The sequence below is a fragment of the Streptococcus hongkongensis genome (assembly GCF_053206145.1).
This window is the reverse complement of sequence record NZ_JBRUGD010000005.1, coordinates 1-115343: the sequence shown is the minus strand read 5'-3', so window position 1 is coordinate 115343 and position 115343 is coordinate 1. Positions and strand designations below refer to the sequence as shown.

Below are 115343 nucleotides of genomic sequence, written 5' to 3'. Positions count from 1 at the left end.
TCCACTAGCTGTCCCAGAAGTACAAAAACTAATTGACCTTGGCATTCCAGTCGTCCTTGTCTCTCGCTGCTTTAATGGAATAGCAGAGCCAGTCTATAATTACCAAGGTGGTGGCGCAAGCTTACAGAAAGCAGGTATTATGTTCGTCAAAGAGCTAAACGCTCCAAAAGCACGTCTCAAACTATTAATAGCCCTAAATGCCGGTTTAGAGGGGCAAGAACTGAAAGAATACATTGAAGGCTAAGCTTTGTAAAATGAAACACAAAAAAGAATGCTCTTTGAGCATTCTCAGGTAACAGACAAATAGGTCACGGAACTTATTTGTCTTTTTTTGCTTCTTATTTCTTATGTAATGAAGTAGATGAGGGCTTATGGTACCCTTCAAATCCTAATCCTTGTCGCCCATTACAAGTGCTAATGCGTCAAACTGATTTAGACTTTTTGACGAAAAAATTTTGTCAGGTAAATTAAGATTGTGCCTATAAGACCTACACTGAAAAGTGCTATAAGGGTGACGCGATGTCCAGTCGTTGTCAAGGGACGTTTTTTAGCTTTTGACTTGGCCCCTGACCTTGTGTTAGCATCTGACAACAGCATCGTTGAAGCTGCATTAATATCTGCTCCTAGCATTGCAGGATTTGAATTAAGCACAGGCTCACTAGTCTCTACCATGTTAGGTTTAGCAGCAGTCACGTTTTCCACCGGGCTTGTGTTAGGAACAACTAAGGATGGTGTTGAAACTGTATTTATGCCTTCACCATTAGTTGATACATTGACATAGACGACACTATACATTGATAAATGGCTAACATCAAAGGATACTGAATTCTCATTTTGGTGGAAAACAAGGGATTCACTATCCCCAAAAGTGGGATGAATATAGAGAACTTTTTCAACTACTAGACCGTTACGTTTTGGAAGTGTAACAGTTGCTTTTCCTAATAGTTTTGTCACACGACCTTCTTGATCAAGTAGGTCAATGTCATAAGTATCTGCTACTTTTCCGTTCAAGTCTTTCACATTTGCCAAAGATTTGCTATCAAGTTTTTTAATCTGATTACTTGTTGCTTTTTCACTAGCTGACAAGGTAATGGTGATAGTGCTCGCATTATCTACCAGAACCTTTGTTTGTTTAGCTTCTTTTTCTGCTTCCACTTTGGCTTGGCGTTCTTGCTCGGATTGCTTTTCTGCTTCTGCTTGGGCTTGATGCTCTTGCTCGGCTTGCTTTTCTGCTTCTGCTTTAGCCTGGCGCTCTTGCTCGGATTGCTTTTCTGCTTCCACTTTTGCTTGACGTTCTTGCTCGGATTGCTTTTCTGCTTCCACTTTTGCTTGACGTTCTTGCTCGGATTGCTTTTCTGCTTCCACTTTGGCTTGACGTTCTTGCTCGGCTTGCTTTTCTGCTTCCGCTTTTGCTTGACGTTCTTGCTCGGATTGCTTTTCTGCTTCTGCTTGGGCTTGGCGCTCTTGCTCGGCTTGCCTTTCAGCTTCCACTTTGGCTTGGCGCTCTTGCTCGACTTGCCTTTCAGCTTCTGCTTTAGCCTGGCGCTCTTGCTCGGCTTGCTTTTCTGCTTCCACTTTGGCTTGACGTTCTTGCTCGGATTGCTTTTCTGCTTCTGCTTCCACTTTGGCTTGACGTTCTTGCTCAGCTTGCTTTTCTGCTTCTGCTTGGGCTTGACGTTCTTGCTCGGATTGCTTTTCTGCTTCTGCTTTAGCCTGGCGCTCTTGCTCGGATTGCTTTTCTGCTTCTGCTTTAGCCTGGCGCTCTTGCTCGGATTGCTTTTCTGCTTCCACTTTTGCTTGACGTTCTTGCTCAGCTTGCTTTTCTGCTTCTGCTTGGGCTTGACGTTCTTGCTCGGATTGCTTTTCTGCTTCCGCTTTTGCTTGACGTTCTTGCTCGGCTTGCTTTTCTGCTTCTGCTTTAGCCTGGCGCTCTTGCTCGGCTTGCTTTTCTGCTTCTAACACTTTTGGATCAGGTTCTTCAAAAATAACATCCTCTACCTTAATACCAAATGGATCCAGGTTCCCTTTACCAAATTCCTTTTTATTTAGCAGCATCTCATTGAAGTCATATTTGTCCATTGCCTGAGTTTTTATAGTCTTTTTGTCAACTAAAGCTTTAATAGCTTCATTTGCTTGTAACTTCAATTGCCCACTAGTCTGAAGTTGACTATATTTGTTATTTCCAATCGTTGAGTTGCCATTTAATTGGTATTCCGCTTTAGCAATCGTGTTCTCATTGACTTTTCGATTTGTCCCAAAAGCTTCTTTTTCAACTAAAAAATACTGATACCGGACTCTTCCGCCAAGGCTGTCCCATGTGGTATCAAGGTTGTACCAGATACCATCAATTTGCACCAGGTTCCATCTATGACCATAATTATTAATCGTTCCTCTTTGAACAGCATTTGGAATACCTAATTCATCTAAGAGCAATTTGGTTCCTTCAGTATAGCCTACACAGATTGCTCTTCCTTCAATCAGTGAATTATATGCCGGATTTGTCCAATTTCGTTCACTATAAGATACGGATAAACAAATATAATCATGTACCATCTTGACTTGTTCATAGATATCTGACGTTTGAGATTTAATGTAATCTGCAATTTCCTTTGTAACAGCTGAAACCTTTCGAGCCTTTAAGCGAGTCTCTAATTCTGCATTATCAAGAATATAGACACGTGCAAGGAAAGTCTGATCTTTGTACTTAGCATAAACTTCGTACTCTCCTGGCAAGTTGGCAGTGATTTTCCCATTTTTTATATCTAATTGGGCAAAGTGTTCATTAGTTTCTTTGTAACTAGGACTCTTCTCAATAGAGAATTTTTTTGAGATGAGGGTCGGATATCCATAGGGTTGGTAACCAATCCACTGAATTTGACTATCATCAATTTTCCGGTTCCCTTCACCCAAATCCAAGTCAAACACATCACCGACCTTTAATTCAACGGTACTACGATTAAAATGAACGTGTTGGTTTGAACCCATAGATTCATCAACTAATCTCTGCTTATTATCACTTCTATATTTTTCAAACGAGCTAAAATCACTTGTTATTTGGTCACTACTAACAGTATCTACTGTCGAAATCGCAAAGCATTGAATTGTTGCACATCCCAAAACAAGCATTAACTTTTTCTTAATCTTTGTTACTTTCATATACCTCCATCTCCTCTGTAGCTGACTATTAATGTCTTTTTCTGGTAGCTATTCACACAACACCTCATTAAAATTAGAAGCTTCTATTTCGAACTATTGCCTTAATCTGCGAAAAATCCTTAATTTTTTAATATTTACGAAGCGACATGCTTACGATTCCCTAAAAAAATACCTCCAAATAACACTATTAGCCAACGAAACATAAGGCATATGTCCTTAACAGTCCAAAAAAGACCCCAAAACTGCTTTTTAATCTATTTCCAAGCAACATATGTAATTAAGAAGGCAGTTTTTTTCAAACTTTTCTCATGCTTTTGATATTTTTTTATTCTTATCAATAGTTGAGTTAATTAAACTAATTTTATATTATAATCACATTTTTTTCAAGCCATGTTTTAATTTAAGTTGAAAAATAAGATTAAAACATGGCTTGAAAACAGTGCCAAATCAGCTTTTCTTGACACACTACTCAGACAAAGAAATAAAACTGTTTGTGGCCACTGCCTTATATACATAAATTTATAAAAAAATAGAGTCTGAGAACAGTTGTTCCAGACTCGTGTCTTGCTGCTGAGAATGCTTATTTCAGGAAACATTCTTTTTGGCTATGGCAAAACGTTACCTGCACTACGGTAGATGTCGTACCATTCTTGACGTGTTAATTCGACTTGGTAAGCTTGTGTAATTCTCTTCAACCGTTCTGGATTCATTGAACCAGCAATAGCTTGCATCTTAGCTGGGTGACGCAGAATCCATGCCATAATAATTGCCTCATCAGAAACATTGTAATGATCTGCCAAATTAGCAATGGTTTGATTTAAGTCTTCATAATCTGGGTTACCAGTAAATAGCCCTTTGTCCAAATCAATTTGGAAAGGCGACCATGCCTGAATAGTTATTTTATTAAGACGACAATAATCAACAACACCGTTGTCATGATCAATTGAAGCTTGGTTTCGCATGTTGACATTGAAACCAGCATCAAACATCGGTGTATGCGCAGGTGACAATTGCATTTGATTAACTGCTAATGGTTTATCAAGGTAGGACTGAAGCAATGCCATTTGATGGGGATTTTGATTGCTGACACCAAAATGCTTCACCTTCCCAGCTTTTTCGAGTTGATGGAAAGCTTCTGCAACCTCCTCAGGTTCAACCAGTACATCTGGACGGTGTAAAACTAAAAAGTCCAAATAGTCGGTGTCAAGACGGTCTAGAATACCATCGACTGACTCTAAGATATAATCTTTTGAAAAATCAAAGAATCCTTTACGAATCCCACATTTTGATTGCAAAAGATAGTGGTCTCGAGATAAGCCGAGATTTTTAGCCGCATCTCTAAAACGAATTTCAGATTCTCCACCTCCATAGATGTCAGCATGATCGATAAAAGTAATCCCTTCATCAAGTGCCGTTGCAATAACTTTCTCTGCCTCAGCAACTTCTAAAGATGCCATTCGCATACAGCCTAATGCAATACGTGACCCTTCAATGCCTGTCTGCCCAATTAATTGATTGCTCATAATACTCTCCTTTGATTTAGCTTATCAGTTCAGTATACCATTTTTTGTAATCGATTTCTGACTTTGAATGTGCTCATGTCAGTTAATCAAAATTACCTTTTTCACTCAAGTGTGATAGAATCACTTGCCAGCGATCATCTTCTTGCCAAGCTACTTGCGAAACAATTTCACTAGCAATGCGTCTAGCTTCTTCTAAAATATTGTAGTCTTCAACAATATCTGCTGTTTTAAATTCTGGAATACCAGACTGGCGTGTTCCAAAAATTTCCCCAGAACCACGCATCTTCAAATCAGCTTCAGCTAGAACAAAGCCATCAGTGGTTTCTGTCATGATTTTCATCCGTTCTTTCCCAGAATTCGTCTTTGGATTAGCTACTAAAATAGCATAAGATTGCTTATGTCCACGACCAACCCGACCACGAAGCTGATGCAATTGACTAAGTCCAAAGCGATCCGCATCCATAATCAACATAATGGTCGCGTTAGGGACATTAACCCCGACTTCAATAACAGTAGTTGATACCAACAAATCAGTCTTCTTATTTTTGAAGGCTTGCATGATGGCATCTTTGTCGTCATTTTTCATTTTGCCGTGCATCAAAGCAATTCTGGCAGACTCTTTAAAGTAATCTTTCAACTCTTCTTCTAAAGCAACAGCGTTTTTCAAATCAAGTGCCTCAGACTCTTCGATCAAGGGAGAAATGACATAAACTTGGGCGCCTTGGGCAATTTCCTCCTTAATCCAAGGCAAAACCTTATCTAGCTCTTGGTGTTTGACCCAACGGGTCACAATGGGCTTACGCCCTGCAGGCAGTTCATCAATGATTGACACGTCCATCTCGCCGTAGGCGGTAATGGCCAGTGTACGAGGAATGGGCGTAGCCGTCATCATTAAGACGTCAGGATTGTCACCTTTTTCTCTAAAAATCCGTCGTTGCTTAACCCCAAAGCGGTGCTGTTCATCTGTAATAACAAGCCCCAAATGATGGTACTGGACGGTATCTTGAATTAAGGCATGAGTCCCAACAATCATATCTACAGAGCCATCAGCAATTGCTGCTAAGGCAGTTCGTCTCTCAGCTGCCTTCATTCCCGATTTTAAGAGAGCTATGGACAGGTCAGGAAATAGTTGACTGAGACTGTCATAATGCTGCTCAGCGAGAATTTCAGTTGGAACCATCAGTGCTGACTGAAAGCCAGCAGTACAGGCGGCATACATGGCTAGACTAGCAATAACTGTTTTCCCTGAACCAACATCCCCTTGTAAAAGGCGGTTCATATGTTGGCCTGATTTCATATCGGCTAAGATTTCGGTCAGGCTCTTGCTTTGTGCATCAGTCAAAGGGAAGGGAAGACTGCTAATGACAGTATTGACAGATTCTTGTGAAAAGTTGATAGCTAAACCAGAACTTTCTGACTTATTAGCCACTTTTAGCAATTGCAAGTGCATTTGAAAATAAAAGAGTTCTTCAAATTTTATACGGCGTAAAGCTAATTTATACTCTGTCAGATCCTTCGGAAAATGCATAGCTCTAATAGCCGCTTGTCTTGGCATCAGCTTATATTTTTTGAGTAAGATGTCTGGGATATTTTCAGTAATTTCTTGTAAAACATTTGTCTCAAAGGCCGATTTAATAGCTTTAATCAAAGCTGTTTGATTGACACCTTGGACAGTATGATAAACTGGTTGTAAATCATCTTCTAAGGACATCAAAAATTTCATGCCAGTGAGGGCAGTTTTTTTCTGGTCCCATTTACCAAAAATAGCAACTTCTTTATCTAATCCAACCTTATCAGCCAAATAAGGCTGATTAAAGAAATTGACTGCAATGACCAACTCATCTTGCTTGATTTTGAAGGAAAGTCGGTTGCGTTTAAAGCCATAATATTGAACATTAGCCGGTGTCACCACTTGTCCTGTTAAAACAGCTTTTTCACCATCTTGTAAATCAAAGACTGACTTACTCTTGAAATCCTCATAGCGAAAAGGATAATAGAGCAATAAATCCTCAATAGTATAAATATCTAATTGGTGAAACTTTTCTGCAGACTTGGGGCCAAGCCCTTTCAATTCTGAAATTGGTGATTGTCTATTCATATTTCGATAATACCCCTCATCATAAGTAAAACTCTTGTACCTATTATACAAGAGTTTTTTAGCTTTAGCACGGTAAAGTGTCTAGTTCATCCATTATCAACAAAAAAATTAGCTTGGCATCTTATAAATGCGATCACATGTATCAGACAACAATTCTTCATCATGTGAAATAAGCACAATCAGTTTACCTTTTGCTTTTAATTGTTTGAGTAAACGCGAAACTGCTATCATGTGTTCCAAATCGAGACCACTCGTCGGTTCATCAAAAATTAAGATATCCTTATCAGAGAGTAGGCAGGAAGCTATCATTAGACGCTGTTGCTCTCCCCCTGATAAACTCATTGGATGTTTATCTAATAGATGATTCAACCCCAATTCCTGACAGACTGACTGTATAGCTAAGGCTTCACTTTCTTTCATAGTTCGACCAAGGGTAAGCTCTTTATAAACTGTATCAGCAAACAACTGCAAACGGACATCCTGCATAACAATGGCCGATTTAGCCAGACGGTCATTAACTAGTAACGGCTGCTTATCCAGAGTAAATGTCGCCTTTTTATCTTCATATAATCCTGCTAAATAAGTAGCAAATCGAGATTTCCCAATACCATTTGGTCCCACTATACCTGTGATTACTCCTCGTTCAAAAGTTAAGTAATCAATGAACGCTAATTTTTTTTTCCCAGCTTTTACTTGAAGGTCTCTGATGACCAACTGATTTTGGGCATCAAAAGTTCTAGTCACCATTAGATTTTCCAGCTTTTCTTGGACTGGGATTACGTCAAGACAACGCAAGCCATAAATTTCTCTTAGGTCACTTGTCATTTGGAGCATTTCTAAATTAGTAAACGTTTCAACCAAGGCCCCATCTCTAAAATATAAATAACGATCAGCTAAATCTTTCAAATAGCTTAAACGGTGTTCAGCAACAATAACTGTTTTACCTGCCTTTTTCAAGGCATGAAGATAGCTAGTTACACTAGCAATTCCTTGACTATCCAAATTGGCCGTTGGTTCATCAAATAAAATAATATCTGGCCCTTGCATAATAGCACTAGCAATTGCAACTCTTTGTTTTTGACCACCTGATAAACTAAACATATCCCGCTCTAACAAGTCAGAAAATGTAAAATCATGAGCCACTTGTGCTAATTTTTTTTGAATTTTTTCAGGCTCTAACCCTTGGTTTTCACATGGGAAGACCAACTCATGTTTTACCTCTTTATAAAAAAATTGACTTGACGGGTTCTGAAAGACAGATGCAACACGACGCGATAAGTCTTCAACACTAACCTGTCCGATTATCTGCTCACCAATTGTTAATTGACCTTCTAAATGACCAGGAAAATAATCAGGGACCAAACCATTTAGTAATTTTAAAAAAGTCGATTTTCCGGAGCCAGATTTTCCACATAAGACAATCAACTCGCCGTTTTTAATGTCAAGATTTTCTACCTGACAAGAAAAAGCTTTTCTTGCCGCATAAGTAAACGTCAAATCTTTAGCTTTTATTATACTATCACCATGTAAATCATACTTATCAGAGCCCAAATTTGAATCCCCCAATCTAAAATAGTTAAACGTGATTGAAAGCATTCAGTAGCTCTCATTTTTATAGCCAAACCTTTTGTTAGAGTCGCTAGTGTTAGGTCTTGACTACTTCGTAATAACGACATCATTAAAGGCACTAAAAAATATTCAAAGTAACGTTTAGGATGCCTGAATAAATCAGCTTTCCTCAACAAGATACCTCTTAGCTTTAATGCTGCTTGAATCGTAGTAGCCTCTATCTTAATTTGTGGTAAAAACCGCATCATGACCGCAAAAGTCAACAAGAGGACCTCAGGAAAATGCCACTTTCTAAGTCCATGAACCAGTTCATAAACACTACTAGTACGCAATAAAATAGTTGCCGCTAAACAAGTTGGCAAGAGAAATTTAGCAAGAACTAAAATTAAAGATAAAAGATGAAAGAGATAGTTTGGTAAAACCTCTAACGGAAGCTTATCCAAGGCAAGTAAAAACAAAAAAGCGAGAAAATAATGCTTAGCTAGTAGTTTCTTCCCCAGTAAATATAAGATAAGAATGAAAACCATGACAATCATCATTTCCTGCCACCCCTGTGTCCTGCTCAATAAAGTCACATTGGCCAACAGCAACAAAAGCATTTTTGTTCTGACATCTAATGTCATGACAAAATACCAGATTTGAGGAAGTGCTTTTTCAAAAGACTTAGGCCAAACAACCCACCTAAAAAGGCACCTAATAAAACAGTGAAGACAAACCATGAAACATTGCCTAAAGTTAAGTCCACCATGACACGATTAACATAAGCCATATCTTTGCCACGCGCTAGTAAATTTTGGATATAGGTATCACGTACAAACCACATTAAAAGAATCGGCCCTGTATTAACAAACGAAAAAATAATATAAGAAAGCAAGTTGAAACTCTGTTTTTTATAACAGCCCAAATAGGCAATGGCATCAGCTGCAACACCAAAAATAAGTGCTGGTAATAACGCTGCCAAGAAATGACCTGATAAAAAGTAGAAGAACCCCATGATGGCACCTAGTAAAGTAATAGCTCCAAATTTCTGAATTTTAGTAGCTAAAAGAAAGTAAACAGTTCCCCCTAAAAGTGCTGAAAAAGCAGGTGCATAAATCATATTTCCTGACTTATCAAATAATATCCCAATTAAGGTTCCTAGACCAACACAGATAAAGTAGAGTGCTGAAAAAGCACCTGTCAAAATAATATCTTTTAGTTTCAAACTATTCATTTTTTTGTATCTCCTTTAATTGCCCCTGATCTAATTGAAAAATCTGATCCGCATAGGCAAGAGTTGACCGGCGGTGTGAGATTAAAAAGACTAAACCATGACATTCTTTTTTTATAATTGATAATAATAAGCTTTCGTTAAGAGAATCTAGATGCGAGGTCGGCTCATCAAAGATATAGCATTCTGCTTCTTTTAAGAGTGCGCGCATTAATTCAAGCCGTTGTCGTTCACCTGCTGAGAACATATTTGGATCTGAAATGATCGTATCTAGACCTTGTGGACAAGATAAGAGTCTCTTTTTCAATCCACATCTTTCAGCCAAGTTCCAAATAGCCTCATCGCTAATATCTTCCCGCCCTAACGTCAAGTTATCTCTGATACTTTGATAAAATAATTGTGCATGTTGTGGAAGGTAAGCAATCGTATTTTGTAACTCAGAAGGATTGAGTTCCTGGATAGTTTGATTTTGCAAGTAAATATGTCCTGATTGAAAAGCATACCAGCGCATAATCAACTTCATTAGAGTTGATTTGCCGGAGCCAGACTCTCCTTGAATAGCTATTATACCATTTTTTGAAAAAGTTCCCGATAAATTGTAATAGAGAACTCGTTCCGAATTGGGATAGGTAAAATTTAAATTATCAATAGATACAGTATCAAGCCTCTCCAGTTGCTTGTTGCCAGATAATTCTGGCTCCCTTTCATCTAATATAGAGAACAAGTGATCCCCAGCATGCATGGCTCGTTTAAAACCTAAAGGTAATCTGCCCAGTTCCAAAAAGGGGGCAAATGACGCTGAAAAAGCAACTAGTAATGGAATGCCTTCTTGAAAAGATAGAGCTTGTCTTCTCATCAAATAAAAATCAATAAAGGTAAATAAGGTAAGTCCTAAACCAAGGACAAAGAATGTAACAGTAAATTGCATATATTGCTTTTGGGCAATCTTTCTTTCGGAACCATTAACGCTTTGACTCAATTGATTCAAGGCTAAAAAGCGTTTATTAACCAGTTGAAATTGCAATAAGTCTTTCATTGCCTGTAAACTTTCAATAAAAAAGGAAGCGTAACGCTTACGATTTTTTGTCTGTTCTGCTAATAACAGTTCCAAAGCATCCGCAAAATAATAAGGAATAACAAGAGCCAGTAATGAATAAGTAAACAAGGCAATAATTGCTAAAAGGATATTAAACGAAGCAAAAACAATAAAAATCAACAGAGCTGACAGAAGACCTGTACAAATTGGGGCAATGGTATGAGCAAAGAAAATTTCAAGAGCTTCAATATCCTCCCCAATCATTTTTAACAACTGACCACTGTCTTTCTGATCAAGAGCTTGTGGTGTTAATCGACGTAACTTCTGATAAAGAAGACCTCTACATTTTGCTAAGGTATGAAAGGCAACATAATGACCAAAGTAATGTTCTCCATAGCGGCAAAGGCCCCTCAGCAATGCTAACCCTATAAAAACAGCATAATAATATACGGGAATAAACTGACCATTAACAGAAGCTAAGCCCAAACGAACTAAGGCAACAGGAATAGTGAGTGTCACCACAAAACCCATCACAGCAAAAATAACTGCTAAGGCAATAAAAGGTAGCAATTCTTTCATTAAGCTAAGTAACCGCTTGGCCATCTTATAGCTAGGAATAACTGACTTAAGCATATTGACTTTCCTCCAATCCAGTTTGTGTATCAACTAAGTTACGATATATCTTGTTTTGCTGATAAAGACTGACTGGATCAGCGACCCTAGCTATTTGCTTAGCTTCCAAAAATAAAACTTGGTCGGCAAGAGCCACTTGTTTCATTTTATGGGTAATCATCAAGACAATAGCTTCGCTTGCTAAATGTTTTATTAATTCCATAATCACTTTTTCATTATCTTGATCAACACTAGCCGTTATCTCGTCAAAAATATAAAATGAGCGTTTAGCCAAAATAGCCCTGGTACAGATAACTTGTTGTCGTTGTCCAGGTGATAAATAATCACCATCAGACCCCACCAAGGTATCAAGTCCATCTGGTAATTTATCAATAAAATTTAGACAATCAGTCTTCTTCAGCCAGATCTGCAAGTCTTCCTTGGACATGTCCGTCGCCATTGCTAAATTATCATAAATAGATTGATTCAACAAATAAGACTGATTAGATATATACATTACTTCTGTGTTAATTGCTTTTTGACTAAGGTCTCGAATACTTTGTTTCCCAAAAAAGATATTTCCACTATCAGCTAGGAATCGTTTCAAAAAAAGCTGAGCTAGACTTGTTTTCCCTCGACCAGAAACACCTGCAAGAGCAGTCAATTGCCCCTTTTGTAAATCAATTGTGATGTTTGATAGTAAGGGCTTTTGGTCATAAGAAAATGACAAGTTTCTAACACTAACTTGATCAAAAGCAGGCATCGTTTCAGACTGATAAGCTAAAAGCTCATTATCAGTAGTAATACTATCTAAAAAGCTAAAAATACGATCTGCCATTTTAGTATTCATCATAACCAGATGCATACCATATCCTTGCTCTCTAATGGGAACAAAAAATTCTGTTGCGATTAAGATAAAAAAGAGAAAGGATGCAAGATTCAACTGCCCTAGTGCCATAGCATTCACTGATAATAAGCCTGATATACCAACCCCAAGATACATGACGACATCCATATAACCCACAGCCTGTAATTGAAATGCCAACAAGTTCATTGTGGCCACTCGAAAAGACTCAGCCTTTTTTAAAAAATTGTCTTCATAGGCTTGATCAACCTGATAGGAATATAGTGTATTCAACCCCTTTAAATGATCTAAAAATAAATTACCTACATCCATGTAAGTACCCCAATAATGAGCCATTATTTTTTTAGATCGATTTTGCATCAGAATAATTGAAAGTGGAATCAAGGGAAGAGTTAGTAGAAAAACCAACGCTCCTTTTGGAAAGACAGCTAGAACTAAGGCTAAAACACTACTACAATTAAACAAAGTCCTAAATGACAATGATAGGTAGTGTGAATAATAGGTATCCAAACTATCAATCCCTTGTGATGCTACCATAAAGGTATCTGCCAAACTAACATCTTGCTCAAAATGACCATCTTGTTTAATAAATGCTTCAAAAAAAGCCTTCTTGAGATTGTCTCTAGCAAACTGTGACGCAATACCCTGTAATTTTTTAGCAAAGTAGGCTAAACCAAATCCTAGCCCATTTAATCCAAGAAGTGCTAAGAGCAAATTCCCTAAGTTTATTGGATACCCTTGATAAATCCGATAAGCCATCTGTGCAATCAGATAAAAACTAATAATCCGTGTTAGAAATTGCAACCAAGATAGGAATGCCGCTAGATAAATCAATGGCATTTTAGAAGCGACTTCTTTTTTTAGACGACCTAATAAGGCTTTCTTCTTTTGCCTTGTTAATGATGTATTCTTTTCGATCATAGACCTCATATTCTTTCTATTTTTATTCTTTTATGACATCAATAAAAAACCAACAAGTAACTTTTGACTTGCAAAAAGGAGAGGATGATCATATCCTCTCCAGTTCTCTTATGGTCATCTCAGCACTGAAGGTGACAAAATCTTTTATTTGTATGAAAATGCTTAATTGTAAGCCATTATCTTTATATATTGTCATTTCTAATTACTGTAAAAACGTGGAACCCGGTCACTCAAGACACAAAGCACTTCATAATTGATTGTTCCTCGTTTAGTGGCAACGTCCGTCGCTGAAATGATATGATCTCCATTCTGACCAATCAAGGTTACCGTCGTCCCAATCGGATAAACCTTTGGTAACCTAATCGTCACCTGATCCATCGATACCCGTCCAATAATCTCACAAGTTTTCCCATCAACCAAAAGAGAGAAACCTTGCATATCTCTCGTCCAACCATCTGCATAACCAATTGGAATCGTACCAACGACTACTTCTTCGGTTGCTTGATAGGTAGCCCCATAACCAACAGTTTGTCCAGCTGCAATTGTTTTAACATGAACAAGCTTACTTTCCAAAGATAGCGCTGCAGTCAATGGGTAGGGTAGATCCAAATCTGTTCCGCTTGGGTTTAATCCATAGATAACAATACCTAAACGCACAGCATTAAAAATGGTTTCACTATGCCAAAGACTGGTTGCCGAATTACTAGCATGAACAAGCGCAGGCTTGTAGTCCAATGATTCTACCAGGTCTGTAAAGAATCTTAGTTGTTGATTAAACTTGTCCGCATTAGCTTCATCTGCCGTTGCAAAATGGGTGAAAATCCCGTCAACATGGATATCTTGAGCTAAGAGCGCAGCAATCAAGGCCTTAGCCTCAGAAAGACTACGGACACCAATTCGACCCATGCCAGAATCGACTTTTATATGGACATGGAGATTACTTACATCAATACTACTTGCTTTTAGGGTATTCAACCATTCCAGACTAGAAACGGTAAGGGTTACCTGATTTTCAATAGCTAAAGCTACTTGATCTGCTAAAATAATCCCTAAAATGAGAATTTCTTTGGTGATGCCTGCTTGGCGTAATTCAATGGCTTCATCAAGATTTGAGACACAGTAAGCATCTACTTCTGCATCAATAGCCTTAGCAACTTGAACTGCCCCATGACCATAGGCGTTAGCTTTTACAACTGCATAAGTCTTTTTACCTGTTGGGATATGAGCTTGTACTTGTTTTATATTATCTCTGATGGCATCTAAATTGACGGTTGCCACTGTTGGGCGATGTAAACTTGAAATCATTTGTTTTCCTCCAAAATCACACTTGTTTGAACATAGTTCCCACTGTGAGAAATACTGATAAAACTGTTGCCAGTAAAAGGAGACTGGCTAATGTAGGGCCGCCCTTTTTCATCTGACAAGACTTCAATATGATGAAAAGTTAACTTACCAATTCCAGTTCCCATCGCCTTAGCAAAGGCTTCTTTAGCTGACCATCGACCTGCTAGATAGGTAATCTGGCGTTTCCCAGTTAAACTATTAAAAACAGCCAATTCCTTACTGGTTAAAACTTTTTGAGCAAAACGTTCATTGCGTTGATAAGCTTTTTCAACAGCTGAAATCTCTTGTAAATCAATACCATGTCCAATAATCATTTCTTATCCTAAATCAATGTATTTTGTGATCATAAACCTCGGAAGCTGAGAATTTTCTCAGCTTCCTTTGTCTTATGTGTTAGAAAAAATCTGACTTGTCTTAGTAGGTTTTTCTTCCATGACAATTTTTAAATTTCTTACCTGAACCACATGGGCAAAGCTCATTACGTTTAACACCTGAAAAATCAAGTGCACCATCAGATTCTTGGCCACTTCCTTGCGCAGCAATATTATGTGCTGCTGTCGTTGTTGCATGGTGAGTTGAGCGTTCACGTTCTTGTTCATGAATTTGAGCTTTCATCATAGTACGCGTTACATCAAACTCAATTGCACCAATCATCGCTTGGAACATCATGAAGCCTTCAGCTTGATATTCAACAACAGGGTTATTTTGTGCATAACCACGTAAACCAACTGCATTACGTAATTGATCCAGAGCATCAATATGTTCTGTCCATTTGTTATCAACTATCATTAATAACAAGACTTTTTGGAACTCTAAGATAGCATCTTGATCATGTAATTTAGCAATTTGACTTTCATAGATAGCTAAGGCTTTCTCATAAAGATAGTCTTTGATTTGCTCATCTTTCATGTCACGGATATCTTTGACGGAAATACTTTCTTCAGGAACAATATTTGTTCGTGCAAAAGCAACAATGGCGTCCAAGGCATCCTTTCGATTGCTACGTGAATGAGCTTCTAAGGTACGTTTAATTGTACGTTTAATCATTGCTTTGATTTCTGGACCAAGATCACGATTTGCTGTAATAACATCACGACGGTTAGCATAAATGATTTCACGTTGTTCACGCATAACATCGTCATATTGAAGGACTTGTTTACGTGTATCATAGTTGTTACCTTCAACACGTTTTTGTGCTGATTCAACTTGACGAGCTAACATGCCTGATTTGATTACAGTATCTTCTTCATCCAAGCGCATGCGGTCAAGTACTGATTTAATTCTATCAGAACCAAAACGTCTCATTAAATCATCTTCAAGTGATAAGTAGAACTGAGACTCACCTGGATCACCTTGACGCCCTGAACGTCCGCGCAGCTGATTATCAATGCGGCGACTTTCGTGACGCTCTGTCCCGACAACACATAGACCACCGAGTTCACGAACACCTTCACCAAGTTTAATATCTGTTCCACGTCCAGCCATGTTGGTCGCAATGGTAACAGCGCCACGTTGCCCCGCATTCATGATAATTTGGGCTTCTTTAAAGTGGTTTTTGGCATTAAGAACTTCGTGAGGAACGCCAGCTTCAACTAATTTTTTAGAAATGTAATCACTGGTTTCAACGGCAACCGTACCAACAAGGACTGGTTGGCCTTTAGTATGGCGCTCTTTAACATCAGCAATAACAGCTCTAAACTTAGATTCCAAGGTTGGGTATAAAAGGTCTGTATGGTCAAGACGAGCTACTGGACGGTTTGTCGGAATTGGAATAATCCGCATGTTATAAACTTCGCGGAATTCTTCTTCTTCCGTTTTAGCTGTACCAGTCATCCCCGCCAATTTTTTGTACATCCGGAACATATTTTGGTAGGTAATTGATGCACTCGTTTTAGATTCTTCTTGAATACGTACGCCCTCTTTGGCTTCAATTGCTTGGTGAAGGCCGTCTGAGAAACGACGCCCTTCCATAGTGCGTCCCGTAAATTGATCGACAATTAGAATTTCACCATCTTCACTGACCACATAATCAATATCTAAAAGCATGATGTAGTTTGCACGTAAGGCATTATCGACGAAGTGAGTAAGGGCAACATTTTCAATGTCATATAAATTATTGAGATTGAAATAACTCTCAGCCTTATCAATACCTGAATCACTTAAACCAATTGTTTTCGTTGGAACGTCAATAATATAGTCATCTTTAGATAATGTTTTAACAAACATATCGGCACGCATATATAATTGGTTGGTTTCTGAGCTAACAGCACCTGAAACAATTAATGGCGTTCTAGCTTCATCAATTAAAACTGAATCAACTTCATCGACCAAAGCATAGCTAAGTGGTCTTTGAACCATATCTTCTTGACGGACAACCATATTATCACGGAGATAGTCAAAACCTACTTCTGAGTTGGTTGAGTAAGTAATATCACAAAGGTAAGCTTCCCGTTTTTCAGCTGGTGATTTGGCTGCTAAGTTAATCCCAACAGATAAACCTAACCAACTATAGACTTCACCCATTTCAGTTGCATCACGTGTTGAAAGGTATTCATTAACAGTGATGACATGAACACCTTCACCTGCAAGAGCATTGAGGTAAACAGGCATGGTCGCTGTTAAAGTTTTCCCCTCACCAGTACGCATTTCAGGAACGTCACCATTGTGAAGAACAATCCCCCCCATAATTTGAACACGATATGGGAAAAGACCTAAAACACGCTTAGAAGCTTCACGGACAACTGCAAATGCTTCTGGTAATAAATCTTCTAAACTTTCTCCATTTTGGTAGCGTTGTTTGAATTCAGGTGTCTTAGCTTGTAATTCTGAGTCAGATAGAGCTTCCATTTGATCAGCATAAGCTTCTACTTTTTTTGCTAATTTTTCTAGTTTTCTTATTTCGCCTTTGTCATTTTCAATGACTTTGCGTAGAATATTGGCCATTCTAGTTCCTTTCGAGTCTTCTTATCAGTTCATTCTAACACAATTGAGCACTCAGTTCAAGAAATCCCCCCAAATGAAAAGAGAAAAGAAGCTTATTCCTAGCTCTTTTCTCATCTTTTTTCTATTTCTAAAAAATTTAATACTTATTTCTGATTCGGATGACTAACAATCATCTCAATTTGTCCTTCTAAGGACCACGTTTTAACATCGTTTGGCAAGATAAAATGCATTCCTTTTTCAAGTGCATAAGCCTTATCTCCCACAGCCAATTGCCCTTGACCAGATAAAACAGAAACCAACAAATAAGGCGCAGTTTGCTTCATGCTAACAATCTGATTGATAGACCATTTATAAACAGTAAAAAATGGATTTGACACCAAAGTTGTTGTAACAATATTATCCATTACCATTGTGGCTGGAACACTGTTTTCTGGTTGACCAATTGTTAAGACATCAATTGATTCCTTAATATGTAAATCTCTTAATTTCCCTTCTGCATCCTTACGGTCAAAGTCATAAACACGGTAGGTTGTATCACTTGATTGTTGTGTTTCAAGTATCAAGATACCATTCCCAATAGCATGCATTGTTCCACTTGGCACATAGAAAAAGTCTCCAGCTTGAACAGGGATACGTGTCAACAAATTCTCCCAATCACCTGCCTCAATCAACTGAGCTAACTCTTCTTTTGATTTAGCATTATGACCATAAATAATTTCTGAACCGGGATCCGCAGAAATGATATACCAGCATTCTGTTTTGCCAAGTTCACCTTCATGCTCTAATCCATAAGCATCATCTGGATGAACCTGAACACTAAGCCAGTCATTGGCATCCAGGATTTTTGTTAAAAGCGGAAAAACTTTTTCAGTAGGGTTACCAAATAAATCAGGATTTTCAGAATAAACCCGATCTAATCCTTGCCCTTTAAATTTGCCATTTGCAATCGTTGAAACTCCATTTGGATGAGCCGAAATTGCCCAATATTCACCTGTTGTTTCTGTTGGAATATCATAATTAAAAATGTCTCTTAATTTAGTTCCACCCCAAATTTTATCATGCATGCTAGCGTTAAGAAAAAATGGTTCTGACATAATATACCTCTATTCACTGTTATCACTTTTAAATTTATTATAGCATTTTTTAGGTAGTCAAGCTAACTATCTTTTAGTAGCATTTTATTCAATCATTAATCGTTTTTAAAAGCTAGACCAGTAAGTGATTTTTTAATCCAAAAATCTATTGGTATTTAAAAATCTAAAAGGAGTAACGCGGCGTTACCCCTCGTCTTGTTTGGTATGTATAAGAATATACTCTCTCCAGAAATTTCTTATACAAATTAATGATATCCTAAAAACGAGCTTTTGTTAAGTGGAAATTAGCTTTTTAAGGTTATTTTTTCAAAAAATATCATAATAACAATTATTTCAGGACGATAATTATTCCAGAACATGCTTAACTCCTAAAATCAGCTAAATATATGAGCACATTAGTGTTCCAAAATCGTTTCATCAACTGTAAAACTATTGTTATCTGCTAGCTCACTCATCCAGTAACCTGATTTTTTCAAAGATTTAACCTGGGTATGTATGTTATTTGTCACAAGTCCATAACGATTTTTGTAAGCATTGGCCCAACTCCAACAATCAATCGGGGTCCACAGATGATAACCCAGACAGTTACTGCCTTCTTCCATGCCTTTGTGGAGCCAGTAAAGGTGCTCTTGGATAAATTGGATCCGATAATCATCTTCAATCATTCCTTCCTCGTTAAGGTAACGTTCTTCACGAGAGACACCCATACCATTTTCACTGATAAACCAGTCTAAATTAGCATAGTTTTTCTGAATGTCCTTTGCAATATCGTAAACTGCCTGTGGATAAATTTCCCACCCCTTATCAACATTCATCCTAGCCATTGGCATGTCATAAGCCTGCCAAAATTTTGTTGGTAAAAAATCGACTGCTAAACTATTTGACGAATATTTAGGTCTTTGAACACGATTTGGATGATAAAAATTCACACCGAGCAAATCAATGGTATTTTCTTTGATAAGAGTCAACTCCTCATCATTTGCTTGCCAAAGAACTCCTTCTTGCGATAGGATTTCCACTAACTCTTGGGGAAATTGCCCCTTGCTACTGGCATCCATGAAGAGGCGGTTATACCATAAATCAGCAATGTGTGCAGCTTTTAAGTCTTCTGTGTCTTGGCTAGCTGGATAAGCCGGTGTCAAGTTAAGAATGATTCCAATTTGTCCATCTAATTGCAATTGACGATACTTGGCAATTGCTTTGCTGCTTGCAAGCTGGAGATTGTAGGCAACTTGGACAGCAGCTTTGCCATCGACTTTTTTAGGGTAATGGAACTGCTCATAGTACCCACCTTCTACAACAACTAAAGGTTCATTATGCGTAAACCAGTATTTAACACGATCACCAAAAAGCTGGAAACATTTTTCTGCAAAGTCTGCAAATAAATCAACAACGTGCTTGTTTTCCCAGCCTCCGTAGGTGTGCAATAATTCAACAGGTAAGTCAAAATGGTGCAAGTTCATGAATGGTGTTATGCCTTGGGCTATGAACTCATCAATAACAGCATTATAGAAATCAACTGCTTCTTGGTTAACGGTGTTTGTTTCCAGATCATCAATCAAGCGAGACCATTGAATAGAGGTACGAACCGTATTAAGACCACAATCTTTCATTAATTTGATATCCGATTTATAGTCATGGTAGAAATCAGAAGCTGTATCAGGACCAACCTGATTGTAAAAATCTTGGGGACTAGTCGCATACCAGTAGTCCATCACATTTTGATGTTTTTTCTTGAAATTACCTTCTGACTGAGGACCACTTGTCGCTGCTCCCCACCAAAAAGTTTCTGGGAATTGTAATGTTTTCATAATTTCTCCTTAAAAAAGGAAGTCGATGTCATGTCAACTTCCTCCTGATTTATATTATAATGATTGGTCATCACGGTCAATCATTTTGAGGAATGGGAACCAAATAAGTCCGATCACAACAACTTGAACCAATTGCAATAATGAGCCCATAATTGAGTTAGTTGCTAAGAATCCGGAAATAAAGATTGGCATAGTCCATGGTACTTGGGCACCTGTAGTTAATGGTACCAAACCACTAGCAAATCCTAAGTAAGCAATAATGACTGAGACAATTGGAGCTAACAGCCATGGAATAAAGATACTAGCATTCATAACAATTGGTAAACCAAAGATAACAGGTTCATTTACGTTGAAGATACCAGGTCCTAAAGCAAAGCGACCAACTTCTTTATATTGTTTATGTTTCATAAAGAATGCCATGATTAAAACAACAATTAAAGTTGAACCAGAACCACCCAAACCAACTGTAAAGGTATCCATGAATGATTTAGTTACAATATGACCATGTTTTGCTAAGGCATCTGCTCCTTGTTGGGTTAATTGAGCATTATCTAACATATTTGTTTGCCAGAAAGGTTCAAATACAGAATTGACAATAACTTGTCCATGTAAACCAAAGAACCATAAAAATTGAACAAAGAAGAGGGCAACAATTGTGGCAGGTAAACTTGTCCCTAAACCAGTTAATGGTTTTTGAATTAGGTTATAAATCACATCATGTAAATTAGTTTTAAATAAACCAACCATAATAGCATTAACAATTAAGAATGATAATAAGGTCCCAATGGCAGGAATCAAAGCTGAGAAAGATTTTGAAACTGCTGGTGGAACACTTTCCGGCATTTTAATGGTAAAGCCACGTTTTGTTAAGTAGACAAATAATTTTGCTGCTAAGAATGAAGCAATAATACCAAGAAACATTCCTTTAGCACCAAGACGGTCAAGGCTCAGTGCACCATTTGCAGTTGCTGCAACTTTGCCATCTTCACCTAAAACATCAAAAAAGAATGGTGTTAAGACTAGGAATGAAGCTAGAGAAACGACCGCGGCATAAATGCCTTCTTCCATTTCTTCTGCTTTACCCATGTAATAACCAATTCCTAATGACACGAAAACTGTCATTATCGACATGGTTGCACTTTGACCATTTCCAAAAAGCGTTGAAAATTGGGCTTTTAAACTATCAGGCCAAAATGGTAGATTATTGAAAACTACAATCAAAGAACCAAACATTGTCAAAGGAAAAGAAAGCATGAAAGCATCGCGAAGGACTAATAAATATTTATTATTTCCTAAAAGAGTTGCTACAGGCAAGACCTTTTCACTAAGCATATCCATAAATTTATTCATGGTAATCTCCTTTTAACTAGTGAATAGTATTTTTTATGTAAGGTTATTATACCACGTTTGAAATTTATTTCAACTATAATTTTAACTTTGAAATTTATTTTAACTCTTGATTGACATAAGCTGCTAATATTTCAGAGAAAATTGAAAACTGCAGCCGGTTATCCATCTGATAGAATTCACCACTGGTATTGGTTAATTGTTGTAAATTTGAAGGCAAAACAAATAAATGGTCAGCATAGTCACGAACATAGGGATTATCAACCATAGTTAAGATAATAATTTTCGCACCAACTTTTTTAGCTGCAATAAATAATTCTTGAAAATCTTTATTTCCAGAAACCGTATAGAATATCAAAACATCATCTGGCCTTAAATTGCGAGCCAGATAAAGCATCTTGGTCTTACTGGTGATACTTTCTGTATAGACATCCTGGTAAAGCAAAAGATAAACCATCTCCTCAGCCCGCAATCCTGAACTCCCTATTCCGAGAATTCTGACCCGACTGGCTTCAAGAATAATTCGTACCACTTGCAGTAAATCCTCTTCTCTTAGATGTCCTTGTATGATGTCAAGTGTATCACGATAGTTAGATAAAACTTGATCACGAACCGTCGCGCCTTCTGCTTGCTCCTTACCTGGTTTATCCTTGGCATAATTTTCCAAGTCCATTTTGAAATCGGCTAAGCCTTTATAGCCAATTTTTTGAGCAAGACGAACCAAAGCAGCTGGTGAGGTATTCATTAGCTTAGCTGCGCCTTGTACACTATTTTCCGTTAAAAACTCAGGATTTTGTATTAAATAATTAGATATTTTCTTATCTGTTTTCGTCAGATTTGTAAATTGAACAGATATACGTTCTTTAAAGTCCATGTCTTCTCCGTAGTCATTTGATACTAAAATAGTATCATCTCTTGGAAGTAAAAGAAAGGAAAAAACCACTTAAAATACTGTTTAAGTGGTTTTTCTGATTATTGACCAGCTACTAATTTAGCTAAAGCAAAATTTCCTAGAGTAGCGGAGCCATTTTCCGCAATTGCTGGTGTGACAATGTAACCTTTCAAGTCTGGGACTGGTAGGTAGCCCTGCATTAATTCCTCAAAAGCCTGATGAACCCGAGTCACCATATGGGACTGGGCCATTACACCACCACCAAAAACGATGATTTGCGGACGGTAGAGCATGGTTGCCTGCAGTGCGGCCTGAGCAATGTAGAAAGCCTGAACATCCCAAACAGCTGAATTTTCCTCAATCAGCTCGCCACGAATGCCAGTTCTTGCTTTCAAACTTGGACCTGCGGCCATGCCTTCTAAGCAACCTTTGTGGAATGGGCATACGCCAGTAAAGTTAGTTTCAATATCATTAGAATGAGCCATGACGTAGGTATGACCAGCTTCGGTGTGGCCAAGGCCCCCGATGAAATGGCCATCCTGAATAGCTCCGGCACCAATACCAGTTCCAATGGTATAGTAAACTAAGCTATCAACACCATTACGTACCAGCATTTCACCATATGCCGAACTGTTAACATCAGTTGTAAAATAAACAGGAACTTGCAAGGCTTCTTTAATTTTACCAAGTAAATCGACATTAGCCCAGTTTGGTTTCGGGGTTGTTGTGATGTAACCATAAGTTTCTGAGTTGTCATCTATATCAATTGGCCCAAAAGAACCAATAGCAAGTCCTACCAAGTCTTCTTTAAAGTCTTGGAAAAAAGCAATGGTTGCAGCAATTGTCTCTTCTGGACTAGTTGTCGGAAATTGGCTTTTAGCAACAATTTCTAAGTCATCATTACCAACGGCACAAATAAATTTTGTTCCGCCAGCCTCTAGACTACCATATAAATTTGCCATTTTTTCTCCTTCTGTAAAGCGTTTTCTTCTTTATATTATAGGTGTTTCAAATAGGTTAATCAAGCTATTATTTACTTTTCTTAAGATACAATCTTAGTTTTAATAATAATAAAAGGCTAGTCTCCTAGCCCACTTATTATTTTACAGTCAAGATTTTTTGACTTGTCGTCAGAGCATATGTAGCAAGGATATTCACATCTGAATAATCTGCCGTATTAGTTACAATGACCATTGTTGTATCATCAAGACCTGCTGAAGCAATTCGAGCCGAATCAAAATGACCTAACAAGGCGCCTTTTTGAACCTTTTGACCAACTTTAACAGCTGGTTTAAAGCCATCGCCAGCCATTGAGACTGTATCAATACCAATATGAATAAGTACTTCAGCACCTAAATCAGATTTGATAGCAAAAGCGTGACCAGTTTCAAAAGCAACTTCAACTGTTCCATCAACTGGAGAATAAACTGCATTACCACTTGGTTTCACTGCAATACCTTTACCCATTGCACCAGATGAGAATACTGGATCAGACACTTGATCAAGCGCTTGGTAAGTACCTGAAAGTGGACTAACAATTGTTTCTTCTTTTAAACTTGATTGTGCACTCTCAGCAATTGGAGCTTGTGTTTCAGATGATAACGCAACAATTTCTGTTGCTTCCTCTTCTTTGTAACCCCAAACATATGAAATCGCAAAGGCTACTGATAAGCCTGTCAAAAGCGTAATAATATATGGAACTAATTGTCCGTTTAAGTAAAGTAATGTACCTGGTAATACAGTGATACCAAAACCAGTACCGGCAATTTTGAAGAGACCAGCAACCCAACCAGCTACGGCACCACCGAGTAAACCCGAGACAAATACTTTTGGATAACGTAAGTTAACCCCAAAGATAGCTGGCTCTGTAATCCCTAGTAAAGCAGAAAGTGTTGAAGGGAAAGCTAACCCTTTAAGTTTAAGAGATTTTGTTTTAACACCAACAGCTAATGTTGCTCCTGCTTGTGCTGCAGTTGCTGCTGTTAAGTAAGCATTAAATGGATCTTTTCCTGTATTAGCAATTAATTGTGCTTCGAGAAAGTTAAAGATATGGTGAATACCAGTTACAACGATTAATTGTTGGATACCACCGACAATCAAACCAGCAATACCAAATGGTAAATGTAATACTGCTTGCGTACCAGCTAAAACAACATTTTCAAGAGAATGGAAAACTGGACCGATGACAAAGAGTCCTAGGGCACTCATAATAGCAAAGGTTAAGAATGGCGTAGCTAATAAGTCCAAAGCTTCTGGTACTTTTTTATGCAACCATTTTTCAAATTTAGCCCCAACCAAACCAACAAAGAAAGCTGGAAGCACTGTCCCTTGGTAACCAACAACTGGAATAAAACCAAAGAAGGTTAAAGGTTTAACATCCCCACCTGAAGCAACAACCCAAGCATTTGGCAACTCATTTGAAACAAGCATCAAACCGAGAACAATACCAATCAGAGGATTTCCACCAAAAACGCGGAAGGCTGACCAAGCAACTAATGCAGGCAAATAAACAAAAGCTGTATCAGTAAGGATACGTGTATACATTAAGAAGTTTTCACCGTAATGATGAATACCGAACAGTTCCATAATAGTAGGTTGTGTAACTAAACCACGAACCCCCATGAACAAACCAGTCGCTACAATTGCAGGAATAATTGGAACAAAAACGTCACCAAAAGTACGGACAGCGCGTTGGAACATGTTACCTTGTTGAGCAGCTTCTGCTTTTTGTTCGCCAGTTGATGCTGTCGGTAAACCAAGAGCCACTACTTCATCATAAATTTTATTGACCGTACCAGTACCAAAAATCATTTGATATTGACCTGAGTTGAAAAAGGCACCTTTAACTTTTTCAATGTTTTCAGCTTTCTCTTTATCAATCTTGTTTTCATCAATAACCATGACACGTAAACGCGTTGCACAGTGTGCGACACTTTTTACATTTTCACGACCACCAATTGCATCAATGACTTCTTTTGCAATTTGTTTATTGTCCATTCTGCAAAAATCTCCTTTTATTTTTAAGTGAAACCGTTTCACCTCTTGCTTAATATTTTAGCATGTCAAAAATACATGTCAAGCGTTTGACATATATTTTTTTATTTCTCTATTTATTGTTGATTTTACAAAGGAAAACGTTTAATATAATAGTGTAGAGTAAAACGAAAGAGAGCCTCAAATGGAATTACCAAAAGAAGTCCGTTATAAAACTTATGATCAATGGACAAAAGCGGAAATTGAAAAAATAGAAGAACGTATCAGTCAATCTCCTTGGCACTGCAACTATCATATTGAAGCAAAAACAGGCTTATTAAATGATCCTAATGGCTTTTCTTATTTTGATGGCCAATATCATCTTTTCTATCAAAATTGGCCATTTGGCGCAGCTCATGGATTAAAACAGTGGGTTCACATGGTATCGAAGGATCTCGTAAACTTTACCGAGACAGGAACCAAATTGTTACCAGACCATGCAAATGATAGTCATGGTGCATACTCAGGTTCAGCCTACGCTATTGACGAAAAACTTTTCCTCTTTTATACAGGTAATGTGCGGGATCAAGATTGGGTACGCCACCCCTTACAAATCGGAGCCTTCATGGATAAAAATGGAAAAATCGAGAAATTTAACCATGCTTTGATTGAGCAACCAGAAGACACTACTGATCATTTTCGTGATCCTCAGATTTTCCAATATCAAGAGCAGTTTTATGCCATTATCGGTGGTCAAAACCTCAACAAAAAAGGCATTATTAAACTCTACAAAGCTGTTAACAACCAAGTCGACAGCTGGAAATTCGTCGCTGACTTGAATTTTGATAATAGTGGAACAGCCTATATGATTGAGTGCCCAAACTTAGTTTTTGTCGATGGTAAGCCAGTGCTCATCTTTAGTCCACAGGGCTTATCACGACAGGTGTTAAACTACGCCAACATCTACCCTAATACTTATCAAATCTTCGAGTCATTCGACCCTGAAAATGGAAAATTAATTGGTCCAAGAAAACTTGAAAACTTAGATTTCGGTTTTGAAGCATATGCTACCCAGGCTTTTAATAATCCTGATGGGAAAGCATTAGCTATTTCCTGGATTGGCTTACCTGATATCAATTATCCAAGTGATCAATTTGATTACCAGGGCGCTCTAAGTTTAGTCAAAGAGTTACATATCAAAGATGGACAACTTTATCAGACACCTGTTGATGCCATCACATCCCTTAGAGGGGAGGCACAAGCTTTTGCCGATAAAGCCAGTAGTTCAAATACTTATGAATTAGAACTGCAAGTTCCTGCAAATCAAGTGACTGAGTTAAAGGTTTTTTCAGATGGAAAAGGACGCGGCTTAGTGCTAACAATTGATACCAAGTCTGGTCAATTAAGCCTGGATAGAAGTCAGGTTGGCCAACAATATGCTACTGATTTTGGGACGATCAGAACTTGCCAAATCCCTCAAGAAGATGTTACACTTAATATCTATCTTGACAAGTCGACAATTGAAATTTTTGTTAATCAAGGAAATCAAGTTTTAACAAGTCGCGTCTTCCCTTCAAAAGAGGAATCTGGCATTTCAATTATCAAAGGTCAAGTTTCAGGTAATTACTATGAAATGAGGAAATAATTTTGGTTGCAAAATTAACTGATGTTGCAGAATTAGCAGGTGTTAGTCCAACAACTGTCTCACGTGTCATCAATAAAAAAGGCTATCTTTCTCAAAAAACCGTTGATAAGGTAAAAGAAGCTATGAAAGAATTAGGCTACCAACCTAATAATCTAGCTAGAAGTTTACAAGGAAAATCAGCCCAATTAGTTGGTTTAATTTTTCCCAATATCAGTAATATTTTTTACGCAGAGCTAATTGAATATCTGGAAATCGAACTGTTTAATCATGGTTATAAAGCAATTATTTGTAATAGCCAAAGCAATCCTCAAAAAGAAAAAGAATACCTAGAAATGTTGGCTGCAAATCAAGTAGACGGTATTATTTCTTCTAGTCATAATTTGGGTATTGAAGACTACGAACGTGTTGAAGCTCCTATTGTTGCTTTTGACCGAAATTTAGCTCCCAAAATCCCAATTATTTCATCTGATAATTTTCAAGGCGGAATCTTAGCCGCCCAAACTCTGCAAAAGTATAACTGCCAAAAAATGATTATGATTACAGGTAATGATAATTCTGACTCACCAACTGGTCTGAGACAATTAGGTTTTTCATACCAATTGAAAAAGAGTGCTGAAATCATCAGATTACCTAACAATTTATCGACTATCCGACGAGAAATGGAAATCCGATCAATCTTATCCACTAGACAGCCAGATGGCATCTTTGCTTCTGATGATTTGACAGCTATTTTAATTATGAAAGTTGCCAAAAAACTAGGTTTAGCAGTCCCCGAAAATGTTAAATTAATCGGCTATGATGGAACTGCTTTTATTGAAAATTATTTCCCACAATTAACCACTATCAAGCAACCCATTGAAGAAATTGCTAAATTATCCATTGAGATTTTAATCAAAAAAATAAAGCAAGAAAAAACCAGTAAAGATTACATCTTACCGATTACTCTTCTACCTGGATCAAGCATCTAAAAAAGACTGAAGCTAATGCTTTAGTCTTTTTTAGTATCATCTGTTTCAGTCACAAATTGGCTGAGTAAGCCATTTACAAATTTTGCAGATGTTTCATCAGAATATTTTTTGGCAATCTCAATGATTTCATTCAAAGCAACCCGGTCTGGTGTTTCATCAAAATATTTGATTTCATAAAGACCTAAACGTAACATTGTTTTATCTGATAAAGTAAGTCGTTCAATTGACCAACCTGTTTTAAGGTTTTCTGTGATTAATTGATCCAATTCTGCTTTATGGTCATTAACACCATTTACTAAGTTTAATAAGAAGGCTGGAATATCAGATTTCTCGTCTTCTTCAATAACCTTATCATAATCATAGGCAAATTGAGAGGCTTCTAAGAATTCTCCACCAAGTTCCATATTAAACAAAGCTTGAAAAGCGCGCTCCCGTAAATCACGTCTCGAATTTTGAAAACTCTTAGTCATCCAAAAAATCCTCATCGAATAATGATTTCATATCCGGTTTTGGTGTTTTTTCTGGAACAATACCTTCTACATGAATGTTAACAGCTGAAAGTATCACTTCTGCCATATCATATACAGCAGCTTTAACTGCTTTTTGAATAGCAACTGAAACCGTTGGCACTTTCACACCATATTGTAGATACACATAGATATCTGCAGTAACAGTTCCGTCTTCTTCTGTACGGAGATAAACACCTTTACCAAGGCTAGCTTTATTAAAACTATCTGCCATTTTTTTGTTATGTAGTGAATGAACGCCATCAACTTGTGTTGTAGCAATCCCAGTAATCACTTCTAGAACGCGTGGTGAAATAACAATTTCACCAATATTTTCACTAATCATAGCATTTCCTTTCTGTTCTCAACTAATGGTTGACAAGCTATTAGGCACGAGAAACGTATGTACCTTCTGTTGTGTTGATAACAAGTTTTTGTCCAGCTTCGATAAAGTCTGGAACGTTAACCACAAGTCCTGTTTCAAGAGTTGCAGGTTTACCTGATCCAGTAACTGTTGCACCTTTAATAGATGGTTGCGTTTCAGCAACTGTTAATTCAACTGTAGTTGGTACCGTTACACCGATTACTTCATCTCCGTAGAATTGAATTTTTACATCTGAATTTTCAAGAATGTAAAGCAATTCTTGCTCAACATTTGCTACAGGAATTTCATATTGATCATATGTATCTGTATTCATGAAGTAAGCTGTATCATCCATTTTATATAAATATTGAGCTGGGACAGTTTCAATAATTGCTTGTTCGAATTTTTCATCAGGACGGTAAGTTGTATCAAAAGTTGATCCTGTACGTACATCACGTAATTTCATACGCATGATTGTATTACCTTTACCTGGTTTGTGGTGACTTGCATCAAGAACACGAATCAATTTACCTTCAGCCTCAAAAGTCATACCTGCTCTAAGCTTACTTGCTTCAATCATTATTATTACCTCTTACTAAAATATTTATCAACCCATTTTAACACAAAAACAGACTATTCTCAAATCTTTTATGCCTACTTCAGTTTATGTCTAGCCCTAGGTTAACTAAGGTAGAATGACTTCTCCGATTATTTTATCTCTTGACCACCCAAAGTGATTTCTGGCACATCATGTTGCTGATAGATAACACCTTTTTTCTCCATCAACTCAATTGCAAAAGGGTGCGGTCTATAGTGAGCTTTATAAGTAATCGTTTTGACTCCTGCTTGTAGCAGTGCTTTGGTACAATTAATGCACGGAAAATGAGTCACATAAAGCTCCGTCCCATCGGTTGAAATCCCTTCCTTAGCACACTGAATTAAGGCATTCATTTCAGCATGAACAGTCCGTATACAATGACCATCCTCCATATAATGACCTGCTTCACTGCAATTATCTGTTGCTGAGACACCACCGTTATAGCCAGTTGCGATGATTCTATTATCCTTAACCAAAACAGCCCCGACAAATGCTCTGTCACAGGTTGATCGCTTTGAAATAAGTTCAGCATTAGCCATAAAGTAATCTTGCCATGATAATCTTTTTTCCATCTTTTTCCTCTTTCACATTGCAGAGCTGATTAGTTTATCACAATCAATTCCTTTGGTGCTAGTGTTAAAACTTGGCAACCATCTTCAGTTAGCACTAAATCATCCTCAATCCGTACACCGTAGAGATTATCTAGATAGATACCAGGCTCGTCAGTGACTACCATTCCTGCTTGCAAGACCTTATCGCTTTTGGCAAAAAATGGATTCTCGTGAATGTCAAGACCAATGCCATGTCCAATCCCGTGTGTGAAGTTGGGACCATAGCCAGCACTTGTAATTATCTCACGTGGTATCCGGTCGAAGTCCGTGTATGTCATGCCAGCACGCGCTTTATCAATTAAAGCCTTATTAGCCTCTAAAGTAATCTGGTAAATTTCTTTTTCTTGGTCTGTTGTTTGCCCAATATGAATTGTCCGGGTCATATCACTGACGTAATGGTCGTAGTAACACCCAAAATCCATGGTCAAACTGTCGCCACTTTCAATCACTTTATTGCTAGCACGACCATGTGGCATCGCAGAACGCGGGCCAGAGGCTGCAATCGTCTCAAAGGAAGTTCCTGAAGCCCCATAATGACGCATCCGAAAATCAAGGAAGTTTGCCACGTCCACTTCTCTCGTTTTACCTGGTTTGATATAATCAAGTACATCACTAAAGGCTTTGTCTGAGATGGAACAAGCTTTGGCAATTGTCGCAATTTCACTGCTATCTTTGATCAAGCGTTGCTCTTCAATAAATCCTGACTGATGCTGTAAAGTTATGTTGTGAAAGACCTCTTGAAGTTGTTGGTAAAAAAGAAAACTAATATCATCTTCAAAGGCTAAGTTTTGGCACTTATCTGCCTGTAAAATGGCTAATATCTCTTTTAAGGGTGTCCGGCTTTCAATAATATCAAAATGCTTAACCTTGTCTTTAGCTATCAATGTATATCTAGCATCAGTAATAAAAATGCTTCTTTTTGGGGTAATCAAAAGCGTCGCCGCTGTTCCAGAAAAGCCAGTTAAATAATAAATATTTTTGAGATTTGTAATCAAGATAGCTTCTAACTGATCACTTACTAAACGATTTTGTAAAGTCGCTAAACGACTACTTAAAAAGTTTTCCATTTTTATTCTCCTGTACACATTACTTCCCTCTAGTTTACCATGATTTATGGGCATTTGAAAGTTATCGTCAATCCTTTTATATAATATATGTTTCATCATTATTTGGGTTAACAAAAAATACTTCTCAATGTGGTGTTAGTACTTGAAAACTCTTGTTTTCAAGTACGGGGAATTTTTTAGACCTAGGCTAAAAAATTAGGCATAGAATTTCTTCGAAAGTCGTTGCCTTCCCTCATCACATAAGAAAAGTATATGAATTATCAATTTCTAGTTATTTACTTCAAATCCAATTTTTCTTTCAAATAATAACCTGTATAGCTCTCTTTAACTTTGGCAATATCTTCTGGCGTACCAGTCGCAATAATCTGTCCACCGCCAACACCACCTTCCGGACCAAGGTCAATAATATGGTCCGCTGATTTAATGACATCAAGATTATGTTCAATCACAAGAACAGTATTGCCTTCATCAACAAAGCGTTCTAAAACAGTCAAGAGACGTGCAATGTCGTCAGTGTGAAGACCAGTTGTTGGCTCATCTAAGATATAAAGACTCTTACCTGTTGACCGTTTGTGTAACTCTGAAGCCAACTTCATCCGTTGCGCTTCACCACCAGAAAGGGTTGTCGCTGGTTGACCAAGAGTAACATAACCTAGACCAACATCCTTAATCGTTTGAATCTTACGAGCAATCTTCGGAATAGCTGAGAAGAATGGCAGAGCATCATCAACAGTCATATCTAGGATTTGAGCAATATTTTTCTCTTTATAATGAACTTCTAAAGTCTCTGAATTATAACGTCGGCCATGGCAAACTTCACACGGAACATAGACATCAGGTAGGAAATGCATTTCAATCTTGATAATCCCATCACCAGAACAGGCTTCACAACGTCCGCCTTTGACATTGAAGGAAAAGCGCCCCTTCTTGTAGCCACGGATCTTAGCTTCATTGGTCTGTGCAAACAGATCACGGATATCATCAAAGACCCCCGTATAAGTGGCCGGATTTGAACGTGGCGTCCGACCAATTGGACTTTGATCAATATCAATCAAGCGTTCAATATGTTCCGTTCCTTCAATGGATTTGTGCTTACCCGGCTTCTCAGAATTACGATTGAGTTTTTGCGCCAGCGCCTTTTTCAGAATGGAATTAATTAGCGTAGATTTTCCTGATCCGGAGACACCGGTCACAGCAATAAATTTGCCTAAAGGGAATCGAACATCAAGGTTTTGCAAGTTATTTTCACTGGCCCCCTTTATTTCAATAAAACGACCATTGCCCTTACGACGTTCTAAAGGTACAGGAATTGATTTCTTACCAGACAAATACTGACCTGTAATCGATTTTCGATTGCGAGCTACTTGTTTTGGCGTACCTGAAGCAATGATTTGACCACCGAACTCACCGGCCCCTGGACCGACGTCGATCAACCAATCAGCCTGCATCATGGTATCTTCATCGTGTTCAACAACAATCAAGGTATTCCCCAAATCACGCATTTTCTTTAAGCTATCAATGAGGCGATCGTTGTCTCTTTGGTGGAGACCAATCGATGGCTCATCCAGAATGTAGAGCACTCCCGATAGGTTAGAACCGATTTGCGTTGCTAGTCGAATCCGCTGACTCTCCCCACCAGACAGGGTTCCCGAAGCACGAGAAAGGGTCAGATAATTAAGACCAACATTATTTAAGAAGGTCAGACGATCATGAATTTCTTTGACAATTGGCTTAGCAATGGTTGACTCATTTTCCGTCAATTGTAATTGTTCAATATACTCAAGATGATCAGCAATTGATAATTCTGACAATTTCCCAATATTTAAACCGTCTTCACCGCCGACATGCACGCAAAGAGCTTGGTCATTGAGACGGTAACCGTGACAGGTTGTGCATTTAAGAGCATTCATATAAGCACGCATGACATTACGTGTATACTCACTATTAGTTTCATGATAGCGACGGTTGATATTGGTAATAACACCTTCAAAAGCAATATCAATATTACGTTCACCACCAAAATCATTGACATAGTGGAAATGGAATTCCTTATCACCTGAACCATAAAGGATAATCTCTTTTTCCTCATCTGAAAGCTCTTGATAAGGCGTATCCATGCTAATCCCAAAAGCTTTCATGGCTTGTTCAAGCATGGTTGGATAGTAATTGGAAGAAATGGGATTCCAAGGTGCTAAGACTCCTTGCGCTAGCGTCAAACTAGGATCAGGAATAACGAGATCTAAATCGACTTCCAACTTAATTCCCAAACCATCACAGGTCGGACATGAACCAAACGGTGCATTAAATGAAAAGAGACGAGGTTCCAATTCTGGAACAGTAAAACCACAGACAGGACAAGAGTAATGTTCTGAAAAGAGCATTTCATTGCCATCCATAGTATCAATTACCAGATAGCCATCCCCTAAACGAAGGGCTGCTTCTACTGAGTCAAAAAGACGACTTCTGATGCCATCTTTATTGACCAAACGGTCAATAACCACTTCGATATCATGCATTTTACTCTTAGATAATTCCGGAACTTCTGAAATATCATAGATATCCCCATCAACCCGAACACGCACATAACCATCTTTTTGAATTTTTTCAAAAATCGACTTATGTTGCCCCTTCTTACGACGTACAATTGGTGACAAAATCTGCATTCTTGTCCGTTCTGGCAATTCTAAAACCTGCTCAACAATCTGTTCAACAGATGAAGCCGTAATAGCTCCATGCCCATTGATACAGTATGGCGTGCCAACACGCGCATAAAGTAGGCGCAAATAGTCATTGATTTCCGTCACAGTCCCCACGGTTGAGCGTGGATTTTTACTGGTTGTTTTTTGGTCAATGGAAATAGCTGGGCTTAAGCCATCAATTGAGTCAACATCAGGTTTCTCCATGTTACCTAAAAATTGGCGTGCATAAGCCGAAAGACTCTCCACATAACGGCGTTGTCCCTCAGCATAGATGGTATCAAAAGCCAAACTAGACTTCCCAGAACCAGATAACCCCGTCACAACAACCAGCTTATCCCGAGGAATCTCGACATCTATATTTTTTAAATTGTGAGCCCTAGCTCCATGAATAATTAATTTATCTTGCATGTGATAGTGCTTGTCAGCACACCTCCCTTGAAATTTCTTATATTATACCAAAATTTTAAGAGATAGCTGACTGAAAAGATTGCCTATACTTTGTGCAAAATTAGAAATTTTATTCTCTTTTACTTTAACCTATCAAATTAGCTTGAAAGAAAATGGAGTTTGATGTTAGTTGAAAAATAATACAAAAATTCATTAAAACGTTTTCTAGGACAATATGAAAATTTTATCATTTTATACTACCCCAAAATTTTACTTTTTGTAGTATAATAGTAAGGTATTATTGCCTTTTTAGTAATTTTTCAAAAATTTTCCTACTATAAAATGGCTAATGTTATACATGAATTTTTCAGAAAAAGGAGGGCTTGTCATGAAACAAATGTTTCTTTCATCGGCAATTGAATTCAAAGAAATAGAAACATTCGAGCCAGGGGCTTGGATTAAATTGGTCAACCCTTCCCAGGAAGAGTCGATTGAAGTTGCTGATCAATTTAACATCGATCTTTCTGACTTACGTGCGCCACTCGATATTGAAGAAACATCTCGTATAACAGTTGAAGATGATTATACATTGATCATTGTCGACGTTCCAGCCTATGAAGAACGCAATAACAAAAGCTATTATGTGACTGTTCCGCTTGGTATTATTGTTACAGAAAATGCTGTAATCACGACTTGTTTGAATGACTTAACACTCTTTGAGCATTTTCATAATAAACGGGTTAAAAACTTTTATACTTTTATGAAGACCCGCTTCGTCTTCCAGTTGCTCTACCGCAACGCTGAGCTATTTCTTACTGCCCTTCGCACTATCGACAGACAAAGCGATCGATTGGAAGCCCAGCTAGAGGCTGCCACTCGTAATGAAGAGCTAATTGACATGATGGAACTTGAAAAGTCTATTGTCTACCTGAAAGCTTCCTTGAAATTCAACGAACGAATTGTTAAGAAATTGTCTAGCAGCACTAGCTCATTAAAAAAATACATCGAAGATGAAGACCTTTTAGAAGACACGCTGATTGAAACGCAACAGGCCATCGAGATGGCTGGCATCTATGAAAATGTCTTGAATGCTATGACTGATACGACTGCGTCAATCATTAATAATAATCAGAATACGATCATGAAAACTTTGGCCTTGATGACGATGACTTTAGATATCCCAACAGTTATCTTTTCTGCCTATGGTATGAACTTCCAAAACAATTGGCTACCACTAAATGATTTAGAACACGGTTTTTGGGTCGTCGTATTACTAGCAAGCCTCTTATCGTCATTCATTGTTTTCTATTTTATTCGAAAAAAATGGTTCTAAGTATATCAAAAACGATAATTGACCTGTTAATCTGTAAAACAAACTACTATAAAAAAGATATATTTTAAGGAGAAACAATGGATTTTCAATACTTAACAAAGAAAAACCAAGAATTTATTCATATTGCTACTAACCGTCTAATTGAAGATGGTAAAACTGATCAAGAAATTAAAGACATTCTTGAAGAAACAGTCCCAACTATCCTCGAAAAACAAAGACAAGGTATTCCTGCACGATCTTTTCTTGGAGCACCTACAGCTTGGGCTGCATCATTTACTGAGAAAAAAGATGGAACAAATGGAAAAGCCAATGACAAACCAAAAAACACTAATCCTTGGTTAATGTGGTTAGATACATCTTTTCTCTTCATCGGAGTTGTTTCCTTGTTAAATGGAATGATGACTTTCTTTAATCCCAATGCAACAGTAACTGGACTTGTATCCCTTCTAGCACTAGGATTTGGGGGCGGAGCATCAATGTATGCCACTTACTACTTTATCTATCGCCATTTAGGCAAAGAGAAAAGCCAACGCCCAAATTGGATAAAAACTTTCGGTGCCTTATCTCTTGCGATGCTAGGTTGGTTTGGGATTTATTCTGCAACAGCTTTCTTACCAAGATCTATAAATCCACTTCTTCCACCATTTCCACTTGTTATCATCGGAGGCATAGCTTTTGCTTTACGTTACTATTTGAAACGCAAATACAATGTTCAAAATGCAATGGCTGCACAACAACGCTAAGATAGAAATTTAATTATGACTAACAAAAGCACCGACATTAAATTGTCGGTGCTTTTGTTCTTAGTCTGTTTTCCCATAGTTACACTGCCTAGACCGTTCCACTATTACCCAAAAATCAAGACAAATAGTTATTGTTAAAATAAACAAGGGCAATGATCCCAAATAAAAAAAGAGCTTACGCTCTTCTTTAATTTAGTCTTCGTTTACGTAAGGCATTAATGCCATAACACGTGCGCGTTTGATCGCTGCTGTTACTTTACGTTGATTTTTAGCTGATGTTCCTGTTACGCGACGAGGTAAGATTTTTCCACGTTCTGAAACGAAACGGCCTAAAAGTTCAGTGTCTTTGTAATCAACATATTCAATTTTATTAGCTGCGATAAAGTCAACTTTTTTACGGCGTTTGAATCCGCCACGACGTTGTTGAGCCATGTGTTTTCTCCTTTTATATTATCTTTTTGACCTGATAAATTATCAGTATCTGAACTCTGAAGAGTTCATTTTCCCAAACCCACTCTATTAGAATGGTAGATCGTCATCTGAGATATCCATTGGATTTGAATTACCAAACGGGCTATCATCGCGACCAAAGTTAGGTGTTTGCTGAGTAGGGGCTGAGTAACTATTGTTTGATGATGATGAATTGTTATTGAATCCACCGCCATTATAAGAGTTAGATGAACCACCTTCACGTGTAGCACGGCTTTCCAACATTTGGAAATTATCCGCAACCACTTCAGTTACATAGACACGTTGCCCTTGTTGATTTTCGTAATTACGAGTCTGAATACGACCAGTAATACCAACTAGAGCACCCTTTTTAGCCCAATTCGCTAAGTTCTCAGCTGGTTGACGCCAGATAACACAGTTAATGAAATCTGCTTCGCGCTCCCCATTTTGACTTTTGAATGTACGGTTAACAGCAAGTGTAAAAGTAGCAACAGCCACTTGACTTGGTGTGTAACGAAGTTCTGCATCTTTGGTCATACGACCAACTAGTACTACATTATTAATCATAAACTACCTTCTTATAAGTCTTAAGCGTCAAGTTTAACGATCATGTGACGAAGAATGTCACCGTTGATTTTTGATAAACGGTCAAACTCATTAAGAGCGACAGCATCAGTTGCTTCAACGTTAACGATATGGTAAAGACCTTCGCGGAAATCATTGATTTCATATGCAAGACGACGTTTTTCCCAATCTTTTGATTCAACGATTGTAGCACCGTTGTCAGTTAAGATAGAGTCAAAGCGTGATACCAAAGCGTTTTTAGCTTCTTCTTCAATGTTTGGACGAATAATATAAAGAATTTCGTATTTTGCCATTGATTTTTTCCTCCTTTTGGACTAATGACCTACAACTTTTTTGTAGGTAAGTGAGGTATTCTCACAGACTACTATTATACTCTAAATTTAAGCTATAAGCAAGGAAAAATTTTAAAAAAATAAAGACACCCAATGCACACTTTTGGATGCCTTTTTCATTTAATTCTTTCTTATAGAATATATTCCTTTCTCATTCATTTCATAAGGAGTTATCTGCAAACTTTCCTATATAAAAGGAAATAAATCTTATTATTTTTCTGATAGGGTTTATTCTCCTCTCTTTCTATGAAATGCTTTAAAATATATACTATTTAGTTTTCACATAATCTATAATGATGATGTTGTAAATTTTACATTGGTTTCACTTCTTTGGCTATTTTTTGCAATAGCCAACTGTGTCTCCGTTTTTGTATCTTGCAAGATTCATAAGATCCTCCTAATAAAGAAAAACTCATTTCCCTGTGCGACAATAACAATAATAATTTTTAACGTTTTCCCTGAGTGACAATAACAAACTATACAATTTTTGAAAGTCTTATCTAGAAAAACCTCATTACTTGTATATGCTAATTCTAAAAAGTGTTTGACACTTCTTAAAACATAAAAGCTACAACTTATACTGTATAGAGCGCTCCTTTGGCCAAATCTCTCGAGCTTAGAATAAGTTTAACAGCGTGATCACTTTGTTAACATACGTAAAATTGGGTTTGCCTACCGCAGTTAGAGCTACTTAGTCTCCGTTTTTGTACCGTGCGACATGTAGTTTCATCATAAGAAAACCTCCTATAAATCTGTGTCATTATGTCATCCTTCTTTATACTTTTATTATAATGTAAGCGTTTCCTTTTGTCAATATAAAACTCCTCTTTTTTATAAAATTACATTTTATGCATCACAAAAAACTATCTTTTCCTTTCCACAACTAGTCAATATTTGCTACAATATGGACATGTTAGATTTAAAAGATTATGGTATTGACATGTGGAATCCCGAAAAAATTGATTCCTTTCGTCGTACTCTCCTAAACTGGTACGACCAAGAAAAACGAGATCTCCCTTGGAGACGTACAACAAATCCTTATTTCATTTGGGTTTCTGAGATTATGCTCCAGCAAACTCAAGTTCAAACTGTCATTCCTTACTATCAGCGTTTTCTTGAGTGGTTTCCGACTATTGAAAAATTGGCTAACGCCCCTGAAGAAAAACTGTTAAAAGCCTGGGAAGGGCTTGGTTACTACTCACGCGTAAGAAATATGCAGAAGGCTGCGCAACAAATCATGACCGATTTTGATGGGACTTTCCCATCACGCTTTGAAGACATATCAGAATTAAAAGGGATTGGCCCATATACCGCTGGTGCAATCTCAAGTATTGCTTTTAATTTACCTGAGCCTGCTGTTGACGGCAATGTCATGCGTGTGATGGCTAGATTATTTGAGGTTGATTATGATATTGGAAATCCTAAGAATCGAAAAATTTTTCAGGCAATCATGGAAAAACTAATTGATCCAGATCGCCCCGGAGATTTCAACCAAGCACTAATGGATCTGGGCACTGATATCGAATCTGCTAAAAATCCCAGACCAGATGACTCCCCAATTAAGTTTTTCTGCGCAGCCTATCTCCATGGAACTTACGACAAATATCCCATTAAGTTACCTAAGAAAAAGCCGCGTCCCATGGAAATTCAGGCTTTTGTGATTAGAAATGCGGAAGGTAAATACCTGATTGAAAAGAATAATGCTGGACCTCTTCTTGGCGGTTTTTGGACTTTTCCAATTATTGAGACTAATTTTCAGAGTCAACAAATGGATCTTTTTGGTCAGTCACAGGAAATTCTTGAGACCTTATCACAGAAGGATGCTTTTTCTGAACACTATCAACTACAGCCGACCTGGCATGAGACCGTTCATAAAAAGCTTACTCACACTTTCAGTCATCAAAAGTGGTCCATCGAGCTCTTAGAAGGCTCCGTCAGTGATGATAAATTGCCCAATCATTTAGAACTGCAATGGCTTCACTTAGAAGATTTTGATAATCTCCCAATGGCCACACCACAGAAAAAAATGATGGCACAATTGTTGAAGTAGCAAAAAAGCCCTACTTAGGGCTTTTTGTCTTAACTTAATTCAGCAATGATAGCTTTGATTTGACTTTTGGTATGTACACCAGCTACCTGTTTTACAACTTGACCGTCTTTTTTAAATAATAGGGTTGGAATAGACATAATCCCAAATGCTTGTGCTGTGTTTGGGTTTTCATCAACATCCATTTTTACAATTTTCAATTCATCTTCATCTAGCTCTTCAGATAATTGTTCTAAGATGGGTGCTTGCATTAAACATGGACCACACCATGTTGCCCAAAAGTCAACTAAGACCAAGCCTTCTTTAGTTTCTGATTCAAATGTTGCATCTGTTACAATCTGTGTCATCTGATATTCTCACTTTCTTCTAGTTTATATCCTTATTTTAAGTCAAATCATTTGATATGGCAAGAATCTACTACGTTGATCTGTCAATAAAAAAATTGATAACAAAAAATATAAAAAGCGTAGCAGATTTCAGACAGGTACCCAATCATTTGCTAAAATAACAACTACAATAATATAATACAAGGAGTTTGCGATGGAAAATTATGATCTCATTGTCGTTGGTTTCGGTAAAGCAGGAAAAACTCTAGCTGGCAAAATGGCACAAGAAGGCCAAAAAGTTGCACTGATTGAACAATCTAAGGAGATGTTTGGTGGAACATGCATCAATATTGGTTGTATTCCCACTAAAGCTTTAATACTTGCTACAGAAAAAAACGCCAACTTCGAAGAAGCCATGACACATAAAGAAACAGTTGTGACACGTCTGCGACAAAAAAATGAAAATGGTCTTCGCTCATCTGGGGTTACGCTCTACAATGGTAAAGCAACCTTCTTAGAAAACAAAATCATCCAAATCTCAGCTGGCGAAGAACAAGTCAATGTCTCAGCAGAAACAATTGTTATTAATACTGGTGCAGTATCTAATCACTTCCCAATCCCTGGCTTAATGACAAGTCGTCATGTTGTTGATAGTACAGGTATCTTAGCCATTGATAAAAAACCAGAACGACTTGCAGTTATTGGAGGCGGAAATATTGGTTTAGAATTTGCTAGTTTATATGCTAAACTCGGCAGTCAAGTCGTGGTATACGAAGCTGCTCCCACAATTCTCGGACGTTACGAGGAAAGTATTGCTAAACTAGCCAAAAGCTATATGGAAGAAGATGGCATTAGCTTTAAACTAGATGCAAAAGTAGCAAACATTCAAAATACAGCCGATGACCGCGTTAGTGTAACTGCGGATGACCAAGACGAGACCTTTGATCTCGTCCTTTATGCCATGGGTCGCAAACCTGCAACAGAAGGTTTAGGTTTAGAAAATACAGATATTAGTGTCACTGACCGTGGTGCCATTTCAGTTAATGACTTTTGTCAAACGGCAGTTGACGGTATCTATGCCGTTGGTGATGTTAACGGAGGCCCTCAATTTACCTATACATCACTTGATGATTTTCGTATTGTCTATGGTCAGTTAACAGGAAATAGTAACTACAGTCACAAAGAACGCCTGAACCTTCCAACTACTGCTTTCCTTGAACCACCATTATCACAAGTTGGACTGACTGAAAAAGAAGCTCAAGAAAAAAATATCCCATACAAAGCCAACGAATTACTCGTAGCTAATATGCCACGGGCCCATGTAAATAATGATTTACGTGGTAGTTTCAAGGTTATTGTCCATACCCAAACTAACCTGATACTAGGAGCTACCTTATTCGCCAGTCAATCACAGGAATATATTAATGTAATCAAAATGGCAATGGATAATAATATCCCATACACTTACTTGAAAAATCAGGTCTTCACTCACCCATCAATGGTCGAAAACCTAAACGACGTTTTCAATTTCTAAGACAAGCCATTTAGGTGGTATCAAAAAAGCTTAGTCATCTCATGCAATTGAGACTGACTAAGCTTTTTTATTACCTTCACTTTAAAAAATGTCTTTTGCAACTATTAACCCAAGGTCGCAATGGTGCAACCTGAACCACCTGCATTTTGCGGGGCATAAGCAAAACTCTTAACATGTTTATTGCGTCTTAAATACTTGGTGACCGCTTCACGAATAACCCCCGTCCCAATACCATGAATAATATCAACTTGGCTCATATTGTTAACCAAAGCTTGATCAATGAAAGCATCTAACTCTTGCATCGCTTCCTCATACCGCTTGCCTCGTAAATCAAGACGGGCACGGGGGCCAGAGCCAGTTGCAGCTTTTTTAATGACATTAACCAGTTGCTTCTTAGGTTTCTGACTTTCTTCAGCTGCCTTAACCAAGGTAAATTCATCCTCTTTCAAAGTCATCTTGATTAATCCAACTTGAGCTTCCCACTTCTTATCTTTTAGTTGGCTGGTCAAGGTTCCACGTTGCCCATAAGCTGTCACAATAATATCGTCACCAACCCTTGCAGCACGTAGCTTTTTAGCTTTTTTCAAAACCTTATTTTGTGACAAGTCAGATTGAGGTACTAATTTTTTCAACTGTGTCTTAGCCTCAATCACTTCATGTGGCTTTAATTGAGATTTATCATGCAGTTTGGCAAGAATTGACTCACTCTCTGCCAAAGCCAGATTAACAATTTCTTGCGCCTCTTTGATAACCTTCTCCATTTCCTTATCACGTTCATGAGAAAATTCATTATAAAGCTTTTTAACTGCCCGATTAAATTTGAGGTTTTCTTGCTCAACTTCCTTGATATGATCCAGTCTCTTACGACTCTCTAAGGTCTGTCTTTCCAGTTCTTCAATAATCCGATTCACATCAGAATCCGTATCCGTAAAGTGCTGAGCATCCATCACAATATGACTTGCCAAACCTAAACGCCTAGCAATTTCAAAAGCATTTGAACGACCAGGGACCCCCTGCATAAACCGATAAGTCGGTTTCAGACTATTACTGTCAAACTCCATACTTGCATTTTCCACAAAAGCAGAGTCAATACCATAAGCCTTCAACTCCGGATAATGCGTCGTTGCCATTGTTTTTATTTCTTTTAATCTAAGCTCTTCTAAAATCGCCATAGCTAAGCTAGCACCCTCTTGAGGATCAGTACCAGCACCAAGTTCATCAAAGAGAACGAGGCTATCAGCTGACGCTTGGTCAAGAATTGACACAATGTGGGTCATATGACTAGAAAATGTTGAGAGGCTTTGCTCAATTGATTGCTCATCGCCAATATCTGCAAAAATCCCATCAAAAACAGCAATTTGGGATCCGAAGTCAGCTAGAATAGGCAATCCTGACTGCCCCATCAATTGTGCTAAACCGAGGGTTTTTAACATAATTGTCTTACCACCCGTATTAGGACCCGTTATAACAATAACGGTTAGATCCTTAGAAAAATGCAAGTCATTAGGAATAGCTTTTTGCAAGAGTGGATGACGGACGTTCAACAATTGCACTGATTTATCAGCAGTAACAGTTGGAATAGTCGCCTTCTTCTCCTTCATAAAGAGGTACTTAGCACGGACAAAGTCGAGATGTCCCAGTAACCAAGCATTATTAGTGAGCGCCCGACTATGTGGTCGAACCATGGCTGATAATTCTTTGAGAATTCGTGCCATCTCATGACGTTCATCGGCATGTAATTGCGTTATTTCTTCATTCAATTGCACCAAGGCACGCGGTTCAATATAGACTGTATTCCCTGAAGCAGAAATATCATGAACAACCCCTGCGATTTTATTCCTAAAGGTATTTTTCACAGGAAGCACGCTACGGCCGTTTCGACTAGCAATTAAGGATTCTGACAGATAATCAGCATGCTTCTTGAGCACATCTTGTAGCGACTGTCGAATTTGGTGTTCGCTATTTGAAATCTTACGACGGATTGCTTCCAATTCTGGACTGGCAAAATTCTCTAAGAAGCCTCCATCATTGATGGCTTGTAGGCTTCCCTGCAACTGAGGGAAAATTTCTATTTTCTCAAAAAGTCTTTTCAGGGCCACCAATTCGACATTTTCTAAATCCATGTAAAAACGACTGGCTTCTGCAGAAACAAGTAAGAGTTTTTTTATGTCTAAAAGCTCTGAGATATTTAGGTCAGCGTCCAATTCTAGACGGTGAAGGCTATCATTGACATCACGGAGCGATCCCAAAGCAAAATGATGATGTTCAATAAAAATCCCTTCCATTTCGGAGATTTCTGTAAAATAATCGTTGATTTTATCCGGGTTAGTCGTAGGAACTAATTGTTGCAGTTCCACTTTCCCCTGTTCAGTTTGAAGATAGGCCTGGAATTGCTCCTTGACCTTTTGAAATTCTAACTGTTCTAAAATTTTTATATCCATAGACATCATTATACCCTAAATTCGCGTTAAAATGAATGACTAAAGTGAGTAGGACAGACACCCATGAGGACAAAGTCCTCATGGGTGTCTGTCCCAACTTCTATAATACTTTTGTTATCCACAACTCTCTAATCATCGTTGTCACTGGCGGAAAATGTTCAATTAAAAATCGCGTTAAAAAATGATGATGTAATTGTGATTGGACAGTTTCCGACGGAACTGTTGCAAGGATACTCAACCCCATTGCACAAACAAGTAGAATCACTAAACTAGCGATGATACCCGCAATAATATTGGTCTTTATATTATCAAAATAGTCAATAGGGAAAAAATAAGTTAAGATGCCTATCAAACGAATAAGGGCATAACAAGCCAGAAAAATAATAAAGAATGCAATACCTGCATAATAGACTTTGCTCAAATCAAAAAGAGAAACATCTTTGAAGAAATAAACAGTGACACCTTCAGTAGGATTTGAATAGGGAACCCATAAAGCAATGTTATTAGCTAAACTTTGGTAATGCTGACTAGCAACAAAAAGAGAAAGCACAATACCAATAACATAGAAAGATTGTAAAATAATGCCTCGATGGTAACCAATATAAAAATTCCAAAGCACCACCAAAAGAATGAGAAGTGACAGCATAACTACTCCTCACCTAAATCAGCTTGATTAGCTTTTTCTTGTATACCCTCTAAGGTTTTTTGACGTAATTGGCTAATCTCTTGCTCAATTTTTTCAACTTCAATCTCACGTTTCAACTGCGTTGATAAGGAGTTGATGGCCATCAATATAGCTACTGTTTCACTGTCAGCCTCTGGCAACTTATCTTTGATTGCTTTATACTTCTCTGTGGCAACACGTTCAACTTCTTCCATAAAGAGATTGTCTTTGTCAGTCGTTAAGGTTAATGTCTTTTCACCAAATGTGAACTTGTAACGATTCTTACTATTCATAGGATACCTCTTATAGCATTATACCTTAATTTCAAACTTTCGTAAAATAACAAACTTAATCAGATTGTAAGAAGATAAACTACCCAGGACAAACTAATTTATGATAGAATATCTTCTATGGAAACCATTGTGATGAAAATAGACGGTCCTCAAAAAGCAGAGCTTTTAAATCGTCTGAATGCCTATCAAACCGCTAATAACAATCCCTATGTAGCCTTTTGCGCAAAGTACCAAGGGGTCACTATATTATTATATACCTCAGGCAAGCTGGTTTTTCAAGGAACTGCATCGCAGGATGTTGCTACTGAGTTTGGTTATCAAACTCCTACTTCTTCTCTTGGGGGAATGGATAGCTCTAAAAACCAAAACCTTGCCCTGATAGGAAGCGATGAGGTAGGCAACGGCTCTTATTTTGGGGGCATTGCCGTAGTAGCTAGCTTTGTTACCCCAGAAGACCATCCCTATCTGAAAGAATTAGGAGTTGATGACTCAAAAAACTTAACAGATCCAAAAATTCAACACATTGCACCACTATTGGAAGCAAGAATACCTCACAAAGCTCTGCTATTGTCCCCTAAAAAATATAATCAAATGGTTGGACCAGACAAGCCTTATAATGCCGTGTCTGTCAAAGTGGCACTCCATAATCAAGCTATCTTTTTACTGCTAAAAGAGGGCGTGACAGCCGATAAAATTGTCATTGACGCCTTCACCAGTCAAGCCAATTACCAAAAACACTTAAAAAAAGAAAAAAATCAGTTTAGGAATCCATTAACTTTCCAAGAGAAAGCTGAAAGTGATTACCTTGCCGTTGCAGTCAGTTCGATTATTGCTAGAAATCTTTTTTTAGAAAATTTAAAGGATTTAGGTGCAGAATTAGGTTATCAATTACCAAGTGGTGCTGGCAAACGGTCTGACCAAGTCGCTTCTAAATTGCTTGAAGCCTATGGCATGGCAGCCTTAGAATTTAGTGCCAAATTACATTTTGCAAATACCAAGAAAGCTCTTGGTCTAGCTAAGAAATTACCATAAGGAGTATCATGAAAAAATTTATTAAAGAATGGGGGTTATTCACCCTGTTTATGCTTATTTTTGGACTTAGCCGCCTTTTCATTTGGCAACCTGTAAAAGTAGATGGGCATTCAATGGACCCAACACTTGCTCATGGGGAACGATTAATTGTCTTTAACCAAGCTAAAATTGACCGTTTTGACATTGTCGTTGCTCAAGAAACAGAAAATGGTGTTAAAAAAGAAATTGTCAAACGTGTTATCGGATTACCTGGTGACACAATTGAATACAAAAACGATACCCTCTATATCAATGGCAAACAGACCAAAGAGAGCTATCTGGAAAAATTTATTGCGCTATTCAAGAAAGATAAACTTCAAAAAACCTATTCTTACAGTAGTCTATTCCAAGAATTGGCAAGAAACTCAAATGCCTTTACAACGGATAGCCAAGGGCAAACTAGTTTTTCAGTATCTGTTCCTAAAGGAGAATACTTCCTACTAGGTGATGACCGTATCGTCTCAAAGGATAGTCGAGAAGTAGGAACCTTTAAAGCCAAAAATTTAATCGGCGAAGTTAAATTCCGTTTTTGGCCATTTAACCGTATCAATTTTTTAAAATAAGTCAGGAGTCTGGGACAAAATGTTCTCAGTCTCAATTTTTTTATAGATTTATGTATGTAAGGCAGTGGTTGAGTGGGTTCTAATACGTTGAAAATCAACTTTTACAGCTCTACTAAACTTTGCGGAGGTGGGACGACAAAATCAAATTTCTAAGAAATTACTGATTTTTGTCCCACTCTCTAAATTAGGCATTTCCTTAGAAAGGATATGACATGGAATATTTCTTTTCCGGAACCGTGGACCGCATCATCTTTGAAAATAGTAGCAATTTTTTTAAAATATTAACGCTTATGATTGAAGACACTGATAGTGATTTTGATGAGTTTGAGATTATCATCACGGGCACTATGGCAGACATCATGGAAGGTGAGGATTACACATTCTGGGGCCAACTAAGCCAACACCCAAAGTATGGGCAACAACTTCAACTTAGCCGTTACCAGCGCGCTAAACCGAGTAGATCAGGATTAATCAAATACTTTGCAAGTGATCACTTTAAAGGAATTGGTAAAAAAACCGCTGAAAAAATTATCAGCTTGTACGGCGATAATACCATTGATAAAATTCTAGAAGACCCAAGCCAATTAGAAACGATTAATGGATTTTCCAAAGCTAACCGAGAAGCTTTTGTTGCCAAGCTAAGAATCAATTATGGGACAGAGCAAATTATCGCAGCCCTGGTAGAACTAGGCTTATCTAATCGGATGGCCTTCCAAATTTATGATCAGTATAAAGAAGAAGCCGTTGAACGCGTTAAATCCAATCCCTATCAACTTGTTGAGGATATTCAAGGAATTGGCTTTAAAATGGCCGACAAGTTAGCTCAAGAAATAGGCATTGCTGATACTGCACCCGAACGCTTCCGAGCTGCACTTCTCCACAGTTTATTAGAGCAATCTATCAATCAAGGCGATACCTATATTGAAGCTCGTGATTTGCTGGCCTATGCCATTGATTTATTAGAAGATTCTCGCCAAATTGCATGCGATCCTGCACAAGTTGCCCAAGAATTAAGCCAACTAATTACTGATCAAAAAGTTTATAATGCTGGAACAAAGATTTTTGATGCCTCCTTATATTCTGCTGAAGAGGGAATCAAGTCACATCTACAACGATTGCTTGATACCCCTTTTGAGAATCAAACATCGCAAGAAACGATTGCCAAAGAAATCAAAGCCATCGAAAATGACTTTGCTATTACTTACGATCAAATCCAAAAGGATGCAATTTATCGAGCTTTAACAAGTAAGGTTTTCATTCTAACTGGCGGGCCAGGAACAGGTAAAACAACTGTTATCAGAGGCATTTTAGAAGCCTACGCTCGCATCAATCAAATTGATTTAAATAAAAAGGATTTACCAATTGTTTTAGCAGCACCGACTGGTCGGGCTGCCAGACGAATTAATGAACTGACTGGCTTACCAAGTGCAACCATCCACCGACACCTTGGACTAAATGGTGACAATGATTACCAAGCCATGGAAGATTATTTAGATTGCAAGTTACTTGTTGTTGATGAGTTCTCCATGGTTGACACTTGGTTAGCCAATCAATTATTAGGCGCCATTTCGTCTAACACACAAATCGTCATAGTCGGCGACAGTGATCAATTACCTTCTGTGGGGCCAGGGCAAGTCTTAGCTGACTTATTAAAAATTAGCAGTCTACCACAAATCGCCCTCCGTAAAATTTTCCGACAGTCTACAGATTCAACCATTGTTAATTTAGCAAACCAAATGCGACAAGGCTTACTACCAGTCGACTTTCGCGATAAAAAAGCTGACCGCTCTTACTTTGAGGCTATGCCACAACACATACCCACCATGGTCACCAAAATTGTTGCATCAGCAGTCAAGAGTGGTATCCCAGCTGATGAAATTCAAATCTTAGCTCCAATGTATAAAGGCCAAGCCGGCATCACTAATCTCAACCAATTAATGCAGGACTTACTCAATCCTTTAGACAATCGTACAGAGTTTCTCTTTAATGACATGCGTTTCAGAAAAGGGGACAAAATTTTACATTTAGTTAACGATACTCAGTTAAACGTTTTTAATGGAGATATCGGTTATATTATCGACCTAGTTCCAGCAAAGTACACCGAATCAAAACAAGATGAAATTGTGATGGACTTTGATGGTTCCGAGGTAACTTATCCTCGAAACGAATGGTTAAAAATCACGTTAGCTTATGCCATGAGTATCCATAAATCGCAAGGGAGTGAATTCCAAGTCGTCATTTTACCTATAACTCGTCAAAGTGGGCGGATGCTTCAACGGAATCTAATTTATACGGCTGTCACAAGATCTAAGAGTAAATTGATTTTACTGGGAGAGTACTCAGCTTTTGACTTTGCCATCAAAAATGAAGGTGACAAACGCAAAACCTTTCTCGTGCAACGATTCACAAACAAAACAGAAGACTTAATACACGAAAATTCTAAAAAAACTGAAAGTGAAGACTCTTTATCTATCAGTTCTACTGCTGATGACGTGGGTTCTACAAGTGAAGTTACCTCTACCTCATCCAAGCCCCCTACTGATATAGCTCAAACATCTATTTTAAGTTTAGACAATTTGATGACTATTGACCCCTTAATCGGTCTGACAGAAGCAGATTTTGAAAAATTTTTTAAAAAATAAGTAATTGCTATGTTGTAAGTGGCAAAACTATGCTATACTTGTGTTGTATTATTAATTGCATACAAATTTTGGAGGTTTTATGATATCTTATGAAAAAGTGCGTCAGTCACTTAAAACACTAAATATTTTTATTATTGTCCTTAATACCATTCTAGCGATTTTATCAGTCATTGGATTGGTATTAATGATTCTCTTCCTAGGAAATGACGAATTCAAATCATCTATTCCCACTGAGAAACTTGCCGTTATTGAACAAGCCATGTCACCATTTGCAATCTTCATTTCCGTACTTTCTATACTTTTAACAATTGGTATCATTGTTTTTTGTATCCTCAATCACAAGAAAATTAAAAATCGTTTAGAAATTTCACTTTTACCCTACCTATTAGGATTCGGCTTGGTAACTGTAAACTTGATTTCAATCCTTACTGCGCAACCTTCAATAGTTGCTATAGTCATCCAAATAATCTTCTTGACTCTTTATTACTTTGCTTTTTCAAAAGCAAAAACATTAAACAACAAAGAAACTGATGACAATAGCGAAGAAATAGACGCATAAAAAAACGCCCACGTGGCGTTTTTTATATCTCTAAAGAAATATCAAGTTGCTTATCATCAAGTCCTGACATGGTTACTCCTAATAAACGCACGCCGCTGTCATTTTCATCAAGACTATCAAAAATATCAAGCGCTTTTTGATTAATAACATCAAAATCACGGGTCAATTCTTCTAGACTAAGACGCTTGGTCAAGGTTGAAAAATCAGAGTAACGAACCTTCAAAATAACTATCTTTCCGAGCTTATCATTTTTTTCCATTAAATCAGCTACGCGTTTACTATTTTTGCTAATTTCAGCTTTTATATCCCCCTCATTATATAAGAGCTTTGCATAAGTGCGTTCACTACCAATTGATTTTCGAATCCGATTAGGTTTCACTGGTGATTGACTAATCCCTCTGGCTTTGCGGTAGAGGTCAAATCCAAAACGACCAAATTGGTCGATTAAGGTCATCTCTGTCAGAAGTAGCAACTCTTCCCCTTTGTATACACCCATTTCATGCAGTTTTTCTACTGACTTTTTACCTACACCGTGGAATTTTTCAATTGGTAAGTCCGAAAGAAAGCGCTGCGCATCCTCAGGAAGAATAAGTGTTAAACCATGCGGTTTTTTATAATCACTAGCTAATTTGGCGAGAAACTTATTGTAGGAAACACCCGCTGAACAGGTCAAATGCAATTCTGTCCAAATATCATGCTGAATCAGCTTTGCTATTTTCAAAGCAGATTTAATACCTAATTTGTTTTCGGTCACATCAAGGTAGGCTTCATCAATTGACATAGGTTCTACTAAGTCCGTATACCGTTTAAAAATCTGACGAATCTGAGCACCAACTTCCCTATATTTAGCATAATTACCAGAAATGAAGACCGCCTGCGGACACCGCTCATAAGCTTCCTTTGAACTCATTGCTGAGTGAATACCAAACTCCCTTGCTTCATAACTACAGGTGGAGACTACACCACGGCCACCAGTTTCACGAGGGTCCCTGGCAATAATAACTGCTTTCCCATGCAAACTAGGATTATCACGAATTTCCACAGCAGCAAAAAAAGCATCCATGTCAATATGGATTATTTTGCGTGATGTGTCATTTATTAGTGGGAAAATAAGCATAATATACCTCTGTCACCATTATACCTTTATTGACTAAACTGTTCAATTTTAATCATATAATACAGATTTTTGGACTATTTCGAACTGTATTATAAAAGAATTGAAGATTTGTCAAGAAATTTGCTTGGGAAACCGTTTCCTGTATGATAAACTATGTTTGTAAGTGTAACAGATACTGTTACTAGAATTTAAAGGAGAAAATAAATGGCAACTGTAAAAACTAACTCAGATGTTTTTGAAAAGGCTTGGGAAGGCTTTAAAGGAACAGACTGGAAAGAAAAAGCAAGTGTCTCTCGTTTCGTTCAAGCTAACTACACACCTTATGATGGTGACGAAACTTTCTTAGCTGGAGCAACTGAACGTTCACTTCACATTAAAAAAGTAATCGAAGAAACTAAAGCAAATTATGAAGCAACTCGCTTCCCGTATGATACTCGTCCTTCATCAATCGCTGGGATTCCTGCTGGATATATCGACAAAGAAAATGAAGTTATTTACGGTATCCAAAATGATGAATTGTTCAAATTAAACTTCATGCCAAAAGGTGGTATCCGTATGGCGGAAACTACTCTTAAAGAAAATGGCTATGAACCTGACCCAGCTGTACATGAAATCTTCACAAAATATGTAACAACAGTTAATGATGGTATCTTCCGGGCCTATACTTCAAACATTCGTCGCGCACGTCACGCTCACACTGTAACCGGTCTTCCAGATGCCTACTCACGTGGACGTATCATCGGTGTTTATGCTCGTCTTGCTGTTTACGGTGCAGACTACTTGATGCAAGAAAAAGTAAACGACTGGAACTCAATCACTGAAATTGATGAAGAGTCAATCCGTTTACGCGAAGAAATTAATTTACAATACCAAGCACTTGGTGAAGTTGCTAAACTTGGTGATCTTTACGGAGTTGATGTTCGTCGTCCTGCTGAAAATGTTAAAGAAGCCATCCAATGGGTTAACATTGCATTCATGGCTGTATGTCGTGTCATCAATGGTGCTGCTACATCTCTTGGACGGGTGCCAATCGTTCTTGATATCTTTGCAGAACGCGACTTAGCACGTGGAACATTTACTGAATCAGAAATCCAAGAATTTGTAGATGATTTCGTTCTTAAATTACGTACTGTTAAATTTGGTCGTACAAAAGCTTACGATGCACTTTACTCAGGTGACCCGACATTTATCACAACATCTATGGCTGGTATGGGTAACGACGGTCGTCACCGTGTTACTAAAATGGACTACCGTTTCTTGAACACTCTTGATAACATCGGTAACTCCCCAGAACCAAACTTAACAGTTCTTTGGACTGACCAATTACCACATACTTTCCGTCGCTATTGTATGACAATGAGTCATAAACACTCTTCAATCCAATATGAAGGTGTTACAACTATGGCTAAAGAGGGATACGGCGAAATGTCATGTATCTCATGTTGTGTATCTCCACTTGACCCAGAAAACGAAGACCAACGTCATAACATCCAATACTTCGGTGCACGTGTTAACGTTCTTAAAGCTCTACTTACAGGCCTTAACGGTGGTTACGACGATGTTCATAGAGACTACAAAGTATTTAATGTTGTTGAACCAATCACTTCTGAAATCCTTAACTACGATGACGTTATGGCTAACTTCGAAAAATCCCTTGACTGGTTGACAGACACTTATGTAGATGCCCTTAATATCATCCACTACATGACTGATAAATATAACTACGAAGCGGTTCAAATGGCTTTCTTGCCAAGTAAACAACGTGCTAACATGGGATTCGGTATCTGTGGTTTCGCAAATACTGTTGATACGTTGTCAGCAATCAAATATGCTACAGTTAAAACTATCCGCGACGAAAATGGCTACATCTACGACTATGAAGTAACTGGTGAATTCCCACGCTTCGGTGAAGATGATGACCGTGTTGATGATATCGCTAAATGGTTGATGGAAGCTTACCATTCACGTCTAGCAAGCCACAAACTTTACAAGAACGCAGAAGCTTCAGTTTCACTTCTTACAATCACATCAAACGTTGCTTACTCTAAACAAACTGGTAACTCTCCAGTTCACCGTGGTGTATTCTTAAATGAAGATGGAACAACTAACACAAGTAAAGTTGAATTCTTCTCACCAGGTGCTAACCCATCTAACAAAGCCAAAGGTGGTTGGTTACAAAACTTGAACTCATTAGCTAAACTTGACTTTTCACACGCTAACGATGGTATCTCATTGACTACTCAAGTTTCACCACGCGCACTTGGTAAAACATTTGACGAACAAGTTGATAACTTAGTAACTGTTCTTGATGGCTACTTCGAAAACGGTGGACAACACGTTAACTTGAACGTAATGGACCTTAAAGAAGTTTACGACAAAATCATGAGTGGCGAAGATGTTATCGTTCGTATCTCTGGATACTGCGTAAATACTAAATACCTTACACCTGAACAAAAAGCTGAATTAACTCACCGTGTCTTCCACGAAGTTCTGTCAATGGATGATGCTGTAACAGAAGTTAGAAGCAAATAATCACTCACAAAAAGATGTTGTCAATTGACAATGTCTTTTTTTTCGTTAAAATAAAGGTATGATAATAAGACAAAGCCGAGATACCCTCTCACCAACCTATATTGATGCCATACAAATTAGAGAAAAAGTCTTCGTTCAAGAACAAGGCGTTCCCCTGGACATTGAAATTGATGACAAGGAGGCACTCTGCCTACACTTTGTCGCCTACGACGACAAAGACATAGCTTGCGCAACTTGCCGCATTCTCCCAGACAAGCAGATGAAACAAGTCACCCTACAACGAATGGCTGTGCTCGACAACTACAGAGGTCAAAAATTGGGCCAATTCCTCATGCAAGAAACCATGACCTACTGCAAAAAGCAAGGCTTCAAAACGATGGAACTACATGCACAACTAAGTGCCAAACCCTTCTATGATAAACTAGGATTTATCTCGCAAGGAGATATTTTCCAAGAAGCAGGAATTGATCATCAAACCATGACAAAAAATCTCTAAAAACAACAACTCATCTTTTCAAATGAAGATGAGCTTTTTTATGAAGTAAAGACCGGCTTATCATATCACTAATTTCCAAAATAATATTAATGTAATATCATAAAGATGGTATAATAAGAAGAAAAAGATTAAACAGGAGAAATGATGTCACATTCTACTAGAACCATTATGTCATCACTTTTTGTAATAGCTTGTAATCTGATAATAGCTACAAGTCTCCATATTTACCTATTTTCTGCATTGTTTTTACAAGCCATGACAATCTTTCTATATATTATTGTTTATTATTGCACGGTTGACAATAAAAGCAAACCAACCAATGTGAAAGCTATATTGACCAACATGGCAACTCACCTAAAAATGCCATACAAAATAATAATAGTCCTAATAGTTGTCCAGATCTTTTTTCATATCGGCCGTCCTTATCAGCCCTACGATACTTATAGCATTTGTACTTTTTCTCTAGCATTATTCCAATTCATCCACATTATGGCCATCAATGGGTACAAAGCTCCAGTAGCAAAAAAGATTAAAAAGGAGCAGTCATGAAAACATCACAAAAAGCATTACTATCAACCCTTATCACCATTAGTATTACTACCTTGATTGGCTTTTACCTTAAGGTATCTCTAGTTTCTATTTTTCTCTTGCAATTCATGACGGGCATCTTTTATATGATTGTTTATTTTGGAACAGTTCATTATAAAAATAAGCCTACAAATTACCATCAAATCAGTCAAATTATGCGAGCTCACTTGAAAAGGCAATATAAGTTATTGCTCCTTTTTATCATTCCTTGCCTGATATTAATGTTTTCCTCTCCGCATCCCTACGATGTCTACTTTTATTGCAATTTATGTTTTGTTATGCTCCAGTTACTACATCTGATAGCTTTGAATGGTGTGAGACCGCAACAAACAAATAAGCCTTCCTAAGCAGGAAGGCTTATTTAAAACTATCTTTAATGGCCTGCATAACCAAATCACGGACTTGAATCCAATGCGCTCGGTCATCTTTATCATAGGTGCGATTGGTTAAAAAGATGGCGGCTTGCTTTTTATCATTAAACATAATGAAAGGACCAGTATAGCCTGTGTGGTCTAGCCAATTATCTTTTTCCAAACGCCATGCAATCGAGCGTTCTTTTTTTTGCTGGCTATAATTACAAAACAATTGAGAAGCAAAGTCATCTGCCATATAGTGGTTGAGCAACTGCTTCATATCATTTACAGTAGAAAAAAGACCCGCAGATCCTGAATGCTTCCCTAAAACTCTTGCTTTAGGATCATGAACCAGACCATCATGGACGCCATTAACTGTTGGAACTGCTTCTGCTCTTGGTCCAAAGGTCGTTTCAGTCATCCCAAAAGGCTCAAAAATGTCTTCCGCAAAAAGCTGATCCAAACTTTTCCCTGTCACTTCTTCCAGCATAAAGCCAAGTAATAGGAAGTTGACATCCGTATAACGAAAAGTCTTATCCTCAGTAACAGTCAACTGATTCATAGCTTCTTTTAATTGGGTAGCATCCAGTTGGTCCCGATTTGGGATGTAGGGATCTAGTCCACTGGTATGAGTCAATAGCTGGCGCAGCGTCACACACTTATCATGAAATGCAGGATAGTAAGTGGTTAAAGAAGCATCTAAGTCCAAAGCTCCGCTATTAATCATCACAATGCAAATAGTCCCGACACCAACAACCTTAGAAACACTGGCTAAATCATAGACTAAGCCGGGCTTTGTAGGGTATTCCCCATCAGTGGTACCAATGTAGTACTCTTGCCATTTTCCCTGCTCAAAAAGGGCTAAAGTAGCCCCATGATATTCTTTTGCTTGAATCTGTTGCTCAATTAATTGAAACAGTTCTTTTCTCATTTGGTAAACCATAATTCAATTTTACTTAAATCACTAACAACTAATATTTTTTCTTTTTTATCAAGATAAACGTCAAGGCCTTTTGCTTCAAGTTCTTCTTTGTAAGCTGCCAAATCCATCTCAGCTGGCACTGCCATTTCAATAATTTCTAGATCCCAAGCAATTTGTGGTTCAATTGCTAGATCGGGACCTTCAGCAGCCATAAATTGAATATCAATTGGTAATTGCCCTTGGAAGGTCTCTTGATAGAATGCCTTTGCCTTATCTTGATCCGCTACATTTAAAACAATTGTTTCAAAGGTGAAATCTGGTAATCCTTTAAAGCTGGCATCTGCTGTTAATTCTGGCATGTCAGCAACTTCTAATTGGCTGATATCATTTTCAGAGTGCAACAAATAACGGTCTCCTTCTGGGGAAACTGTCTCAAAGGCGTAGCCATTTGTTCCTTTAAATAAGGTATCAACACTAGCTCCATTTGCCAAAAGGCTTTGAATAGCACTGGCATCACTAGTTTTAATCACAATTGTGTTCAGTTTCTTTGGTCCAACAACGGCGCGTGTACGAACTGATGGTGATTCTTCAATGACAAAGCGTTCCTTGCCTTGTCCATATGATGAAAAAATAGCAATTGCGTTTTCTTCAGAAACCAATCGCATGCCTAAACTTTCTTTATAAAAATCGATATTAACTTGACGATTATTGACTCTAACTACCGGAGTAATAAAGCTTACATTCTTTAATAATGTCATGAAATCCTCCTAATCCTCTGTTATTATAGACAAAAAATGGTCATTTGACAAGAAATTATGCGCTAATTAGCCAATTGACCAAACTGATTTTTTTTTGTAAACTATTACTCATGAATGAAAACTTAATTCTCCATCTAATTCAAGTTTTGCTAATTCTAGCAATGCTTTTTATTTTTGTCACCCTTGGCCATCACCTGAAAGCATATCACATCAATCCTTTCAAACGATTTTTTACTGGTTTTTGGATTGGCCTTGTCACAGATGCACTGGACACACTTGGTATCGGCTCTTTTGCGACAACAACGACCCTCTTCAAAATGACCAAATTGGTCCAAGACGACAGCAAGCTTCCCGGCACAATGACCGCAGCCCACGTTTTACCCGTCTTGATTCAGTCCCTTTGCTTTATCTTTGTTATCAAAGTTGAAGTGTTGACTTTGGTATCAATGGCTGGCGCAGCCTTTCTTGGGGCTTACTTTGGCACAAAAATCACCAAAAACTGGCATACACCGACAGTCCAGGCCATACTAGGGAGCCTTCTGATCCTAGCATCCGTCATTATGACTTTTAGAATGATTACCAACCCCGGATCAGATATCGCCCATTCACAACATGGGCTTCATGGCATCTGGCTTTTTGTTGGTATCGCCTTTAACTTTGCTATTGGTGTCCTAATGACAATGGGGCTTGGCAATTACGCTCCTGAGTTAATTTTCTTCTCACTAATGGGGCTTAGCCCTGCAGTTGCTATGCCGGTTATGATGTTAGATGCTGCCATGATTATGACTGCTTCAAGCCGTCAATTTATCAAAGGTGATCGTGTTTCCTGGACTGGATTTGCTGGTGTGGTCATCGGAGGCTGTATCGGCGTTCTCTTAGCTGTCTTTTTCTTGACCAATCTCGATATCAACAATCTCAAAAAGTTGGTTGTTATTATCGTTATCTTTACAGGAGTTATGCTAATCCGGTCATCAATTGCCTCTAGAAAACACGAAAAACTTCAAGGATTAGTTGAAGTTGAGTCATAACATATTCAAAAGTAGAAATGCTAGGCAGATCTACTTTTTTTATATACAAAAAAAGAAGACAAGATGCCTTCTTTTGATTTATTATTTGATGTAAAGATATTTGAATAGTGCTACTGCAACAATACCAGCTAGGATTGGAGCTACAACCGGTACCCATGCATACCACCATTTTGAATCACCTTTTGCTTGACCTAAAACTGATTTTGGTAAGAAATGATGAACAAGACGTGGACCTAGATCACGTGCAGGGTTAAGACCAGGACCTGTTGGTCCACCTAATGACGCTACCAAGGTCATAACCAAGAAACCGATGCCTAGGTGAGCTACTGCAAGTGAGCCTGAAATGAATGGGGCTACTTGTGTTTCAGCTGCTGTTTTATCAAAACCAGTGGCAACTAGTTTACCGACTAATTCTGAACCAAAGAAGTTTTTAGTCAAGGCCATTGCTCCAAAGAAAAGAACGAATGATCCAACAAACTCGTTTGCAAAACCGTTTATAAGTGATGGCTTGCGGCTTTCAACAGATCCGTCATCCAGTGCTGAGATAGTTGAGAACGATCCCAAAATCGGATTTGGATTTTCAGTTTTACGGAAATAAGGACCATAAACACCAACAACGACTAATTGACCAAAAATAGCACCTAAAAATTGCGCAATGATATAAGGAGCAACATGTTCCCAAGGGAATAACCCTGATACAGCAAGTGCAAAAGTGAAGGCTGGGTTAATGTGGTTACCAGAAATATTACCAAACATTAAGGCAGGCATCATAACCCCAAATCCATAACCAAAAGCAATAATAATCCAACCCGAATTATAGCCTTTAGTTCCTTTTAAGTCAACATTTGCAACAGATCCATTACCAAGAATAAGTAATAAAGCAGTCGCAAGAAATTCTGTGATGTACTTCACAGCCCATGTAATTTCCATTAGTTACAAAATCCTCCTATTTATATTAATTTAGACAAGTACCATTTTATCAAGTATAATAGACAATGTAAAGCTTGTATAAGTAATTAAAACGTTTACTTGGAGGTAGACTAGAATCATGAAATATAATCAATTTTCTTATATTCCCGTAACAAATGAGCAGGCCTTGTCAGAATTATCAGACTTGGGATTTCCAATTACTAAGGAAATGTCAAATAAAGAAGCCTTCAACGTCTTTTTAGCAACTTACTATTGTCACCAACCAGATAAAGACTATCAATTTTCCCTCTTATTAGCAGACTCAGACACTGATTTACAATCATTCTTTCAATCAGATGCCGAGCTTACTGCGGACATTTTTTATTATGGGGCACTGCAAGTCCTTGAATTCGTACCTGGCATGGATTTCACTGTCTTGGACCAATTCCTTAGTCAGCTTGACTTCCCAATCACCTATAAGCAGGATCAATTTTTGACCAATCTGCACCAGCTATTGGCCACAAGGCAAAAAAATGGGATGACGTTGATTGATCAGTTGATTAGTCAAGGTTTTCTACCAATGGACAATGATTACCACTACTTTAACGGGAAATCACTGGCTACTTTTGATACCAATGATTTAATTCGTGAGATTGTCTATGTCGAAGCTCCGATTGATACCGACCAAGACGGTCAAACAGACTTAATCAAGGTCAACATTATCAGACCTAAAACCAACCATAAAATCCCAAGCATGATGACGGCCAGCCCTTACCATCAAGGGATTAATGAGGTCGCTAATGACAAGAAACTCTATAAAATGGAAGGTCAACTTACTGTCAAGGAAACAAAGGAAATCACTTGTCAAGACAAACCAATTAACAAGGTCGCAATTTCAGTCCAAGCCCTCCCAATCACAGGCAGTCAAGAAAGCTTCTCCTACATTGATTCCTATACTCTCAATGACTACATGCTGGCGCGTGGCTTTGCTAACATTTATGTCTCAGGCGTGGGCACTGCCGGTTCTGATGGCTTCATGACAAGTGGTGATTACCTACAAATTGAAAGCTTTAAGGCCGTTATTGATTGGCTAAATGGCAGAGCTAAGGCCTTTGCTAGTCACAAGCGAGACAGCTATGTCCTTGCCACTTGGTCAAATGGTTACGTGGCAACCACTGGTAAATCCTATCTGGGGACCATGTCTACCGGGCTGGCAACCACCGGAATTGATGGATTGAAACTTATCATAGCTGAGGCCGGCATCTCATCATGGTATGACTACTATCGAGAAAATGGCTTGGTTTGCAGCCCTGGCGGCTACCCGGGGGAAGATTTAGATGTCCTGACAGAATTAACCTACAGCCGAAGCCTCTGGGCAGGCGACTACCTCCGTCAGAAAGACAAGTACCAAGCCATGTTAGCCGTGCAATCGCAAGCCTTAGACCGCACCAGTGGCGACTACAACCAATATTGGCATGACCGCAACTACCTACCACATGCGCATAAGACTAAGTGTGACGTAGTTTATACCCATGGTTTACAAGACTGGAATGTCAAACCAAAACAAGTCTACACTATCTTCAATGCCCTTCCTGCTTCTGTCCAGAAACACCTCTTCCTACATCAGGGACAACATGTTTACTTGCATAATTGGCAATCCATCGACTTTAAAGAAAGTATGAATGCCTTACTCTGTCAAAAACTTTTAGATGTCAATAATGATTATCACTTACCAATAGTTATTTGGCAAGATAACAAGTCAGAGCAAAGTTGGCAGACTTTGGAGCAATTTGGTGGCTCAGACAAGCTCCAGTTACCTCTGGGAGACAATTTAGCTACTATAGATAATAGTTATCCAAAAGATGAATTTACAGCCTATGCTAAGGATTTCAGAGCCTTTAAGAGTCGTTTATTCTTAGGGAAGACCAATCAAGTCCACATTGACCTCACTTTGGAAGAGGATCTACTGATGAATGGTCCAGTTACTTTGGACTTGAAACTGAAATCTTCATCCAATAAAGGACTTTTGTCAGCTCAGCTATTGGACTATGGAAAAGCAAAACGCCATGGTGATCTACCAGCAGTCTTAGAGCTCAGAAGCATAGATAATGGGCAAAACTTTGCGCGTGAAGATCTTAAGGAGTTGCCTTTTGCCCCAACTGATTATCGAGTTGTTTCTAAAGGGGTTATCAACTTGCAAAATAGGGCTGACCTTTTGAAAATTGAGGAGATTGTTCCTGATCAATGGATGACTATCCAATTTGCTTTGCAACCAAGTATTTACCAATTCCATAAAGGAAATCAGTTACGTCTTATCCTTTATACAACAGACTTTGAACACACTGTGCGTGATAACGATGACTATCAGTTGACAGTTGACTTAGCTTCCTCTAAACTAAGCTTACCGAGATAATTTTAGAAATAGTGGAGAGAGATATGAAACAAGTCGCAAAGGAAAATTATGGCAATAGCTTCCACTTCTGGTACCAAGTCGATTTATTGACCGACCATGACTATGGAAAAATTTTCAATACAGACCTTGCCAGTTTAGAGCAAGTCAAAGAAGTTATTCTTGCTGATTTATCAGAGGCTCAAACCGACCAAGTCTACTTTTGGTATTTTGGTCAAAGTTTGGAAGAAACAGTTTTGATGATTAAAGTTGTCAATCAACAAGTTGATGCTCAGATTAACTTAAAGGATTTTGATTTTGCACTCAACTGGGATGCAATCAAGGATTGGAAACATTCCTTAGCAAATAGCCTACTAAACTAAAATCAGGTACCTCAATTGAGGTACCTGATTTATTATAATAAAGAAAAGAGAGAGTTTTTCATAAATTCCGAAGTTTAGCCTAAAAAAATATCATCAACACAAACTGATAACTCTTCCGCAATGGCTTTTAACTTCTCATACTTAGCTCTTCGGAGAACAGCTACATCTTTTTCATAGCGCGCGATCGTTCTAACTGATATGTCAGTTTGATGGGCTAACTCTTCTTGTGTCATTTTTTTGGCTAATCGCAAGGATTTCAAAGACATTTGTGACAATAGTTGACCTCCTACTTGTTATTTATTAAAAAAATATGATATCTATATTATAGACTTCGGTTTTTATGAAGTCAAGTCTTTTTTAGAAATTTTTTTCAAAAACTTCCGATTCTAGGTGCTTTATGATATGATATGTTTTAGAAATAGTTGGAGGTCAAAAATGTCAGGACAAAAAAGTCTCTTTGCTCGAAATTTAAAATACCTTAGATTAAAAAATAATATGGATCAATTAGAACTTGCTGTGTACCTTGGCCGAAAAAGTGCCTCCTCAATCAGTGAATGGGAAAAAGGCAAATACTCACCAAAGCAAGAAATTCTTTTTAATATTGCCAGTCTCTTCAAAGTTACTTTAGATGAACTGACGGCAATTGATTTAGAAGCTCGCCAAAACTATCCCCTGCCCGAGCGACACCTTCAAGACATTCAAATGATCTCAGAACAACTGGAACCTCCTTTGTTTCAAAAACTATTGAATTACGGAGAAGAATTATTAGAGAAACAAAATCAAGAATCAGAGTAAACAAAAGAGGAGCTAGTCCTCTTTTTTTGTCCTATAGAAAAAGTGTGTATATCAGCATTTTATCAGCTTTTTTATCAAGTTGACTATAATAGACAGTTAGTTTTTCTTGAGTAATGCCAAATTTTTTATAAATTGCTTTCGCTTTCCTGTTCAAAACTTTCAATTGTAAATTTTGTTCAACCGTTGTCTGATAAAATGCTGCATAATTACTATTCAATCTATCTTGAAAAGCACTTGCCAAGTTAAAATAAGAAATGAAACAAACTTTAACCTCATTAGATAGGGGGCATGCCTGAACCAAATCCTTGACTTCCTCGGTACTAGACCAACTTTTGTCGCTACCAGCCAAATAAAAACGTTTCAACAGAGCATTATTCCGACTCTCCAATTTCCTGAGATTAACGAGATAGGTTGATTCTGTAGCAGAAAATCTTGTCGATTTGATACGATTTATTTCAGTTCACAAGCTATGTAGTTTTTATAAATTGGCTGAGCTTCTTTATCTGCCTCTTCCAGTTATTGAGCCATTGTTTGTTTAGCTTGACTGCTTTGTTTGCTGGTGACTAGTAGCAGTGGTCTTTGCTCTTTCTTGAGCATCAACAGGTGCCCGAAAACTAGTGTCTAGTGCTGTAAAGAACAAGAGTGTCGCAAGGGAGAGTAGTTTAACCCTTGTTAGCTTTGTCATTTGAAAGCCTTCTTTTCCTATAGTTTCTTATCTTACCTGACAACAGTATACCCTAAATAAAAAATGAATCTCCGAAACTTTGTGCAAAAAATAAGGCAATTTGGGGCAGAAAAAAACCTTCTAAGAAAGATTACAATCCAACTTCCACCTCAACTGACAAGAAACCAGTCAAAAAGCACTGCCAAAAGGAAATGCTTTATTTTTCTTACTTCTCCCCAACCACATATGTCAGTTGGCTGGCTTGTGCTGCTGTGAAGGTGTGGTAGGAAATGACGCCTAGGCCCATGCAGTTGGATTCTGAGATAAGGACGGTGCCTTTGACAATGGCCACGTGCCATATAATGCGGCTTACACGAGCTTAAGCTAGGGCTTTCTCTTATAATGGTCTATTGTAGGTCTTATCAAGGTATGAGCTGACCGCAAACTTAGCCAACGCTAGCAATCCACATAACGGAAGGTAATACCAAATGGGGCCTTGAATAATATCTCTATTAAGCGACGGCATGATGAAGGAAAGACAAAAAATTGGAATAATGCTAAGAATGCAAAAGAAGATAAATCGTCTTCTCATGACCTTGTCAGATAGGGTATAGGTTCCTTTGACAATCATTTCTACTATAGCAATTGAAACAGTAATGGTTAGTAACATTGTAGCTAAGTCTAGCCAGCTAATGGTCATCCTAAGTGTTGGATGGTTATGGTTGACAAGACCTTCTAAAATATAAGTTAGGATATCTCCTGCTAAAAAAATTACTAAGAAAATGAAAACTAACAACAATAATAAATCGAGAGTGTTTAAAATGCTTTCTTTTCTTGTCATTTTTGGCACCGAAGCAATCACATCATCAATAAAAGCCTGTTTGTCTTGACCAAAAATATCTTCTAAACTGTCGCCACGCTTTTGACCTTCCAGGAGTAACGTGATCAAATCATTACGAATTTCCTCTTGATGAAACTCATTTATTTTAGCCCCGCGCAGATAGACAATCATATTGGTGTAATCTTGGGAATAGGCTTCCATAATAGCTTTTTCTAATTTATTATTTTCCTTTTGTAGTGCTTTGACTTTGTTCATCTTCATTCTACCTCGCTCAAATCGCTTTTTTCATGACTTAGGAGTTGATTAATCGCAGAGCTAAGCGACAGCCAATTATCTTTAAAGTCTGCTAATTGCTGTAAGCCAGTCTCTGTTAAACTATAATATTTCCGTTTTGGGCCTTGCGGAGACGGTTTAGCTATACCTTCAATGGCCTTGCCGCTCTGCAATCTCAAAATAATCGGATAAATGGTTCCTTCGGAAACCGTGCCGAAGCCATAGGCTTCTAATTTTTTCGAAATCTCATAAGCATAGGTTTCTTCCTGCCTAATAATTTCCAATATGGCACCTTCCAATAAGCCCTTTAACATTTGTGACGGAATCACGTTAAACACCTCTTTTACTACCTTGTAATACAAGTTACCTTTAATTAACTATATTGTATTGCAAGTTAGTCTGCTTGTCAAGAGAAATTGTTTGGTTTATTTGTGTTCTTTTTCACAGATTTTTATTGTTGTATGCGTTTACATCTGTTAGAATAAGGGTAATTATAAACACAGGAGGTATACTATGGCAACTATTGGATACTATCAAAATGAGATGATAACTGCACAAAATCCCCATTTTTCATCTTGTAAAACCATTATTGAAACGGCTTTTTTCGGTAATAACGTAAAAGCTATAAGTTCGTTAAAAGAAGCTTATCAGTTGGCTTCTTCTGCGCCAAATACAATTGTTTTGGATCAAAAAATCAAACATGCTAAAGAGTTAGATTTGGATGAGGATACACATGTCATTGTAGCAAATGGCGGAGCTGTTGTTGGAAGGACAGCTAAGGCCAGACGTATAAAAGGGCAGTCACCTGAGGAAGATACCTTCATTGAGACACTTCTTCGTGAGGATATTTATCAGTCTAGTTTTAAACCATTCATTTCAGGGCAATCACTTGTTGGACTGGATAAGCAGTTTATGCTTAAAGCACATATTATGATGCCAGAAACAGAAATTAACAATATGTACTCTTGGTTACTAAATTTTCAAATACTTAATGAAAGTTATCAAGATATTTTGGATCAGTCACTGCCCTATGACGAAAATGATATTTATATTTATTTCAATCCTGATTGGAAAAATGAAAACTATCCAGACGGCTTAGCTTACTTTGATACCAAGCAGAACGTAGCAGCAATTTTGGGGATGAATTATTTTGGAGAAATTAAAAAAGGAACCCTGACCTTAGCTTGGGCAACTGCTGCTCGCAATAATTTCGTAGCTTGTCATGGTGGCCTTAAAGAATTTAGAAAAGATGATAACTTGTATGTAGCCTCCTTCTTTGGCTTATCTGGTTCTGGTAAATCTACACTAACCCATGCTAAACATGATAATAACTATCAAATCCAAGTTCTCCATGATGATGCCTTTGTTATTTCAACAAAAGATGGTTCTGCTGTTGCTTTGGAACCTGCTTACTTCGATAAAACAAATGACTATCCTGTCGGCCATCCTGAACAAGATTATTTTCTCACTGTCCAAAATTGTGGTGTTACTTTAAATAAAAAAGGACAACGTGTTCTAGTTACAGAGGATATCCGAAACGGAAATGGCCGAACCGTTAAATCACGTTATTCTACTCCTGATCGTGTTGATGCCATTCACGAACCAATCTCAGCCATCTTTTGGATTATGAAAGATGAATCACTGCCTCCTCTTGTAAAAATAAGTCATCCAACCCTTGCTTCAGCATTTGGTTGCACACTGATGACAAAACGGTCCAATGCTGAAAACGCCAGTGGCGATTTAGGAAAACTAGTCATTGAACCTTATGCTAACCCATTCCGGATTTATCCGTTGATTGAAGATTTTGAGAAATTCCATGACTTATTCGCCTCAGGGGTTGAAGCCTATATCATCAATACTGGTTCTTATTTAAATACTAAAATCAGTAAAGAGGTTACTCTGTCTTGTATTGAAAAATTAGTTGATGGTAGGGCAAATTTTAAAGCGTTTACCCATCTACCTGAATTCTCTTATCTTGACTTAGAAGATTTTATTGTTGATGAGAAGGATTCTCACTACTTAGCATTATTAAAAGATCGGATGGCTTTCCGATTGAACTATCTCAAAGAATTTCAAACTTCTGAAAAAGATAATTCCTTATTAGCTGAGAGTATCTCCAAATTAGAAACCATTATTAAGCAATTATCTTAAAGACAAAAAAACTTAGGTAGATTAACTACCTAAGTTTTTTTAGTCAATATCAATTGTGACGTTAACTTCTTGAACAGGTACATCGTAGAATGGGTCTTCACGACGTCCCAAAAAATCTTTTGCTTGTTTTGGGAATGAAGCATAGCTTAAGACATCTTCTTCGGATCTTGCATATTGGGCAATCTCTTCACGTAATTTTGGTAATTGCGGTGCAATCAAATCAGCAGGTCTGATTGTCATCACTTCCTCATCACCAATAATTTTTTCTTTTACTCCTTCTGCCAGTGGTGCCGGTGATTCACCATATAAGCCTCGAACATAGTCTTTGATTTCATTAGGAACGATCTTATAACGTTCTCCAGAAATGATGTTCATCAAGGCTTGTGTACCAACCATTTGCGATAAAGGTGTTACTAATGGTGGGTAGCCTAGGTCAGCACGAACACGAGGTACTTCTGCTAAAACTTCTTCGTACTTGTCATCTAAACCTTGTTCGGATAATTGACTAAGAAGATTCGATAACATGCCACCAGGTACTTGATAGATCAAGGTTTTAGGTTCAATATCTTTAACTTTTGGATTAAGTAAGCCTTCTGAACGGAAATGATCACGAACAGTATTGAGGTGGCTAGCAACCTCCTCAACTTCTTTCAGATTAAGTCCAGTATCAAAACCTAAGTCTTCAAGACCCATTACGACAGATTCCGTCGCCGGTTGGCTAGTGCCACCTGCAAAAGATGATACTGCTGTATCAATAATATCGGCACCAGCCTCAGCTACCTTCAAATAGGTCATTTCTGAAATGCCACCCGTTGCATGGGTATGAATTTCTAAGGGAAGATCAATTTTTGCTTTAATCCCTTTTACTAAATCATAACCTGTTTGTGGTGTTAATACACCAGCCATATCTTTGATACAAATTGAATCTGCACCAAGCTCTGCATATTCTTCTGCTAATTGCACAAAATAGTCAACAGTGTGGACAGGACTAGTAGTATAAGATATGGCCACTTGTGCATGATCACCAAATTCTTTAGTTGCTGCTACTGCTGTTTGTAAGTTTCTTGGGTCGTTCAAAGCATCAAAGATGCGAATAATATCAATGCCATTCTCAATGGATTTTTGAACAAATTCTCGAACCACATCATCAGCATAGTTGCGGTAACCTAAAATATTCTGGCCACGTAATAACATTTGTAGCTTAGTATTTTTGACGGCTTTACGAATGGTACGTAATCTTTCCCATGGGTCTTCATTAAGGTAGCGCAAACAAGCATCAAATGTTGCACCACCCCAAACTTCAAGTGCATGGTAGCCGGCATTATCAAGCTGCTCTAAAACTGGTAACATTTGTTCTGTTGTCATCCGAGTAGCAATTTGACTTTGTTGGCCATCCCTAAGAACAGTTTCCGTTACACGGATTTTTGCCATTTCATTCCTCCTTCAAATTAGATAATTGCGAGGCAAGCAGTTGGGCAATTTTTTCTTGCATCTCTAAAACACTATGTTTACGAGATCGCCCGCAAGCCTTAGCGTCAGCTGAACAAATAAAACATTGCCGTGCCTCAAGCCCCAAGTCTTTTCGACTAATTGTTGCCAGGTGGTCCTCATTCCACCAAAGCACATCAAGATCCATTAACCTTCCAATTGGACTAGCCATTTCAATGGCGATCATTTTTTCTTTTAATAGCTGAGCACTTAAGTCAGTCAAACAATAATACTCAGGACCAGTTTTTTGAAAGACAGTTTTCTCAAAGCCAATGGCTTGAGAGCCCAAGCTATCTTGGATTTGATCGACTACTGTTAGAAATGCTTTTTCTAGCAAGTCAGAGCTTTTCACAGCACCAGGAATATTCATTGTCACTGATAAGAGACTTTTTTTAGGATGATCTTTGAGCAGGCTGAATTGTCGATAACTTCTCATTTCACGCGCCCTTAGCATCTCATCTAAGCTGACTTTTTCCCCATTAAATAGTTCTTCCTTAAACATTTCGTACCACATCAATGATACTGCCATCACGATATTCAATCAAGGCAACTACCTTATCACCGTACTCAATAGCGTCTGGTTGTCCCACAATTGAGTAAGCTTTTTCTTTTAACTCGGCAACAGTAAATTGGGGAACTTTCAATGATTTAAAGTGGTCAACAAGGTCTGGACGATTAGGATTTATAGCTATCCCAACCTCTGTTACAATGACATCAACACTGGTCCCCGGAGTAATAACTGTATTTACTTTATCAACAAAGGTAGGAATGCGTCCTCGAATCAATGGGGCAATCACTAAACTCATCTTAGCAGCGAAGGCAGTGTCACAGTGACCGCCAGATGCGCCACGGATAACACCATCTGAACCAGTCATCACATTGACATTGAAGTCTGTATCTACTTCTAATGCTGATAATACACAGGTATCTAATTGATTGATAACTGATCCCTTACTCAATGGTGAAGCATACATATTGGCATCAATTTCATAATGTTGACTATTTTTATCTAAAGAAATTGCTGATGGATGGTCAAAATCTTGCACATCAAGAATTTTTTCAACTAAGCCTTCTTCCAATAATTCAACCATAGCATTAGTAATCCCACCAAGTGCAAAACTTGCTTTAATACCATCTTTGATCATTTGTTCACGCATGTAGCGTGTTACAGCTAGTGAAGCACCACCTGTTCCTGTTTGGAAAGAGAATCCTTCTTTATAATAAGGAGAGTTTGTAATGATTTCAGAAGCATATTGTGCAATCAGCAGTTCCTTCGGATTTTTAGTGAAGCGTGTTGCCCCCTTTGCAATCCCTTCTGGGTCGCCAATAGCATCAACAACAACGACATAATCAACATCTGTTTGTGGAATTGAAATTGGTGTGTTTGGATAGGGCACCAAGGTATCCGTAATAATAACGACTTGATCAGCATACTTGGCATCAATCATGGCATAACCAAGGGAGCCACAAGTCGCCTTCCCTTTTGTACCATTTGCATTTCCATAAGCATCTGAACTTGGAGCACCTAAAAATGCGATGTCAATATGAATATCTCCAGTCGCAATTGCACGGGCACGACCACCATGAGAACGAATGACTACCGGATTTTCCATAATTCCTGAGGAAATCGCTGCGCCGACTTTATCACGTAAACCTGATGATGTAATGTTTGTGATAACACCATTTTTGATATGCTCAATTATAGGCTCGTGAACGTTAGCAATCGAACTTGGCGCAATTGAAATATTTTTTATCCCCATTGCAGCAATTTCTGCAAGGACCATATTCATCACATAATCACCTTCACGGAAATGATGATGAAAGGAAATTGTCATTCCGTCTGTTAAACCAGTCTTTTCAATAGCTTCTCGAATCGACAAAAGCAACTTTTCATCACCTGGTTTAATCCGACGACTTGCTTCAACATAATCTTTGATATGAGCTAATTCTCCTTCAAACACACCATATTGATCAGCATATTTTTGAGGAATATCACATTTTACTTTATTGTCAACCATTATAACTCCTCCTCAGTCATTAAGCCTGCAGCCTTAGCTAACATAATGACACGCTCAGCACGTTCAACGATCGGTTTGTCAACCATTTTCCCTTTTAGTGAAATAACACCTGAGCCCTTGCTTTCAGCCTCACGGATTGCCCAAATAACTTCTTTAGCATTCTGTATTTCTTTGTCACTTGGTGCATAAATTTCATTAACTAACGGAATTTGTCGAGGATTGATAACAGACTTACCATCAAATCCTAATTGTTTGATGAGTCGCACTTCATTTTGGAACCCTTCTGGATTATTGACATCTGAGTATACGGTATCAATCGCCGCTATTCCAGCCGCGCGAGCTGCATGGAGAATCATACTCCTGGCAAAGAAGAGCTCTTGTCCATCAGGGTAACGACGTGTTTTCATGTTTGTAACATAGTCCTCAGCACCCAATGCAATACCAATTAATCGGTTTGAAGCTTTTGCAATTTCCCTTGCATTAAGAACTCCTTCGGCTGATTCAATGGCGGCCATCATTTTGGTACGACCAATTTCGATGCCATTGTCACGTTCAACACGCTCAATAACAGCTTCAACATCAATAATATCTTGAGCTGTTTCTGTCTTTGGAAGGCGGACAACGTTAACACCAGCAAGGACAACAGCTTCAATGTCGAGTGCTCCGACTGTATCAAGACTGTTAACACGAACTACCGTTTCAACATTGCTATAATCAAAAGTTTTCAATGCAAAGTGAACTAAGGTTCTAGAAGTATCTTTTTCTTTTAATGACACCGAGTCCTCTAAGTCAAACATGATTGAATCAGCTCCATAAAGTGGGGCATCACGAAGCATGGCTGCATTTGCTCCAGGGACAAACATCATTGTTCTTCTTAAACGTTCCATGAATCAATCTCCTTCCAATTGTATTGGTCAAGACCAGCTGCACGGTGAACCGCTGCAATTGTACGTGCTTGAATGGTACAATCTAAAGCTCCTTTATCTACTGCTTGAACAGCAATATTTTCAACTTGTAAGTTTTTAATAGTTTCCTCTATTAATTGACGAATACGACGACCGAATTGTTTTTCAACACTACTTTCTAAATCAATCTGGATGCCACTAGTAGCAGGACTGACTGTTACCATGATATCACTAGATTCTAGGCTTCCTGCTACTGCAGTTTGCTTAATATCCATAATTTCACCTCATTAGTTATTCAGTAGGCGGCACTGTCTTCACATCAAGAAGTGTCGTCTTTTTTCTTATTTTAATCTTCAGCGGGCAAGACTTTGATTAGAATTTCTGCAACAGCATATAAAATTCCTAATACAATAAAGACACCTGCCATACCAACACCCATGAGCTCAAAAGCCATGGTTAAATGTTCCATATTCATAATCTATTCCTCTTCCTATTTGTTTAGCTAAAGAATGCTAGTAAGAGGCCTCCTGCAATAACAGAGGCAATCTGTCCTGAAACATTTGCTCCAACAGCATACATTAAGATAAAGTTCTGTGGGTCTTCATCCGTTGCCATTTTTTGAATCACACGACTTGACATCGGAAATGCAGAGATACCTGCTGCACCAATCATAGGATTAATTTTTTCCTTACGGAAGATATTTAGAATCTTAGCAAAAACGACACCCCCAATTGAGTCCATAATAAAGGCTACCAAACCAAATAGGATAATCATTAATGTTTGGAAGTTTAAGAACAAGTCAGCTTGCATTTTAACAGAAATAGTCAAACCAAGAAGAATTGAGACAATATTAACCAATTCATTTTGTGCTGTGAATGATAAACGATCAAGAACGCCACACTCACGTAGTAAATTACCAAACATCAAGAAACCAACAAGTGGTAGTGAAATTGGCGCAATAAAACCAGCGACAAAAGTGATAACAATTGGGAATAATATTTTAGTTAATTTTGAAACGCTCTCAGCTTTATAATGCATTCTAATTTTACGTTCTTTTTTAGTAGTTACTAATTTAATCGCGAATGGTTGAATAATTGGAACCAAAGCCATATAAGAATAGGCAGCTACCGTAATTGGTCCTAATAATTTCGGAGCCAATTGGTTAGCGACAAAGATAGAGGTTGGTCCATCTGCTGCTCCAATAATACCAATAGAAGCTGCTTCTTTAATATCAAAACCTGCCATAACGGCAACGACAACAACAAAGAAAATACCAAATTGAGCTGCCGCTCCAAAGAGCAACATAAATGGATTTTGTAAGAGCGGACCAAAGTCAATCATTGCCCCAATTCCAATAAAAATCAGCAGAGGAAACAATTCTGTCCCAATACCAATATTAAAGAGGACATCAAAGACACCTTCTTGTTCGACACCATTAACAACCTGTGTTAAGACTCCTGTTCCTGGGAAATTTACTAAGATGGTTCCTAATCCCATTGGAACGAGTAAAGTTGGTTCATATTCTTTTTTAATGCCTAAATACATTAACACACCACCAATAATCATCATCACAACTTGCGGGATGGTAATTGATGTAATTCCTTGAATTAAAGTTTCCACTTGACACTTCCTTTCACAGTTTACTTATTAATGAATTGTAATTAAGCCGTCACCAGCATTAACAACTTGTCCTTGTGTAACATGAATTGCCACTACTGTCCCTGCTTTACTTGCAACAATTTCATTTTCCATCTTCATAGCTTCTAAAATCATGAGTGGTTGGTTTTCTACAACTGTGTCACCAACATTAACCAAGGTTCTAAGAATAGTACCTGGCATTGGTGATGGTATCGCATCACCACCTGCTGGTGCTAAGGATATAGGAGCTGGAGTTGGTTCTGCTTCTGGCGTTACAGCGACTGGAGCTTCAATAGGTGGTACTACAAGAGGTGCTACAGGTGTCGGAGCTGGACTTGCACCAATCTCTTCCATTTCAACTAGATACTCTTTTCCATCAATTGTAATCTTAAATTTACGTAACATGTGTCATGTCTCCTTTTAATATGCTTTTTGGTAAATTGCTTTTATTTTAAATTGACTATCCATTACTTCACTAGCTGCTAAGCTTGAAGTAATCAGTGAAACCTTTACAACTTCTGGGTTTCTCTTCATTATTTTTTTAATGACAAATTGGCTATCAGGCTTGTCACCGGCTGCAATTGCAGTGGCAATAAGACTAACAATCGAATACTCTTCCTCACTAACTGCAATATAGGAAGGTAACTTTTCCCATTCATCAGTTATGTGCTGACTTTCATTGGAATCAACCATATTAGGTGAGTGATTCTTTTTTTCTGACTTACTAAATAGTCGCTGAAATAAGCCCATAGGTGCCTCCTTTCTCAACAATAGTTTTAAAACTATCGGCTCGCTTACTATTATAATATGATTTTTTCTCATCTAATGGCTTTTTAGTGTTCTTTCCAATTACCATTTAATAATTTTTTACAACAGTTTAGAAAAAACATTAAACTGTTTGAATTTTGTTTTTTTAGTGTTTTTTATGAAAAAACGCCTTCCTTTTTTAAACGCTTTCATTTACACTGATGGTGTAGCATTTTTCAGAAAATCATAAATTATTATTCATGAAACACAGGTATAACTATCTTTTTTATTTTGTTTACTAAATAATTTTATATAAAGGAGAGGAACATATGTTACTCACAGTATTGGCTTATGCCATGATAATCATTTTCATGTATGTCGTTATGACCAAGAAAATGTCTCCCTTATCTGCTTTGGTGATGATTCCATTGGTATTTGCATTAATTGCTATACTGACAGGATCAGCTGACCTAAAAGCAGATCCAGCATTTGTTGGCTCATTAGGTGATCAAAAAATAGCCAATAATTTCACAGCTATCGGCCCAATGGTCATGTATGGAATCAGTCAGACAGCAAAAACAGGTATCATGTTATTGTTTGCTATTCTTTACTTCTCATTGATGTTAGACACTGGTTTATTTGATCCAATTACAGCCAAAATGATCCGTTTTGCAAAAGGCGATCCAATGAAAGTATTGATGGCTACAGCAATTGTTTCAGCTGCCGTATCAATGAATGGTGATGGTACAACTACAACCTTAATTGTCGTTTCTGCCTTTTTACCAATCTATCAAAAATTAAATATGAAAGTCATGAACTTAGGTGTTTTGATTATCCTACAAAATACAATCATGAACTTACTTCCATGGGGCGGACCTACCGCACGTGCCATGTCTGTTTTAAACGTTGGCTCTGAAATCCTTGGTTATCTTGCTCCTGGTATGGTATTATCTCTTCTTTATGTAATTTTCTTCGTCGCACCTAGTATGGGTAAAAAAGAACGTCAACGTCTTGGAGTTAAAGAGTTATCAGAGGCAGAATTAGCAGAATTGACAGTTGTCGCTGACAGTGAAAAAAATGCTATTAAAAGACCTAGTCTCTTTCTTTTCAATAGCATTTTAACAATTCTTTTAATTGCTTGGTTAGTTGCCGGTTCATTTATTAAAACCTTAGCAATCCCTTCTCTTCTTCTATTTGCTGTTGGTACAATTGTCGCCTTAATGGTTAATTATCCTAACTTAAAAGACCAATCTAAACGTATCGGTGACAATGCTGGTGATGCTGTACAAGTTGTTATTTTAGTTTTTGCTGCCGGTATCTTTATGGGACTTTTCCAAGGTTCCGGAATGGCAAATGCTCTGGCACAAAGTTTTACGACTATCATTCCTAAACAATTCGGCGGCTTCTGGGGCTTAATTATTGCACTCTTATCTGCACCAGGAACCTTCTTCTTATCAAATGATGGTTTCTATTATGGTATTATGCCTGTACTTGCTCAAGCTGGAGCCCGTTATGGTTTTGATAACATGTCAATGGCACTTGCTTCATTAATGGGGCAAGCATTCCACTTGTTAAGTCCATTAGTAGCCTTTATCTACTTACTTCTTCGTTTAACTGGCTTAGACATGGGAGAATGGCAAAGAACAGCTGGTAAATATGCTTTAGGTATCTTTATCATCTTCATTCTAACAATTATATTAATGGGGCATATGCCTGTCTACATTCCACAATAAAATGTAAAGCCATTAATAAAAAGAGGGTCTGAGAATATTTCCCAGACTCTTTTATCACATTCTATAACCTCAATAGAGATTACTAAAATTTTTATGACAACTTAGCATTATTTTAGATATAATATAAAAAAACAAATTGTAAGGAGCATACATGACCTCAATTACAGAAGTTGTAAAAAATAATTTAGAACTTTCACAAAATAAACCTTTAAAGATTGCCTTGTACGATGCCTTTAAAAAAACAATTATCTTAAGAGAAATTCCTGCTGGAACGAGGATTAATGAAAAAGAATTTTCAACAGAATTAAATATCAGCCGAACACCTATTCGTTATGCTTTAGGAGTACTTGAAGAAGAAAAACTTGTTGAACACCTTCCAAATAAAGGAATTATTGTCAAAGGTGTCAGTCTAGATGATGCACATGAAATTTTTGAAATTCGTAAGGCTTTAGATACCTTAGCTTCAACAACAGCAATGATCAAAATGACTGATGATGATTTTGAAGAAATGCGTCAACTGTTAGAGACTTGTGAAGGTTATTTAGTTAACAATCAAGTGGATAAGGTCCTTGATAACTTCAATGATTTCAATAATCTCATCTATGTAAAAAGCCAAATGCTCCGTTTAAAAGAAATCGTCTCTGAACTACAAGCCTATCTACTTTATTTTCGTCGTATTTCTATTTCTTCAGTTGAAAGAAGACGAAAAGCACTAGATGAACACTGACTTATCTATCGCGGTATGAAGAATAAAGATTATCAGCAGGTCACACTCATTACACATGAACACCTAAACCATTCCCTAGATTTTGTTATACAAGATTTAGAAAGCAAATCACATGACTAAAGATCCCTTACTTTATTTCAGTCAAGCTGCCTGTAAAGCTTTACTCTATGAAGTAACACTGACTCCTAAACCAGGATTAGTTGACTGTGCCAATGATGGCTCTCATTCAGATATGACATTATCCACCTTTATTGACTCCACAGCTGCATTAATAGCCCATTTTTATCGCTATTTAAGAATTGGCTATGATCATGCTAGTCTGGAGCCACAATTACTTTTTAACTTGCTCAGACAAGAAGGTATTGCAGCAGAGCAATCCATGTTTGAGGTGACAAAAGGGATTAACACGCATAAAGGAGTCAACTTTTCCTTTGCTTTGCTTTTAGGGGCAACTGGAAGTTACCTCGCACAACATCCCGAAAAAAGTGAGACAGCAATTTTTACTGCTGATGACACAGTTGCTATCTGTAAGCTAGTCAAACCTCTGACAAAACACCTAATCGATCAAGATTTACATCATTTATCAAAAAAAGAACATCTAACTTATGGTGAAGAGCTCTTTCTAAAATATGGAATAAAAGGACCAAGAGGAGAAGCCGCATCTGGTTACCCGAGCTTAACTCAGCATGCACTTCCATTTCTCCGAGAAGAAGCCTCCAAAACCTCAGATAATAAGTATTTACAATTGAAACTCCTGCTTCACTTAATGACCTTTGTTGAAGATGCTAATCTGATTCATCGCGGAGGAATGAGTGCCCTTAGAGCAATCCAAAAAGAGACAAAAGAGATAGAAGCAGAGAATTTGTCTCCTTCTGCTCTGTGTCAGAAATTAACAAACTATAATGATCATTTAGTCAGGTTACACTTAAGCCCCGGTGGCAGTGCTGACCTGTTGGCACTTAGTCTTTATTTTGCATTTTTAGAAAATATTATTTAAAAACGACTTGGAAAACCAAGTCATTTTTTAGATAAATAAGGTAATTACTTTGATCAATAGTGGCATGACAATAACGGTGTAAAGGGTTCGACTAATTTGTATACCAGCAATTTTAGGCATATCTCCACCCAATTCTCCTGCCATCAGAGAAATATCCGTTGCACCCGCAGGTGAGGAAGCAAATAAAGCCGACTGAATATCCAAAAAGCCACGTTTGTACATGAGATAGCCAAATAAACCATTGATTAGCATGTAGCTAGATAGCAAAAGTAGGATGGGGATAAAAAGATGAATCATTTGTAAAAAACTGTTATGAGTAAAATTGCAACCAATTAAAGCGCCAGCACAAATCTGAGCCATATAACGGATATAGGGATGCATCTGCCTTGTCTCATTTTTAATTTTCAATGCTGATGAAAAGATGAGTGATACTATCAAGGCACCTACCGGCAGGCCACTCCATTCTCCAATTAGTCCACCAAGTGTGGCAATTAGCAAGATAAGAGCATCATTTTTTATCCGATTCTGCCCGCGTAAGCTAGAATAGTTCCTATCTTCTTTGTTCTGAATTCTATCCACAGGAACCTGTCTCAGTTCTGGAGCAAAGCGATTCGTAATAAATCCAACCCAGTTAGGCAAGATTAAAAGTATGCCTACAAGTCTGACTGTCTGCATCGTAGCGACGGTATCTGCCTTAGCTCCCATATCAATGGCCATGAGAGAAACATCAACGATCCCACCTGGTAAACAAGAAAGAAAAGCTGTCATTGCATCCATTTTGAAAAAGATTATTAGAATACTTCCTAGAGCAATCATATTCAAAGTAAAAAGAGCCATTAATCCTGCAATAGCCTTACCTAATCTAGGTAAGTTAATCAGGTCTTGCTGACTAATATTTTGGCCTATATAGGCTCCACTAATAATTTGAGCAAACAATTTCATTGAATGTATCGTTCCCATCTGTCCTGTGGTGACAGATAAGATTGCCACAGCCAGCATACTGCCAATCATAAAAGGTGCTGGAAAGGTCAGTCTTTTGGCCAGAAAACCACCCACCAGACCAACTAATATGGTTAAAAAAACTGCCATTCTTCCTTCCTTTCATTTTGACACTAAGTTTTACAATAGTATCAGTATACACTAAAGCCCTTTAAAAGCACAGATACATTATAGTCGATAGGGGTAGAAATTCTTGCAAGCATTAATTCATCCCTTAATCAGCTCGACTGTTTTTTCGGTGTTTTTATGCTAACTATTATTTACTAATTCACAATTTTTCATCTTCAGATGTGTATAATAAAGACATAGTCTAATTCCATAATATCAAAAAATTATCAACCAAACCTAGCTATCTAAGAAAGGAGACATTGTGTCTGAATTTACCGTCTCACAAATTTTTTCTGCTGATAACATCAACCAAACAAAAGTAACTCAATTATTAGAAAATACAGGCATCACACGCGACTCTAACCTTGATTATACCTGTGGTATTTTTGAAGAAGATGGTACATTGATTGCAACTGGCAGTCTCTTTGCCGACACCCTTCGCTGTTTCGCCGTTTGTAAACGATACACTGGTGAAGGACTACTGAACCAGATTATCACCCATCTCATTTCCGTTCAATTTGAGAGAGGCAACACCCATCTTTTTGTCTATACTAAACCCGAATCCAGTAAATTCTTTAAAGACCTAGGCTTCTATCCTATTGCAGAAATTCCAAATTTAGTGACTTTTATGGAAAATCGCCGTGCGGGCTTTAGTAACTATCTCAGAAATCTAGCAGTAGATGGCAAGCAAATCATTCCCGAAGCTGCCGCTATTGTCATGAATGCCAACCCCTTTACCTTAGGACATTTACATCTGATAGAAAAAGCTGCGATGGAAAATGCTCATGTCCATTTATTTATGGTTAGTGAAGATACCAGTTTAATTCCATTTGCCGTCCGCAAACAACTCATCATAGCAGGAACAAGTCACTTGACAAATATTACCTATCACGAAACTGGTTCTTATATTATCAGCCAATCGACTTTCCCAGCCTACTTCCAAAAAGATAGTAATAGTATCATTCAAAGTCAAGCCGAAGTCGATATTAGGATTTTTTCACAGATTGCAAAAACACTTGGCATCACTAAACGTTATGTTGGAGAAGAACCAAATAGTCGAGTGACAAACATCTACAACACTGTCATGCAAGAAAAACTACCTCAATTAGGAATTGACTGTATCATCATTCCAAGAATCAAACAAGGTGAACAGGTCATCAGTGCGTCTACTGTGCGCCAATTCATTAAAGAGAACAATTTAGAGGCTATTAAAAAACTTGTCCCCAAAAGCACCTATCAGTTCTTTAAATCAGCGCAAGCCCAACCAATAGTAGCCAAAATCCAAAAGGAAACGAATGTAATTCATTATTAAAACTCTATTAAAAGAAACGAAAAGTCACCTTTTGTCTGCACTTTCTATGGGAATTACCTTTGTCAACATCGGTTGGATAATATTTAATTGGTAATTTTTCCAGTAAAAACATAGCTAACACCACTGAACTACTTTGAAAGAGTTTCAGATTTTTATTGCCACTCTTTATTGTCATCTGATTTTATATTATAATAGTTACCGTTAATGTTTCGATCACATCTACGTGGATCGTTTATATTAGCTATATCTTATCTGTATAGGAAAACTGACATCTCGAGAGATTGCAGTTCACATTATATAAAAGGAGGATTGCAATGATTTCAGTAAATCTTGATCAAGTCCTTCTTAAACGAAGAATGACTTCCAAGGAATTAGCCGAAACAATTGGAATAACACAAGCTAACCTTTCTATCTTAAAGACTGGCAAAGCAAAAGGGATTCGCTTTGAAACCCTCGCAAAAATTTGTACTGTATTAGATTGTCAGCCTGGAGATATCTTATCCCATGGACCAATCGACAGCATAGAATAAATGGTGAGATACTGTTGTATTTCAATTCCTAGATATCAGTCAGCCTGACGTCAAAAAGGACAAAAAAAGAATAGCCTGTAAAGGTTATTCTTTTTTTATAGCATAAGCTGGCCTTAGATTCTCCTGATAACTTTGACAGTCGTTCTTTGCGTGTTCAAGTAAACTTATAGCTACTTCTTCCACCGGAATGGCTCCAAGCTTTACGACTAAGTTATCAATGAAGGGAAAATGAATCATTTGACAACTCAACTGACCAAGTAAATTAGCAAGTGGTCGCTTACTCCCATAGATCAGTCCTGAGGAAAGGATACCATAAAAAAGCCCAGAGGAAATTAACAACTCTTCTGACTGTCTCTTGCTTTTTAGATAAGAGGGGTAACCTACCTTGGCAGTGAGATACAGAATCCGCTCTATCTGATTGTCTTTAGCCAGCCTGATAACACCTTGCATTGCCTGGTAATTTAAGCGTTCTAGCTCATGAACTTTGATTGCCCCAACCAGATGAATAATGAGATCAACAGTCTCAGACAGATAAATAGATTGTCCACTAAGCAAGTCAGCCTGAATATATTTCAGCTTAGGATTTTTAAAAATCTCTCCTCGTCCTTCATGCCTAGATAAATAAGTCACCAAATACCCACCTTGCAAAGCTTTCTTGATGACTTCTTGTCCTACAAAGCCACTACCACCTGTTATAAGAATCTTCTTCATTCTTTTTCCTTTCTTTTACCTATAAGCTAAAGCTGTTTATGCTAACTTTTTTCGTTTCAAACAAGGCTCAGCGAGAAAATAATTTCTCTTGGTTGCCACTTGGTAATTCTAAAAAGAAGACTGCTACAAATATGCCTCCAAGGAAGAAAACGAGGACCCAACACAGGTTAGCATATCCTGTAATATTTAGTATCTGCCCTGCCATTGCCTGAAATAGAATGGACGCTAAACTGCGAGAGGCTTGAACTAAGGCTAGTGCTGACATAAGGACATGTCGGTTTACCAAAGAGGAAACAATTTTCATATTGACCATGATAAAGAGCATTCCGGTTGTATGCTTGACAAGTAAAGTAGCTAAGATGATACTCAACAGATTGATATTGAGGGCATAAACAAGGTACTGGAAGCAAACACAGCCTACTGATAATAACAGCAAGTGTTTACTTTTGACCCTATCCATGAAAAGATAGGATAAGTAGATTAATGGTGCCTCACAAATCACAGAGATTGAAACGACACTAGTTGACAGACCTACACTGAGTCCTCTTACTTCTAACATGGCTGGAATATAGGTGTGTCCTGTGTTCAAAATACCAGAGTAAATCATTGCAAGTATCAGATAGAGCATGAAGCTTCTATTTTTAAGGAGTACTTTAAAGCCAATTTCTAGATCCTCTTCATCTGGCATAACAACTGGTCGTGGTTGATTAGATGTCCCCAAAACTCCTAATATGGCTAGACCCATTGTCATGATAAAGCAGAGATAGATAGCTTGAGGCGCAATCTTATCGTAAATTAGTCCTGCCAGTTGTGTACCAATAGCAAAACCAATTGTTCCCCAAATCCGAATTTTCCCATATGGGAAAGGACCACTGGTTGCAATCTGTTCCAAAACAGGGTTTGCACCATTAATCAATAGAAGAACCAAACTATAGGACAAGGTATACACCCAGATATTATGAGCAAAGAGAAAGATAAGGGAACCCAAGATACTAATCAAAAATGAAACAATGATAACTGACTTGGCATTAAATTTATCATTTAGTTTTCCTAAAAATGGCTGAGCTATCATGGATGCAAAGAAAGAGACAGATACAACGAGTGACACTTGACTTGGTCTATAGCCTTGATCTAAGAGATAAACTGATATCAAAGTAGAAAACATGGCCCAAGATAAAAAGTAAAAGGTATACATGAGAAAATAACTGATGTAGCTATTTTTATCATTTTTCAATGGTAAACTCCTTCAATGAATAGGAAATGATTCTTCTACTAGGATACCATGTTCAAGCCAAAAAAACGAACTCATCTGACATGGCTTGATATACCATTGACAAACTCATCTGAGAAGTATCAGATTTTTTGAATAGGTACCATAAGCTTATCTATAAAAAATGGTCGAATAAGCAGTAATTAGTTAATCCATTGGTATATATCCTGAGAGAAATTGATTATTAAAAGAGCTTGCTTCCCCTTAAGCATCAGCAAACAGCTAAATTTTATGACCTTCTTATGCTTCCTTTTGACAGCAAAAAACACCAATAGACGGCTAATGATCCCCCTATTCGTGTTCTTTGTCCTGTTATCCTTATTAATGGCTATGACGTAATTTTTTTCGTGCTTTATAAAGTAGATTTACTGGGTAATACAATAGACTGACCGGAATATTGAACTCACCAATAAATTCTTCAATCGTTGGGTTGAAATTGGCTTTAAATTTAGTTAAGCCATCATCCAAACTCCCTTCAATCCCTCCCATGTTTGCCCAAGCAATGCCATTTTTATAAGCATCTTGAAACACCTTAGGATAAAGCAAGTACTGAGGATAGAACTTTTTAAACTCATCATTCATTCCTGCATAAAGCATCTCCATACTTGATCCGTAACCGATTGATAAAACGCCAGCAATGACAACTTCTTCTGGGTAGTTGATGGCATAGTTTTCAAATTCTGAAATATAGGTGTTAAATGATGCTTTCTGGTCAGTTAACTTTTTAATGCGTTTCACTTGATGATCTAAAGTGTCACTTAACTCTTTTTCAACACGCGCCAGCTCTGATTTAAATATGATTAGTTGCTCTGCAATATTTACAGAAGCCAAATGAAGATAAGCATCATCACCATAAATCGTCATCAGCTTTTTAAAATACGCTTTGTTGCGTAGCGATATTTGCTTTCTATCTTCTGTGAGTGCAACCACATTGGCAAAAACATCCAAATCCTTACTATCAGACCGATAAACACGGACACCTCGTTTTTGAGCATCCTTCATTAAACGCTTGGTATGTTTCGGGAAGCTGCTTTCTACCTGTTCATTTAGGTAACGATTTGCTTTATGCCTACTTAGGGGTGGTATTTTATATTTAATTCTTTGGTGTTTAGTAGAAAATTGTAGAAGATTTCAACGGTTTGAACGACTTCACCGTCTATAATCTCTTTTTCATAGACAAAAATTTTGTCGATGAGTTCGTTGAGAATGTGTCTATCCAGTTTTTTAATGTTCTGATATTTTTTGATGGATTCTATCCATTTGCTGATGTTGATATCTCTGCTTTCGGAATTTTTTATCTTTTTCTCATTGACCTTTATTCGTTCAAGTAGAATATCTTGCTCTTTTTGCGTTTTTTCCATCAAGCGATTGAAGTTTGTTTCATTGATCCTTTTGTCAATCCAGTCATCATAGAGTCTTTCAACTTTCGTTTCAAGCTCCTTGTATCTAAGGCTATCTTCTTCAATCATCTGTCCGGCAAGCACGACCTGACTGTCTAATTCTTCTTCTTGGTTTAACTCTAATATCTTCAGGACTTCTTTTTCATCTTTCAAGGCAAGTTTTGCATTGCTCCTGATATCCTCCAAAACTACCCTGTAGACTTCATCATACATAATGCGGTGTTGACTGCAAAAGTCTTTGCCGTATCTTCTGTATGTGTTGCAAGTAAAGAGTTTTTCCTTTTTCTTAGAGTTATTCCTTGCAAGATTTAATGACTTGCCACAGTCGGGGCATTTAATCAGTCCGGCAAATAAGCTGAGTTCTCCTGTTTTAAAAGGTCTTTTTCTGCTTTTCAGCTTTTCATTGGCTATCTCAAAGGTATCTTCATCAATCAAAGCCTCGTGCATATCTTCAACTACAAGCCATTCTTCTTGAGGTTTATCGGATATCCAACCGATTTTGAATTTATAATTGGCTTTCTGTGATGCAATATGCCCTAAATAAACAGGGTTTTGTATCATCTCTGTGAGCGTTGTGCAATCCCATACATATTCGCCACCCTCCATAGTCTTTTCCCATTTGGTAACGGCATTTCGTAAGCCTTTTTTTCTGTTCCACCATGTCGGGGTAGGGATTTTTTCTTCTCTCAGTAAAGTTCTGATATATTGCACTCCATAACCTCTTGCAGTATAGTCAAAAATCTTTTCAACTATCCATGATGTTTCTTCATCAATCACTAAAAGGTGAGGATTGTTTTCATCTTTCTTGTAGCCGAAGGGTGCAAGGCAACCTGTAAACTTCCCTTGTTTCGCCCTTGTGTAATAAGCAGATTTCATTTTCTTTGATACATCTCTTGAATAAAATTCATTCAGAACATTCTTAAAGGGGACTATCTCATTGTTATCCTGATTGGTATCCACACCGTCATTGACAGCGATATACCTGACACCGTTTTTCGGGAAAAATTCTTCCGTAAACTTTCCTGTTTGCAAATAATTTCTTCCAAGCCTTGATAAGTCTTTAGTGATGACCGTATCAATTTTTTTAGCCTTGATATCGACAAGCATTCTCTGAAAGTCGGGTCTGTCAATATTAAGTCCTGTATAGCCGTCATCTACATAGATATCAGCGATTGTCCAATTTCTCTGCTTGCAGTAATCAATGAGCATATCCCTTTGGTTTTGTATACTGGCACTCTCTCCTTTCTTAAACTCATCGTCTTTTGAAAGACGGCAATAAATTGCCACACGATTGGTTTGAAAATCACTTTGCATTGCTATTCCTCCTTATTTGGAGGGTTAAGCAAGCAAGAATGAGTTGAATTATCTGTATTATACTCCTTTCCTTTTATTATTGCAATACTATCTTTCTTATTAGAAACATAACTGTCTTTCAGTATCAAGGAAGCAAAGGCTTGTGCCGGTGTTCTTCCTTTTCTATATTTTCTCTTAACAATAATTTCCGTTTTCTTTTTATTCATATCTGCTCCTTTCCGGGAAATGAAAATTGTAACTTTGTAACCTTGTAACTTGTAACCGAAGTTTTAAAACCTCTTAAATCAAGACCGTAAAAACTAAAAAAGCCTGACTTTGCAAGGGTTTTAGCCTTTGCAAAAAATCAAGCTTTGCCTAATTTCAGGAGTTTTGTTGTTGTAGGTTACAGTTACAAATCCCTCCTGTGTCTATTTTTTAAGTTTTTAATTTGACCTCCGTTCCCAATTCGGGTACGCAGCTTATTTATCCATTAAGTTTTTTGCCTTTTCTATCTTCAGCATTCGTTTTGCTTTTCGTCTGTCGCTACCGTCAACCTTTAAGGGTACGCCCATTTCTATGATTCGTGAATATATCCTTGAAAGCATAAGGTCTTGTCCTCCGTTTTCAAGGTCTTTATAGTCCAAGTTTGTGGTGATGATGGTCGGTTTTTCTTTCTGATACCTTGCGTTGATGACATTGTATATTTGCTCTAAGGCATACTCCGTATCTCTTTCGATACCGAAGTCGTCAAATACAAGCAGTGTTTTACTTGTGAGATTGCCGATATATTCGTTCCTATCAAGATTGAAACCGCCTTTTTGTAGGTCGTTCAGTATTTGTGAGAAGTTGATAATCTTGCACTCATAGAGATACTTCTCAATAACGTCATTTAGGACACTGCAAGATAGGAATGTTTTTCCTGTACCGATACCGCCATAGATAATCAAGCCTATATTGTTTTTCTTCATCTCCTCAAATTCCTCCACATACTTTTTAAGTTTTCCGATTAAGGCTTTATCCGTATGACTATCACAGTTTGCAAATGTGAAGTTTTCCTGATTTCTCTCTACAAAACATCTTCTCTTGATATCCGCTATCTTATTCTGTCTTTCTCTTTCCTCTTCCAATCTCTTTCTTTCCTGATCGCATTTACAGGCTTTGGTGAAGATAAATTTTGTATTGATTAACTCGACAGGCTCGCCATCTATTTGTTCATTACAGGTCTTGCAGTAGATATGACCGTCTTTTTCATAATGGGTATCGGTATTGTAGCTGTAGTCAAGCCCTTGTATCTTTATGCTTATGATATTATTCTCATTGTTTTTCATTCGTTTAATTCTCCTTCCAATTTTGCCGTATATTTTAGTCGTAAGGCTCTTTTGTCGTCTTGGCATAGTTTTATACCTGACTTTAATTAAAACTCCTTAAAAGATGTTTCCACCGCTTTATATGCTCGGACTGTCATCATAGTTGGGTATGGTTTTTCTACCGTCTTTTTTCTGTGTTAGTTTTTCCTTGTCTTGCTCATACCAGTTGAGGATTGTCACATAGTGGTCTTGATAGTGTCTGCCGGAACTCTTTATATATCTTGAAAGCTTATCTATCATCGTTTCAGTATGAGTACCTAACTTATCTTTAAGGCTTCCATACTCTTTATCAGATAATTTCACATTTTGATATTTTCCGTAAAAACGGGGGTGGGGGAGGACATTGTCCTTTTCTATTTCTATATCTCCCTCTTTCTCTAACTCTATCTCTATCTCTTTCTCTATCTCTATCTCTTGTCGGACTTCAGGAGGACAAGGCAAGGACTTATCGAGGACATTGTCCTCTTTTAATTTGTCCCTGTACTCTCTTTTTTTCTTTGCCCATTCCGTTTCAAAGCCGATTAAACTCGGTATTTCCGTCATAAAAATCTCGTCCGTTTCAATCGTTTCTATGAGATTCACTTTGAGAAGATAATTAAGGGTTACAGCAATATCATCTTCCGTTTCGTCTAATACAAGTGCCAATTCCTTTGGAAAAGTTTCATCTACTTGTTGAAAATACAGGTTTCCCTCATTTTTCAAGCTGAGTAGAAGTAATTTAAGATAGATGATGGTGTAAGTTTCTCCGCCGGAAATCTTCCTAAGTCTTTTCATACGGACATCGTTGAAAAAGTCCTCTTTCAGTTTAAGCCAATAGTATCTCTTGCTCTTTGTCATGTTATTCCTCCTATTTTTGAAAATCGAATAGGGGCTAAGAACTAGCCCCTTTCACACCACCCGTACGTGCCGTTCGGCATACGGCGGTTCAATATTTCCTTGTATCATATTATATATTTCTGATGTATCTATTTAACTTTATTCTTTTTGTATCCGAACCTCGAGGACTGAATACGTCATTCCTTGTATTCCATCAAGTCATAGACCATCCTTTTCAAATATTACAATAAATATTGTTTCTCCCTTCGCTCCATTTCCATTACAGAAACTTCCTCGCTACTATGGATTCTGCTGACTTCTCATAGTTCGTTGTTACTACTGTGTCGTCTATGAGACCTCACGGGATAAGTTCTAATACTTTCGTCGTTTACTTGCAGAATTTACGCTTTGGGTTTACGGTTGTCTTTGGGGTCTTTACTACTTTTAGCCAGCTTGCCCACCTGTTACGCCTTATATTCTGTTCCTGTTCGTCAAGCCACGATTTCGCTATTGCTTCTTCTCTCCCACATGTCACCATGTGAAACTTGCAAGTCGCTATGAGATTCGTCGACAACTACGCTCCTTAGGGATTTTCACCATAGCATTAGAACATGCCCGTCATACTAAAAAAAGGGAAGTAGCTGTTTTCTTTTTACTACTTCCCTCGTAACTTCTATTCTGAGGCGGTGGAAAGGTGTTTTTAGCCTTTTATTTTGCCTTTGAATAGATTTTCCTTGTCCTCGCTCCTAAAATGCGGTGCAAGGCATTATATTAATTTTTTTAATGTGATGCCCTGTTTCGGGGTATCATCTAATCTGCCGTCGTGTATTCCGACATCAGCTCACGCACTGAAATAGTGCATTAGCTTATTTTGTGATATCAGCTTATATCATATTCCCAAATTGGGATTCCGTCCTCCATTAAGGGTGTCGTGTTTCGCTACTCCCTTATTTCAAGGGGGTGAACCAAGCGTTCAGACCTCGGAGAACGATTCGTTCTATCAGCCCTTATATTCCTTGAGTATTTCAGTGAATAAGCATGGGGGGGTAACGATTCGGTACTCCCTTATCCGCCAAGGTCAATATTCTTGTCCATTGCCTTTGTGATATCCTTAAACGGATTTTCTTTGGCAAGATTTTTGAATTTATCAATTTGCTTTTTGATACTCTCTTTCCCTTTTTCTTTGGCATTGGACTTATCAACCGCTTTTCTTAAAGCTACCTCGACAATCTTCACATTATCGGCTTGAAAGAATGCCACATAGTCCTTTGTCGCCTTATCTTCCATAAGAGAAAACTTAACTCTGTTCCGATTTAACTCTTTTTTAAACTCCGCAAGGTCTTTTTTGGATACATCTATTTCTTTGAGTTGCCCTTTTTTGTATAGGTCTTTGAGTTGTATCTCGTTCTTTTCCGGCATGAGTTTACTAAGGCTGAAATTACTATCTTTGAACTTCTCGGAAAAATAATCTTGGATCTGCCCATACTCTTTGGAGAATTGAATTGCCATAGTAATTCCATCTTTCGTTCCTTGCACTATCTCCCTACTAATTTCTTCGTTAATCATTTTTTAGTCCTCCTATCTTTCTGTATCCCTGTTTTTATAATAATCTTTGGTCGCTTGCCTTTTTCTGTTGTAGCTGTCACTGTCTTTCTTAAACTCTTGCAGTTTTTTAATAACACTTTCCTTTTCCCCTCGCTTAATCGCCTTATCTATCTCGATTGATAGGTCTATGCCGTATTCCTCATTGACGATACCAACCGCATACTTGATATGGTTTATCTGATTGTATTTTTCTTTAATACTCTCCGATTGTCCGTTCAGCTTTTCGATTTCTTTATCAAGTGTGCTGATTTCCTGTGTCCATTTCTTCGGCTGTATTTTATTATTGCCGGATAAATTTTCAAGCATGGCTCTTGCTCTTTGGTGTTGGTCGATTTCGTTTTTATGGGCATTGTAGAAGTTATCCTTGAAGATTTTTTTATTCTGCCATTCTGTGAAAGTTTTTTGAGTTGCCTTAATTGTTTCCGCATATCCGAAGCACTTGTTTAAGTTTTCTATCTTTTGAGTTTTCTCTTTAACGGATGTAAAGATTTGATTATTATCCGTTCTTAACTCTGAGATGTGGCTTTGTAATTCTGAAACAGTTCTTAAGTTATTGCTCCTGAGATACAAAACTCCGTTTGCGTATTTCTTAAGGTCATAAAGAGTTTTATTCCGTTTGGCATAAGGGGAGAGGGCAGTCCTTTTCATTTCTTGCATTTCCTGATAAAAACTTAGGTATTCATAGAGATTGAAAAGTCCTGATTCTTTTTCCACCGATAGTTTTGTTTCTTCCTTATGCTTTTGGTAGGCGGTCTTTAATCTGTCCTTAAAATCACTGAGCCATCCTGTGATTTTCCTGATTTCTTCTCCAATTGCTTTCAAAAGTTGATTCTGTTTTTTAATCTCCCGATTGATATCTCCCTTTTCCGTTCTGATGCCTTTTCTTTCCAATGCACTTGCAGCTGCTCCTAAATGTATAGTCGGTATTTGTTTGACAGCCTGTCTTTTGAATGAACGATGATCCACTCTTTTATCAATTTCATTTTCTTGTAAGTATCGGTTACAGAGATTAGAAAAAGATTCTCTCCATTTTTCGACATTACCTCTGTCATTCCAATTTGTAAGTTCGACTTTTCTCGTTTTGGGTTTGCCGTTTTTCCCTAAAATCTTTTTGCCATTCTCGTCAAGCATATATTCCTTTTTGCTTTTCTGTCCCCATGTTCCATCTTCATTCAACGGTCTAACTATAGTCATAATATGTGCGTGGATATTATTATTTCCGTCTTGACTTTCATCATGGATTGCCAAATCTGCTATCATACCCTCATTGGTAAAGTTAGTTTCAATAAATTCGCTTATCAGCTTTTTGTTTTCTTCAAGACTTAACTCTTTCGGTAGGGCAATAATAAAATTTCTTGCAAGCTGTGCATTTGAATTTTTCTCAAAGAGTTCGACAGAGTTCCATAGAGTAGTCCTATCTGTAAATTCTTGCGGTGCGTGTTCGGGTAGGAATATTTCTTTATGAATGACTCCTTGCTTTTTTGTATAGTCGTGAGTTACTCCGTCCCATTCGTTTTTTATTTTCTCTCCGGATATATATGCTGAACTTTCAACAGCACTTTTTCCTTTTCCTCTTGAAATAATAGACACAGAGAAATGAAAACTGTCTGCCATCTCATCACTTCCTTTCTGTTTTTTTCTCTTGTTGTTTTAGGTGGAGGCTTTAAAGATTTGTGTATCTTCGCTCCGTAAGTGAGCGATTTGAAATGTTAAAATATAAAAAGCCGACTACTGAATTTTCAACTCTTGTTGTTTCAGTGTGTCGGCTTGCCGTCTGATTACATTTCAAATTTTTAATGTCAAGGGCTGAGCGGTAGCGAAGTGCATTTTACCCTTGACATTGAAAAAGCGAACGATTATTTTTCGTTCAGCTCCTCGGATAACATCAAAGTAAAAATGCTTCAGCTTTTTTCTTTACTCCCGGTAGGGCAAAAGCACCGCAGGTCGCAATCACCCTTTAGGGTGTATAATTGCGCCCTTAGAAAATCTAAGGGACAATTATATTATTTCGTCTCGCTCAACTTTCTCGAATTATGCTCAAGGTTTCTTTGATGTCCGAAGTATTAAAAGCAACTTTAAGCAAGATTTTAATATCCTCATTTGTCAATTCCTCCGCATTCTCAATAAAACTTTCAAGCATTGCTCCTCTCGTAATCAATCTATGATTTCTTTTTTTCTGCTCTCTCAATTTGTCTTGCCTGAGAATTTTCTTCTCTTGATTTTCAAGCTGTTTTAACTGCTTTTCCGTTTTCTCAAGCTCATCTTCCAACACTCTTATATTTTGTCTTGTCTTTTCTAATTCTTTCAATTTTATACATCTCCTTTCAATTTTCAAGCATGAAAAAAGCAACTAAGATTTTTCTCTTAATCGCTTATATTAGTGTGTATTTGGTTTTTGATTTTATTAGGCAAGGCGGTATTTTTATCTATCTGAAAAATTGGGATTTGTTATTTAAAAGTTTCAATCTCGTAATTCAACTTTTCAATCATTTCAACGACATATGTTCTGAAATCTTTTAATCCGTTTAGTCCTTCTTTTATTTCTTCCTGTACCTTAAAATCTGTATAAATATTGTCAAAACAAACATCAAAGACATTGTCACTTATTGTATCGCTAACTTCTGTAGGTAAGTGCATATTTACATCTTCCAGTTCTTTATTTAGTAAATTCAATGAACGAGAAATTTCTTTAATATCGCTATTTGCCTCTTTGATTTTGCCTCTTTTTAAAAAACTTGAAAATGCTCCTCCTCCAAGTAAGTCTGCAATTCCCCAAGATGATGCACTATTCAATGAAGATATTGCATTATCTATTCTTGCGATAACTTCCTGTGCCGCCACTTTGGCTTCTTTAAGTTCTTTTAGTCTGTCCATGATTATCCCTTCAATTATTTAAAAAGATTTATACTCTCTTTTTTATACCTTTTTTTTTGCTAACAATCATCAAATCATCGTACGGCGGAAGATAGTAAATACAAATAGCTAAAATCAAAATGATTACTAAATAAACCGCAATTGATACAAGAGGATTTGCGGTTTCGTAAGCAGCTGCATAATCAACTAACTTATATCCGGCAGTAATTGGAAAAAAGTTGGTTAAGCTTGATTTCCCTACAAAAAGGCTGATTAATCCAAGCAAAAAAGATATACCTGCTCCGACCATATAGTACCCTCGTTTTCTTGTAGATAATATTATTATCGGAGAGACAGCTATATAGTTAAATAATGCCATACCACATACTTGTTTAATCGAAAAAAGAGTTTGTTCCAATGTAATGTCAAAGTGTAGGAGAAATTGCCCTGAAAGCATTACTAAGATGAAACTTATCAGACCGAAAAACACCGAAAAAATACCTGTTATTAATATTTTTATAATAAATATTTTTCTCAAGGATATCGGCACTGTCAAAAGGGACTTCATCGTATCTGCTTCATATTCTCGATTAATTAGATATCCACCAAATAAAGTAAATGTAGCCGGAAATATCAAAGTTGTATTATTAAATACCAGCACATAATTCAGAATCTCAAAGCTCATTTCTTCGCCTGCATTATAGCCCAAATACATTTGAAAGACGGAATACCCTACCGAAATCAATACTGCAAAAAAACCGACTAATAAAATTGGATTTCTTCTGATTTTAATAAACTCACAATGTAACATTCGGTATATCATTATACGACCTCCTTTCTACCATACAAGCCGGATGCAAATGCTATAAAAACCACTCCGGTGCAAATAAGGATTTGGAAAGCTTTCACTGTCGAAAGTTCAGGAACAAAAAGCGTTGCAGAATTTTGTCCTAAAGAAAAAACATACAAAAACCAACGAAATGCAACAATACGAGGTAGAGAAGAGATAAAACCACTCGAAACATTCAGGCCTGAAGCATATGCATTCACCAACAAAAATCCGGCAATCGCATAAAAAATAGTTAAAATTATAGAAAAAATCTTATTTCTATGAAATATACAAAAAAGTAAAATAAGCGGTAGAACATCAAAGAATATCATAGTTCCATTGATAAGACTATGATATGCGTATGTTGTAATGTCCTGAATTCCCCCGAGAAAAAGCCCGCCTATAGAAGTTGCTAATAATTCAAAAAAAGAGTACAACATTGATAGCAATAAAAGTAAAGATATTTTTGCATAAAACAGCTTCCTCCCGGAAATTGGAATGGACAACAAATTCTTGAATGTATCATTATCGTCCTCTGTCGAAAGAAGCATAAGCCCAATTATCCCAAGTACACAAGGTTTGAAAAGTAAATCGCCATATAAAAATACAAATCGATAAAGCATTTCAAAATTATTTCCTGTTTTGAAAACATACATGGTAAGCACAATAGGAAATAATACAGCTAATATCAAAGTAATTTGTATAAACCTTAGTCGTTTCAATTTCAAAAATTCGCATTTTATAAGTTTAAGCAATTCCTTCACCTCCGGTTACTCGCTTGAAGTAATCTTCAAGAGTTTCTTCGCAAGTGTGGGCTTCGGATACTTCCAATCCGTTATTTACAAATTCGGTAACAATTTTCCCCACGGACATATCAAGATTATACAAGTGTAAATTATGGTCATCTTGTATTGAAAAATTATTCTCATAGAATGTACGCTCTAAAATTCTTGCGGCTTGTGCTGTATCTGAAACAATAAAATGAATATGATGACTGCTTTTCTTCTCCAATTCTGCAAGACTTGCTTCTTCCAATAAAACGCCATGATCAATAATTCCAATATCGTCCGCCAATAAGGCAATTTCTGAAAGTATGTGGCTGGAAAGTAGAATTGTTTTCCCTTTTTTATCACATAGTTCTCGTATAAATGTTCTTATCTCTGCAATTCCTATAGGGTCGAGTCCGTTTATAGGTTCATCTAAAATCAAAAGTTCAGGATCGTGCATAACCGCAAGAGCAATGGCTAATCGCTGTTTCATACCGAGAGAGTATTGAGAAAAAAGTTTTTTATCTTTGTACGGTAAACCTACCAAATCTAAAGCGTCTTTGATTGCGTGACGATTAGGTACTCCTCTAAGTGTCGCAAATATAGTTAAGTTTTCGCTTGCTGTCAAATTTGGATAAAATCCGGGAGATTCAATCATACTGCCTATTCGTGGTAAAATTTTTGTTTCATTTCCTTGTAGCGATTTTCCCCAGATTTCTATTTCTCCTGAAGTGGGTTCGGTAAGACCAAGCAACATTTTCATAGTCGTGGTCTTTCCGGCTCCATTTCTTCCGAGGAGACCATAAATTCTCCCTTTACGAATATTCATATTTAAGTTAGCAACACTTTTTTGTGTACCATACTGTTTTGTAAGGTTTTTTGTTTTAATAATATAATCACTCATATTTAATCCTCCTCCTTGTAAGAGAAATTATATCAAACCAACCTTGCATTAACCTTGTCACAACCTTGCATTAACCTTGCAATTATAAGATTAAATATGTCGATAAAATAATAAGCTCCCTTCATATTATGGAGAGAGCCTTAATCAATCAGAGGAAAACATAAAGTAAATACAGTTTTTTTCCATCGAATACTATCTACCGTTATCTTGCCTTTCATTCTCTTTACAAGTTGATATACGATATAAAGTCCAAGACCACTGCCTTTTTCAGACCGTCCTTTATCACATTTGTATAATCTTTCGAAAATATGTGCCAAGTCTTTTTCTTCAATTCCTACACCGTTATCGGCTAAAAGAATTTTTACATTTTTATCTTGTTTTGATAATGTTATTTCAATTTTATCTGCACTGCTGTGAGCGATTACATTTTGAATAAGATTGCTGAGTATTCTAATATAAGCTTCCGTATCAAGTTTTACTTGAAGAGCTTGCTCCGGAATTTCAACGCTGTAATCTATTTTTTTATCTTCAAATATCGGTATCCAATCAATAAGTATGCTTCTTGTAAGCTCCCCGATTTCAACACGATTCATCTCCATTGGAAACTCATCGGAATTGAGTTTAAACCAATCAAACAGCATATCTATATACTCTTTTAAATCATATGCTTTTCGCCGGGCAATCCTTATATAATTCTCTCTTTCTTCTCCCGTAACAATTCCTTTATGTGCTGCATCAAGATAGCCTATAAGTGTAGTAAGCGGTGTTCTGACATCATGAGAAAGGCTTGTCATTAGTTGTTTGTTGGTATCTTCCGTTTGGCGAAATTCGGACAGTTTATCTTCGTAAGAGATGATAATTTCATTTATTTCATAGGCAATGGGGGCAACAAGTTCATTCGGTGTCGATAAAATACGCCTGTTGCTGTTGCCGTTTTTTATATCGACTAAAATATCCTTCATTTCCGATATTTGTTTCTTTGCTCGTTTGATACGGAGATACGAAGTTAAAAGAGACAAGGTTGTGATTATAACAGATATAATCATTGCTATTTCCATATAACTTAGACCTCCTTGTTAAAACGATAGCCGACCCCTTTAATCGTTTGAATATATTTCGATTCTTTGGGATTTGCTTCCAATTTTTTACGAAGACGACTGATAATCGCCATAATATTGCTGTCATCATAGCAATACACTTCTCCCCAAACTTCTTCATAAATTTGTTTTTTTGTCAAAATTCTTCCTTGATTCCTTGCACAAAACAATAGTAGGTCAAATTCTTTGGGTGGTAACTCAAAGATTCCGTTAATTGTAGTAATTGAACGATTATTCAAATCAATTTCAAGACTATCAAATTCGAGTTGTTGAGGTATTTCATCTTTTTGATTAAAACGAGTATAGCGTCGTATAAGTGAATGAATACGGGCTATAAGTTCATCGATATTGAAAGGTTTTGTTAAGTAGTCATCTGCTCCAACTCTTAAACCATGTACTTTAGAAATATTGTCATCCTTTGCTGTGAGCATTAAGATGGGTAAACTACTCGTCTTTCTGATTTCAACCAATGTTTCAAATCCATCCATTCCCGGCATCATAACATCAAGTATGACAAGTTGATACTCGTTTTCCGCTAATTTTCTTAATCCATCTTTACCTGTATTGCAAACATCAGATTCTATGTTTACAGGCAAAACACTCCTCTTTATTAAAGAGCAAAGTTCTTTATCATCATCTATAATCAAAATTTTATTCAAACTTATCAACCTTTTCAAAGCAGTAAATTAATTGACGAAATCTTTTATTTTGCATTTTTCTCATCTTCTCTAAACTCAATCACTTCACTCGGCGATAAATCCATAGCCATACATATCCTCTCAAGATTTTTCATGGATATATACTCGTTATTACCCATTTTGGCAAGGACATTGCCGGATATTCCGGCTATTTTTTGAAACTCGGTTTTCATCAGCTCTCGCTTTGCTAACTCTACCCATATAGGTCTATATGAAACTGCCATATTCCTCCTCCTACTTTATGTTTTGGATTCAAATACAGTCCTGTACCTTAAAATTTTATTTCGTGCAGAACATTAATTATTATACCAGTTATATTGCTTTTTAGCAATCTATTCTTTTGATAAGCTGAAATTCAACCTTTTCTTGCTTGCTTTTGCCCTCTTTATTTAGCCATCAATTGCTTGATACCTAGGCTGGATACTTTCTGCAATCTGACTTGTCAAACCCGTCCATTTGGCTCCTGCTGATATAAGATTATAAATGGTTTCCTTAGCATGCTCTTTGACACTACCCACCTCAGTAATTGCGTACTGTTTATAGAGTATTGCTGGATCAAATTTAACAAAGATAGCCCTTTTCATTTTGCCTATTTGCTTTAAAATAGAACAGGTATAGCTAACCAATTCTTTATCCAAATAATCTAGAACTGGACCTCTTGGAATATAGACAATGCTTTGCTTTAACGGTAAAGGTTTAATGAGGAGGGACAAGGAAGCTACCTGCTTCTTTCCGTCATAAATGCCTATGCGTTCATTATGCCAATTATCTTTGACCTGAGCCCATGTACTACTTTGAAGTAAATTTGTTGCATGACTAACTTTAACAAAGGCATCATGCTCCTCAGCACTAATGCCAATTTTATAAGAAAAATGTCTACCCATTAAAAACCTCCATTTTCATGACCGCTAAGTTACATTTATTTCATTTGTGTTACAACTATTTCAGTTTATCAAATTATCTAAGAGATGTAAATACTTATTTTTCATTTTTTTGTCCTTTTATTTTAATAAAATTTAAAAATTAGGTTAGTTTTCTTATCTTATTGATTTATCGACTGTAAGATTTTTTCAAGAGAAAGGAAAATAGCTTCCAGTCTATTTAATTTTTTGTTTGATTTTTGTTACACTAGTATCATAGGACTGTCAAATGAGTGTGATAAGGTGATAATTAAAATGAGCAATAAAAGACCCAGCAATTATTAGAGCTTCTCCAGAAGACTGAACAAACTGATATCTACAGAGCAGATAGCGAATTTCAGTCATTGATTAAACTTGCTACTTGTAAGATTGATGAAGGCAAAAATCCTGATATAGAGATGGTCCGACTGGCGCCATTTCTAAATCAGTACCTCATCACTCAGCCCTGCCAAGAATTAGTTGACCTACAACTTTTCCTCTCTAAAGCCTCAACTAACTATCGAGGAATCCATTAACCTGACCGGATGGTTTCATTAAATCTAAACGGTAGCAAACTCGAAAAACGCAATAGACTGAACCACTGTTCAGCCTCAAATGACAAAAGCGACCCAAGTTAGTTTCCTGAACTTCAGAATAGCATTGTGACTCGCTTTTTAATTGGTTTGTAACGAAAACCAATTCTGAAACATCTCAATTTACTACTTTTTAATATAAAGTTCGTGTATTGCCATAAAACTCTTTAAAAAATCAAAAAAATTTAATTATTATTTCTATTTGTGTTAGAATGGTATTCTATTTTTAAAAAAAAACAAACTTATTTTATCTCAAAAATTTAGCATTAGTTATCGGAGGAAAATTTAAAATGTCTAAAAGGTTACTAACTCTCTCACTTGTTTCAGCTTGTCTTTTGCCTCTTGCTGCATGTTCTCATAGAAATCAAAAAGGAACGGACAACACAACAGTTAAAGTAGCAATGATTACTGGTCAAGGTGGTATTGATGACAAATCTTTCAACCAATCAGCTTGGGAAGGATTACAAGCTTGGGGCAAGTCTAAGGGTGTAAAAAAAAGAAGCAATTTTAACTACTTCCAATCGACAAGCGAATCAGATTATATAACAAACCTAGACACTGCTGCTTCAAACGGTTATAATCTTATTTTTGGGATTGGCTTTAAATTAACAAATTCTATTAAAAAAACGTCAAGTGAAAATAAAGACACGAAATATGCAATTGTAGATGATGTCATTGAAGGTCATGATAATGTTGCAAGTATCACTTTTGCTGACAATGAGGCTGCATATCTAGCAGGAGTTGCCGCAGCCAAAACAACTAAAACTAAACAAATAGGCTTTGTTGGTGGAATGGAGGGAACTGTTGTAAAACGTTTTGAAAAAGGCTTCGAAGCTGGTGTCAAATCTGTAGACCCGGCCATCAAGGTAACTATCACATATGCAGGCTCATTTGCAGATACAGCTAAAGGAAAATCAATTGCTGCAACACAATATGCTAGTGGAGCTGATGTGATTTATCAAGTAGCTGGTGGCACAGGCGCTGGTGTCTTTAATGAAGCAAAAGCAGTCAACGAAAAACGTTCCGAATCAGATAAAGTTTGGGTAGTCGGCGTTGACCGTGATCAAAAAGTAGATGGAAACTACACTGATAAAGATGGCAAAAAATCAAACTTTGTCTTTACATCAAGTATCAAAGAAGTGGGCAAAACCATGCAAAAAGTTATTCTCATGACTGAAAAAGATAAATTCCCAGGTGGTAAAGTTACCCGCTTTGGACTGAAAGAGGGAGCCGTTAATTTAACGACTGCGGATCTTCCAAAGGATGTCAAAGATGCTGTTGAAACAGCTAAAAACAATATCATTTCTGGTAAAATCACAGTCCCAGAAAAATAATCTAGCGTGGTGAAGCACTAAAATTAGACAGAAAAAAATACTCCTAAAGACAGATAAACTCTTTTGGAGTATTTTTATTAGTATAACCTTCAATTACTGTAGAACCATACAAGAACAGCACTACATACTTCTAAATATCCGTTAAATATTTTTTTACGTGAAGCCATCTTTTCACCGAGTCTTTACTTTGTATACCATTGAAGTAGTCAGTATCATCTATTTATTTACTAGAAAATAGAGGGATGCACAATGCATTCCTCTACTCTTTATCACTTGAATCTCCTTTTATCCCAAGTTCATATAAAATTGTATGATAGCTAATACCCATAAGTGAAGAGGATAAAAAACATAAAAGAATGATTGATTAAACACTGATTTGTGCCCAATCTTGTGATTATAACATTCCAAGAATGGAATCACAATGATAAACAAAAAGTCCGCATTAAGTATGATGACTTCCATTAAAGTCATTTCTGACGATATATCCATCACCGTTAGTAACAAGAGTAGACTTGATAATAATAAATATCCCATATACTGCTTAAACTTATTCTCCCTAAAAAGATAAGTTATTAACATAAAAGGAATGACTACAATTCCCCCTTTTGCTATGAGAACTCCTAAAAATAACAAAACTAAAACTATCATAGCTTTTAAGATAGGCTGCTTTATGGTTTTTAGTCCCCATAACACTGTTAATCCTAGTCCTAAGGTTAATAGAATATTATTTTCAGATTATACCCCTAATAAACCTAAGACTTTATTTCCCAAAAACATAACAACTGCTACAAGATATATGCGTAGTATGTATCGTTTCACATCAGCTGTGTACCGAACCCCCCTTAACAGCTAGAGAAGCAAAACCAACTACTACAAATCGTAATATGATATGAATACCAACTTCCAACGAACCCGACATCATGAAACTAGCATGATCTAAGACCATTACTATCAACAATAAAACCTTAAATTGATTCCTATTTATTTTCACTATCCTTCCATCATAACATATCTTCAATCAGTACAAATTGCTTTCAACATAAAGTTTTGATAGTGCCTAACAATCAACAAATAAGAAGTTATTTCAATAAAGAAATATAATGCACTACAAGCTAATACAATGTTCCAATAAGAAGCCATGCTGTAATTATTGATAATCATAAAAATTCCCCAAGTTATAAACATTGCAGATATAAAAGGAACAATTATAACCCATTTAACGGTACTAGACAAAATTTTCTTGATATCTATCACAGATAAACCTATTTTTCGAAGTGCTCTCAATCTCCCTACTTCTTCCTCTGAGTAATTGTATAGTCTAGAGTAAATCAAACTTGTAATTCCCATTAGAAACGAGAAACATAAAATGCTACCTACGTAAGAAATTAAACTTCGACTGAACCACTCAATTTGATAATATCCATATGCTGAAGTAAAGGATATCTGTTGTTTTTCTGTATCGTTTTTAAGGTAATCTTGTAACATTTTTGTTTCTTTTCCAGCATCCTTCCAGTTTAAAATATCAAAAATAGTATAGTGAGAATGGGAAAATTTGCCCTGAATAGCTTGATACTTGGTATCAGAAATAACTATAACTTCTTGAAAATAACCAGACAAAGCAATCGTTTTCTTAGTACGTCCACTTTCGTTACTAATACCTAGCTTCTTGAATGCTTGCCTTTGCTTAACTCCCATAGTTGGGAGATTTTTTCCATCAATTCCCACTAAAAAAAGGCATCAGATGTTAAATTAAGTTTTGGACTATCAATGATAGGAGCTAATTTATTATAGGTGGAATTATTAATAATCCCTTTTACCAAAGGTAATTCTGATGTTGAATCATCATTATAAAGATAATTCACCTTTATTTCCTGATAGCCTTTCTTTGAAGATAATACTTGTCGAATATAGTTAAGATTTTTTTCGGTGTGACCAGTATCTCTCCATTCAGTATAAGTGTAAGAAACCGGAAGAATTTTACGTGTTACTTCTTCAACTTTTAACGGTGAGCCAATAATGACAATAAAAGAAGTCAGGATAATTACTAATAACGAAAATACCAAGCTCATGGTTTTTAAATTCGATTGTATATTATGGTTAAAATTACTAACAGATAGCAGGTGAAGTCCCTGTCTTCTTTTTTGTAGCAAGCTTAAAATATAAGTATACACTTTAAATAGTAAGCCAAAAAAAGTGTAGAAAAGTATTAAACTGCTTGCACCCAAAAATGGTAATAATAAAATACTATCAGTCTGATAAAGATAAAAGGACAAAGCTATCAACACACAAGATAATAGAGAGGTTACCCCTAAGTAACTCCTTTCTGAAAACTTCTCTGTTTTTAATAGCTTGATGATTTGAGTTCGTCTTAAGATATGAGGGGAGACATATGAGATAAACAGAAACAGTCCGCCTACTACTACTACAGTCATAAGTATAGCTTTAAAGGGGAAATAGAAAGCTAATTGAATATTAGGAATCATTTTTTCACTAATCATGTAGAAAAATTTTGAAAAAATAATCCCAAACCCAATCCCACAAATCAGTGAAAAAATAGAAATAATTATGTTCTCATAAAAAATAATGGCTTTGAATTGCTTTTTACTTGCTCCTACAAGATTGACAATTGCAAATTGTTTACTTCGTACCTTGAGAAAATTACTAATGGAATAAAGGGTAAAAACAAAGGAAAAAAGTAACGAAATAATTTCTGCTGTCAGTAAAATTAAACCAATAGTACTACTATTCTCCACTACTTTTAAAGTCGGATGATAAGCAAATGCTGAAAAAATAAAGAAAACAAAGACTGAAAACAAGCAATTGATAAAATGATAAAGATAAGTTTTAAAGTCTCTTACAACATTTTTATATGCTAAATCAAATAAAGTCATTGCTATCCCCTCCTAACAAAGACATTGTACTCATAATTTCTTTATAATAGGTACTTTGATTATCCTTTTTTAATAATTCTTGAAAAACGCTTCCATCTTTGATAACGTAAGTCTTATCCGAATATGAAGCAATATTAGGATCGTGTGTAACCATTAAAATAGTTATCCCCATTTTTTCATTGAGCAATTGGAATAGTTTCATGACATCTTTAGCTGCCTTCGAATCCAAATTCCCTGTCGGTTCATCAGCTAATAAAAGAGAAGGATTATTGATGACAGCTCTTGCCACAGCAACACGTTGAGCTTGCCCTCCTGAAATTTCATAAGTTCTCTTATCTAAAATAGCTTCAATGCCTAATAAATGTGCTAAATGTCTGACCTTCTCTAACATTTGATGATTTTCTTGATTATCTAAAGCCAGTGGCAACAAGATATTTTCCTCAACTGTAAGCGTATTAATCAGATTGAAATCTTGGAAAACAAATCCTAGCTCCTTTCTTCTGAACTTTGCAAGGTCCTCATCTGATAACGCATGTGGGTTACGCCCATTGATAAAGACAACACCACCTGAAGGTTTATCAACTGTTGAAATGGTATTTAAAAAAGTACTTTTTCCACTCCCGCTAGGTCCCATAAGAGCAATGAACTCTCCTTCTTCAACAAACATACTAATGTCATCTAATGCTCTATGGGAAACCTTTCCCTTATATACTTTCTCTAAATGTTCTACTTGTAAAATCATGTTACTATTCCTTTCTTCTGATGACTTAAGTTTATCACCCTAAATACTATAGAAAAATCCAAAAACATTACTTAAGCTTACAACTTTGTAATGTTTTTGGATATCCTAACGGTCAAAACTAATAATAACTTCTGTACCTTTTTCTAATTCTGAGGAAATTGTAATATCATGACCTAAATATTTGGTCAAAGTCTTAACAATATATAACCCTAACCCACTTGAATCTCCATTATTTCTACCGTTTTCCCCTATATAAAAAAGATCAAATACTTTAGAAAGTTCTTCCTTGGGAATACCATCACCTTGATCAATAATAGAAAGGATAATGCTTTGTTCAGTAATTATTGCGTTAAAAATAACCTGTTGATTCGAACTACTGTACTTGATTGCATTGGTTACTATTTGAAAAATAATTAGTTTCAGCCATTTGGCATCCGAATAAACAGTTATAGAAGAGTCAATAGCCAATCTAGGAAATACCGAGTTTGCAATGAAATAATCCTTTAATTGATTAATAACTTCTTTACAAACATGCGATAAATTAACAGATTCAACCATAAAATCATTTTTTAAATCATCCAGTCGATAGACTTCCAAAAGCTGATTTAAGTGATATTGGATAATATCTACTTGTTTATTGGCAGTCATAAAATCGGGTGTTTCCTTATTTTTTTCAGAAAGTAATTTTAATACAGAAACTGGTGTTTTTAATTGATGTACAAAACGATAGATTAGTACTTTTTGGACTTTCTTTCCCTTTTTTTGTTGGTTTTTTTCACTATAATAAAGTTCTAACATTTTAGTCACCAAGGCATTATGAGCCTCTTCAAAAGTATTTCTTGGTGAATCTAACAAAAATTCCTCCAGTGTCTTTTGTTCTTCAAAAGCAAGACTATAGATTCGGAAAAGCTTAAAAAAACGACTAATGATATAAACTGCTGTAGAAACTATCACTAATAATAAAAAGTACCAAAACTCAGTGAACCAAATGCCTTTTATAAAAAAAAAGACTTCCAAAAAAGAAAAGTTGAGCTAAGATTACAGTTAGAAATAAACCTAGATAATGTCTTACAAAGATTTTCAGAACGTTATAAATCATCTCACAACTCCAGTTTATAACCTATACCCCTAACAGTTATGACCTTTAAATCGGATTGTAAGTCATTTAGTTTTTTCCTGATTCTACTAATAGAAACATTTAAAGTATTTTCTTCAATAAACATATCAGTATCCCATATTTCTGATAGAATCAGTTCTCTTTTTACAATCTTGGGATGATTTTTGAGCAACACACGCAAAAGAATCGCTTCATTTTTTGATAAGTCCACTGTCTGATTTGAAACTGTTAAGGTTAATCTAGCCAGATTAAAACTGCTGTTACCGTATTGTAACGTTTCAACTTCCTTAGAGGCATACTCACCATAAACTCTTCGAAAATGAGATTGCACTTTAGCTAGAAGTAACTCAAATGAAAAGGGTTTAGTGATGTAATCATCTCCACCACTCATAATAGCTCTTACTTGATCATACTCTTGTGTCCTAGCCGACATAAATAAAATTGGCATTAAAAATTGTTTTCTAATCTCATTTGCCCAATAAAAACCATCATGACTCGGAAGGGTGATATCCAGCAAAACCAAGTCCGGAGAATTATCCTCTATGAAAGTAACAAGTGATTTAAAATCCTCTGCAATAATAACTTGAAAATTATACTTTTCCAAATATTCTTTAACTAAAATAGCCAAATCTTTATCATCTTCAATTAAAGCAATTTTATTCATCCCATCTCCCATCACAAATAACTAATGATATAAAATATGATATAGACTGCTGCCAAAGTCAACAAAAAATATTTTAGTTTCAATAATATAGCAACATATTCACGAATAAAAGCACTTGGTAAGTAATAGCGAGCAGTTTTTGATCCTACTCCTTCGCCCTTCATCTTAAGCTTTCTAGCATAAAGACTAGCTCTAAAAACATGATAATTATTACTAATAAAGATATATTTAGGGGCTGATATCTCTTTTTATGCCAATTCTTTAGAATATTTCAAATTCTCAAAAGTGGTTCTAGAATTAGCTTCTAATAAAATGGCTTCCTCAGGGATTCCTTTACCTAATAAATAATTACTTATGGCTATAGCCTCAGATATTTTTTCATCTGGTCCTTGACCTCCACTTGCAATAAACTTAACAGTATTTTTTTCAGCTAAATGATAAGCTTCTATCGCTTTTTCTATTCTCCCCTTTAATAAAGGAGTCACTTTTTCACCACCCAATAAACCTGAACCATGAATAATAATATAATCATAATCTTTTTTTAGAGGTAAATTAACATAAACAAAAGTATAAATTAGAAAAGCTATAAATAAAATAGTAAAAATCGCAAAAATAAAGCTAATCAGATGAAATAACTGATAGATAGAAAGATTAATATCGCCCAACGATTGATTTAAATAAAGTCCTAAAAGAAAGAAATAGCCAAGTATAGCAAGTCCCATAGTCAAAGATAATGAATTTGCTAAGGATTTTCCTTCTTTACGTAAAATGATAATACCGTTTATAATCATCAATAAACCAAAAACAAAAATAAACACTGGCAAAATCTTATAAAGTATAGTTAGTAGAAACTCATGTAATTGCGGAGCTCTTTCGTAAGCTAAGGAAACCAAACTAAGATAAAATCCTACTAAAGCAGAAAACAAGAGAAAGATATTAATCAACTTCCTAGGATCCCTTTTTATAGAAAAAACAGAAAATAGGATTAACGCAATCGTCACCCCATATAAAACCATCAGATTACCTCCATAATAGATTAATTAACCATACTATATCACATTTTATTTTTAGTCATTTCAATGATATCTCATGAAAGAATAAGTTAAACAACTTCCAAATTATAAGAATTACTTCAAGAGATATCCCTCAATATTAGAATTTCTTCAGACTCAATTTAAATCGATTTCTGAAATATTGATAACTTAAAAAATAATGAAAATACTATAATCTTACTTATCTGTTATAGGGGTGGATCTCTTTCTCATGAAGTGTCGTAACTCTACTGTACAGGATTTATTTCTTTTTATGATATATCATCAACTTTTAATTTAGATTGTTTAAATTTCTGCACAATTATGGTAACGTTTTTTCTGGATAATTCGCAGAATACACAATCATTTCTGAACTTATGGATTCCGCATATGGAATCCATATTGCTAATTTTGCTAAAGTAATCTTTTTAACAGGAATGTGACCAGGTGAGTTATTGGCACTTAGATGGGATCATATTGATTTAGAAAAATTAAAAATAAAGATTGAGTATACCCTTGACTACTCGACAAATGGCCATGCGAACGCTGAACTGGGAACAGTTAAAAACAATGGCTCATATCGTACAATTGATATGCCGTTAGAGATTAAAGAAAGAATTGAACTACCAAAAATTAAACGATTTGACGAATGATTTTGTTTTTATTAGTAAGAAAGGCAATCACCTATCAATAGATACAATAAACCGAAGAATCAAAAAGACACCTGAAAAAATATTTGGTATAGTAATTACTAGCCACTTATTCAGACACGGGTATATTACTTTATTAGCTGAGTTAGGTATCCTTCTAAAATCTATAATGAATCGTGTGGGACATACAGACGTAAGTACTACCATAAAAATCTATACTCACACAACCGAAAAATGGGTAAAGAGCTCTTGCAAAAGCTCAATAATCTTGATAAACTATAAAAAGTTGCCCCATAATTGCCCCATGAAAGCAAAACCAATACAATTAAAACAGTCAAAACACTTGATATTAAAGGAGATTATATAATTATGATGAATATGCAAAATATGATGAAACAGGCGCAAAAGCTTCAAAAGCAAATGGAGCAAAAGCAAGCTGATTTGGCTGCGATGGAGTTTGTTGGTAAGTCTGCTCAGGATTTGGTGACAGCTACCTTTACTGGTGACAAAAAATTGGTTTCCATTGATTTCAAAGAAGCTGTAGTTGATCCTGAAGATCTTGAAACGTTATCTGATATGACAACGCAAGCGATCAATGATGCCATGACACAAATTGAAGAAGCAACCAAGAAAACACTTGGTGCTTTTGCTGGCAAATTGCCCTTCTAATATAAAAAAGACTCTCGTTGCAAACGGGAGTCTTATTTGTTAATCAAACAATCCACCTAGGGCCGCAAATGGGTTGTCGGTTGAACTTGATTCCTCAACCTGTTGGCTCAAATAGGCTTTATTCTCATCAAATTCCAAAAAAGTCTCATAGACACGCGCTGTCATTCGGGCGTCTTCCAAGCTGTTGTGGCCGCGCCCTTTGATACCTAGAAATTCGGCTACTGTTGTTAGTTTTAAATTGGCGATGCCGTTTAAGTCAGTGCTCCGTCGTTCAAAGGCCTCGTCGTAGAGGTCAACTTTGTACTGACTTGCCAGGTCCAAACCATTTTCTACCAAGATTGGGAGATCAGACTTGTAAGAATTATAACCGATCAAGGCTAGGTCCCCAACGAAGCTTGTAAAGTCCGAGATGACCTGATCAACCTTTGGTGCGCTAGCAATTTTATCCGCCGTAATGCCCGTTAAACCATTTATGAAACTTTGTAAGGGTACATCGGAGTGCACATGGGTATCAAAACTATCAACTTCTTGATGGTTATGATATTTGACTGCAGACAGTTGAATTAAGTGACTCTTGTCATCGACGGTGTTAAATTCCAAATCAAAGGCAATATAATTATCTAGTTTTTTCATTTTTTCTCCTTAGAAAAAGGCCCAATTGGGCCTTGTATGATGTATCGATTATTTAGCAAAAAGACGTGCAAAGAAACCTTTTTTACCAATTGCTTGGTCTTCGACTTGGCTACGCGCTTGGTCAACTTCTGCTTTTGCTTCTTCAAGTTCCAATTTAAGAGTTTCTTTGTCAGCCATTGCTTTAGCTGTTAATTGTTGTTGCTGATCCAATTGTTTATCTTTCTCAGCAATCTGAACATCTTTAACTCGCATTTGCTCATCCTTAGCAGCTAACTGATCATCCTTGGCTTTTAATTGATTATAAAGACGTGTGATTTCAGTATTTTTTTCATCTACTAAAATTTCTAATAATTCACGCTGCTTGGTCTCTTCACTGATTGGTTCATCATCAAAAATAGTTTTTTTATAGATTTCTTCCAACTTAATAAGGCCACTACGTTTAACCACAGTGACTCCCTTGTCATTTTTATCAAGATCTTCATCTGGAAGAGCTTTTACACGATTATTAACGGCCTGACGGCTAACTCCCAAGATTTCAGCTAGTTCACTAACTGTCTTTTCTATTGCCATATTTTCCTCTTTAATATATTCCTGAATATTCTTACAAGAATAGTAACATAATACTAGTATTCTGTCAATTTCACCATGTTAAAGACAAATGATAAGGCACTTTAAAAGTATAGGCATAAGCCCTGCTACTACACCATCTAGAAAGTGCTAGTCGAATCAGCTTCCTTTCAATCGTTCATCCTGGAAATTACCGACCATTTTTTATTTATGCTCTTTTAGTGATTCCCTCAATTATATCGGTAACAGTCTTTTCTAGCCGCATTTTCCTAGTCAAAGTCAACCGGCAGATTAGTAACATTTATAGGAACAATATGGTATGATTAGACTATGAAAAAATATGATACGATTATTATCGGAGGTGGTCCGGCCGGCATGATGGCAACCATTTCCAGTAGCTATTACGGCTACAAGACACTCCTAATTGAAAAAAACAAACGACTTGGTAAAAAACTTGCTGGCACAGGTGGCGGACGCTGCAATGTAACTAATAACGGAACTCTTGATGAACTCTTAGCTGGCATCCCAGGGAATGGGCGCTTTCTTTATAGTGTCTTTTCTCAGTTTGATAACCATGACATTATTGCTTTTTTCCAGGATAATGGCGTTGCCTTAAAAGAAGAAGACCATGGACGGATGTTCCCAACAACTGATAAGTCACGAACAATCATTGGTGCCCTGGAAGCAAAAATTCAAGAATTAGGTGGTCAGATTTTGACCAACACCGAAGTGGTTTCTGTCAAGAAAATTGATGATATATTCTACGTCAAATCAGCTAATGAAAAGTTTACCTGTGACAAATTAATTGTAACAACAGGAGGCAAATCCTATCCCTCAACTGGATCAACCGGCTTTGGCCATGAAATTGCTAGACATTTTAAGCTACAGGTAACCGACTTAGAGGCAGCAGAAAGTCCTCTTTTGACTGACTTCCCACACAAGGCGCTCCAAGGCATTGACTTGGACGACGTGACCCTGTCGTATGATAAACACGTCATCACCCACGACCTGCTCTTCACCCACTTTGGCCTATCCGGACCAGCTGCCCTTCGCCTGTCTTCCTTTGTCTCAGGCGGGGAAATCGCTGCGCTAGACTTTCTGCCAAAAATGACTCAGGATGACTTGGTCCATTACCTAGAAGACAACAGAGACAAGTCTCTAAAAAATGCACTAAAAGGGCTAGTCCCAGAACGGGTGGCAGAATTCATCGCCACTGGCTACGCGGACAAGGTCAAACAGTTGTCACCAAAAGAATTGGAAGAGGTTATGGACAAACTCAAGAAAATGCCAATCCCAATCACTGGCAAAATGTCACTGGCCAAATCTTTTGTGACCAAAGGTGGCGTTGACCTGAAAGAAATCAATCCCAAAAGCTTGGAAAGCAAGCAAGTCTCTGGCCTTCACTTTGCAGGAGAAGTCTTAGACATTAATGCCCACACCGGTGGCTTCAATATTACGTCTGCCCTCTGCTCAGGTTGGGTCGCAGGAAGCCCACATTATTGAGACTACTCTGCTTCTATTCATTAGATTTACTGATATCTTAAATTTCTTGATTACAGAAATTCTACTTTTCAATAGTCGAAGTTATTTTATTTACTAATAATTTTGAAACTAATTAATAAAAAAATACTTTTCGCGGTGGCGAAAGCACTTGAAGATATTAATCTTCAAGTGTAGGGAAATTTTTTGACCTAGGCAAAAAATTTAGTCATGGAATTCTTTTGGAATTCGCTGACGTCCCTCACCACAAAAGAAAAGTAAAAAATAACATTTATTATTTAAGAAAATCTTACTATCAAGACTTTTCTTTTTTTTAAAAATACTTAACTAGTTACATTTTTTCTTGCAATTTGAAAATGATGGTGTATAATAGTTATATGTTTCCTTAACCGGTTATATACCAGTTAAGGAACAGGGTTTGATAAGCCCAAATGATTACAAGAATATAGAAGGAGAAAGCAATGGCAAAAAAATCAAAAATTGCTAAGTACCAGAAGCAGCTCCAACTGATTGATCAGTATGCTGACCTTCGTCGTGAACTTAAGGCTAAAGGTGATTATGAAGCTCTTCGTAAATTGCCACGCGATTCAAACCCCAACCGTTTGAAAAACCGTGACAAGATTGACGGTCGCCCTCACGCTTATATGCGCAAGTTCGGTGTTAGCCGTATTAACTTCCGTAACCTAGCTCACAAAGGTCAACTTCCTGGCATCACAAAAGCCAGCTGGTAAGCTTTTCCAAGAAGTGATAGGTCCTCTTCCCCGAGACTTATCATTGTTCAGTAATCATAGAAGCCAATTATTTATCATGTTTAGTCCGGTATGCCAAGATGCCGGGCTATTTTTATACCATTAAGAAGCGAATTACTGCCATAGCAAAAACCCCCACTAGTACAGTAACAAATAAATTTTTAAAACGATAAGCTACCAAAAAAGTTGGAAGCGCAGCAAAAAGAAATGGTAAATTGATTTTTGGAAGCTGTCCAGTCCGGGTTTGAGTAATACTGGCAAGTGTTAAGGCAAATAGAATAGCTAGGGGTAAGTATTCTAAAAATAAAAGAAATAGATTGGGAAGACTTTTATAGCGTGTAAGGATAAATGGAAGTACCCTTGGAAACCATGACACCAAAAAACCTAGCACCAAAACAAGAAAGATAACATTATGCGTCATATGATAATACTCCAATCATGCAACCCACCAAAGTTGCTAGTAAAATAACAATTGCTTGAGAAAAAATTGTAGCCAAAATAAAGTAAGTTACGGTAACGCCTAACAAGATATATAGCAAGGTCTGAATCCGATGAGAGATAGTCATCGCTTCAAATTGACTAAGAAATAGACCAATAAACATCGCTACTAGAGCAAAATCTAGACCAAACAATTGTGGACTCGGAATAACATTCCCCAATAGTGCACCGATAACAGTAGCACTGATCCAGGTGACATAACTAAACAAATTATTACCATGCATCCAAGAACTTGAGATGTAACTCGTTTGTCTAGCCTTACCTAGTAAAACACCATAACTTTCGTCTGTCACTAGGGAGCCAATAAACAAGCCATTTAACAATGATACATCTTTAAAAAGAGTTGTTACATGTAAACTCATCAGCATGTTTCTTAAGTTGACAAGAAAAATGGTTAAAATAATACTAAAAAAACTAGCATGACTGACTAGAAGCGCACAAATAGCAAACTGAGCAGAGCCACCATAAATTAATGCCGACATCAACCCCACATCTATTGCTGAAAGACCACTGGCTGCGGCTACCATCCCAAAAGCAAGACCAATTGATAGGTAACCTAGTCCGGTAGGCAGTGCATCTCTAACTCCTAACTTAAATTCTTTAACATTCATAACCTTCTCCATTTTTCAGAATATTCAATCATTATAACAAGTTAAACAACTTTTGACAACTCTTGTAAAAACAGACTTCTTTCTCAGGAAAATATAACTCTCTGTTTACACTTTGATTCCTCCACAGTTAGAAAGAAACTTTGTGAATTAGTCTTTTGAATAAATAATAAGGCCAGTGATTGTGTCTTCCGTTAGAATATCTCGATGCCTATATTTGAATATGAGTATATATAGGTAGTAAAAATCACCAATACAACCCGATGCATGAAGACTAGCTAATGAAATATAAGCTAAACTAGATATAATATTGAAGCCATACAAAATAGTTAGAAAGAGGGAAATTAGAATAAATGGTGCAATACCAATAATGACCATTTGATGACGTTTATAAATCGAACCAGGAGAAATGCAATAAGCCATTAGTGCTTTTGGGATTATTCCAAATTTAAGTTTGTTTGCTGGCTTAAAAAACTTGAAGAATAAGCCATGGACTAATTCATGACTCACAAAAATTAAGATGAGCCATAAAAAGAAAATAGGGAAGATATACAAGGTACTATAATGTAGCTCAATAATAAAACTTGAATCCACATTCCCTAGAAAGCTTGATAATATAGTGAATAGAAAAATAAAAAAGATAAGAAGCGGAAAAGCTAGCAGATTAAGAGCCAATATTAGCTTTTTCTGATGCATAATGTCAATCTTTTCAATCTGTTTCAAATGGTCACCTCTATCATTTTTTCCTCAATTATAACATTTAGTTAGAGTAAAAAAGTCCAAATTAATGAATGGTATATAAAAAGATAAGATTATCACTGATAACTTATCTTTAGTTTTCAAATGAGTAACTCATGTGTTTTCAAAATAACTAAAGGCTAAACTTGGTTTAGCGTTGAGATCCATTTGGGCAAAGTGACCTTTGGCGTACTCAACTGCTGCGGCAAGAGCAATCATGCCGGCGTTATCTCCACAGAGTCTGAGGGGTGGAATGACAACTTGAGTATCTGTGATTTCCTCAGCTAGGCGTTCACGTAAACCTTGGTTTGCAGCTACGCCACCTGCTACTACTAACATAGTTGACGGGTATTGCGCCAAGGCTTTCTTCGTTTTGACAATCAAAATATCAAGAACTGCTGCTTGGAAAGAGGCACAAAGGTCTTCCAAGACCAATTCTTCCCCTTTTTGCTCAGCATTGTGGTACAAGTTGATAAAGGCTGATTTAAGTCCTGAGAATGAAAACTCCAAATGGTCTTCTTTAATCATTGCCCTCGGGAAATTATAGGTATCTTGACCACGATGTGCCAACTGGTCGATTTCACGCCCTGCTGGATAGGTTAGTCCCATGACACGGCCCACTTTATCATAGGCTTCGCCCACTGCGTCGTCACGCGTTTCTCCGACAATATGGTAAGCACCCGGCTCTGTGACGTAGACTAATTCGGTGTGCCCTCCGGAAACCAATAAGGCCATCAGCGGATAGCTCAGTTCATTCTGTTCACGCGCAGCCATCAGGTGGCCTGCCATGTGGTTAACTGGGATGAGTGGTAGTCCGTTAGCCCATGCAAAGGCTTTTGCGGCAGCAATTCCGACCAAAAGGGCCCCAACAAGGCCTGGTCCATAGGTTACAGCAACTGCTGATAAGTCTTTAGCTGTGATGCCGGCTTCCTGCAAGGCATCTTCAAAACAGGTCGTTACCACTTCCACATGATGGCGGCTGGCAACTTCAGGTACCACGCCCCCAAAGCGTTTATGGCTTTCAACCTGGCTGGCGATGATATTACTTAATAGTTCTCGGTCATTCTTAAGAATTGCAACACTTGTCTCGTCACAAGAACTTTCGACCGCTAAAATATATCTATCTGTCATGTTTTCCTTCTTTTTTCATTACAAGAGCATCTTCCACCGGATTATGGTAATAGTTTTTGCGAATAGCTAGCGCAGCAAAGCCACAAGACTTGTAGAGAGCTTGCGCTGCCAAATTAGAAGCACGTACTTCTAGAAAGATTGGTAAGTCATAATCCACTAACTCTGCCATCAGCTGCGCTCCAATGCCTTGACCCTGATAGTCTCTTTTGACTGCAATATTGGTTAATTCTAATTCACCCACTAATTGCTGGATGGAGAGAAAGCCAATCAATTGCTCTTGATCATAGGCAAAGAAATAATCATTATTGGGTGAACTGAGGTCAGCCTCAATTTGCTTGTGATTCCAAGGTGATTGCCCCTGGTAGGCATCCTCAAGGATGTCAAGTATACTTTGTGCTTTTTGCATAAGCTAGACCCGTTTAATGTAATGATCTTGGTTACTTGCTTGATGCGTTTTCAACCAATTTTCTTCAGCTTCTACTTTTTTCAAGTATTCAGGGACAAAGGCATCGACATCGACTGGTGCCATCCTCTGACCGACTTTACCGATTTGGTATGCTGATGGTAGTGTCTCTTGAATCTCTGCATTTGGCAATCTTTCTACAATTTCCTCTGCAAAAGTTGCAACTTCTCCGACAAAACAAATTTTTTGGTTAGAGTCTAAGCTTGCTAGTAAACCTGAGAAAGCAATATGCTGATCAGGTCTGACAGATTGGTTATTCTGGTAAAAGCCTGCATAAACATTGCGTCGTCTTGCATCAATTAAGGGAACAATTAAGGCATCTTTTTGCACAGCTGGTGCAGCTAATGCATATAGAGAAGATACGCCTACTAGCTCAATGGCTAAACTGTAGGCCAACATTTTTGCTGTGGCTACCGCCACACGTAATCCTGTGTAAGAGCCTGGTCCTTCTGCCACCACGATACGGTCTAAGTCGCCAGGGGCCATTTCTGCAGATGCCATCAAAAATTCAATTTGAGGCATGAGGCTGATACTGTGATTTTTCTTAACATTTAAGGTGGCTTCAGCCAATAATTGCTCATCTTGGAGGATAGCTACTGATAGAGCCTTATTGGATGTGTCAAATGCAAGTATATTCATTTTATCCACTTTCTTCATTGATTTTCTATTCCCAATTATATCACAAAATCGACTATCCAACAAAGAAGCCCTATATGATAGGGTTTTCACACCTCAATTTAGTTGATCAATACTTTTACTAACTGCTGATATTATGTTATAATTTTAGTAATTGCAAAGAATCAGGTTTAATCTATTACACAAATAATCAATAAGAAGGGTATATCATCTGGATTGATGGTACCTATTTCTTATTGTTTGGATAATTGATTCATTAGGAAAGGAATTTTTAATACATGATTTACAAAGTTTTCTATCAAGAAACAAAAGACCGTAACCCACGCCGTGAAAACACTCAAGCACTTTACATTGACGTTGATGCTTCTTCAGAATTGGACGGTCGTATCAAAACTCGCAAACTTGTTGAAGAAAAAACAAGTTACAATGTAGAGTTTATTGAATTGCTATCAGATAAGCACTTAGCCTACGAAAAGGAAACTGGTGTTTTTGAATTAACGGAGCTTTAATATGTCAAATATCGATTTAAAACCCAATGAAGTCGGCGTTTTCGCCATTGGTGGTCTAGGGGAAATCGGGAAAAATACATATGGCATTGAGTATCAAGATGAGATTATCATCGTTGATGCTGGTATCAAATTTCCAGAAGAAGATCTTCTAGGGATTGATTATGTAATCCCTGATTATTCTTACATCGTTGACAATCTTGACCGTGTCAAAGCCTTGGTTATCACGCACGGCCATGAGGATCATATTGGTGGGATTCCATTCTTACTTAAGCAAGCTAATGTGCCCATTTATGCAGGGCCATTGGCTTTAGCCTTAATCCGTGGAAAATTAGAAGAGCATGGGTTACTTCGTGATTCAACTCTTTACGAAATCAACCACAATACTGAGTTGACCTTCAAAAACTTAAGCGTCACTTTCTTCCGTACAACTCACTCGATTCCAGAACCTTTGGGAATTGTTATTCATACGCCTCAAGGGAAAATTGTTTGTACCGGTGACTTTAAGTTTGACTTTACACCGGTCGGCGACCCTGCGGACATCCATAGAATGGCTGCGCTAGGTGAGGACGGAGTGCTTTGTCTCTTGTCAGATTCAACTAATGCGGAAGTCCCTACTTTCACTAACTCAGAAAAAGTCGTTGGACAATCAATTCTTAAGATAATCGAAGGTATTCATGGAAGAATTATCTTCGCCTCTTTTGCCTCAAATATCTACCGTTTGCAACAAGCCGCTGAAGCTGCTGTTAAGACAGGTCGTAAGATTGCTGTCTTTGGTCGTTCAATGGAAAAAGCCATTGTTAATGGGATTGAACTTGGTTACATCAATGTTCCTAAGGGCACCATTATTGAACCAAACGAGTTGAAAAATTATCATGCCAATGAAGTATTGATTATGTGTACAGGTAGTCAGGGTGAATCAATGGCTGCGCTGGCACGTATTGCTAATGGTACCCACCGTCAGGTGACACTACAACCAGGTGATACAGTTATCTTCTCTTCAAGTCCAATTCCTGGTAACACAACAAGTGTTAATAAATTGATCAACACCATCCAAGAAGCTGGCGTTGAAGTTATTCATGGTAAAGTAAACAATATCCATACATCAGGACACGGTGGACAACAAGAACAAAAATTGATGCTCCGTTTGATGAAGCCAAAATTCTTCATGCCTGTCCATGGTGAATACCGGATGCAAAAAGTCCATGCTGGCTTAGCAATGGACACTGGTGTTCCTAAAGATAATATATTTATCCTTGAAAATGGAGATGTCCTTGCTTTAACAAGTGATACTGCTCGTCGTGCAGGACATTTCAATGCTCAAGATATCTACGTTGATGGTAATGGTATTGGCGATATTGGCACAGCTGTCTTGCGTGACCGTCGTGATTTATCTGAAGACGGTGTCGTCTTAGCAGTTGCCACTGTAGACTTCAAATCACAAATGATTTTAGCTGGTCCAGATATCCTTAGTCGTGGCTTTATCTACATGCGTGAGTCAGGAGACCTGATTCGTGAAAGCCAACGTGTCTTATTTAATGCCATTCGAATTGCTTTGAAAAATAAAGAAGCAAGCATCCAATCTGTAAACGGTGCAATCGTTAATGCATTGCGTCCATTCTTATATGAAAAAACAGAACGTGAACCAATTATCATTCCAATGATCTTAACACCAGACGAAGAATAAGTAAAAGAGATTGACAGATAGTCAGTCTCTTTTACTATATCTTAAAACTAAACAAAAAAAAACAGCCATGGCTGTTTTTTCAGAACGAAGACAAACTAGTGAAGTTGCTAGTTTGTTTTTTCTTGTCTAGTCTTAATTTCTCTAAAATCTGATAAATTATGCTATTTAAGCCAAAATAAAAAGGCCTTCATGCCATCATTTTAA

114 protein-coding genes and 4 pseudogenes (1 of these 118 running past the window's edge) are annotated in these 115343 nt (G+C 37.2%); 34 read left to right on the top strand and 84 right to left on the bottom strand.

Annotated elements, in window-relative coordinates; genetic code table 11:
* Nucleotides 1-244: the 3' end of an asparaginase gene (locus tag ACVRZD_RS04450; protein ID WP_037624896.1), read on the top strand. It extends 719 nt beyond the left edge of the window; only the last 244 of its 963 coding nucleotides appear in the window; its start codon lies beyond the left edge, outside the window; the stop codon is at nt 242-244.
* A gap of 188 nt (nt 245-432) precedes the next feature.
* Here ACVRZD_RS04450 and ACVRZD_RS04445 read toward each other — a convergent pair whose 3' ends face one another.
* The 17 genes from ACVRZD_RS04445 to ACVRZD_RS04365 form a co-directional block, all read right to left on the bottom strand.
* Nucleotides 433-3156, bottom strand: a complete 2724-nt coding sequence (locus tag ACVRZD_RS04445; protein WP_447450298.1) for a transglutaminase domain-containing protein — start codon at nt 3154-3156, stop codon at nt 433-435.
* A 605-nt stretch (nt 3157-3761) separates the two neighbouring features.
* Nucleotides 3762-4679: an aldo/keto reductase gene (locus tag ACVRZD_RS04440; RefSeq protein WP_037624895.1), complete on the bottom strand. Its 918-nt coding sequence runs from the start codon at nt 4677-4679 to the stop codon at nt 3762-3764.
* Nucleotides 4680-4761: 82 nt separating this feature from the next.
* Complete coding sequence (gene recG / locus ACVRZD_RS04435; RefSeq protein ID WP_037624893.1) at nt 4762-6777, bottom strand: ATP-dependent DNA helicase RecG; 2016 nt, start codon at nt 6775-6777, stop codon at nt 4762-4764.
* A 108-nt stretch (nt 6778-6885) separates the two neighbouring features.
* Nucleotides 6886-8292 (bottom strand): ABC transporter ATP-binding protein, encoded by a 1407-nt coding sequence (locus tag ACVRZD_RS04430; protein WP_447450310.1) that lies wholly within the window; start codon nt 8290-8292, stop codon nt 6886-6888.
* Nucleotides 8289-8969, bottom strand: a complete 681-nt coding sequence (locus ACVRZD_RS04425; RefSeq protein WP_037624889.1) for an energy-coupling factor transporter transmembrane component T family protein — start codon at nt 8967-8969, stop codon at nt 8289-8291. Before ACVRZD_RS04425 ends, ACVRZD_RS04430 begins: the two co-directional genes overlap by 4 nt.
* A complete protein-coding gene (locus ACVRZD_RS04420; RefSeq protein ID WP_037624887.1) occupies nt 8966-9559 on the bottom strand; it encodes an MptD family putative ECF transporter S component in 594 nt (197 codons plus the stop codon). Before ACVRZD_RS04420 ends, ACVRZD_RS04425 begins: the two co-directional genes overlap by 4 nt.
* On the bottom strand, nt 9552-11225 hold the full coding sequence (locus ACVRZD_RS04415; RefSeq protein WP_037624885.1) for an amino acid ABC transporter ATP-binding/permease protein: 1674 nt from the start codon (nt 11223-11225) through the stop codon (nt 9552-9554). The genes ACVRZD_RS04420 and ACVRZD_RS04415 overlap by 8 nt, the downstream gene beginning before the upstream one ends.
* Nucleotides 11218-12990: an ABC transporter ATP-binding protein/permease gene (locus tag ACVRZD_RS04410; RefSeq protein WP_037624884.1), complete on the bottom strand. Its 1773-nt coding sequence runs from the start codon at nt 12988-12990 to the stop codon at nt 11218-11220. Before ACVRZD_RS04410 ends, ACVRZD_RS04415 begins: the two co-directional genes overlap by 8 nt.
* 198 nt (nt 12991-13188) lie before the next feature.
* Nucleotides 13189-14295, bottom strand: coding sequence for an alanine racemase (gene alr / locus ACVRZD_RS04405; protein WP_037624882.1), 1107 nt, complete (start codon nt 14293-14295; stop codon nt 13189-13191).
* Complete coding sequence (acpS, locus tag ACVRZD_RS04400; RefSeq protein WP_037624880.1) at nt 14292-14648, bottom strand: holo-ACP synthase; 357 nt, start codon at nt 14646-14648, stop codon at nt 14292-14294. Before acpS ends, alr begins: the two co-directional genes overlap by 4 nt.
* Nucleotides 14649-14748: 100 nt before the next feature.
* Entirely contained in the window at nt 14749-17277 is a 2529-nt protein-coding gene (gene secA / locus ACVRZD_RS04395) for a preprotein translocase subunit SecA (protein ID WP_037624878.1), read from the bottom strand.
* A 143-nt stretch (nt 17278-17420) separates the two neighbouring features.
* A complete protein-coding gene (gene manA, locus ACVRZD_RS04390; RefSeq protein ID WP_037624877.1) occupies nt 17421-18371 on the bottom strand; it encodes a mannose-6-phosphate isomerase, class I in 951 nt (316 codons plus the stop codon).
* Nucleotides 18372-18766: 395 nt separating this feature from the next.
* The gene (locus ACVRZD_RS04385) at nt 18767-20182 is read right to left on the bottom strand and encodes a glycoside hydrolase family 1 protein (RefSeq protein WP_037624874.1); all 1416 of its coding nucleotides are present in this window, start codon (nt 20180-20182) and stop codon (nt 18767-18769) included.
* A gap of 54 nt (nt 20183-20236) precedes the next feature.
* Nucleotides 20237-21532: a PTS sugar transporter subunit IIC gene (locus tag ACVRZD_RS04380; RefSeq protein WP_037624872.1), complete on the bottom strand. Its 1296-nt coding sequence runs from the start codon at nt 21530-21532 to the stop codon at nt 20237-20239.
* A gap of 94 nt (nt 21533-21626) precedes the next feature.
* Nucleotides 21627-22403 carry a MurR/RpiR family transcriptional regulator gene (locus ACVRZD_RS04375; RefSeq protein ID WP_037624871.1) on the bottom strand — a complete coding sequence of 259 codons (777 nt, stop codon included), beginning with the start codon at nt 22401-22403 and terminating at the stop codon, nt 21627-21629.
* Nucleotides 22404-22501: 98 nt separating this feature from the next.
* On the bottom strand, nt 22502-23383 hold the full coding sequence (gene scrK, locus ACVRZD_RS04370; protein ID WP_037624869.1) for a fructokinase ScrK: 882 nt from the start codon (nt 23381-23383) through the stop codon (nt 22502-22504).
* Nucleotides 23384-23519: 136 nt separating this feature from the next.
* Nucleotides 23520-25418, bottom strand: coding sequence for a sucrose-specific PTS transporter subunit IIBC (locus ACVRZD_RS04365; protein ID WP_037624866.1), 1899 nt, complete (start codon nt 25416-25418; stop codon nt 23520-23522).
* 181 nt (nt 25419-25599) lie between these two features.
* On the opposite strand from ACVRZD_RS04365, the gene ACVRZD_RS04360 reads away from it, so the two are divergent.
* Both ACVRZD_RS04360 and ACVRZD_RS04355 read left to right on the top strand, forming a co-directional pair.
* The gene (locus ACVRZD_RS04360; protein ID WP_447450297.1) at nt 25600-27039 is read left to right on the top strand and encodes a sucrose-6-phosphate hydrolase; all 1440 of its coding nucleotides are present in this window, start codon (nt 25600-25602) and stop codon (nt 27037-27039) included.
* Nucleotides 27040-27041: 2 nt separating this feature from the next.
* On the top strand, nt 27042-28007 hold the full coding sequence (locus ACVRZD_RS04355; RefSeq protein ID WP_037624865.1) for a LacI family DNA-binding transcriptional regulator: 966 nt from the start codon (nt 27042-27044) through the stop codon (nt 28005-28007).
* A gap of 20 nt (nt 28008-28027) precedes the next feature.
* Here ACVRZD_RS04355 and nusB read toward each other — a convergent pair whose 3' ends face one another.
* From nusB to uvrA, 6 genes are all read right to left on the bottom strand, one after another.
* On the bottom strand, nt 28028-28477 hold the full coding sequence (gene nusB, locus ACVRZD_RS04350) for a transcription antitermination factor NusB (RefSeq protein WP_037624864.1): 450 nt from the start codon (nt 28475-28477) through the stop codon (nt 28028-28030).
* Complete coding sequence (locus ACVRZD_RS04345) at nt 28470-28859, bottom strand: Asp23/Gls24 family envelope stress response protein (protein WP_037624863.1); 390 nt, start codon at nt 28857-28859, stop codon at nt 28470-28472. The genes nusB and ACVRZD_RS04345 overlap by 8 nt, the downstream gene beginning before the upstream one ends.
* Nucleotides 28860-28899: 40 nt before the next feature.
* A complete protein-coding gene (gene efp, locus ACVRZD_RS04340) occupies nt 28900-29457 on the bottom strand; it encodes an elongation factor P (RefSeq protein WP_037624862.1) in 558 nt (185 codons plus the stop codon).
* Between the two features lie 128 nt (nt 29458-29585).
* Nucleotides 29586-30047 carry a deoxycytidylate deaminase gene (locus ACVRZD_RS04335; protein WP_037624861.1) on the bottom strand — a complete coding sequence of 154 codons (462 nt, stop codon included), beginning with the start codon at nt 30045-30047 and terminating at the stop codon, nt 29586-29588.
* A 29-nt stretch (nt 30048-30076) separates the two neighbouring features.
* Nucleotides 30077-31153, bottom strand: coding sequence for a M24 family metallopeptidase (locus tag ACVRZD_RS04330; RefSeq protein ID WP_037624858.1), 1077 nt, complete (start codon nt 31151-31153; stop codon nt 30077-30079).
* A 275-nt stretch (nt 31154-31428) separates the two neighbouring features.
* Nucleotides 31429-34260: an excinuclease ABC subunit UvrA gene (gene uvrA, locus ACVRZD_RS04325; RefSeq protein ID WP_447450296.1), complete on the bottom strand. Its 2832-nt coding sequence runs from the start codon at nt 34258-34260 to the stop codon at nt 31429-31431.
* A 367-nt stretch (nt 34261-34627) separates the two neighbouring features.
* Here uvrA and ACVRZD_RS04320 point away from each other — a divergent pair, with 367 nt between their 5' ends.
* Nucleotides 34628-35572, top strand: coding sequence for a magnesium transporter CorA family protein (locus ACVRZD_RS04320; RefSeq protein ID WP_037624857.1), 945 nt, complete (start codon nt 34628-34630; stop codon nt 35570-35572).
* A 77-nt stretch (nt 35573-35649) separates the two neighbouring features.
* Complete coding sequence (locus ACVRZD_RS04315; protein ID WP_037624855.1) at nt 35650-36315, top strand: DUF1129 domain-containing protein; 666 nt, start codon at nt 35650-35652, stop codon at nt 36313-36315.
* Nucleotides 36316-36507: 192 nt separating this feature from the next.
* On the opposite strand, the gene rpsR is transcribed toward ACVRZD_RS04315, so the two are convergent.
* From rpsR to rpsF, 3 genes are all read right to left on the bottom strand, one after another.
* A complete protein-coding gene (rpsR, locus tag ACVRZD_RS04310) occupies nt 36508-36747 on the bottom strand; it encodes a 30S ribosomal protein S18 (protein WP_003102945.1) in 240 nt (79 codons plus the stop codon).
* 87 nt (nt 36748-36834) lie between these two features.
* Nucleotides 36835-37332 (bottom strand): single-stranded DNA-binding protein, encoded by a 498-nt coding sequence (locus tag ACVRZD_RS04305; RefSeq protein WP_037624852.1) that lies wholly within the window; start codon nt 37330-37332, stop codon nt 36835-36837.
* Nucleotides 37333-37352: 20 nt separating this feature from the next.
* Nucleotides 37353-37643, bottom strand: a complete 291-nt coding sequence (gene rpsF / locus ACVRZD_RS04300; RefSeq protein ID WP_037624849.1) for a 30S ribosomal protein S6 — start codon at nt 37641-37643, stop codon at nt 37353-37355.
* Between the two features lie 949 nt (nt 37644-38592).
* On the opposite strand from rpsF, the gene mutY reads away from it, so the two are divergent.
* Entirely contained in the window at nt 38593-39732 is a 1140-nt protein-coding gene (gene mutY / locus ACVRZD_RS04295; RefSeq protein WP_447450295.1) for an A/G-specific adenine glycosylase, read from the top strand.
* Between the two features lie 29 nt (nt 39733-39761).
* On the opposite strand, the gene trxA is transcribed toward mutY, so the two are convergent.
* Nucleotides 39762-40076, bottom strand: coding sequence for a thioredoxin (gene trxA, locus ACVRZD_RS04290; protein ID WP_037624847.1), 315 nt, complete (start codon nt 40074-40076; stop codon nt 39762-39764).
* Between the two features lie 193 nt (nt 40077-40269).
* On the opposite strand from trxA, the gene ACVRZD_RS04285 reads away from it, so the two are divergent.
* On the top strand, nt 40270-41589 hold the full coding sequence (locus tag ACVRZD_RS04285) for an FAD-containing oxidoreductase (RefSeq protein WP_037624844.1): 1320 nt from the start codon (nt 40270-40272) through the stop codon (nt 41587-41589).
* A 104-nt stretch (nt 41590-41693) separates the two neighbouring features.
* Here ACVRZD_RS04285 and ACVRZD_RS04280 read toward each other — a convergent pair whose 3' ends face one another.
* The 3 genes from ACVRZD_RS04280 to zapA all read right to left on the bottom strand — a co-directional run bounded on the left by ACVRZD_RS04280 (nt 41694) and on the right by zapA (nt 44987).
* A complete protein-coding gene (locus ACVRZD_RS04280) occupies nt 41694-44030 on the bottom strand; it encodes an endonuclease MutS2 (protein ID WP_447450294.1) in 2337 nt (778 codons plus the stop codon).
* Nucleotides 44031-44130: 100 nt separating this feature from the next.
* A complete protein-coding gene (locus tag ACVRZD_RS04275) occupies nt 44131-44676 on the bottom strand; it encodes a CvpA family protein (RefSeq protein WP_447450293.1) in 546 nt (181 codons plus the stop codon).
* A gap of 2 nt (nt 44677-44678) precedes the next feature.
* Nucleotides 44679-44987: a cell division protein ZapA gene (gene zapA / locus ACVRZD_RS04270; RefSeq protein WP_037624842.1), complete on the bottom strand. Its 309-nt coding sequence runs from the start codon at nt 44985-44987 to the stop codon at nt 44679-44681.
* 117 nt (nt 44988-45104) lie between these two features.
* Between zapA and rnhC the strand changes: the two genes are divergently transcribed.
* From rnhC to ACVRZD_RS04250, 4 genes are all read left to right on the top strand, one after another.
* Nucleotides 45105-46019: a ribonuclease HIII gene (gene rnhC / locus ACVRZD_RS04265; RefSeq protein WP_447450292.1), complete on the top strand. Its 915-nt coding sequence runs from the start codon at nt 45105-45107 to the stop codon at nt 46017-46019.
* 8 nt (nt 46020-46027) lie between these two features.
* The gene (gene lepB, locus ACVRZD_RS04260; RefSeq protein WP_037624840.1) at nt 46028-46621 is read left to right on the top strand and encodes a signal peptidase I; all 594 of its coding nucleotides are present in this window, start codon (nt 46028-46030) and stop codon (nt 46619-46621) included.
* A gap of 212 nt (nt 46622-46833) precedes the next feature.
* Nucleotides 46834-49263 (top strand): SF1B family DNA helicase RecD2, encoded by a 2430-nt coding sequence (recD2, locus tag ACVRZD_RS04255; RefSeq protein WP_037624837.1) that lies wholly within the window; start codon nt 46834-46836, stop codon nt 49261-49263.
* A 79-nt stretch (nt 49264-49342) separates the two neighbouring features.
* Nucleotides 49343-49822 carry a hypothetical protein gene (locus tag ACVRZD_RS04250; protein WP_037624835.1) on the top strand — a complete coding sequence of 160 codons (480 nt, stop codon included), beginning with the start codon at nt 49343-49345 and terminating at the stop codon, nt 49820-49822.
* 22 nt (nt 49823-49844) lie between these two features.
* Here the strand turns inward: ACVRZD_RS04250 and dinB are convergent, their stop codons facing one another.
* The gene (gene dinB, locus ACVRZD_RS04245) at nt 49845-50939 is read right to left on the bottom strand and encodes a DNA polymerase IV (protein WP_037624833.1); all 1095 of its coding nucleotides are present in this window, start codon (nt 50937-50939) and stop codon (nt 49845-49847) included.
* A gap of 204 nt (nt 50940-51143) precedes the next feature.
* Between dinB and pflB the strand changes: the two genes are divergently transcribed.
* From pflB to ACVRZD_RS04225, 4 genes are all read left to right on the top strand, one after another.
* Nucleotides 51144-53471, top strand: coding sequence for a formate C-acetyltransferase (gene pflB / locus ACVRZD_RS04240; protein WP_037624831.1), 2328 nt, complete (start codon nt 51144-51146; stop codon nt 53469-53471).
* Between the two features lie 58 nt (nt 53472-53529).
* Nucleotides 53530-53967 carry a GNAT family N-acetyltransferase gene (locus ACVRZD_RS04235; protein ID WP_037624828.1) on the top strand — a complete coding sequence of 146 codons (438 nt, stop codon included), beginning with the start codon at nt 53530-53532 and terminating at the stop codon, nt 53965-53967.
* 144 nt (nt 53968-54111) lie between these two features.
* Nucleotides 54112-54516, top strand: coding sequence for a hypothetical protein (locus ACVRZD_RS04230; protein WP_037624826.1), 405 nt, complete (start codon nt 54112-54114; stop codon nt 54514-54516).
* Nucleotides 54513-54902, top strand: a complete 390-nt coding sequence (locus tag ACVRZD_RS04225; RefSeq protein ID WP_037624823.1) for a hypothetical protein — start codon at nt 54513-54515, stop codon at nt 54900-54902. Before ACVRZD_RS04230 ends, ACVRZD_RS04225 begins: the two co-directional genes overlap by 4 nt.
* A 10-nt stretch (nt 54903-54912) precedes the next feature.
* Here ACVRZD_RS04225 and ACVRZD_RS04220 read toward each other — a convergent pair whose 3' ends face one another.
* Nucleotides 54913-55839: a serine hydrolase domain-containing protein gene (locus ACVRZD_RS04220; RefSeq protein ID WP_037624973.1), complete on the bottom strand. Its 927-nt coding sequence runs from the start codon at nt 55837-55839 to the stop codon at nt 54913-54915.
* Nucleotides 55836-56588, bottom strand: coding sequence for a CppA family protein (locus tag ACVRZD_RS04215; RefSeq protein WP_447450291.1), 753 nt, complete (start codon nt 56586-56588; stop codon nt 55836-55838). The genes ACVRZD_RS04220 and ACVRZD_RS04215 overlap by 4 nt, the downstream gene beginning before the upstream one ends.
* 110 nt (nt 56589-56698) lie before the next feature.
* Between ACVRZD_RS04215 and ACVRZD_RS04210 the strand changes: the two genes are divergently transcribed.
* Nucleotides 56699-57616 (top strand): sulfite exporter TauE/SafE family protein, encoded by a 918-nt coding sequence (locus ACVRZD_RS04210; protein WP_037624971.1) that lies wholly within the window; start codon nt 56699-56701, stop codon nt 57614-57616.
* Nucleotides 57617-57697: 81 nt separating this feature from the next.
* Here the strand turns inward: ACVRZD_RS04210 and gla are convergent, their stop codons facing one another.
* Nucleotides 57698-58546 (bottom strand): aquaglyceroporin Gla, encoded by an 849-nt coding sequence (gla, locus tag ACVRZD_RS04205; RefSeq protein WP_037624821.1) that lies wholly within the window; start codon nt 58544-58546, stop codon nt 57698-57700.
* A gap of 118 nt (nt 58547-58664) precedes the next feature.
* On the opposite strand from gla, the gene ACVRZD_RS04200 reads away from it, so the two are divergent.
* Nucleotides 58665-60938, top strand: a complete 2274-nt coding sequence (locus tag ACVRZD_RS04200) for a Xaa-Pro dipeptidyl-peptidase (protein ID WP_037624819.1) — start codon at nt 58665-58667, stop codon at nt 60936-60938.
* Between the two features lie 23 nt (nt 60939-60961).
* Nucleotides 60962-61297, top strand: coding sequence for a hypothetical protein (locus ACVRZD_RS04195; RefSeq protein WP_037624818.1), 336 nt, complete (start codon nt 60962-60964; stop codon nt 61295-61297).
* A 74-nt stretch (nt 61298-61371) separates the two neighbouring features.
* On the opposite strand, the gene ACVRZD_RS04190 is transcribed toward ACVRZD_RS04195, so the two are convergent.
* Complete coding sequence (locus ACVRZD_RS04190) at nt 61372-61563, bottom strand: helix-turn-helix domain-containing protein (protein WP_447450309.1); 192 nt, start codon at nt 61561-61563, stop codon at nt 61372-61374.
* A 169-nt stretch (nt 61564-61732) separates the two neighbouring features.
* Here ACVRZD_RS04190 and ACVRZD_RS04185 point away from each other — a divergent pair, with 169 nt between their 5' ends.
* Nucleotides 61733-62092 (top strand): helix-turn-helix domain-containing protein, encoded by a 360-nt coding sequence (locus ACVRZD_RS04185; protein ID WP_447450290.1) that lies wholly within the window; start codon nt 61733-61735, stop codon nt 62090-62092.
* A 31-nt stretch (nt 62093-62123) separates the two neighbouring features.
* On the opposite strand, the gene ACVRZD_RS04180 is transcribed toward ACVRZD_RS04185, so the two are convergent.
* The 5 genes and pseudogenes from ACVRZD_RS04180 to ACVRZD_RS04160 form a co-directional block, all read right to left on the bottom strand.
* Nucleotides 62124-62456: a hypothetical protein gene (locus tag ACVRZD_RS04180; protein WP_155274930.1), complete on the bottom strand. Its 333-nt coding sequence runs from the start codon at nt 62454-62456 to the stop codon at nt 62124-62126.
* Between the two features lie 171 nt (nt 62457-62627).
* A complete protein-coding gene (locus tag ACVRZD_RS04175; RefSeq protein WP_155274929.1) occupies nt 62628-62777 on the bottom strand; it encodes a 6-phosphofructokinase in 150 nt (49 codons plus the stop codon).
* A 205-nt stretch (nt 62778-62982) separates the two neighbouring features.
* A pseudogene (locus ACVRZD_RS04170) lies at nt 62983-63111 on the bottom strand (CHAP domain-containing protein); the annotation flags it as partial.
* A 42-nt stretch (nt 63112-63153) separates the two neighbouring features.
* Nucleotides 63154-63852, bottom strand: a complete 699-nt coding sequence (locus ACVRZD_RS04165; protein WP_447450289.1) for a hypothetical protein — start codon at nt 63850-63852, stop codon at nt 63154-63156.
* Nucleotides 63853-63854: 2 nt separating this feature from the next.
* A complete protein-coding gene (locus ACVRZD_RS04160; RefSeq protein ID WP_037624812.1) occupies nt 63855-64199 on the bottom strand; it encodes a PadR family transcriptional regulator in 345 nt (114 codons plus the stop codon).
* Between the two features lie 184 nt (nt 64200-64383).
* Between ACVRZD_RS04160 and ACVRZD_RS04155 the strand changes: the two genes are divergently transcribed.
* Nucleotides 64384-66021: a phosphoenolpyruvate carboxykinase (ATP) gene (locus ACVRZD_RS04155; protein WP_037624810.1), complete on the top strand. Its 1638-nt coding sequence runs from the start codon at nt 64384-64386 to the stop codon at nt 66019-66021.
* Between the two features lie 39 nt (nt 66022-66060).
* Here ACVRZD_RS04155 and ACVRZD_RS04150 read toward each other — a convergent pair whose 3' ends face one another.
* The 9 genes from ACVRZD_RS04150 to ACVRZD_RS04110 all read right to left on the bottom strand — a co-directional run bounded on the left by ACVRZD_RS04150 (nt 66061) and on the right by ACVRZD_RS04110 (nt 72820).
* On the bottom strand, nt 66061-67452 hold the full coding sequence (locus tag ACVRZD_RS04150) for an oxaloacetate decarboxylase subunit alpha (RefSeq protein WP_037624808.1): 1392 nt from the start codon (nt 67450-67452) through the stop codon (nt 66061-66063).
* A 1-nt stretch (nt 67453) separates the two neighbouring features.
* Nucleotides 67454-68011, bottom strand: a complete 558-nt coding sequence (gene citX / locus ACVRZD_RS04145) for a citrate lyase holo-[acyl-carrier protein] synthase (RefSeq protein ID WP_037624806.1) — start codon at nt 68009-68011, stop codon at nt 67454-67456.
* On the bottom strand, nt 68004-69527 hold the full coding sequence (gene citF / locus ACVRZD_RS04140; RefSeq protein WP_037624805.1) for a citrate lyase subunit alpha: 1524 nt from the start codon (nt 69525-69527) through the stop codon (nt 68004-68006). The genes citX and citF overlap by 8 nt, the downstream gene beginning before the upstream one ends.
* Complete coding sequence (gene citE, locus ACVRZD_RS04135) at nt 69527-70414, bottom strand: citrate (pro-3S)-lyase subunit beta (RefSeq protein WP_037624803.1); 888 nt, start codon at nt 70412-70414, stop codon at nt 69527-69529. The genes citF and citE overlap by 1 nt, the downstream gene beginning before the upstream one ends.
* On the bottom strand, nt 70402-70707 hold the full coding sequence (gene citD / locus ACVRZD_RS04130; RefSeq protein WP_037624801.1) for a citrate lyase acyl carrier protein: 306 nt from the start codon (nt 70705-70707) through the stop codon (nt 70402-70404). Before citD ends, citE begins: the two co-directional genes overlap by 13 nt.
* Nucleotides 70708-70778: 71 nt before the next feature.
* Nucleotides 70779-70907, bottom strand: coding sequence for an OadG-related small transporter subunit (locus tag ACVRZD_RS04125; RefSeq protein ID WP_037624799.1), 129 nt, complete (start codon nt 70905-70907; stop codon nt 70779-70781).
* A 23-nt stretch (nt 70908-70930) separates the two neighbouring features.
* Nucleotides 70931-72052 carry a sodium ion-translocating decarboxylase subunit beta gene (locus tag ACVRZD_RS04120; RefSeq protein ID WP_037624796.1) on the bottom strand — a complete coding sequence of 374 codons (1122 nt, stop codon included), beginning with the start codon at nt 72050-72052 and terminating at the stop codon, nt 70931-70933.
* A 27-nt stretch (nt 72053-72079) separates the two neighbouring features.
* Nucleotides 72080-72475, bottom strand: a complete 396-nt coding sequence (locus ACVRZD_RS04115) for an acetyl-CoA carboxylase biotin carboxyl carrier protein subunit (protein ID WP_037624795.1) — start codon at nt 72473-72475, stop codon at nt 72080-72082.
* A gap of 15 nt (nt 72476-72490) precedes the next feature.
* Complete coding sequence (locus tag ACVRZD_RS04110) at nt 72491-72820, bottom strand: hypothetical protein (protein WP_037624792.1); 330 nt, start codon at nt 72818-72820, stop codon at nt 72491-72493.
* Nucleotides 72821-73146: 326 nt separating this feature from the next.
* On the opposite strand from ACVRZD_RS04110, the gene ACVRZD_RS04105 reads away from it, so the two are divergent.
* From ACVRZD_RS04105 to citG, 3 genes and pseudogenes are all read left to right on the top strand, one after another.
* Complete coding sequence (locus ACVRZD_RS04105; RefSeq protein WP_037624790.1) at nt 73147-74550, top strand: CitMHS family transporter; 1404 nt, start codon at nt 73147-73149, stop codon at nt 74548-74550.
* Nucleotides 74551-74701: 151 nt separating this feature from the next.
* Nucleotides 74702-75397, top strand: a pseudogene (locus tag ACVRZD_RS04100) (GntR family transcriptional regulator).
* Nucleotides 75390-76274 (top strand): triphosphoribosyl-dephospho-CoA synthase CitG, encoded by an 885-nt coding sequence (citG, locus tag ACVRZD_RS04095; RefSeq protein ID WP_037624788.1) that lies wholly within the window; start codon nt 75390-75392, stop codon nt 76272-76274. The pseudogene ACVRZD_RS04100 and the gene citG overlap by 8 nt, the downstream one beginning before the upstream one ends.
* A 27-nt stretch (nt 76275-76301) precedes the next feature.
* Here citG and ACVRZD_RS04090 read toward each other — a convergent pair whose 3' ends face one another.
* On the bottom strand, nt 76302-77363 hold the full coding sequence (locus ACVRZD_RS04090) for an AbrB family protein (protein WP_037624786.1): 1062 nt from the start codon (nt 77361-77363) through the stop codon (nt 76302-76304).
* A 277-nt stretch (nt 77364-77640) separates the two neighbouring features.
* Between ACVRZD_RS04090 and citC the strand changes: the two genes are divergently transcribed.
* The gene (citC, locus tag ACVRZD_RS04085; RefSeq protein ID WP_447450308.1) at nt 77641-78693 is read left to right on the top strand and encodes a [citrate (pro-3S)-lyase] ligase; all 1053 of its coding nucleotides are present in this window, start codon (nt 77641-77643) and stop codon (nt 78691-78693) included.
* Between the two features lie 314 nt (nt 78694-79007).
* Entirely contained in the window at nt 79008-79223 is a 216-nt protein-coding gene (locus ACVRZD_RS04080; protein WP_037624781.1) for a helix-turn-helix domain-containing protein, read from the top strand.
* An 84-nt stretch (nt 79224-79307) separates the two neighbouring features.
* On the opposite strand, the gene ACVRZD_RS04075 is transcribed toward ACVRZD_RS04080, so the two are convergent.
* The 18 genes and pseudogenes from ACVRZD_RS04075 to ACVRZD_RS03990 form a co-directional block, all read right to left on the bottom strand.
* Nucleotides 79308-79934, bottom strand: coding sequence for an SDR family oxidoreductase (locus tag ACVRZD_RS04075; protein WP_037624779.1), 627 nt, complete (start codon nt 79932-79934; stop codon nt 79308-79310).
* Between the two features lie 67 nt (nt 79935-80001).
* Nucleotides 80002-81168, bottom strand: a complete 1167-nt coding sequence (locus tag ACVRZD_RS04070) for an MFS transporter (RefSeq protein WP_037624776.1) — start codon at nt 81166-81168, stop codon at nt 80002-80004.
* Nucleotides 81169-81525: 357 nt separating this feature from the next.
* Nucleotides 81526-82326: pseudogene (locus tag ACVRZD_RS04065) on the bottom strand (peptidoglycan bridge formation glycyltransferase FemA/FemB family protein); the annotation flags it as partial.
* Nucleotides 82278-83918 (bottom strand): recombinase family protein, encoded by a 1641-nt coding sequence (locus ACVRZD_RS04060; RefSeq protein WP_037624774.1) that lies wholly within the window; start codon nt 83916-83918, stop codon nt 82278-82280. The pseudogene ACVRZD_RS04065 and the gene ACVRZD_RS04060, both read right to left, overlap by 49 nt.
* Before the next feature lie 2 nt (nt 83919-83920).
* On the bottom strand, nt 83921-84124 hold the full coding sequence (locus ACVRZD_RS04055) for a hypothetical protein (protein WP_037624772.1): 204 nt from the start codon (nt 84122-84124) through the stop codon (nt 83921-83923).
* Between the two features lie 252 nt (nt 84125-84376).
* A complete protein-coding gene (locus ACVRZD_RS04050; RefSeq protein ID WP_142954970.1) occupies nt 84377-85225 on the bottom strand; it encodes an ATP-binding protein in 849 nt (282 codons plus the stop codon).
* A gap of 117 nt (nt 85226-85342) precedes the next feature.
* The gene (locus tag ACVRZD_RS04045; protein ID WP_037624770.1) at nt 85343-86101 is read right to left on the bottom strand and encodes a putative phage replisome organizer; all 759 of its coding nucleotides are present in this window, start codon (nt 86099-86101) and stop codon (nt 85343-85345) included.
* Nucleotides 86102-87145: 1044 nt separating this feature from the next.
* Nucleotides 87146-87646 carry a DUF3801 domain-containing protein gene (locus ACVRZD_RS04040; RefSeq protein ID WP_037624765.1) on the bottom strand — a complete coding sequence of 167 codons (501 nt, stop codon included), beginning with the start codon at nt 87644-87646 and terminating at the stop codon, nt 87146-87148.
* Nucleotides 87647-87658: 12 nt separating this feature from the next.
* Entirely contained in the window at nt 87659-89299 is a 1641-nt protein-coding gene (gene mobQ, locus ACVRZD_RS04035; RefSeq protein WP_037624763.1) for a MobQ family relaxase, read from the bottom strand.
* Between the two features lie 403 nt (nt 89300-89702).
* Nucleotides 89703-89993, bottom strand: coding sequence for a DUF3847 domain-containing protein (locus ACVRZD_RS04030; RefSeq protein ID WP_037624761.1), 291 nt, complete (start codon nt 89991-89993; stop codon nt 89703-89705).
* Between the two features lie 140 nt (nt 89994-90133).
* A complete protein-coding gene (locus ACVRZD_RS04025) occupies nt 90134-90559 on the bottom strand; it encodes a hypothetical protein (protein WP_037624759.1) in 426 nt (141 codons plus the stop codon).
* Nucleotides 90560-90587: 28 nt separating this feature from the next.
* On the bottom strand, nt 90588-91361 hold the full coding sequence (locus tag ACVRZD_RS04020; protein WP_052128101.1) for an ABC transporter permease: 774 nt from the start codon (nt 91359-91361) through the stop codon (nt 90588-90590).
* On the bottom strand, nt 91361-92122 hold the full coding sequence (locus ACVRZD_RS04015; RefSeq protein WP_037624757.1) for an ABC transporter permease: 762 nt from the start codon (nt 92120-92122) through the stop codon (nt 91361-91363). Before ACVRZD_RS04015 ends, ACVRZD_RS04020 begins: the two co-directional genes overlap by 1 nt.
* A complete protein-coding gene (locus ACVRZD_RS04010) occupies nt 92115-93038 on the bottom strand; it encodes an ABC transporter ATP-binding protein (RefSeq protein ID WP_037624755.1) in 924 nt (307 codons plus the stop codon). The genes ACVRZD_RS04015 and ACVRZD_RS04010 overlap by 8 nt, the downstream gene beginning before the upstream one ends.
* A 140-nt stretch (nt 93039-93178) precedes the next feature.
* Nucleotides 93179-94096 carry a sensor histidine kinase gene (locus ACVRZD_RS04005; protein WP_037624753.1) on the bottom strand — a complete coding sequence of 306 codons (918 nt, stop codon included), beginning with the start codon at nt 94094-94096 and terminating at the stop codon, nt 93179-93181.
* 5 nt (nt 94097-94101) lie between these two features.
* Complete coding sequence (locus tag ACVRZD_RS04000; protein WP_037624751.1) at nt 94102-94794, bottom strand: response regulator transcription factor; 693 nt, start codon at nt 94792-94794, stop codon at nt 94102-94104.
* A 44-nt stretch (nt 94795-94838) separates the two neighbouring features.
* Nucleotides 94839-95057 carry a helix-turn-helix domain-containing protein gene (locus ACVRZD_RS03995; RefSeq protein WP_037624749.1) on the bottom strand — a complete coding sequence of 73 codons (219 nt, stop codon included), beginning with the start codon at nt 95055-95057 and terminating at the stop codon, nt 94839-94841.
* A 177-nt stretch (nt 95058-95234) separates the two neighbouring features.
* Nucleotides 95235-95717 (bottom strand): annotated as a pseudogene (locus ACVRZD_RS03990) (peptidoglycan bridge formation glycyltransferase FemA/FemB family protein); the annotation flags it as partial.
* Between the two features lie 380 nt (nt 95718-96097).
* On the opposite strand from ACVRZD_RS03990, the gene ACVRZD_RS03985 reads away from it, so the two are divergent.
* Both ACVRZD_RS03985 and ACVRZD_RS03980 read left to right on the top strand, forming a co-directional pair.
* Complete coding sequence (locus tag ACVRZD_RS03985) at nt 96098-96268, top strand: hypothetical protein (protein ID WP_155274927.1); 171 nt, start codon at nt 96098-96100, stop codon at nt 96266-96268.
* Nucleotides 96269-96615: 347 nt separating this feature from the next.
* Nucleotides 96616-97659 carry a BMP family lipoprotein gene (locus ACVRZD_RS03980; protein ID WP_037624747.1) on the top strand — a complete coding sequence of 348 codons (1044 nt, stop codon included), beginning with the start codon at nt 96616-96618 and terminating at the stop codon, nt 97657-97659.
* A 285-nt stretch (nt 97660-97944) separates the two neighbouring features.
* Here the strand turns inward: ACVRZD_RS03980 and ACVRZD_RS03975 are convergent, their stop codons facing one another.
* The 8 genes from ACVRZD_RS03975 to ACVRZD_RS03940 all read right to left on the bottom strand — a co-directional run bounded on the left by ACVRZD_RS03975 (nt 97945) and on the right by ACVRZD_RS03940 (nt 104089).
* Nucleotides 97945-98382 carry a TraX family protein gene (locus ACVRZD_RS03975; protein ID WP_080730830.1) on the bottom strand — a complete coding sequence of 146 codons (438 nt, stop codon included), beginning with the start codon at nt 98380-98382 and terminating at the stop codon, nt 97945-97947.
* A 291-nt stretch (nt 98383-98673) separates the two neighbouring features.
* Nucleotides 98674-99384: a hypothetical protein gene (locus ACVRZD_RS03970; protein ID WP_155274926.1), complete on the bottom strand. Its 711-nt coding sequence runs from the start codon at nt 99382-99384 to the stop codon at nt 98674-98676.
* Entirely contained in the window at nt 99384-100550 is a 1167-nt protein-coding gene (locus ACVRZD_RS03965) for an FtsX-like permease family protein (protein ID WP_052128098.1), read from the bottom strand. The genes ACVRZD_RS03970 and ACVRZD_RS03965 overlap by 1 nt, the downstream gene beginning before the upstream one ends.
* Nucleotides 100537-101292: an ABC transporter ATP-binding protein gene (locus ACVRZD_RS03960; protein WP_037624746.1), complete on the bottom strand. Its 756-nt coding sequence runs from the start codon at nt 101290-101292 to the stop codon at nt 100537-100539. The genes ACVRZD_RS03965 and ACVRZD_RS03960 overlap by 14 nt, the downstream gene beginning before the upstream one ends.
* 105 nt (nt 101293-101397) lie before the next feature.
* On the bottom strand, nt 101398-102147 hold the full coding sequence (locus ACVRZD_RS03955; RefSeq protein ID WP_447450288.1) for a sensor histidine kinase: 750 nt from the start codon (nt 102145-102147) through the stop codon (nt 101398-101400).
* 245 nt (nt 102148-102392) lie between these two features.
* A complete protein-coding gene (locus ACVRZD_RS03950) occupies nt 102393-103073 on the bottom strand; it encodes a response regulator transcription factor (protein ID WP_037624743.1) in 681 nt (226 codons plus the stop codon).
* Between the two features lie 11 nt (nt 103074-103084).
* Nucleotides 103085-103237, bottom strand: a complete 153-nt coding sequence (locus ACVRZD_RS03945; protein ID WP_155274925.1) for a hypothetical protein — start codon at nt 103235-103237, stop codon at nt 103085-103087.
* 84 nt (nt 103238-103321) lie between these two features.
* A complete protein-coding gene (locus tag ACVRZD_RS03940) occupies nt 103322-104089 on the bottom strand; it encodes a YdcF family protein (protein WP_155274924.1) in 768 nt (255 codons plus the stop codon).
* 470 nt (nt 104090-104559) lie between these two features.
* Between ACVRZD_RS03940 and ACVRZD_RS03935 the strand changes: the two genes are divergently transcribed.
* From ACVRZD_RS03935 to ACVRZD_RS03925, 3 genes are read left to right on the top strand one after another with little or no spacing between them, the layout of a single operon-like run.
* Nucleotides 104560-104757, top strand: coding sequence for a site-specific integrase (locus tag ACVRZD_RS03935; protein ID WP_052128096.1), 198 nt, complete (start codon nt 104560-104562; stop codon nt 104755-104757).
* Nucleotides 104723-105121 (top strand): tyrosine-type recombinase/integrase, encoded by a 399-nt coding sequence (locus ACVRZD_RS03930; RefSeq protein ID WP_447450287.1) that lies wholly within the window; start codon nt 104723-104725, stop codon nt 105119-105121. The genes ACVRZD_RS03935 and ACVRZD_RS03930 overlap by 35 nt, the downstream gene beginning before the upstream one ends.
* Nucleotides 105122-105123: 2 nt before the next feature.
* Complete coding sequence (locus ACVRZD_RS03925; RefSeq protein WP_037624742.1) at nt 105124-105423, top strand: YbaB/EbfC family nucleoid-associated protein; 300 nt, start codon at nt 105124-105126, stop codon at nt 105421-105423.
* Between the two features lie 39 nt (nt 105424-105462).
* On the opposite strand, the gene ACVRZD_RS03920 is transcribed toward ACVRZD_RS03925, so the two are convergent.
* Entirely contained in the window at nt 105463-106056 is a 594-nt protein-coding gene (locus ACVRZD_RS03920) for a 3'-5' exonuclease (RefSeq protein ID WP_037624740.1), read from the bottom strand.
* Nucleotides 106057-106104: 48 nt separating this feature from the next.
* A complete protein-coding gene (locus ACVRZD_RS03915) occupies nt 106105-106626 on the bottom strand; it encodes a DUF536 domain-containing protein (RefSeq protein WP_037624738.1) in 522 nt (173 codons plus the stop codon).
* A 327-nt stretch (nt 106627-106953) separates the two neighbouring features.
* On the opposite strand from ACVRZD_RS03915, the gene aao reads away from it, so the two are divergent.
* The gene (aao, locus tag ACVRZD_RS03910) at nt 106954-108126 is read left to right on the top strand and encodes an aminoacetone oxidase (RefSeq protein WP_447450286.1); all 1173 of its coding nucleotides are present in this window, start codon (nt 106954-106956) and stop codon (nt 108124-108126) included.
* 458 nt (nt 108127-108584) lie between these two features.
* Complete coding sequence (rpsN, locus tag ACVRZD_RS03905; protein WP_037624736.1) at nt 108585-108854, top strand: 30S ribosomal protein S14; 270 nt, start codon at nt 108585-108587, stop codon at nt 108852-108854.
* A gap of 112 nt (nt 108855-108966) precedes the next feature.
* On the opposite strand, the gene ACVRZD_RS03900 is transcribed toward rpsN, so the two are convergent.
* The 6 genes from ACVRZD_RS03900 to tsaB form a co-directional block, all read right to left on the bottom strand.
* Nucleotides 108967-109293 (bottom strand): branched-chain amino acid transport AzlD family protein, encoded by a 327-nt coding sequence (locus tag ACVRZD_RS03900; RefSeq protein ID WP_037624734.1) that lies wholly within the window; start codon nt 109291-109293, stop codon nt 108967-108969.
* On the bottom strand, nt 109283-109981 hold the full coding sequence (locus tag ACVRZD_RS03895) for an AzlC family ABC transporter permease (protein ID WP_037624733.1): 699 nt from the start codon (nt 109979-109981) through the stop codon (nt 109283-109285). Before ACVRZD_RS03895 ends, ACVRZD_RS03900 begins: the two co-directional genes overlap by 11 nt.
* A gap of 147 nt (nt 109982-110128) precedes the next feature.
* Nucleotides 110129-110701, bottom strand: coding sequence for a DUF3267 domain-containing protein (locus ACVRZD_RS03890; protein WP_037624731.1), 573 nt, complete (start codon nt 110699-110701; stop codon nt 110129-110131).
* A gap of 129 nt (nt 110702-110830) precedes the next feature.
* Nucleotides 110831-111847, bottom strand: a complete 1017-nt coding sequence (tsaD, locus tag ACVRZD_RS03885) for a tRNA (adenosine(37)-N6)-threonylcarbamoyltransferase complex transferase subunit TsaD (RefSeq protein ID WP_447450285.1) — start codon at nt 111845-111847, stop codon at nt 110831-110833.
* Nucleotides 111837-112253 carry a ribosomal protein S18-alanine N-acetyltransferase gene (gene rimI, locus ACVRZD_RS03880; RefSeq protein WP_037624729.1) on the bottom strand — a complete coding sequence of 139 codons (417 nt, stop codon included), beginning with the start codon at nt 112251-112253 and terminating at the stop codon, nt 111837-111839. Before rimI ends, tsaD begins: the two co-directional genes overlap by 11 nt.
* Before the next feature lie 3 nt (nt 112254-112256).
* Nucleotides 112257-112949, bottom strand: a complete 693-nt coding sequence (gene tsaB, locus ACVRZD_RS03875; RefSeq protein WP_230588923.1) for a tRNA (adenosine(37)-N6)-threonylcarbamoyltransferase complex dimerization subunit type 1 TsaB — start codon at nt 112947-112949, stop codon at nt 112257-112259.
* Between the two features lie 275 nt (nt 112950-113224).
* Between tsaB and rpoY the strand changes: the two genes are divergently transcribed.
* Both rpoY and rnjA read left to right on the top strand, forming a co-directional pair.
* The gene (gene rpoY, locus ACVRZD_RS03870; protein ID WP_037624726.1) at nt 113225-113455 is read left to right on the top strand and encodes a DNA-directed RNA polymerase subunit epsilon; all 231 of its coding nucleotides are present in this window, start codon (nt 113225-113227) and stop codon (nt 113453-113455) included.
* 1 nt (nt 113456) lies between these two features.
* Nucleotides 113457-115139, top strand: a complete 1683-nt coding sequence (gene rnjA, locus ACVRZD_RS03865; protein WP_037624723.1) for a ribonuclease J1 — start codon at nt 113457-113459, stop codon at nt 115137-115139.
* Nucleotides 115140-115343: the final 204 nt, after the last annotated feature.

What these genes read in the sequence shown, in the direction of transcription:
- ACVRZD_RS04445 (WP_447450298.1), bottom strand. Translation starts at nt 3,156, where the DNA reads ATGAAAGTAACAAAGATTAAGAAAAAGTTAATGCTTGTTTTGGGATGT.
- ACVRZD_RS04280 (WP_447450294.1), bottom strand. Translation starts at nt 44,030, where the DNA reads ATGGATATAAAAATTTTAGAACAGTTAGAATTTCAAAAGGTCAAGGAG.
- alr (WP_037624882.1), bottom strand. Translation starts at nt 14,295, where the DNA reads ATGATTTCAAGTTTACATCGCCCAACAGTGGCAACCGTCAATTTAGAT.
- ACVRZD_RS04415 (WP_037624885.1), bottom strand. Translation starts at nt 11,225, where the DNA reads ATGCTTAAGTCAGTTATTCCTAGCTATAAGATGGCCAAGCGGTTACTT.
- ACVRZD_RS04365 (WP_037624866.1), bottom strand. Translation starts at nt 25,418, where the DNA reads ATGGACAATAAACAAATTGCAAAAGAAGTCATTGATGCAATTGGTGGT.
- ACVRZD_RS03960 (WP_037624746.1), bottom strand. Translation starts at nt 101,292, where the DNA reads ATGATTTTACAAGTAGAACATTTAGAGAAAGTATATAAGGGAAAGGTT.
- ACVRZD_RS04090 (WP_037624786.1), bottom strand. Translation starts at nt 77,363, where the DNA reads ATGGCAGTTTTTTTAACCATATTAGTTGGTCTGGTGGGTGGTTTTCTG.
- rnhC (WP_447450292.1), top strand. Translation starts at nt 45,105, where the DNA reads ATGGAAACCATTGTGATGAAAATAGACGGTCCTCAAAAAGCAGAGCTT.
- ACVRZD_RS04025 (WP_037624759.1), bottom strand. Translation starts at nt 90,559, where the DNA reads ATGGACAGACTAAAAGAACTTAAAGAAGCCAAAGTGGCGGCACAGGAA.
- lepB (WP_037624840.1), top strand. Translation starts at nt 46,028, where the DNA reads ATGAAAAAATTTATTAAAGAATGGGGGTTATTCACCCTGTTTATGCTT.
- uvrA (WP_447450296.1), bottom strand. Translation starts at nt 34,260, where the DNA reads ATGCAAGATAAATTAATTATTCATGGAGCTAGGGCTCACAATTTAAAA.
- ACVRZD_RS04285 (WP_037624844.1), top strand. Translation starts at nt 40,270, where the DNA reads ATGGAAAATTATGATCTCATTGTCGTTGGTTTCGGTAAAGCAGGAAAA.
- secA (WP_037624878.1), bottom strand. Translation starts at nt 17,277, where the DNA reads ATGGCCAATATTCTACGCAAAGTCATTGAAAATGACAAAGGCGAAATA.
- gla (WP_037624821.1), bottom strand. Translation starts at nt 58,546, where the DNA reads ATGGAAATTACATGGGCTGTGAAGTACATCACAGAATTTCTTGCGACT.
- ACVRZD_RS04375 (WP_037624871.1), bottom strand. Translation starts at nt 22,403, where the DNA reads ATGGACTTTAAAGAACGTATATCTGTTCAATTTACAAATCTGACGAAA.
- ACVRZD_RS04110 (WP_037624792.1), bottom strand. Translation starts at nt 72,820, where the DNA reads ATGGGCTTATTTCAGCGACTATTTAGTAAGTCAGAAAAAAAGAATCAC.
- ACVRZD_RS04380 (WP_037624872.1), bottom strand. Translation starts at nt 21,532, where the DNA reads ATGAATAAATTTATGGATATGCTTAGTGAAAAGGTCTTGCCTGTAGCA.
- ACVRZD_RS04115 (WP_037624795.1), bottom strand. Translation starts at nt 72,475, where the DNA reads ATGTTACGTAAATTTAAGATTACAATTGATGGAAAAGAGTATCTAGTT.
- ACVRZD_RS03950 (WP_037624743.1), bottom strand. Translation starts at nt 103,073, where the DNA reads ATGAATAAAATTGCTTTAATTGAAGATGATAAAGATTTGGCTATTTTA.
- ACVRZD_RS04125 (WP_037624799.1), bottom strand. Translation starts at nt 70,907, where the DNA reads ATGAATATGGAACATTTAACCATGGCTTTTGAGCTCATGGGTGTTGGT.
- ACVRZD_RS04050 (WP_142954970.1), bottom strand. Translation starts at nt 85,225, where the DNA reads ATGAAAAACAATGAGAATAATATCATAAGCATAAAGATACAAGGGCTT.
- ACVRZD_RS04175 (WP_155274929.1), bottom strand. Translation starts at nt 62,777, where the DNA reads ATGACAAAGCTAACAAGGGTTAAACTACTCTCCCTTGCGACACTCTTG.
- ACVRZD_RS03940 (WP_155274924.1), bottom strand. Translation starts at nt 104,089, where the DNA reads ATGGTTTTATATGGGGTGACGATTGCGTTAATCCTATTTTCTGTTTTT.
- citE (WP_037624803.1), bottom strand. Translation starts at nt 70,414, where the DNA reads ATGGAACGTTTAAGAAGAACAATGATGTTTGTCCCTGGAGCAAATGCA.
- ACVRZD_RS03925 (WP_037624742.1), top strand. Translation starts at nt 105,124, where the DNA reads ATGATGAATATGCAAAATATGATGAAACAGGCGCAAAAGCTTCAAAAG.
- citX (WP_037624806.1), bottom strand. Translation starts at nt 68,011, where the DNA reads ATGTTTAAGGAAGAACTATTTAATGGGGAAAAAGTCAGCTTAGATGAG.
- ACVRZD_RS04155 (WP_037624810.1), top strand. Translation starts at nt 64,384, where the DNA reads ATGGCAACTATTGGATACTATCAAAATGAGATGATAACTGCACAAAAT.
- ACVRZD_RS04235 (WP_037624828.1), top strand. Translation starts at nt 53,530, where the DNA reads ATGATAATAAGACAAAGCCGAGATACCCTCTCACCAACCTATATTGAT.
- ACVRZD_RS03915 (WP_037624738.1), bottom strand. Translation starts at nt 106,626, where the DNA reads ATGGCAATAGAAAAGACAGTTAGTGAACTAGCTGAAATCTTGGGAGTT.
- ACVRZD_RS04210 (WP_037624971.1), top strand. Translation starts at nt 56,699, where the DNA reads ATGAATGAAAACTTAATTCTCCATCTAATTCAAGTTTTGCTAATTCTA.
- dinB (WP_037624833.1), bottom strand. Translation starts at nt 50,939, where the DNA reads ATGCTTATTTTCCCACTAATAAATGACACATCACGCAAAATAATCCAT.
- ACVRZD_RS04225 (WP_037624823.1), top strand. Translation starts at nt 54,513, where the DNA reads ATGAAAACATCACAAAAAGCATTACTATCAACCCTTATCACCATTAGT.
- nusB (WP_037624864.1), bottom strand. Translation starts at nt 28,477, where the DNA reads ATGACTAAGAGTTTTCAAAATTCGAGACGTGATTTACGGGAGCGCGCT.
- ACVRZD_RS03995 (WP_037624749.1), bottom strand. Translation starts at nt 95,057, where the DNA reads ATGGCAGTTTCATATAGACCTATATGGGTAGAGTTAGCAAAGCGAGAG.
- ACVRZD_RS04190 (WP_447450309.1), bottom strand. Translation starts at nt 61,563, where the DNA reads ATGTCTTTGAAATCCTTGCGATTAGCCAAAAAAATGACACAAGAAGAG.
- ACVRZD_RS04075 (WP_037624779.1), bottom strand. Translation starts at nt 79,934, where the DNA reads ATGAAGAAGATTCTTATAACAGGTGGTAGTGGCTTTGTAGGACAAGAA.
- ACVRZD_RS04320 (WP_037624857.1), top strand. Translation starts at nt 34,628, where the DNA reads ATGAAACAAATGTTTCTTTCATCGGCAATTGAATTCAAAGAAATAGAA.
- ACVRZD_RS04345 (WP_037624863.1), bottom strand. Translation starts at nt 28,859, where the DNA reads ATGATTAGTGAAAATATTGGTGAAATTGTTATTTCACCACGCGTTCTA.
- rpsN (WP_037624736.1), top strand. Translation starts at nt 108,585, where the DNA reads ATGGCAAAAAAATCAAAAATTGCTAAGTACCAGAAGCAGCTCCAACTG.
- efp (WP_037624862.1), bottom strand. Translation starts at nt 29,457, where the DNA reads ATGATTGAAGCAAGTAAGCTTAGAGCAGGTATGACTTTTGAGGCTGAA.
- aao (WP_447450286.1), top strand. Translation starts at nt 106,954, where the DNA reads ATGAAAAAATATGATACGATTATTATCGGAGGTGGTCCGGCCGGCATG.
- ACVRZD_RS04420 (WP_037624887.1), bottom strand. Translation starts at nt 9,559, where the DNA reads ATGAATAGTTTGAAACTAAAAGATATTATTTTGACAGGTGCTTTTTCA.
- ACVRZD_RS04080 (WP_037624781.1), top strand. Translation starts at nt 79,008, where the DNA reads ATGATTTCAGTAAATCTTGATCAAGTCCTTCTTAAACGAAGAATGACT.
- tsaD (WP_447450285.1), bottom strand. Translation starts at nt 111,847, where the DNA reads ATGACAGATAGATATATTTTAGCGGTCGAAAGTTCTTGTGACGAGACA.
- ACVRZD_RS03980 (WP_037624747.1), top strand. Translation starts at nt 96,616, where the DNA reads ATGTCTAAAAGGTTACTAACTCTCTCACTTGTTTCAGCTTGTCTTTTG.
- rimI (WP_037624729.1), bottom strand. Translation starts at nt 112,253, where the DNA reads ATGCAAAAAGCACAAAGTATACTTGACATCCTTGAGGATGCCTACCAG.
- recG (WP_037624893.1), bottom strand. Translation starts at nt 6,777, where the DNA reads ATGAATAGACAATCACCAATTTCAGAATTGAAAGGGCTTGGCCCCAAG.
- ACVRZD_RS04195 (WP_037624818.1), top strand. Translation starts at nt 60,962, where the DNA reads ATGAAACAAGTCGCAAAGGAAAATTATGGCAATAGCTTCCACTTCTGG.
- ACVRZD_RS03965 (WP_052128098.1), bottom strand. Translation starts at nt 100,550, where the DNA reads ATGACTTTATTTGATTTAGCATATAAAAATGTTGTAAGAGACTTTAAA.
- ACVRZD_RS04360 (WP_447450297.1), top strand. Translation starts at nt 25,600, where the DNA reads ATGGAATTACCAAAAGAAGTCCGTTATAAAACTTATGATCAATGGACA.
- ACVRZD_RS04200 (WP_037624819.1), top strand. Translation starts at nt 58,665, where the DNA reads ATGAAATATAATCAATTTTCTTATATTCCCGTAACAAATGAGCAGGCC.
- ACVRZD_RS04410 (WP_037624884.1), bottom strand. Translation starts at nt 12,990, where the DNA reads ATGATCGAAAAGAATACATCATTAACAAGGCAAAAGAAGAAAGCCTTA.
- ACVRZD_RS04335 (WP_037624861.1), bottom strand. Translation starts at nt 30,047, where the DNA reads ATGGAAAAAAGATTATCATGGCAAGATTACTTTATGGCTAATGCTGAA.
- ACVRZD_RS04250 (WP_037624835.1), top strand. Translation starts at nt 49,343, where the DNA reads ATGATATCTTATGAAAAAGTGCGTCAGTCACTTAAAACACTAAATATT.
- ACVRZD_RS04425 (WP_037624889.1), bottom strand. Translation starts at nt 8,969, where the DNA reads ATGACATTAGATGTCAGAACAAAAATGCTTTTGTTGCTGTTGGCCAAT.
- citF (WP_037624805.1), bottom strand. Translation starts at nt 69,527, where the DNA reads ATGGTTGACAATAAAGTAAAATGTGATATTCCTCAAAAATATGCTGAT.
- ACVRZD_RS04165 (WP_447450289.1), bottom strand. Translation starts at nt 63,852, where the DNA reads ATGAACAAAGTCAAAGCACTACAAAAGGAAAATAATAAATTAGAAAAA.
- manA (WP_037624877.1), bottom strand. Translation starts at nt 18,371, where the DNA reads ATGTCAGAACCATTTTTTCTTAACGCTAGCATGCATGATAAAATTTGG.
- trxA (WP_037624847.1), bottom strand. Translation starts at nt 40,076, where the DNA reads ATGACACAGATTGTAACAGATGCAACATTTGAATCAGAAACTAAAGAA.
- rpoY (WP_037624726.1), top strand. Translation starts at nt 113,225, where the DNA reads ATGATTTACAAAGTTTTCTATCAAGAAACAAAAGACCGTAACCCACGC.
- mutY (WP_447450295.1), top strand. Translation starts at nt 38,593, where the DNA reads ATGTTAGATTTAAAAGATTATGGTATTGACATGTGGAATCCCGAAAAA.
- ACVRZD_RS04060 (WP_037624774.1), bottom strand. Translation starts at nt 83,918, where the DNA reads ATGCAAAGTGATTTTCAAACCAATCGTGTGGCAATTTATTGCCGTCTT.
- ACVRZD_RS04150 (WP_037624808.1), bottom strand. Translation starts at nt 67,452, where the DNA reads ATGGCAAAAATCCGTGTAACGGAAACTGTTCTTAGGGATGGCCAACAA.
- mobQ (WP_037624763.1), bottom strand. Translation starts at nt 89,299, where the DNA reads ATGGCAGACAGTTTTCATTTCTCTGTGTCTATTATTTCAAGAGGAAAA.
- tsaB (WP_230588923.1), bottom strand. Translation starts at nt 112,949, where the DNA reads ATGAATATACTTGCATTTGACACATCCAATAAGGCTCTATCAGTAGCT.
- ACVRZD_RS03895 (WP_037624733.1), bottom strand. Translation starts at nt 109,981, where the DNA reads ATGAATGTTAAAGAATTTAAGTTAGGAGTTAGAGATGCACTGCCTACC.
- citG (WP_037624788.1), top strand. Translation starts at nt 75,390, where the DNA reads ATGACTAAAGATCCCTTACTTTATTTCAGTCAAGCTGCCTGTAAAGCT.
- recD2 (WP_037624837.1), top strand. Translation starts at nt 46,834, where the DNA reads ATGGAATATTTCTTTTCCGGAACCGTGGACCGCATCATCTTTGAAAAT.
- rnjA (WP_037624723.1), top strand. Translation starts at nt 113,457, where the DNA reads ATGTCAAATATCGATTTAAAACCCAATGAAGTCGGCGTTTTCGCCATT.
- scrK (WP_037624869.1), bottom strand. Translation starts at nt 23,383, where the DNA reads ATGGCAAATTTATATGGTAGTCTAGAGGCTGGCGGAACAAAATTTATT.
- pflB (WP_037624831.1), top strand. Translation starts at nt 51,144, where the DNA reads ATGGCAACTGTAAAAACTAACTCAGATGTTTTTGAAAAGGCTTGGGAA.
- ACVRZD_RS04010 (WP_037624755.1), bottom strand. Translation starts at nt 93,038, where the DNA reads ATGAGTGATTATATTATTAAAACAAAAAACCTTACAAAACAGTATGGT.
- ACVRZD_RS03920 (WP_037624740.1), bottom strand. Translation starts at nt 106,056, where the DNA reads ATGAAAAAACTAGATAATTATATTGCCTTTGATTTGGAATTTAACACC.
- ACVRZD_RS04275 (WP_447450293.1), bottom strand. Translation starts at nt 44,676, where the DNA reads ATGCTGTCACTTCTCATTCTTTTGGTGGTGCTTTGGAATTTTTATATT.
- ACVRZD_RS03945 (WP_155274925.1), bottom strand. Translation starts at nt 103,237, where the DNA reads ATGAAGGGCGAAGGAGTAGGATCAAAAACTGCTCGCTATTACTTACCA.
- ACVRZD_RS04040 (WP_037624765.1), bottom strand. Translation starts at nt 87,646, where the DNA reads ATGATTAACGAAGAAATTAGTAGGGAGATAGTGCAAGGAACGAAAGAT.
- acpS (WP_037624880.1), bottom strand. Translation starts at nt 14,648, where the DNA reads ATGATTATTGGACATGGTATTGATTTACAAGAGATTTCAGCTGTTGAA.
- ACVRZD_RS04105 (WP_037624790.1), top strand. Translation starts at nt 73,147, where the DNA reads ATGTTACTCACAGTATTGGCTTATGCCATGATAATCATTTTCATGTAT.
- ACVRZD_RS04055 (WP_037624772.1), bottom strand. Translation starts at nt 84,124, where the DNA reads ATGAATAAAAAGAAAACGGAAATTATTGTTAAGAGAAAATATAGAAAA.
- ACVRZD_RS04315 (WP_037624855.1), top strand. Translation starts at nt 35,650, where the DNA reads ATGGATTTTCAATACTTAACAAAGAAAAACCAAGAATTTATTCATATT.
- ACVRZD_RS04305 (WP_037624852.1), bottom strand. Translation starts at nt 37,332, where the DNA reads ATGATTAATAATGTAGTACTAGTTGGTCGTATGACCAAAGATGCAGAA.
- ACVRZD_RS04020 (WP_052128101.1), bottom strand. Translation starts at nt 91,361, where the DNA reads ATGATATACCGAATGTTACATTGTGAGTTTATTAAAATCAGAAGAAAT.
- ACVRZD_RS04045 (WP_037624770.1), bottom strand. Translation starts at nt 86,101, where the DNA reads ATGACAAAGAGCAAGAGATACTATTGGCTTAAACTGAAAGAGGACTTT.
- ACVRZD_RS04230 (WP_037624826.1), top strand. Translation starts at nt 54,112, where the DNA reads ATGTCACATTCTACTAGAACCATTATGTCATCACTTTTTGTAATAGCT.
- ACVRZD_RS04185 (WP_447450290.1), top strand. Translation starts at nt 61,733, where the DNA reads ATGTCAGGACAAAAAAGTCTCTTTGCTCGAAATTTAAAATACCTTAGA.
- citD (WP_037624801.1), bottom strand. Translation starts at nt 70,707, where the DNA reads ATGGATATTAAGCAAACTGCAGTAGCAGGAAGCCTAGAATCTAGTGAT.
- rpsR (WP_003102945.1), bottom strand. Translation starts at nt 36,747, where the DNA reads ATGGCTCAACAACGTCGTGGCGGATTCAAACGCCGTAAAAAAGTTGAC.
- ACVRZD_RS04330 (WP_037624858.1), bottom strand. Translation starts at nt 31,153, where the DNA reads ATGGAAAACTTTTTAAGTAGTCGTTTAGCGACTTTACAAAATCGTTTA.
- ACVRZD_RS04215 (WP_447450291.1), bottom strand. Translation starts at nt 56,588, where the DNA reads ATGACATTATTAAAGAATGTAAGCTTTATTACTCCGGTAGTTAGAGTC.
- zapA (WP_037624842.1), bottom strand. Translation starts at nt 44,987, where the DNA reads ATGAATAGTAAGAATCGTTACAAGTTCACATTTGGTGAAAAGACATTA.
- ACVRZD_RS04440 (WP_037624895.1), bottom strand. Translation starts at nt 4,679, where the DNA reads ATGAGCAATCAATTAATTGGGCAGACAGGCATTGAAGGGTCACGTATT.
- ACVRZD_RS03900 (WP_037624734.1), bottom strand. Translation starts at nt 109,293, where the DNA reads ATGACGCATAATGTTATCTTTCTTGTTTTGGTGCTAGGTTTTTTGGTG.
- ACVRZD_RS04385 (WP_037624874.1), bottom strand. Translation starts at nt 20,182, where the DNA reads ATGAAAACATTACAATTCCCAGAAACTTTTTGGTGGGGAGCAGCGACA.
- ACVRZD_RS04005 (WP_037624753.1), bottom strand. Translation starts at nt 94,096, where the DNA reads ATGGAAATAGCAATGATTATATCTGTTATAATCACAACCTTGTCTCTT.
- ACVRZD_RS04220 (WP_037624973.1), bottom strand. Translation starts at nt 55,839, where the DNA reads ATGAGAAAAGAACTGTTTCAATTAATTGAGCAACAGATTCAAGCAAAA.
- rpsF (WP_037624849.1), bottom strand. Translation starts at nt 37,643, where the DNA reads ATGGCAAAATACGAAATTCTTTATATTATTCGTCCAAACATTGAAGAA.